We start from the raw sequence: 115,343 nt of genomic DNA on the forward strand, positions 1-115,343 counted from the left end.
CTGGATGCCGATCGATCCTGCATGCGGATGGCAAGCGTCGGAGCTTGCGTTGCAGTTGCGTTCGCAAGGGATCGGAGCGGTATCGGCAACGGCGTTTGCTACCGATGGCAATCCGCCCGAAGCCATTCGCGTCTGCCTCGGCGGTCCAAAAAATCTGGATGAATGCGAAGACGCGCTGAGATTGATCGCGGATACGGTCGAGCATCCGCACCATTTGCATCTGCCCGTCATGTGATTTGGGACGAGCCTTGCCAGGCAGAGGTCATGCAGACGTAAAGCGCCCTTGCTACGATGCAGCTTTTCGTCTCGACTATTCGCCCCATGCGGAACCTTTGGTTTCTTCGCTTTTTCGCGGCCGCGCTCGCGGCTGTCATCCTGACGTCAGCATGCGCCGGCAATCCCAATGCGTTATGGCAGATCGTTCATAACTCATGTGAACCGGCCGCGCAGGGGGCGGACGTGCCGCAAAAGTGTATCGATATCGATGCAACTCAGGGCTATGCCGTGCTGAAGGACCTGAACGGGGCCACGCAGTACTTGTTGATCCCGACAAAACGCATTGGCGGGATTGAAAGTCCCGAGTTGCTGGCGGCGGATACGCCGAACTATTGGCGCGCTGCATGGGACGCCCGGCGCTTCGTGAACGCAAAACTCGGCAAGGAATTGCCGCGCGATGAACTTTCGCTCGCGATCAATTCGACCAGCGGGCGTTCGCAGAACCAGTTGCATATTCATATCGATTGCCTGGCGCCCGATGTCGTGAACGCATTGCGCGAACAAGGACCGAAGATCGGTGCGCAATGGACCGCGTTCCCTACCTCGCTGCGCGGCCATGCGTACAGGATCAGGCGTATCGATGACCCGGCGCTCGCCTCGGTCGATCCTTTCAAGTTGCTCGCAGCCGATGTGGCAAACGAAGGGGGACGCATGGCGGACCAGACGCTTCTGCTGACCGGCACGACCACGCCCGACGGCAAGCCCGCGTTTTTCCTGCTCAATGATCACGTACGTCTGGCGCAGGGCGACTTTGGATCGTCGGAAGAACTGCAGGACCACCGTTGTGCGATTGCACGCGAACGCTAGGGTGTGTTGACAATCAGCAGATATAGTCACACTTCGCAGGAATTGCTGGGTATCCCCGCTGCCAACCGTAAATATCGCCCTCAGCCATCTCCCAAGCTTTTGCGGAAGAGTCCTCCACTTCTCTGCCCGCTCTCGTTACTTCGCAGTGCGATCAACACCCAATAAGATAAATCCGATTTAACTAAAACCGTTGTTTTCGGCTCCGGCTGATAGCAAGTTTTAACTCGGATGGTTCACCTGGCGTTATGTTGTCGGTCGTTAAAAATAAGCGATACAAAGCGACCGGATGAATAAAAACAACTACCGGCTGGTCTTCAGCGGACTGAGAAACATGCTGGTGGCCGTCGAGGAAACGGCCACGGCCACGGGCAAGGCAGCGGGACAGAGTTCGGTACGCAGCGGGGAATCATATAGTGCGAATTTCACGCTGCGACAGATCGCGTTTGCTGCTCTTGTGTTACTTGGCGTGCTCCCCTCGTGGTCGAGCGCGCAAATCGTTCCGGGTGGTGCTAACGCACCCGGCGTCATCGCCACGCAAAACGGACTGCCACAGGTCAACATCAACCGGCCATCAGGCGCCGGTGTTTCGATGAATACCTACGGCCAGTTCGATGTTCAGAAGAACGGCGCCATCCTGAACAACTCGCCGACCATCGTGCAGACGCAGCAGGCGGGCATGATCAACGGCAATCCGAACTTCGGTCCTGGGCAGGCCGCACGCGTCGTTGTCAATCAGGTGAACGGCAGCGCGGCGAGCCAGATCAACGGGCGTCTTGAGGTCGCTGGGCAACGTGCCGAAGTGGTGATCGCGAACGGCTCGGGCATCAGCGTGAACGGTGGCGGCTTCATTAATACGTCGCGCGCAATCCTCACGACCGGCACACCGAACTTCGCACCCGACGGTTCTCTCTCGGGCTTTAACGTCACGCACGGCAACATCAGTGTGCAAGGTGCGGGACTGAACGCGGCGGATATCGATCAGGTGGATCTGATTGCACGTGCTGTGCAGGCGAACGCGGCAATCTATGCGAAGAATTTGAACGTCGTGACAGGCGCGAACAGCGTCAACCATGGCACGCTCAATGCAACGCCGATCGCCGGTGAAGGGCCTACCCCCGGCGTGTCTATTGACGTGAGTAATCTGGGTGGAATGTACAGCAATCGTATTGTTTTAGTTGGGACTGAAAATGGTGTGGGGGTAGACAAACGTCCGGCAGCAGCTTGTTCCAATATAGCGCAGATGACGCGCAGAATGACCAAAGGTCGTCACTTGTAGCAATGGCAGCACAACGGCCGGGGTCAGTCGACTATGTGACTTTTCAATACGGTGCTGGAGTCGGTGGTGGGTTGACAATTAATACGCACAACGGAAATCTGTATTACGGCGCATCTGTTGCTGCGTCGCGCTCGGTAGGAGGAGCCGTCACGGCAGGAGTTATAACCAATAACGTCGGTCAGAATTCACCCGATAAAGGTAGGCTTACCGATGAATTTCTTGCTGGTCAGTCTGCTGGTGGAAGTGGGTGTGCTTTCGGTGCATGTTTAGGTTTCAATCACAGCATCGGAGGATCAACCGCATTTGAATTTGGGGTGGGTTTCGGTGGATTCACAAAGGCTCCCAGTCTTGATGGCAACGCTGCTTTCGGCTATTCCGGTCAGATTCCAAATCTACTCAAAAAACAATAAAGGCTTGCCCAATGAAAAAGGATTCCGCAAGGAATTTGATACTGCTGATGTTGTGGCTCACACTGATGATTTGGCTCGTAGCACGGACTCCTCCTCGTACAGAGACAGAAGGAAGATTGAAGACGATGGTCGCAGATTTAGATTTCATGTTCAGAAACGGGTCGGTCCTGTCTAAGCACGAGAATGCAAAAACTGGTGCCGCTCTTGCACTCTACAACCTTGATGCTTTGACTTGGGGAGGCCAAAAGGCGGTGATGCTCAAAGGGTCTCTTGCAACTAAAGGCTGGACTGCTGTAGACGAAAATTCCCACATATTCGTGATGTGCAAAAACGGGATGAAAGCGTCAATTTCCAGGGACGCTGACAAAATTTCTGTGAATGGATTGGAGAAGGCTGCTTACTCTGTAAGCATGGAATTTAACGCGGGAACCAAAGATTTTTGCGGCTAATCCATGGGCCGGTTTAATCAAGTTCGCACCCTCACGAAAAGCAGGCGATTGCGGATATGGCCAACGGAGACAAGGCCGAGCAGGGCAAACTGACGAAAGCGGCGTGCTTCGAGGTGAAGTATTGGGCGAAATAGACGACGCAACGGGAATCGACAGCGCGAGCGTTGCGGCAGGCCCAACGGGGCCGTTCACGAAGTTTGATCAATCGGACGCGGATTATGTGCGAGATACGACAGCGGGCGCGGCTTCGATGATTTCTAGGAATGCGGGGCGCATTGGTTCAGTAGCTGCAACGGCAGCAGTGTTACAAACACCCTATACGCCAATCTTCGAAGGAATAGCCTTCGGGGCAACTGTTACAGGATGGGCTGCGGATTTCACGGCGCAAATGGCTCGGCCCAACCCTGGCGCTTATGTGGCCGGAGGTATCGTAGACCTGACACTCGGAGGCGTGGCGAATAAGTACCCGTTAGCGGGAACTTTCTTTACTGAATCAGGAAGCTGGATCGAGAACACTACGACGTTCAATGATGCCAGTAAAAGCTTAACGACGCGGCGCAAGATAAAAAATGAAAATTATAAGCAATGGCAACTTTACGGCTTGGTTCCGCATCCTGTTGTGGTCCGTTGGCATAGTAATAGCCGTGAGCTCTTATCTCTTTTTAACTGGTTTAGTCATGTTCATCGGTGTCGTGATTGGGATGCTTGTCCTAGCAACGGGTACGTATGCAGAGCGGGCCAACTTGCTTCACTTGAAGCCCTTCGACAAAAGCTACAAGAATGCGCGCGAAAGCTACAAAATCGCAGACGATAAACAGGATGATTCGAAATGAATAGAACGGCAATAAACGAGGTTACTGTCAAGGACAATTTCGCCGTCGCACAGGTAGCGCTCTACCTGTTCGCAATCCTGCAAGCGGTAGTTGCGCTAATGACAGCGACTGGCGCAGTGCCTCTTGGCTTCGCCCCGCAAGCGTCGACAATGCTGCGCTTATCGACGACCACCAATGCGGTGGTTAACATCCTTTGTTTTGCGGGTGGGTATGTAGTGCTAGCCCGGTGCCTGAATACGCCCACGCGACTGGTCTGGCGCGTTGCACTATGTGCATTCCTGATCAACGCAGGCGCTGCTGCACTGTCGATAGCTGCGCAACCAAACCTTTATCCGGTCCTGACGTGCAGCCTTGCCATAGCAGGCGGGATTTCGGTTTGGAATGGCCGTGGAGCTGTTCGAGAATATGCGAAACAAGACCCGCAAAACTGACCGCTACAATCGAATGCTCCACCCCGACGAGTATGCAATGGCGAAGAAGGATGCATCGATCGTTGCCAAGGCGCTCGGGATCAGTGTGCAAGAAGCGGAAGGCCGAATTGTGGCAGAGATATTGAGTAACTCGGATCAGCAAACGGCGTCGCAGTCCGGGGGACGGCATTATTACGAAGTGCGCAGCATCATCGGATGCCAGAACCTGAACTGCGACGGCTACAAGACCGACCCGAACTACGCGAACCACGACTACAACAGTCAGTACATCACGGGCAATCAGTCGGCGTATAACGCGGGGCAGAAACAGATTGGCACTGGTCAGACATATAACGAGCTAGTGACGAACAACGTGAAGAATAATCCGGTCAGCACAGCGATTGCGGGCGCGGGAATGATCGCTTTGGGTGGGGTTGTTGCTGGTGGGTTGCCTTCGGCTTTGGGGGCGCTGACAGGTGGTGGCATAGGAGCAGCCGTAAGTAGTGGTGCTCAATACGTCTTCAACGAAGGACAGGTTAATCCGGTTGACTCAGTTATGGCCGCCATTACGGGTGCGCTCACTTTTGGGACCGGCTTGTTACCTGGACTGCCAATAAACAAGGGGGGCGCATTAACGGGATCGACAATGAAAGGCGACAACCCGAGCATGAACATGGCTGGAGCAGCCATCGGAACGGTTACTGGCTATGCCATCGGCGGTAAAGTCGAAAGCGCCCTCGGCAATAGGATCAACCCTTGGTATCGTCCAGAATGGATCGACGTAGGTAACGGAGTTTCGAAGTATGTTCCGCCGAGCGCACTTCCTTCAATCGGTGGAACAACAGCTGGCGCAATGGCATCGGAAGCAACTAACGCGGGCGTCAATAACATTCCTAACCTGCCGGTGAAAAGATGAGTACACGTTTCCAGCGAGACATCAAAGCGCTGATGAGCTATCTGCTGATATTCCTTCTTGCGTACGCGATCCTTGCCATAGCTATAGAGCTTTTGTGGATGCCTTTGATAGCCTGGATGCATGACTACAACGGGTATCTCTGGCCTTCAACGTCTAGAGTCTACGCGTGGTGCAAGCTGGTTCCATTCGCGACACTAGTATCTGGTATTGGTGTCTGGCTATATGAGCGCAGTCGTATTGGGTGGTAGTCGAAAAATGAACCGGGAAAGGCTGTATGTAACGATCCAGTCAGCCGCCGTGGTTGATGGAACCTTCGCAGCGCAGGATGCTAAGCGACGAGCGCGAGAGGCTTAGGCTTTGGTTCAAACTAATGAATACGAATAAAAACAACAGGGTATGATTTTTTATGGAGCTGAAACAGCCCGCATGCGGTATCTGGATACTGATCGGAGATTGCATCAATCGATACACGTTGGAACACGGGCGCAAGCCCTTTGCTTTGGTACTGCATCTGCACATTTCGATGAATTCTATGCCGGTCTCGATGCAGACAGCGAATCGCTCGATAGCGTAGTCATTCTGTGCAGCCCCCGTTCTGGGACGTCAGTCCTCTTAAACGAACTCGGCGACGCCGCCGAACTGTAGCCTTAGTCATCTGACTTAAACCTTTATGAAAATTCGAAAGAGGCTGGCGGTGCTACCGCTCGCAGCCCTGGTATCGCTCGCGTCGAACGCACAGCACGCGCCCACGTCCGCCGACGAAGCCGCTGCCGCCCGTGCCAACGCCGAACAGAACCAGCAGATTCAGCAGCAACGCGCCGCACAGCAGCGCGATGCAGTCGTTCAAGCGCCAGCGGTACGTTCCACCCTTCCGACGTCTCAAGGATTCTCGCTTCTGCCAAAGGAAGATCCGTGCTTTCGCATCGATACGTTCAGGCTCGATGTCCCCACAACACTGCCCGACACCATCCACAGCAAGGGAGCTTCGGCCCTGCCCTTGGACCCCTTCGCCTTCGCTCGCGAGTGGCTCGACCACTACAAGGGCGAATGCATTGGCAAGGCCGGTATCGACACACTGGCAAAGGCGCTGCAGCAGACGATCCTTTCGCGAGGCTACGTGACCACGCGGCTTCTGCTGCCCGAGCAGGACCTCTCGAAACGCACGCTCACACTCGCCCTCATCCCCGGCGTCGTGCGCCAGATCCGCTTCGCCGATCCCAACACGCGCGGCACCCTGAGATCCGCATTCCCCGCACGCGACGGCGACCTCCTGGACTTGCGCGACCTTGAACAAGGTCTGGAGCAGATGAAGCGCGTTGCATCGCAGGACGTGGACATGAAGATCGAGCCGACCGGCAATCCTGGCGAAAGCGACGTCGTCGTGACCGTCAAGCGTTCGAAGCCGTGGAGCTTCGTCGCATCCATCGATAATTCTGGCACGGACGCGACCGGCAAATGGCAAGGCAACGTGAGCCTCGGCATCGATAACCCGCTCGGCCTGAACGACGTCTTCACGGTAGGCGCAAATCAGGACCTCTCGTTCGGCAACAAGTCCCTTGGTTCGCACGGCTTTAATGGTTCGTACTCCGTTCCATGGGGTTATTGGATAGCGACGCTGTCCGGCAACGCCAACACCTATTATCAGCAGATCGCGGGCGTGAACCAGACGTTCGTATCGAGCGGTAATTCGCAAACGGCGACGCTCAGACTGGCGCGCGTGCTGAGTCGCAGTCAAGGCGACGTGTTCGGCGTGGAGTTTCAGTTATCAAAGCGCTTCGGTCAAAGTTTCATTGATGACACGGATATACCGCAGCAACGCCGCAACAACACGTTCATCGAAGCGGGGCTGACCGACCGTCACTACTTTGGCGCATCGCAGTTCGATGGAACCCTCGCGTATCGTCACGGTATCGGTGGCCTCGGCGCGACAGATGATCCGTTTCCCAGCGGTCCGACATACCGATTTCACATGGCCGTGCTCGATGGGAACCTGTCCGTGCCGTTCGCCGTCGCCAGACAAACTTTCCGCTACGTTACGACGTTGCACGCGCAGTTCACCAATGACGCGCTGTTCTACCTCGATGACTTGACCATCGGCAGTCGCTACACGGTGCGCGGTTTTGACGGTGAAACGATGCTGGCGGCAGAAAGGGGATTTTTCTGGCGCAACGAACTGCAATGGCCGGTGTTCAAGACAGGCCAAATGCTATATGCGGGAATCGACTACGGGCGCGTCTTCGGACCGAATACGGCATTTCTCGCAGGGACACAACTGGCGGGTGCGGTGATCGGCATTCGAGGTGGCCTGCCTGCACGCGTCGTCGGCCTCTCGTATGACCTGTTTGTCGGAACACCGCTCTACAAGCCCAGCGGATTCCCTACCTCGCGTGTGACGGTCGGCATGCAGGCCATCGCCCAATTCTAAGAAAATTCGATATGGTGAATCATCCATACAGACGCCGATACCTGCGCGTTAGGCTTGATCCGGTCACAACTAAGATGAGCGAACGCGTAGCAGATCTTCACGGTCTGGAGGGCGAACGAAAAGAAGACAGGCACTGTGGTGAAGCGACTAATCCCAATCACGAGCACCCCGTGAAGTACGAACTACGTGAAACAGCCAAGCCGGTCATCGTAAAACGCAAACGGCGCTGGTCGGTGTTAGAAACGCCCAATTCCAGTAATGAGGCAACGTGATACCAGTGATACTAGGGCGTGTGGACAATCATCGGGGAGAGGGCTGTTAACTTGTAAGGGAAGTTGTTTATATCCTGTCTTTTGCGGAAAACAGGATGGCAAGACTGATGCTCAGCGATGACCAACACGAGCGGATCGCCCCTTTGCTGCCAAGCAGGCCTACCGATCCTGGTCGGACCGCAGGAGCTAATCGGCTGTCTGTTGAGGCCGTGCCATGAATCGCACGCACTGGCAGCCCATGGAGTGATTTCCCGCCTGATTTCGGACCGTGGAATAGCGTGTACCAACGTTTTGCAAGATGGTCTCGGGCGCAAATATGGCATGCGGTACTCGCCAAGCTTGCAGGCACCGCTGACCTTGAAGAAGTCTTCATCGACAGTACGACAGTCCGGCTGCCGACAAAGCCTACGATTCGAACGCAATCCTGCAGCATCTAAAATCGGCAGGCATTCAAGCTGTTACCCCAGTCGCACGAATCGTCTTGAACACCGTCCTTTGGATGGACATTTGTATGCCTCTCGAAATCTGGTCGAACTGTTTTTTGTCGCATCAAACAATTCCGCCGCATGGCTACTCGCTACGACAAGCTCTCCGAACGCTTCTCATCATTCGTAGCGCTCTCCGCTGCTTTCATCTGGACCTGCTGATTCGCAACACGCCCTAGCCTGAACCCGCGATATGTCTCGAAATTTTGCCCTAGCCGCGCGCCGCGCTTCGCTGCACTATGTCGGTTCGACAAACAGAACGGCAGGGCAGCAGCATGACCACGATGCGAACCATAGGCATGATCGGCGGGATGAGTTGGGAATCGACCGCTGAATATTATCGGCTGATCAACCAGGATGTGCGCACCCGGCTCGGCGGACTGAACTCGGCGCAAGTGCTGCTCCATAGCGTGAATTTCGCGCCTATTGAAGGCCTTCAACGCGACGGACAATGGAAAATTGCAGGCATCCGGCTCAGCGAGGCCGCGCGCCATCTGGAAGCGGGCGGGGCGCATTGCATCGTGCTTTGCACGAACACCATGCATCTCGTCGCGCAGCAGGTTGCCGCTGCGGTGTCCGTGCCGTTTTTGCATATCGTGGACCCGACGGGTATTGAAGCGCAAAGGCGCGGCATTCGCAAAGTCGGGTTTATCGGCACGGCGTTTTCAATGCGCGAAAGTTTTTTCCGTGACCGGCTTGAAGAACGGCACGGCATTGCGACAATCGTCCCCGATACCGCAGAGCAGGCGACCGTTCACGACATCATTTATCGCGAGTTGTGTCTTGGGATCGTGACGGAAGAATCCCGCAAGCTTTATCGCGATGTCATTCACGGGCTGGCAGCACGCGGCGCCGAAGCAATCGTACTGGGATGTACGGAAATCATGCTGCTGGTAAAAGCCGAGGACAGCCCTGTCCCTCTGCTCGATACCACCACGCTCCACGCCCGCGCTGCCGTCAACTTCTCGCTCGCGTAATGCCTTAGTGCTCGCGCCTGTGCGTAAATACGCGCGGACGGACGGCCTCGATCACGGCCTCGGGCAGAACCTGATGTAAGGTACGCACGGTGAAGTCGAGGTCTTCCATGGCGACGTCGAATACAAGGCGGAGGTCGTCGTGATCGCGCGAAGCCTGGCTCACGTACACGCCGAGCGGCGAATGAAAGAGGCGGCGAATGCGCTCACGCGCCGCCTCATCCTGCTTGCTGCGCAGTACCGCCGACAAATGAACGCGCGAAACACAGGGCGCGGCAGTGCTTTCGCGTTCCGCCGAATTATTGTTGTTCGCCGGGCCAACGATTCTTTCGAGTACAAGGTTCATGACGCTGCAAGCTCCTCTGTTCGGGATGACTTGCAGCGTATCTTTTTGCGCGTAAACAACGCGTCAAGATTTCCGGCGTCGCCGTATAAATTGCTTAGTCGATGCCGTTGAAGACCGCATCGTCAGGACCGATATACGCGGGTGCTCGCCAAGCAGCATCGCGCATCGAGTGCTGGACCTGTCCTTCCACGCCGAGCAACACCGCGAAAATCGCCATGCGCACGGGGATGCCGTTATCCGTTTGACGGAAGATCGCAAGCCTCGGATCGTGGTTGAGGTCGACGCTGAGATCGTTGGCGCCGGGACGGCCGTCACGCGGCAGCGGGTGCATGATCAACGTGTCAGGCCCGCACACGCTTTCGACCAGGGCCTGATTGATCTGGAAATCAGGCGTGTAACCTTCGATGGATTCATCGGCGAAGCGCTCTTTCTGAATGCGCGTTGCATACACCACGTCCGCGCCTTTGAGACCTGCGTGCAGGTCGCTCGTCTGCTCGACCACATGATCGCCGCGCGTGATCTGATCGAGGATGGACGTGGGCATTTCGAGCGATGCCGGCGAGATCAACGTAAATTTCAGTCCGCGATACAGCGCCAGCAGCTTCGCGAGCGAATGCACGGTGCGGCCGTATTTGAGGTCGCCGACCATTGCGATATGCGAGCCGTCGACAATCTTCCCCACGCGTGAAAACTCGCGCTGGACCGTGTAGAGATCGAGCAGCGCCTGGCTCGGATGCTCGCCGGGGCCATCGCCTGCGTTGATCACGGGAACGTTGGTCGCGCGTGCGAATTCAGCCACCGATCCTTTCTCGGGATGGCGCACGACGAGCGCGTCCGCATAGCCGCTGATCACGCGGCTGGTGTCATAGATGGACTCGCCTTTTGCCATCGATGAAAAGGTGAAGCCCGTCGTGTCGCATACCGAACCGCCCAGCCGGCAGAACGCCGCGCCGAAACTCACACGTGTGCGGGTGCTGGCTTCGAAAAACAGGTTCGCGAGCACTGCGCCTTCCAGGACGCGCGTGATTTTTTGACGCCGCGCGATGGGTTGCATGGTGTCCGCGACCCGGAACAGCGCTTCGACGGAATCGCGCGAAAACTGATCGACGGAAAGCAGGTGCGGTCGTCCCTCGTGCAGAATGGAAGGTGACTGTACGCGTTGCGTATACTCATCGTCAGTGGGCGTTCGCTCCAGGATCTCCATGACGTAGCGGCTGGCGATCTCCGGCATGGCGCGCGATTCAGCGGATTCGTCCGGAAGCAGCCATGTATCCAGTGCCCGTCGCGCCACGCCAATCCGGTTTGCAAATGCATCGCGCGTCATGTTGAGCCGCCGCATGGCGTCCCGAAGCAGAGTTTGTTGTTGCAGATGCATGTCGGACGCTCCCGGGGGTTATATACGCGCTGCGTATATTAAATCACTCGCCGAAAAGGTGCAACACGACCTCGCGTCTATGTGAAACGCGGCGGTGTTCGAACAGGTAGATGCCCTGCCAGGTGCCGAGAACCATGCGGCCCGCGCTCACCGGTATGGAAAGCTGGACTTGGGTGAGCGCCGTTCTAAGATGCGCGGGCATGTCGTCGGGGCCTTCCGCGTCGTGTACATAACGGCCCGGCTCTTCCGGCGCAATGTCCGCGAAGAATTGTTCGAGGTCGGTGCGCACGTCGGGATCGGCGTTTTCCTGTATCAGCAGTGACGCCGATGTATGTCGGAGGAACACTGTCAGCAGCCCGGTCTGGATGCCTTGCTGGTCAATCCAGCTGCGAATGTCGCGGGTGATTTCGTGCAGACCGCGCGTGCGCGTGGTCACGCCCAGATGGTGGAGCGCCTGTTTCATGCGGATGTCTCCAGAGGAAAGTGCGCGACGCAGGAAAGTCGTCGCGCTTGCCTCCGGAGTTTACCGGCTCATGCAGAGTGGCACAGGCGAGGCCGCTCATTCGCTCAATGGCCGAAGTAGATCGGTTGCGTTGCTTGATCCGGCGCATGGTCAGCGCGTGCGCCCGATGCCGACATGCTGCCGGTGGACGATCCATACGACATTGCCGCCGCGCCTTGTTGCGACCAGACTTTCTGTTCGGCGGCCTGGATATCCTGCGGGTAATTGACGTTTTCGCCGCCGGGGCTGTAGCCGGCCTTTTCGAGCTGAACGAGTTCGGCCTTGACCTGTGCGCGCGTCACTGGAGCGTTGCTCTGGGCAAACGCGAGAGCCGGTGCAGCCAATGCCGATGAAAGAACCAATGCGGAGATAAGGAATTTGTTCATGATGACCTCAATAAATAATTAGTGATCCGATGTATTTGCCAGGTTGCTACGGATGTTGCGTGGTACTTCGTTGCGGGACTTTCAGTTTGCTTCGCTTGCGTTTGCCGGGGGCGTGCTTGCCACTGTGGTGTTCGATTGCTCTTGAGCAAGACGCGTCTTCTGTTGTTCTAGCTGGTGCGCGAAGATCGGATTGACATCGGGGTACGAGGTATCCGTCACGAAGTCGCGGCCGTCTTTCTGTGCCTGGATCAGTTCCTGATAGAGCTCGGCGCGGGTCTTGGTTTGCGCAAATGCATTGGCTGAAGCGATTGTCGCGATAGCTACGAGGGCGATGGCGAGGGCTTTCATGTTCTTCTCCAGTAGATGTGTTTCGTTGCGGTGTGTACTGGAGAGAACCCCGGAAGGGGCAGGGATATTCCCGACAAAGCGGATTATTTTTTGCCGGAAAAAAATTTGAATACGAGTGGAATAAGCTGCAATGGATGGTGTTTACGCGGTCAGGGACGCTTTTGTTTTCAGTTAGGCGGCTGTTTTGGCGCGAAACCTGAAACAATGTGCAGACGGAATAAAGCGCATGAAACGGTGTTCGCCTCCATACCGACAGCAACTCGAATCGATCATGTCCATAGTAAAACCACCTTCGGAACCCCGGCTCTCAGAGTCCGACGTCCAGGCTTACGCCGACGGCATGCTCGATCCGGTGCGCGCTGCCAGCGTTCAAAGCTATTTGAAAGACCGTCCCGATGAGGCGCAGCGGGTCGCTTTCTATGGGCGGATCAACCAGCAAATGCAGAGTGCCTTTCATGAACCCATGGACGAAGCGTCGCTGCCCAGATCCGCACCGTGGGTATCGAAGCGCCGTATCAGCGCGTATTTGATAGCCGCCTTCGCTGCGCTGGTGCTGGTGGCGGGCGGACTGTTCGCATTCGACATCTCCGATTCTGCGCTCGATAATGCATCGATCATGGCGCTCGAACAGGCGGTCGCGGTGCAGGACATGGCGACCGGCGCGAGCGGTTATGTAAGCTCGGCGAAGGCTTTGGCGGATGCGCCGAACCTGTACGTCGTAGGCTTTCACCCGACTGCGAGACGCGAAATGCCGGTGGGCCCGTTGGCATCGGCAACCGAATATGTGTATCGGAACGCGATGGGCGAGGCCGCTGTCATGCTGATCGCGCCCGGCATCATGGCAAAACCGCAACCGCAGTGGAAAGCAAATCGGGTAGGCGAGACGCGTTTGCTGGCTTGGACTGCGGGCGGCAGGCGCTACGTGTTGGCGGGTCGTGCAAACACGCGCGGGCTGATGCGCGCTGCGGATCTGATGACGGGCAATTGAACTCAACGCATAAAAAAGCCGGATGACGGGAATAACCCGCGACCCGTGGTGTTAGCCCATTATTCGCAGCGGCGTTTCAGGTCCAGCGTCCGCATAAGCTTACAAAATGAGGAAGGCCCATGGGCGTCCGTGACGAGTTAATGGAACATGTGCCGCGATTACGCCGATATGCGCGGGCGCTGATCAACAACCGCGATCTCGCCGACGATCTGGTACAGGACACGCTTGAACGCGCGCTCCGCCATACGGAGAAGTTCCAGACCGGCACGGACATGCGCGCGTGGCTTTTCACGATCATGCATAACGTGTTCGCGAATCAGGCCCGTCGCGCCGGGGTAAAAGCGGTGCATGTCTCAGTCGATGACGAGAACATAAACGAGCGTGAATTCGCGGTCGCCGGTACGCAGACGCAGTCGCTTGAAATGCGCGATCTGGACTTCGCTTTGCAGCGCTTGCCGCTCGATCAGCGTCAGGTCGTGCTGCTCGTGGGACTGGAAGAAATGAGCTACGCGGATGTTGCGCAAGCGCTGGAAATCCCGATCGGGACCGTCATGTCGCGTTTATCGCGCGGGCGTGAGAGATTGCGCGCGCTGATGGCAGGCGCCCAACCCGGCGCAAAATTACAGGTGGTGCGATGAGCGAACAACAAACACCGATTACCGAAGACGAAATCCACGCATATGTGGACGGGTCGCTGGCGGAGCACCGTCGCGAGGAAATCGATCGGCTGCTGGAACACGACGAAGCGCTCGCCACCAAGATCAGCGATTACTTCTCGCTGAACAGCATGTTCCATGACCGCTATGACCGCGTGTTGAGCGAGCCCGTGCCGCAACGGCTGTTGCCGCCCGAACGCAAACGCTGGCGCGATGCCGCCAACTGGCCGCAATTCGCCGGCATGGCGGCGGCGCTTGTCATAGGCGTGGGCATTGGCGTGGGCGGCATGATGGGCAACGTCGGAGGCCGTGCGCTGATGCCCGGCAGCGGTGGTGGCGTTCACGTGGAGCGCGCGAGCTTTACGCCGGGTGAGCAGTTCGCGCGTCAATCCGCCGTTGCGCACGTGATGTATGCACCCGAAGTGATGCGGCCGGTCGAAGTCGGGGCGGATCGCGAGCAGGAACTGGTGACGTGGGTATCGAAGCGGCTTGGTACGGATGTGCGTCCGCCGATCCTGACGCGCGTCGGCTTCGAACTGATGGGCGGCCGTCTTTTGCCCGGTGACGATGGTCCGGTCGCGCAGTTCATGTACCACGACGCAAAGGGCGAACGCATCACGCTGTGCATCTCGCACAGGAAGATCAGTTCGGATACGACTGCGTTCAAGCTTTACCAGGACGGCTCGGTGAACGTGTTCTACTGGATCGATGGCGACTTCGGTTATGCGGTATCAGGCGCGATCGACCGGAAGGTATTGCTCGAGCTTTCGCACGACGTCTATTCTCAACTGACCCAGATGGGCGATGTAAAGCCGCAGACCTCCACGCAATAAAACGCTTCCGAAGGTGCCGGCGCATTGCGCCGGCACCTCGTGCTGATTATCGCCAAGCGATGGCCCGACGACCGCCCAAACATCGATGCAGGCACGCTGGTGATCGAGCGCGAGACACCGCAATCCGACGGCTATTGCCGCGACATCAACTACGATCCGACCATCCTTCCCGCCGGTCCCAGGCCGTCCGACGATCCGCTATTGGCCGCGCGCTCGTCGGCTTATGCCGTCTCTTATAATCGCCGCACGCGTGAGGAAGCGCATGGCCCGGCATTCGCTCAAGCATCGACACGGAACATTCAATGCGCGTCGCAGATAAACATTTCAGTCCCGCCGCCCGGTTCTTCCACTGGCTGATGGCGCCGCTTGTCATAGCGATGTTGTATATCGGCGTGGGGATGGTCGCCACGTTGTCGTCGTGGCATGAGACGCTGCTGGCAGTCCACCAGCCGCTTGGCATCGCGATTCTCGTGCTCGTGCTCCTGCGGTTCATCGTTCGATTGACGCATCGCACACCGCCTTTACCCAATGACATGCCGCGTTGGCAGCAGCACATCGCCCATCTTTCGCACTGGGTCTTTTATGCATTGCTGTTCGCAATGCCGCTGGTCGGCTGGTCGATGCTGTCAGCCGGAGGGTTTCCGATTCATCTGGCCGGAGCGCTTTATCTGCCGCCGATCGCGCCGCAAGGCGTGCGCCTCTACACGTTCTTGCGTTCCGCGCACACGGTCCTCGCGCTGTTGTTGTTCGCGACCTTCCTCGCGCATCTGGGCGCTGCGATGTTCCACGGATTGATCAAACGCGATGGCGTGTTTTCGAGCATGGCGAGAGGCCGCCGCGGCCTCTAACGTAATGATCACGCCGCCTGTTCCACCGGCGTCACCTCCAGCTCGAGCTTCTGCGTGCCGCGCAGCACAGTGACATTCACCACGCGGTCGATCCGCGTTGCGTCCAGCGTCCGCTGCAAGCTGTCGACGCTGTCCACAGGCAGCGTGTCGATAGCAACGATCCTGTCGCCGGTGCGCAATCCGCCTGTTGCAGCAGGACTTGCTTTCACAACTTCCATCACGTGCACGCCGCTCGCCGACGGCAACTCAAAATAGCGTTGCACGCGCCGAGAGATGGGCGACGTCGTACCCGCCACGCCGATATACGCGCGCCGCACGCGTCCATGCGCGAAGAGCTGCATGATGACCCACTTGGCGGTATCGATTGCCGTGGCGAACGAGATTGCCTGCGCGCCCGCAATGATCGCCGTATTCACGCCGATCACCTGACCGGCCGAGTTGATCAGCGGGCCGCCCGAATTGCCGGGATTCAGCGCTGCATCGGTCTGGATCACGTCGTAGATCATGCGTCCGGAGTTGGATCGCAAGGAACGTCCGAGCGCCGAGACAACGCCGGTCGTCACCGTCTGCGCGAGGCCGAGCGGGTTGCCCACGGCAATCGCGATTTGCCCGACGCGGAGCTTGCCCGATTCGCCGAGTTCCACGTGCGGCAATGCTTCGGCAGAACCGATGCGCAGCACGGCGAGGTCGCTGTCGGGATCGTCGCCGACGAGGTCGGCATCGAACGTTCCGCCGTCGGCGAGCGTGACGCGAATCTGCGTGGCGCCATGCACGACATGGCTATTCGTCAGCAGATAACCGTCGGGCGTGAAAATAAAGCCTGAACCCGTTCCACCCTGTGAGCCGCGCGGATTGCGTGCGTTGGCGCTCCCGGGCATGCGCCGTTCGACCGAGATGAATGCCACTGCTTGCTGCACGCGCTCCAGCGCGCCGATGACCGTGCGCGAATAGGCGTCGAGCAGCGCTTCGTCGCCAAGGGGAGTCGAGAGGGCGGCGGCCTCGGCGGCGCCGCGCGAAAGATCATCGATAAATTGGGGACGGCTTCCCATGATCGTGCTCCGGATAAATGGACCTTCAGATGCGGGGTAACGCCGCTGATTTCAAGCGGCGCCAAAGCGGGTGAGCTTGACCCGTCCCATCAGCACTTTCAATGCAATCGATATCAGCAATGATCGTTTAGTCGTGCGCGGGTGCGTTGCTAACATGGTTGGCTGGCTTCTCTCCCTTGCTCCGCTTCCATTTCCATGAAAATCCTTCATCGCCTTGTCGCCTGTTTTGCGATGGCGTTACTGGCTTCCACTGCCATCAACGCGGTTGCGCAAACGCCGTCGGGAACGCCGGTAAAACTGCGGATCGGCTACCAGAAATCCTCCACGCTGATCGCAATCCTCAAGGCGCGCGGGACCCTCGAAAAGGCGGTCGCGCCGCTGAATGTGCGCATAGAGTGGAGCGAGTTTGCAAGCGGGTTGCCGCTGACGGAAGCGCTTAATGCAGACGCTGTCGACTTCAGCGCCGACGTCGCCGACACGGTTCCGGTCTTCGCGCAAGCTGCAAATGCCAACTTCGTCTATGTCGCGCAGGAAACGCCGTCGCCCTCGGCGCAGGCAGTGATCGTTCATCGCGATGCACCCATTCATTCGCTCGCCGACCTGAAAGGCAAACGCATCGCCGTCACCAAGGCAGCCGGCGTTCACTATCTGCTGCTGTCCGCGCTCGCACGGGCGAAGCTGACCCCTGCCGACGTCAAGATCAGTTACCTCGCGCCCGCCGATGCACGTGCCGCTTTCGAGCGCAACGACGTGGACGCATGGTTTGCATGGGACCCGTATGTGGCTTCGGTGGAACTCGATGCGGGCGCACGCATTTTGATGCGTGGCGATGGCCTCGCGTCTTATCAGCGCTATTACCTGGCATCGGCGCCATTCGCGCAGAAGTATCCGCAGATCGTCGATATCGTCTTCAAGCAACTGGTCGAGGCCGGTGTCTGGACGAAGGCGCATCCGCAAGACGCAGCGAAGATCCTCGCGCCGGTGTGGGGACTCGATCAGGCGACGGTCGAACGCGCCAACTCGCGTCGTACCTATGCGGTCCGCGCAGTGGTCGCGAAGAACTTCGGCGAGCAGCAAGCTATATCCGACAGCTTCTATCAGGCGAAGCTCTTGCCGAAACCCGTCGATACCACGAGCGCACTCGTCTGGGACTTTGCATCGCGCAAGGCCGTTGCAGCGAATACCGCGACTTCGGCCAATACGGTCGCCGCCGGGGATACCGCCAAGCAGCCTTAGCGCATCACTGATCGTCAATGCGAGTTTCCAGAAACCGAAACCGCCCGCATCTGCCGGCGGTTTCGCTTCAAGTGAACGTGCCATTCAGTTCGCTTCCGTCGCCAGGCAACCCATCGCTACGGCATCACTTGAGACGCATAAGCAGAATTGGCGAGAACCTTAGCTCAAATAAATCGTTCATGGGAAAAGTGTGCGTCGATAAGATGATTTATCGGAACGGGCGCTGAAGCTCGACTCAACTCGCAAGGCAGGAGCACGACAATGAATGTTTTCTGGTTCATTCCGACACACGGCGACAGCCGTTATCTCGGTACGACGCAAGGCGCTCGCGCCGCGGACTATGACTACTTCCGCCAGATCGCGGTAGCCGCCGACACGCTCGGCTACGAAGGCGTCCTGCTGCCCACGGGCCGCTCGTGCGAAGACGCATGGGTCGTGGCGTCGAGCCTGATTCCCGCGACCAAGCGCCTCAAATTTCTGGTGGCGATCCGCCCGGGCCTGAGTTCGCCGGGGTTGTCAGCTCGCATGGCGTCGACGTTCGATCGCTTGTCGCATGGACGGTTGCTGATCAACGTGGTGACGGGCGGTGATCCGGTCGAGTTGGCAGGCGACGGTGTGTTCAACGACCACGACACGCGCTATGAAGTCACGGACGAATTCCTGAGCATCTGGCGTGGTTTGCTCGAGTCGTCGCATGAAGGCGGTTCAATCGATTACGAAGGCAAGCATTTGTCGTCGAAGGGCGGCAAGGTGCTTTATCCGCCGGTGCAGAAAGCGCACCCGCCGCTGTGGTTCGGCGGCTCGTCGCCTGCCGCGCACGAGATTGCGGCCGATCATATCGACACGTACCTGACGTGGGGCGAACCGCCGGCCGAAGTCGAAAAGAAGATCAACGATATTCGCCGCCGCGCAGCCGACAAAGGCCGCAAGATCAAGTTCGGAATTCGCCTGCATGTGATCGTGCGCGAGACGGAACAAGAAGCGTGGGCGGACGCGGACAAGCTCATCAGCAAGCTCGACGATGAAACCATCCAGCGCGCACAGGCATCGTTTGCAAAGATGGATTCCGAAGGCCAGCGTCGCATGGCTGCGTTGCATGGCGGCCAGCGCGACAAGCTCGAAGTCTATCCGCACTTGTGGGCCGGCGTCGGACTCGTGCGCGGTGGCGCGGGCACGGCGCTCGTCGGCAATCCGGAGCAGGTTGCGGGCCTGATGAAAGAATACGCGGCGCTGGGTATCGATACGTTCATCTTGTCCGGCTATCCGCATCTGGAGGAGTCGTATCGCTTTGCAGAACTCGTGTTCCCGCTGTTGCCGCGCGAGCAGAAAGAGCCCGCGTCGGGCCCGTTGTCGGGACCCTTTGGCGAAATCGTGGGCACGTCGTATTTGCCGCGTGCATCGCAGAGCTGAAACGGGGAATCACAATGAACGGATCATTTCTTCGACGCGCAGGCATGCAGGCAGCGCCCTGGCTCGTGCCTATCCTGATCCTGGTTGCATGGGAGCTTGCAGCGCGAACCGGCGGCTTGTCGTCGCGTGTCTTGCCCGAGCCGCTGGCAGTCGTCAAGGCCGCGTGGGAGCTGATCCAGTCGGGCGACATGTGGGCGAACGTGAAGGTCAGCGCATGGCGTGCATTGACCGGTTTTGCGATCGGCGGCGGTATCGGTTTCGTGCTCGGGCTGGGGACAGGTCTCTTCAAACCGGCTGAGGTTGCGCTCGACTCGACCGTGCAGATGATCCGCAACATCCCCGCGCTTGCAATGATCCCGCTGGTGATCCTGTGGTTCGGCATTGGCGAGGAAGCCAAGCTGTTTCTGGTTGCGCTCGGCGTGTTCTTTCCGGTCTACACGAATACGTATCACGGTATTCGTTCCGTCGATGCCGACCTGATCGAAATGGCGCGCAGCTACGGGCTTACAGGTTTCGCGTTGTATCGCGACGTGATATTACCGGGGGCGTTGCCGTCCATTCTCGTCGGCGTGCGTTTTGCGTTCGGCCTCATGTGGGTGATGCTGATCGTGGCGGAAACCATCTCGGCGCAATCGGGTATCGGCTATATGACGATGAACGCCCGCGAGTTCCTGCAGACGGACGTGGTGGTGGTCGGCATCCTGCTCTACGCGCTGCTCGGAAAGCTTGCCGACATGCTCGCCAAATCCATCGAGCGCGCCACGCTGCGCTGGCATCCTGCGTATCAGAAGGGAGCAAAATCGTGACATCAGTTCTTTCATCGCTTTCATCGGATAGCGTTGCGTTTGCCAACGACGAACCGCGCGTCATCACGCGTGAACGCACACCGCCGTCGCCTTCGCCGCGTTCGAATCCTGCGGACATGGCCGTCGCGCTTCAGGGCGTCGACAAACATTTCGGCGCGCGCAAAGTTCTCTCCAATTTTGATTTTGCTATCGAGCGTGGCAGCTTTGTATCGATAGTCGGACGCAGCGGCTGCGGCAAGTCCACGCTGCTGCGCCTTATCGCCGGGCTCGAGAAAGCGACCGGCGGCGTGGTGAGCCGTAACGCGGCAGAGGGTGCGAGCGAATTGCAGACCCGCATCATGTTCCAGGACGCGCGCCTGCTGCCGTGGAAAAGCGTGCTGCAAAACGTGATGCTCGGCTTGCCGAAATCGTCGCGTGAGGACGCACGCGCGACGCTGGCCGAAGTCGGTTTGAGCGCGCGTGAAGGCGACTGGCCTGCGCAACTTTCGGGCGGTCAGCGCCAGCGTGTGGCGCTTGCTCGCGCGCTCGTGCATCGGCCGGACCTACTGTTGCTGGATGAACCGCTTGGAGCGCTGGACGCCTTGACGCGCATTGAGATGCACGCGTTGATCGAGCGTCTGTGGCGCGAGCATGGCTTTACTGCGTTGCTGGTTACGCACGATGTGCAGGAGGCTGTGGCATTGGGCGAGCGCATCGTGCTTATCGAAGAGGGCAAGATTTCCTTCGATGCCGCCATCTCGCTCGCGCGTCCTCGTTCGCGCACGGCAGAGGGTTTCGCGGAGCTGGAAGAGCAGGTTCTGTCGCGTGTGCTGAAGCACGGCGCGCAGGTCAGCTAGACACCGTACTCATCACCCTTTGCCGATGTCGACCGGCCCCGGCATGACTCACTCAAACAGGGAGCATCACATGGGCATCACAGCAATCAACGTACGCAACCAGTTCAAAGGTCACATCAAGGAGATCATCCGCGGGTCGGTGGTATCCGAGGTGGATGTAGAGACGCCACACGGCATCGTGACGTCGGTGATCACGACTCGTTCAGTCGATGAACTCGAATTGAAGGTCGGCAGTGAAGTCATCGCATTCGTGAAGTCTACCGAAGTATCGATTGCTCGGCTCTAAAGGATCCAAATGCAAAAGGGGCGAACCAAGGTTCGCCCCTTTTTATTCAGCGCCAGCTTTGACTAGAACGCCGGAATGATCGAGCCTTTGAACTGCGTATCGATATAGTTCTTCACATCCGGCGACTCATACGCCGACACCAGCTTCTTGACCCAGGGCGCATTGCGATCCTTCTCGCGCACCGCGATCAGGTTGGCATACGGGCCCTTCAGATCTTCAATGGCGATCGCATCCTTGGTCGGCGACAAGCCGGCCTTCACGGCGTAGTCCGTGTTGATGGACGCAGCGGTGAGGTCATCCAGCGAGCGCGGCAACTGCGCCGAATCGAGTTCGACCAGTTTGATTCCCTTCGGATTTTCAACCACGTCGAGCGGCGTTGCGTTCACGCCGTCCTTGCCCACGCCTGCCTTCAACTTGATCACGCCATTCTTTTGCAGCAGCAACAGTGCGCGATTGCCATTGGACGGGTCGTTCTGAATGCCGACCTTCGCGCCTTGCGGCAAGTCCTTCAGTGACTTGATCTTCTTCGAGTAGAAACCCATGGGCGCCACGTACGTCAGGCCCACGTTGACGATCTTGTAGCCGCGCTGCTTGACCTGGCTGTCGAGAAACGGCTGGTGCTGAAAGCCGTTTGCGTCCAGGTCGCCCGCATCGAGTGCTGCATTGGGTTGAATGTAATCGTTGAATTCGATCACCTTGATCTTGAGGCCTTCGCGAGCCGCGACCTTCGATACTTCGGTCCAGATCTGCGCGTCGGGGCCGCTCATGGTGCCGATGCGCAGCGGCGCATCTTCAGCGTGGGCGGTGCCGAATACGGCGCCAAGCGCGGCGAACGCGACGCTTGCAATGATAGTTCTACGATGCATATTGAAACTCTTTCTGGTTAGCAGGGCCGCATCGTCTCACGACCTGCGCGGTGTTGGAAAGAATCTGTTTTCATGTGGTTATGCAAATTCGAAAGGATGCTTCAGAACCTGCTTCACGCCCGCGGCAGGCGCCGGTTATCGATCCACATGCGCGCCCAGCGCGCCGCGTAGGCCACGGCAAGATCGGATTCGAAGAAGTAGTCGAGTGCGTCGAATACATAGGCGCGTTTTTGCAGCGATGCTTCGTCCTGAATGACGAGGTTGGCGGCGAACAATCCGCTGGGCAGCGGCTGTGCGGCGGGAGCGACTTCATAACCCTTGTAATGCATGTCTGTTTGATCTCCGGTACTCGATGCAATGGAACGCATGTGCCCAGATTAGCCAGCGGCGCCTGCCAACGGAACCAAGCAATTGGCAGAAGCAAAGCCGTTCCCGAGGGGGATAGGAAAGAAGCAAATGTGGCGTAGGTCTTGCGCGGGTTTGCGGTCGAGGCTACCGAATGATCGGCAGATATGGAAATGAATAAAAGATGGTATCCGCGCGATTAAGTTTCGCCTACCTTATAAAAGCGGTGGCCCGTTTGCCCCGCGCCGGCCAGCGTTCAAGGAGAACTGCGATGTCCGAACAGAAAGCCCTTTTCAGGAGCTGGGGCAGCCACGTGCTGCGCAAGTGGCATGCACGGCGATTGGCTGCTGCAAGTCAGGCCAGGGAAACCGCGCGTGAGCCGTATCACCTTGAACGCATTGCGTCATGTGCATGCAGCGGCTATTTCCATATGGGGTATGTGGTGGATTCTTTCGTATTCACCCCGGAGTTGCCGTTCAAGGACTGACGCAAACGGTGTGCAACTTCAATAATGATCAGACATTCATGTGCCCTGAGTGGAACGGGTTTTGTTGAAGTCAGATGACATCGAGGCAGTTGCTGCGGTCGTGCGCTGCCGGTCGCACATGCTTTTTCGACTGCTCGACACAACTCAGCCAGCGGTCACACGCCGCATCCGGAGTCTTGAGAAAGTGCTCGGCGTTGAATTGCTACAGGCAAACCAAAAAATCAACGCGCAGTATCGAGTTCCGCAATAGCCTCCCGCGCATTGAACGCCAGCGCGAACTGCGCAGCTTGCCGGCCGACGGTTGCGAGCTGCTCGGCGACCTTTGGATCGGAGCAGGTATCGATGGTTTCGAACCGCGTTTCCAGCGAATTGACGGCGGCGCCATACGGCGTCGGCCAGCCGCGCAGCGCATGCACGATTGAACGCAGCGACGTCAGCACTGCGCCGCCGCCTTGCCATCCATAAGCCGTCACCACGCAGCCGACCGCCCGGCCGTCGAGATAGGGGCGTCTGTCGTCGCGCAGTTCTTCCAGCGTGTCCAGCGCGTTCTTGACGAGTCCCGAGACGCCGCCGTGGTATCCGGGCGTCCCGATGATCACCGCGTCCGCTTCGCGCACGGCTTCGATCAGTTCGATCTGCGCTTCGGTGCGTTCCTTGTGTTCGGGCGCGTAGTGAGGGAGGCTGTGCAGGAACGTGCCGCCGAAGAGGCGCGTGCGCGCGCCCTCGGCTTCGGCGCCGTTCAAGGCAACGCGAAGGGCGCGTTCGGTCGATGAAGCCGCGCGGGTCGTGCCGCCAATGCCAACCACGAGCGGGCGGCGAAATTCGAAGCTCTTCAACGAAATACTCCCAGTAGTGCGGCGGGACTGCGCCTGTGCATACGAACGCAGCAGATTATTAAAACATTTTAACGACCGATTTTCCCTGATGGAACCGAGCTTTGCTTGAATCGATATCCGTTTTACGTATTTCGGCGCACATTTCTCGCCCGGAAAGCCGCGCCGCAAGGCGCTCATATGCTTAAGTAATTAGCCCTTCGCAATTGATTATTAAGGCGGCGGCGCAGGTTACGTTAAACTTTCGCCTCTCCAGAACCAGGGATGAACGGCGGCCGGCTTGCCCGAGCGATGTTGCTCAACGGGGAGTTCGTCGCTTTTTTTCGTTTACATGATCGAAATTCGCAATCTGTCGCAGCGTTTCGCGGGGCCACGAGGCTGGATCGAAGCGTTGCATAACGTCAATCTGACGATACCGCCGGGCGAAGTGTTCGGCATCATCGGGCGCAGCGGCGCCGGTAAAAGTACGCTGGTACGCACCATCAACCTGCTGACACGGCCTAGCGAAGGCAGCGTGATCGTGGACGGCCACGACCTCACCACGCTCTCTGCCGCGCAGTTGCGCACGGCTCGCCGCGACATCGGCATGATTTTCCAGCATTTCAACTTGCTGTCGTCGCGGACCGTGTTCGACAACGTCGCGTTGCCACTCGAACTCGCCGGCATGAAGCGCGGCGAGATCGAGGCGACCGTGCTGCCGTTGCTGGATCTGGTCGGCCTGACCACACAGAAGGACCGCTATCCGTCGCAGATCAGCGGCGGCCAGAAGCAGCGCGTGGGTATCGCCCGGGCGCTGGCGAGCAAGCCCAAGGTGCTGCTCTCGGATGAAGCCACTTCCGCGCTCGACCCTGAAACAACCCGCTCGATTCTCGATCTGCTGCGCAAGATCAACAAGGAACTTGGTCTCACCATCGTCCTGATCACGCACCAGATGGATGTGATCAAGCAGGTCTGCGATCGCGTCGCCGTGCTCGATGCCGGCCGTGTGGTCGAAGAAGGCAACGTGGTCGAAGTCTTCATGCAGCCGCATCACGAAGTCACGCGTGCATTGATCGGCGATGTCATCGCGCACGAATTGCCGCCCGCGTTGAAAGCGCGTGTAACCGAGCGCCTGAAGACCGGCGGTCATTTGCTGCGCCTGGCGTTCACGGGGTCCGGCGTGGATCAGCCGATCCTCTCCGAGACCATCCGCCGCTTCGAGCTGGATTTCAACATCCTGCACGGGCAGATTGATGAGATCCAGGGCCAGGCGTTCGGTTCGCTGGCCGTGCTCGCGGGCGGCCAGCCGGTGAACGTCGCCGAGGCGATAGCGTACTTGCGTGAACAGGGTGTGGTGGTGGAGGAGATGTCTCATGTTGAGTGAAATGTTCGATATGTTCGTTCAGTCGTTCTGGGAGACGCTCGTGATGGTGGGCATTTCCGGACTGGTCGGCGCAGCGCTGGGCTTGCCGCTCGGCGTGCTGCTTTACCTTACTGACCGCGACGGCGTGCTGCGCAATCTCGGCGTGAATCGCGTCATGGGCGGCGTTGTGAATGCAGTGCGTTCGACACCGTTTATCATCCTGCTTGTTGCCGTGATTCCGTTCACCCGGCTGGTGGTGGGGTCGTCCATTGGCACCATGGCGGCCGTTGTGCCGCTGACCATCGCGGCTGCACCGTTCGTTGCGCGCCTTGTCGAAACCGCGCTGCGCGAAGTCGATCGCGGCCTGATTGAAGCAGCACAGGCAATGGGCGCCACGACAAGCCAGATCGTGTTCAAGGTGTTGTTGCCGGAATCGTTGCCGGGCGTGGTCGCGGGTTTGACCATCACGTTCGTGTCACTGGTCGGCTATTCGGCGATGGCCGGCGCGATTGGTGGCGGCGGTCTCGGCGACCTCGGGATTCGTTATGGTTATCAGCGCTTCCTGCCGGAAGTGATGCTGACCGTGGTCGTGATCCTGATCGTGTTCGTGCAACTGGTGCAGTCATTTGGCGACTGGCTTGTGCGTCGTCTCAGTCATAAATAAATTTTTATAGAAAGCTCAGGGGTTAGTCATGCAACGTCGATTCATTTTCAAGCTGGCCGCCGTGATCGGCGCAGCGGCACTATTCACCAACGTCGCCCAGGCCGACGAAACCATCAAGGTCGGTGTAACCGGCGGCCCGCATGCGCAGGTCATGGAAGTGGTCAAGCAAGTCGCCGCGAAGAACGGCTTGAACATCAAGATCGTGGAGTTCGCGGACTACGTGCAGCCGAACGCGGCGCTGGCTTCGGGCGATCTCGATGCCAACAGCTATCAGCACGCGCCGTATCTCGACGCGCAAGTGAAGGACCGCGGTTACAAGATCATCAAGATCGCCGATACCGTCACGTTCCCGATGGGCATCTATTCGAAGAAGTACAAGTCGCTGGCGGCGTTGCCTGCAGGCGCGCGCATCGCGGTGCCGAACGATCCGACCAACGGCGGCCGCGCGTTGTTGCTGCTGCAGAAAAACGGCCTGCTGAAATTGCGCGCCGATGCAGGTCTGAAAGCAACGCCGCTCGATATTGTCGAGAATCCCAGGAAGCTGAAGATCGTCGAACTCGATGCCGCGCAGATCCCGCGTTCGCTCGCCGACGTGGACGCGGCCGCGATCAACACGAACTTCGCGATGGAAGCCGGTTTGAAGCCGAAGCAGGACGCGATTGCGATTGAAGATCCGAACGGCCCCTATTCGAACATCATCGCCATTCGCGCCGCCGACAAGGACAAGCCTTGGGTTGCGAAGCTGGTTGCCGCGTATCACTCGGCGGCAGTCAAGCAGTTTATCGAAGGGAAGTATGCCGGTGCGGTGATCGCTGCCTGGTAACTGGACATTCCGTCGTGGAAAAAAGCGCGCTCTCTCCCGAAAGGGTCAGGGCGCGTTGTACTTCTGGGTCGCTCCAAGGGTAAACGCCGAGATTTTTCGAGGCCGTCAGAAAGCAGGCAGAAGGCTTGGACTTCTTATACTGGCCGCACATTAGAACAAGATACCGGCTTGGTACTGAAGAAGGAGACGCTTCGCATGATGTTGTTTCGCCGCCTGTTCACGTCAGCTTGCATGGCTGCGCTGCTGTGCGCCGCGACGTCCGCGCACGCGGAAAAGCTGACGCTGATGGCGGGCGGCACCTCCAAGATCGTCTATCTGCCGCTGGTTCTTGCCTCGCAACTCGGCTACTTCAAGGACGAAGGCCTCGATTTCGAAATCATCTCGCAACCGGCCGGCGTCGATACCGCGACGGAACTGCTGGCGGGCGCGATCCAGGGCGCGGTGGGTTTTTACGATCACACCATCGACCTGCAGAGCCGCGGCAAGGAAGTCGAAGCGCTGGTCGTGTTCAACAAGAGCGCGGGACTGGTCGAGCTGGTATCGAAGAGATCAGCTTCGGGATTTCGCAGCATGGCCGATGCAAAAGGCGCGACGCTCGGCGTGACCGGACTTGGATCGTCCACTTATTTCCTGACACGTTTTCTCGCGGCGCGCGCCGGGTTGTCACCGAAGGATTATTCCGTATTGCCAGTTGGATCGGACGACAGTTTTATCGCGGCGATGGAGCAGGGACGCATCGATGCGGGCATGGTCGAAGAGCCCAGCGCCAGTCGCTTGCTGGCAAGCGGACGCGCAACCGTGCTGGTGGATATGCGCAGCGTCGAAGGCACCATGTCCGCGCTCGGCGGCGCCTACGCAGGGTCGTGCTTCTACGCTCAGCGCTCGTGGGTCAACACGCATCGCGATCAGGGGCAAAAGCTCGTGCGTGCGCTGGTGCGCTCGCTTGCTTTCATAGCGTCGCATAGCGCAGAAGACATCACGGCCCGGTTACCGCCGGATTTCTACGGACAGGACAAAGCGCTTTATATCAGCGCGCTCAAGACCGCGATTCCAACCTTTACGCGAGACGGACGCATGCCCGACGAGTCGCCCGCTGCAGTGCTCAACGTTCTCACGCGCGTCAATTCAACGCTCGATCCGCGCCATATCGACTTGTCGAGGACGTACACCAATGAGTTGGTGGATCGTGTGAAGCTCAGCGCGAAGTAATTCCCGGAGACGAAAATGAAAGCGATAGGTATTGAACAGTACGGCGGACCCGAGGTCCTTATTCATAAGGATATCGAAGTACCTCAGCCAAAAGAAGGCGAGGTGCTCGTGAAGGTCAGGTGCGCCGGCATCAATTTCATGGACATTCATACGCGGCAGGGCAAGTACAAGACGTCACGGACGTATCCGGTGCGTCTTCCGTGCACGCTCGGCATGGAAGGCTCCGGCGACGTGGCGAAGCTGGGTGCGGGCGTTACATCGTTCGATCTTGGTGACCGCGTGGCCTGGTGCATTTCGTGGGGCGCATATGCAGAATACGCCATCGTTCCCGCCTCGCGTCTAGCGCATATCCCGGATTCCATTGCCTACGATCTGGCCGCGGCCGCGATCTTCCAGGGCTCGACGGCGCATTATCTGATCGACGATGTGGGGCAGATCAAGGCAGGCAGCACGTGCCTGATCCATGCGGCATCGGGTGGTATCGGCCAGTTGCTGGTGCAGCTCGCGAAGCGTCGCGGCGCGACCGTTTTCGCGACAACCAGCAGCGAGTCCAAGGCCGAGGTCGCGCGCAAGCACGGCGCCGACCACGTGATGCTCTACGACAACGGACGCTTCGCCGATCGCGTGCGTGAAGCAACGGACGGCAAAGGCGTGGACGTGGTGTACGACGCGGTCGGCCGCACCACGCTGCGCGACAGCTTTCGTGCGACGCGCGTTCGCGGTCTCGTTGTCAATTATGGGTCGGTGGCGGGGTCGCTGACGGACCTCGATCCTATCGAGCTAGGCGAAGCCGGATCGTTGTTCCTGACGCGTCCACGGCTGGCCGATCATCTCGCCGATGCCGAAACCGTCCAGCGCCGCGCGAGCGACGTATTTGCGGCGCTTGCCGATGGTTCCCTCACGATCGGCATCAGTGGCCGCTATACGCTCGACAACGTCGAAGAGGCGCATGCGCAACTGGAAGAACGACGCCAGCTTGGCAAGTCCGTAGTGATGATCGGATAGCCGCACGCGTTTGACATTTTTTATCGGCGCTACGTAGCTCGGCGCGATGCATCCCTAAAGAAGGCTCCTCCATGTCCTCACACGCAATGTCTGCCGGCGAGTCGAAAGCCAAGGCGGTTTTCCGCGTCGTCAGCGGTAACTTCCTCGAAATGTACGACTTCACGGTCTACGGGTATTACGCCTCGGCCATCGCCAGAACCTACTTCCCGGGCGGCAGCGAATTTGCATCATTGATGCTCGCGCTTTCGGTGTTCGGCGCCGGTTTCCTGATGCGGCCGATCGGTGCCATCGTGCTCGGCGCGTATATCGATCATCACGGTCGCCGCAAGGGCTTGATCCTCACGCTGACCCTCATGGCGATAGGCACGGCCTGCGTTGCCTTCGTGCCCGGGTATGCCACCATCGGCATGCTGGCGCCGGTTCTCGTGCTCACGGGGCGCTTGCTGCAAGGGTTCTCGGCGGGCGTGGAACTGGGCGGGGTATCGGTGTATCTGTCCGAGATCGCGACGAAAGGGAACAAGGGCTTTTTCTGCGCGTGGCAGTCGGCCAGCCAGCAAGTCGCGGTGGTGGTCGCGGCGTTGCTCGGCGTGATCCTGAATCAGGTGGTCTCGGCCGAACACATGAGCACATGGGGATGGCGCGTGCCGTTCCTGATCGGTTGCCTGATCGTTCCATTCGTTGTGTATATCCGCCGGTCGCTGAAGGAAACCGATGAGTTCATCGCCCGCAAGCATCATCCGGCGATCAGCGAAATCATGAAGTCGATGGTGCAGCATCGCAGGCTGGTGCTCGCGGGCATGGGCCTCGTGATCATGACGACCGTCTCGTTCTACATGATCGCCGCCTACACGCCGACGTTCGGCAAGGAAGTGCTCAAGCTGTCGTCGCGGGACGCGCTGCTCGTGACAGTATGCGTGGGTTTGTCGAACTTTTTATGGTTGCCGATCTCCGGCGCGGTGTCGGATCGCATCGGACGGCGTCCGGTGTTGCTGACCTTTACTGTCCTCGCAGTTCTGACGGCTTATCCGGCGGTTCAGTGGCTGGTCGCCGAACCTTCGTTCGGACGTTTGCTCGGGGTCGAGTTGTGGCTGTCGTTTCTTTACGCCTGGTACAACGGCGCGATGATCGTGGCGCTGACCGAGATCATGCCGGCCGAAGTCAGGACCACGGGGTTCTCGATTGCATACAGCCTTGCATCGACGGTTGGCGGATTCACGCCGGCGATCTCCACCTACCTGATTCACGTGACGGGAAACAAGGCCGCGCCCGGCATCTGGATGGGGCTCGCGGCGGCTTGCGGGCTGGTGGCGACGTTGGTGCTCTACCGGACGGCGCAGGCGCGCAGGCAATATAAACTCGCGTAATGTGTTTTTCCCTTTGGGGCGCATGCCGCGCCTCGGGGCAAAAATTCACGAATAACGCGGTGACCGTAATGAAGCTACTGCTGGTCGAGGACAACGAGCAACTCGCTCACTGGCTCGCTAAAATCCTGGAAGACGATGGTTTCGTGCTCGATCGCGTGAGCGACGGCGATGCCGCAGACCGGTTCCTGCGCACCACGCGCTACGACGTCGTGCTGCTGGATCTGAACCTGCCGAACCTGTCGGGCAAAGGCGTGTTGCGGCGCTTGCGCGAACGCGGCGACGACACGCCTGTGCTGATCCTCACGGCAAGCGGTTCCGTCGACGAAAAAGTGATCTGCCTGAGCGCCGGCGCGGACGACTACGTGGTCAAGCCATTCGACGCACGCGAACTGGTTGCGCGCGTCAAGGTGCTGGTACGGCGCCAACTGCCGTCGCGCTCGAACAGCGTGCGTTGCGGCGATCTTTCCTACGATATCGACCGGCGGCAATTTTCGGTTTCCGGCGAGACGCTGAACCTGACGCCACGCGAACACGCCGTCCTCGAAACGTTGATCCTCAAGGCCAGGAAGACGGTATCGAAACCGATGCTGGCGGACTCTCTCGGCAGTTCGTCCACTCATACCAGCGAAGACGCGATTGAAATCTACGTGTCAAGGCTGCGCAAGAAGCTCGAAAAAAGCACCGCGACAATCATCACCCTGAGAGGTCTGGGTTACCTCTTGCAAGCCGGCGACGATGACGAATAGCCTGCGTTTGCGCTTGCTGCTGTGGCTGCTGTTGCCGCTTACGGTGTACGTGTTCGCGGCCGGGTTCATGGCGCGTGAAAGCGCGCAGAAAACGGCGAGCCTGATTCAGGACAACGCGCTCCTTGCGTCCGCCCGGGTCATGGCAGGCGATGTCAAATGGGACGACAGCGACCTGCACGCCGACATCTCGCCGAGCGCCATCGAAATCCTGAGTTCGCCCTATGGCGACCGCGTGTTTTTTCGCATCCGGGTGATCGACGGTCCTCCGATTGCGGGAACGTCCGATCTCGAGCAAGTCGAGCCGGCCACGTCGCCGGGATGGTATGACACGCAAGTCGATGGCCAGCCGGTGCGCGCGGTATCGATCATTCGCCCCATGTATGACTCGGGCGAGAGCAAGCGCATCCTGGTGTCGGTCGGCAGGACCGAGCTGGAACGCGACGCGCTCGCGGCCGACCTGTGGCGGCCGCAATTGCTGCATTTCGCGGAGATCATCGGGATTGCCGTCGTGCTGGTGTGTGTGGGCCTGACCTTCGAATTAAGGCATTTGATGGCCTTGACCAAGGACGTGCGCGATCGCGCGCCGAGCGAGCTCGTCCCCTTGCGTTCGGCGCATCTGCAAAGTGAATTGCGGCCTATCGTCGATGCCATCAATCAATGCATTGCGCGCATCGAGCGTCAGACGGCCATGCAGCGCCGTTTCATTTCCCATGCCGCACATCAGTTGCGAACGCCGCTGACGCTGCTCGGCGCACAGTTGCAATATGCGCGCCGGCATGACGATCTTGCGACGGTCAAGGAGACCTTGTCGGCCATGCACAAGAGCAACGGCGCACTGGTTTCGTTGACCAACCAGTTGCTTTTGCTGGCGCAGGCCGAGACCGCAGACTACAGTCATTTCGAAGGTGAGTGTGTCGACCTGCGCGAAGTCGCGACGACGGTCATCGAAGAATTGGCGCTGCTTGCGGAGCGTCGCGAGATCGAGCTCTCGGCGCAGCTCGCCGACAACACGTTCCTGCTGGGCAATGCGCGCCTGCTGTCCGTGCTGGTTTTCAATCTCATCGATAACGCCATTCGATACACGCCGCCATCAGGACACGTTTCGCTTCTGATCGAGCGGCGTGACAAGTCGATCCTGCTGCTCGTGACCGACGATGGTCCGGGCATTCCAGCCGATGTTCGCGACCGTGTATTCGAGCCTTTCTTCAGAGCGTCTGCCGAGGAGGGCAGTGGACTGGGTCTTGCCATCGTGCGAGAGATCGTGCGGGCGCATCGTGCGCAAATTCGCATGGACGATGGTCCTGGCGGGAAGGGACTTGCCGTGCACATCGAATTTTCAGCTTGAGGGGCAGGAAGTCGCACAAGAAAAAACGCGCGGACTCGATGGCCGCGCGTTCGTTGTACCAGACGAAGGCTTTTCAGCGCGTCAGCTTTCTTCAGCCCACGCCATGTTTTCCCGCGCCATCAATGCCGACGATGCCGCCGGTCCAAACGTCCCCGCCGTATAAGTACGTGGACGATCGTTCAGTTCTTTCCAGCCATCCAGAATGGGTTCGACCCACGCCCACGCCGCTTCGAGTTCGTCACGGCGCATGAAGTGCGTCAGGCGGCCGCGCATCACATCGATAAGCAAACGCTCGTACGCTTCCGCGCGACGCTCGGTGAACGCCTGTTGCAAATCGAGGTTCAGGTTCACGGGCAGCATATGCATGCCGCTGCCGGGTTCCTTCGCGAGCATTTGCAGCTGGATCGATTCCTCGGGTTGCAACTGGATGATCAGACGGTTGCCGTAATTACGCGGACCGCTCGGGATGATCGAAAACGGCAGGTCGGCGAATTCGATCACGATTTCCGATTGTTTCTTCTGCAACCGCTTGCCGGTACGCAGGAAGAAGGGCACGTTCGCCCAGCGCCAGTTGTTGATATGCGCGCGAATGGCCACGAAGGTTTCCGCGCGGCTGTCCGCCGGCACGTTGTCCTCTTCCATGTATCCCTTCACCGGCTCGCCGCCGATCGCGCCCGGGCTGTACTGGCCGCGCACGGTGTCGCGGGCAATATCGGCGACCGTCATCTTGCGCAGCGAGCGCAGCACCTTGAGCTTTTCATCGCGTACGGCGTCCGGATCGAGCGATACCGGCGGCTCCATGGCCACGATGCACAACAGTTGCAGCAAGTGGTTCTGCACCATGTCGCGCAACGCGCCGGTCTGGTCATAGAAGCCCGCACGGCTGCCGACGCCCACTGTTTCGGCCACGGTGATCTGCACGCTCTTGATGTACGGCGCTTGCCACAATGGTCCGAAGATCGCATTGCCGAAGCGCAGCACCATCAGGTTCTGCACCGTTTCCTTGCCGAGATAATGGTCGATGCGATAAATCTGCGCTTCGGCGAAATGACGTCCCACGGATGAATTGATCGCCTGTGCCGACGCGAGATCATGGCCCAGCGGTTTTTCCAGCACGACGCGCGAGTTTGCGTCGACGAGACTGGACGCCGCGAGGTTGTCGCAGATGGTCGTGAAGAGTTCCGGTGACGTCGCGAGGTAAAACACGCGACACACGTCCTTGCGCGCCACTTCAGCGAGGTTCAGATAGTCGCCCGGCTGATCGATGTTGATGCGCACGTATTCAAAGAGGCTCAGGAACGTGTCCCACGATTGCGGGTCGAGCGCTTTGGCGTCGACGAACGGTTTCGATTGTTCCTGCACGAACTGTACGTACTGCTCGCGCGACCAGTCACGGCGGCCAATGGCGATGATGCGTGTTTGCGGGGGCAGGTTGTCATGCAAGTGCGCCATATACAGCGCGGGCAGAAGCTTGCGTGCGGACAGGTCGCCGGCGCCGCCGAAGATGATCATGTCGACCGGAAGGTCGGGCGCAGCTGAAGGAGTTTGAGTGGTCATGGCGCGTAGGGAATCGCAGGTTGATGCAGTCAAATTTGCGCTCTGTAAGAGCGGCCTTTTACGACGCTGAGTATGTCGTTATACCAGTTACGCCTGGATCGGGCTTTTATGGCAATGTTGAAGGCGGTGTACGTAATACCGTAGCTTGCCGGATGAATATTTCAAGAATACGAGAGATAAAGCGTCCGGGCGGTCGGGATAAGCGCTTCGGTTCCGGCTGTGCAGACCAGTGTAGGTAGACGGGCCGACCTTGGCAACCTGCTTGCGATTCGAGCGGACTCGCATACGGTTGGCCGTGCGCGCCCGCAGAAAAACACCTTAAATCCAGCCGCTTTCCCTGAATACGTCAAGCACCTTGTCGAGCGTGGGAACGATTGCATCGGGGACGTAATCGGGCAACAGCGTCCGGCCGGTTCGCCGGTCGACCCAGATGCATCGGAAGCCGATTTCACGCGCGGCCGCGTGGTCCAGATGCGGACTCGCGCAGATATGAACCACGTCGTCCTTGCTGACTCCCAGCGCCCGGTATGCATGATTGAAAATGACAGGCGAGGGCTTGTACGCGCCCGCCTGCTGCGCCGTGATGACCCGGTCGATGCACCCGTCCAGTTGCGCCACATTGCCGGCGATAATGTCGTCGTCCGTATTGGAGACGATGCACAAATTGAAGCCTGCATCCTTCAGCGCCTGGAGCGTCGCGACCACTTCCGGAAACGGCGGCATGGCAGAGATGCTGCCCGTAAGCACTTCGATATCCGATGCTTGCGCCGGCAATCCCAGTTCGGTCATCGCAAGCCGCAACCCGTCGCCTGCGACTTCACGAAACGAGCGATGCGGTGTTAGCTGCTCCAAGTGATGCTCGTGCCGGTCATATACATCGATCAGTTCATCGACGTCCGTTCCGCTTTCACGCTGTTTCGCGAGGATCGTCGAAACTGCGGCGCGCAGGCCCTCGTCCCATTGGATCAGCGTGCCGTAGCAGTCGAAGGTCAGCCAGATTGGCCGCGATGTTTGCTTGAGGTTCATTGTTTGGGTCCGTGGTCCAGGAGATCGACTTGAACACAGTTTCGAGTTTGGTGGTTCAGCTTGCAAGCGCGTTGCATTAGCCTCGGAAATACCGGATGCGCCCGTCGCCGATATGTTCGTATCTAAAGGCGAGATCATCAAGGCCTGCAAGAAGCGATCTGCAAAATTCGCCGAGCCCTTGAAGCCTGCCTGTCAGGGCTCGGCGCAACTTCCTCAAGCCACGAAATATCCGTAGGGCGCATCGAGAAGCGGTGCCGGCACTTCCTCTGCGCACGGACGGTCTCATGGCCGAACTCTTTAGGTAGAAGACCCATTCTCGTTGGGTGCCGCTTGCAAAATCAGTCGCGCGTACCAAAAACATTTTCGTCATAATCACGAAAATCGCTCAAGCAGTCTTTGCAATAAAGCTGTGTACTTTCAGTTGTCTTGGCCCAATGATCAAACTCGATGACCTGCTTATCTTCGTGACGGCCGCAGACAGCGGCAGCCTGTCGGCGGCCGCGCGTCAACTCAATTTGACGCCGTCGGTGGCAAGTGTCGGGCTCAAGCGGCTGGAAACGGAACTGGGCGTCAGGCTGCTCGCGCGTTCGACGCGCAGCTTGCGGCTTACACCGGACGGCGAGCGCTATCTGCAATACGCCCGCAATGTCATGGGCGAAGTTGAGGCAGGGCGGCATGCGGTGGCGCGAGGCCGCAAGGCGATAGGAGGGACGGTATCGTTATCGATTCCATCCGACCTTGGACGCCACAAGCTGGCGCCCTGGCTCGATGAATTCCAGGAAAAACATCCCGACGTCACGCTGCAGATGCGGATTGGCGATCGTGTCACCAACATGTTCAGCAACCCCGTCGACCTTGCGGTCCGATATGGGACGCCCGAGGATTCAACGCTGATTGCATTGCCGTTGGCGCCGGAGAACAGGCGGGTGTTGTGCGCGTCGCCCGCGTATTTATCGAAGCATGCTTACCCGCTCGTCCCCGAGGACTTGCTCAAGCATAACTGCCTGCGCTTTTCGCTAAGCGATACCGTTCATGACCATTGGACGTTTTATTCCGATGGCGAACCGGTGTCGGTGAATGTACGCGGCAATCGCAGCAGCGATGACGGAGAACTGGTCCGCCGATGGGCGGTCGCCGGACAGGGTCTCGCGTATAAATCAAGAATCGATGTGCTTGCCGATCTGCGTAGCGGCGCGCTTCAGGCTTTGTTGACCGAGCTAGAAGGCGAGAGCGCGCCGCTGAGCCTTGTGTGTGCGCATCGGCTGATGCTTTCTCCCACGATCAACGCATTGCGCGATTTCTTGCAACAGCGGATCGCGCTTTATTTAGCGGGACCCGCCTGAAGCAACTTGTTCAAACCACTGCCGCCAGCCCCAGCGTGAAGATCAGCGCGGTCACGGAGATGATCGTCTCGCAGACGGTCCACGTCTTGAAGGTCTGCGTCACCGTCATGCCGAAGTATTCCTTCACCAGCCAGAAGCCACCGTCGTTGACATGCGACAGGATCAGCGAACCTGCGCCCGTTGCAAGCACCAGCAGTTCGGGGCGTACGCCGGTCGCGGTCGTTGCGGCCGCTGCCGCTATCGGCGCAATGATGCCCGCCGCGGTGGCCATGGCGACGGTGGCAGAACCGGTCGCTACGCGAATCAGCGCGGCCACGAGCCATGCAAGGATCAGGAGCGGCACGTGCGCACCGGTCGCGACATCCACGATCGCCTTTGAGGCACCGCTGTCGATCAGGATGCGGCCGAAGCCCGCACCTGCGCCCACTACAAGCGTGATGCTTGCCGTAGGTGCGAGACACTCGTTAGTGAATTTCAGAATCGAGTCGCGATTGAAGCCGCGTGCGGAGCCGAACGTATAAAAGCTCAACAGCACTGCGAGCAGCAGCGCCATGTCTGGATGACCGATCAAACGCAACACGTTGTTCAGTGTCGACTTGGCCGGTGCGATCAAATCCGCCCAACTGCCGATCAGCATCAGCAACACAGGCAACAGAACCGTCAACAGCGTGATGCCGAAGCTGGGCAATTTCTGCGCGGCACGTGCTGCGTCCTGTTCGATGAACTGCTTCGCCATCGGGTTGACGCCTTCCAGCACGACGAACTTCGCGATCAGTTTTGAGAACAACGGACCCGCAATGATGGCCGTGGGAATGCCGACGATCAGCGCGTAGAAAATCGTATGCCCGATGTCCGCGTTATACGCGGTCACTGCAAGCAGCGCGGCGGGGTGCGGCGGAATCAGGCCGTGCACGACTGAAAGACCCGCGACCATCGGAATCCCGACGCGGATCATCGACGTGCCGGTGCGTTGCGCGACGTTGAACGCAATTGGAATCAGCAGCACGAAGCCGACTTCGAAGAATACGGGCAAGCCGACGAGAAACGCGATACACATCATCGCCCAGTGCACATTCTTCGGGCCGAACAAATCGATCAGCGTGCGGGCAATGCGTTCGGCGCCACCGGACTCGGCCATCATCTTGCCGAGCATGGTGCCCAGGCCAACGACAATCGCAATGTGTCCGAGCGTCCCGCCAACGCCGGTCTCGAATGACTTGAGAATCGACGTCATCGGCATCCCGACGGCAAGCGCGAGCGCAACCGACACCACCATCAACGTAATAAACGGATTGAGCTTGAAACGCGCAATCAGCACGACCAGCGCGATAATCGCGATCAACGCGTAGACAAGTAACAGACTTCCCTGGACAGTCGCCATGGAGGCTCCAAGATATCGATCGGAGGAGGGCCGGGCCAAGCGGAATGCATGGCCCGGCGTGCTGGATTAGAACTTGTGGCGAATGCCTGCGACGGCCACGATCTGGCCGTTGTTGCTCGACGGATTCGTGACGCCTTCAACCCAAGCCTTCGCGCCGGACGAACGCTGGTAGATGCCGTTCAGATAAACATCGGTGGTCTTCGACAGGAAATACTCGCCGCCCAGTGCGAGCTGGTTGTAGTGCGCATTCGCCGCCGTGGCCGAACTGCTGTTCTGGCTCGTATAGATATAGCCGAGTGACAGCAACGTGGCCGGCGTGAACTGATAACGCACGCTTGCTTCGTAGTTCGCGAAGCGCAGGCTGCCGCCCGTCAGCAGGTCGAAGTGCGAGTTCGTATAGAGCAGCGCGACCGTCGCCGGTCCGAATGCATAGGCACCGCCCGCGCCCCAAACCTGGTTGCGCGCGACGTTGCTGATGATCGACGAGCTGGTGCTGTAGTAGTTGTCGGACGGCGCCGCACCGGCCGTGTTCGATGCAGGACGATTCACGAGCGAGTAAGCGGCATCGAGACGAACGGGGCCGGCAGCATAGTCGGCGCCTACGCTCCATGCACGGTTGTTCGCGAAGTCGCCGGCGGTATTCGAGAACGCGTACATGGCATTCGCCGTCAAACCGGCAATCGTGGGCGTGGTGTACTTGACTGCGTTGCTCGTGCGATACGTGTTGTTCAGGTCGTCATTGTCATAGATGGCGTTTCCATACTGGCTCAGCGCGCCGACGCCATTGATCTGCAGGTTCGACAGGTAATCCTGCGCGCTGTTGTACTGGCGCCCAAGCGTGATCGATCCCGCTTTGTTGTTGCTCAGCGCCACCCATGCGCTGCGGCCGAACATGCGTCCGCCCTGACCCGATGCACCGGATTCGAGACTGAAACCATTTTCGAGTTTGAACGACGCCTTGTTGCCGCCGCCCAGGTCTTCAGTGCCCAGCAGACCCCAGCGTGAACCCTGGACGTTGCCTTGCGTCGCCTGATAGGCGCTGCTGCCTTTTTGATTGTTGGTGTAGGTGAAGCCTGCATCCACGATACCGTAGAGCGTCACACCGCTTTGCGCAAAAGCGGCATGCGCGAAGCTTCCGGTCACGGCGACGGCGATCGCCGTGCGAAGAATCTGCTTGTGCATCTGGGTTTCCTCTGGTCGAAAGAAGGCGCCCGCCGATGAATTTTTGTTATCTTCGGAAGGCGTAAGGATTACTAAGCGTGCAAAGTGAAACAACGCCGGAAATCAATCCGGCGCAGCGGTCATACAAAGAAAGCGTGAAAAAAAAGCTCAGTCCGGCCAGTTGCGTCCGGAAAGACGCCGTGCATCGCGTTGATGGAACGGTGTGATCAAAGGTTGCGCTGCGCGTTGTGCGCGCTCGAGCTCTGCAAGCAGGCGTTCAAGAACGATACGTTCCTGTCCAGAATGCAGATTGCACGGATCGATAAAAAAGAAATTCAGCTCGGCTTCATGGTCGCGAACGATCACGGGAATGCTGCCCGCCGGAGGATGCGACAGGGCATCGGCGAGATCCCATGCACTGATACGCGCGTCGCGTGAATCGATGGAAAGCTTCAGGCGGTCGAGCGGATTGCCGGTCGGATCGGCATCGATTTCAGCGCGGATGCCGGGACGTCCGGCGAGGCCGGTGATCCACAGATCGAGGTAAGTGCGCTCGCGTGCGCGCACCGCCGCATGATCGCGATGCTGCCATTGTTCAAGCGCGGCGATCGCGCCCGCGATGCCTTCCTTGCCAACCTTCATGCCGCGGCCTATGCCGCCATTCTGGAAATACGCGGCACGTACCAGCGTTTTTTTGCCTGCCACAATCCCGGCAGTCAAACCGCCGAGAAACTTGTGCGCCGAATACAGCACGAGATCGGCGCCGGCCGCGATGAAGCGCGTGAGGTCGTACTCGGAAGCTGCATCGACAATGACCGGCACGCCCTTCGCATGCGCTTCGGCGATAAACTCTTCGAGCTGGATCAGCCCGAACTGCACGGTGTGGTGCGAGACCACGTAAAGCGCTGCGGTAGTGCGTTCGGTGATGGCCGATGCGAGCTGGTACCCATGCGCTTCGGTGGCGGCGCCCACGGGCACGACGCGGGCGCCGGCCAGGCGGATCGCCTGATCGATGGGTGCGCCATAATTGACGAGGTGGCCCGTCTGGATGACGACCTCGTTGCGCAGACCGCTCGTGTCGGGAAGACGCTCGATCAGGCCGACGTCGTCGCCGGTCATGGTCGCGGCAATGGTGAGGGTGATCGCCGCTGAACACGACGCCGTCACGTAGCCGCTTTCGCTGCCGCAAGCCTGGGCGATCGCGGCCGATGCCTTGCGCTGCAAATCATCGATCTCGACGAACTGCGGCAGGATCGAAGCCACGGCTTCAATGACCGGCTGCGCCACGATGGACGCGCCAAGACTTGTCATCGTGCCGTTCACGTTGATGACCGGGCGCAGACCCAGGCGAGAATAAAAATCCATCGTGCGGCTCCTGATGTTCCTTTATTATGGAACATATGTTGTAATTGTGTATTAGATTAGCATACGATCTGCCTGCGTCAACTAGACAAAAACAATCAGCCTGAAGGAGCGCAATGACCCGCAAGCCCCGTGAACCTGACGCGGATGTGGCATCAGCCGGTACGGATGGCGCCGCCCCGCGCACCCGCATGAGCGCGATCGATCGTGCAGTGCAGATCTTCGACGCGTTGCAGGAAGCCAACAGGCCGACCACGGCGTACGAGATCGCGCGCATTGTCGGTGCGCCGCTTTCCACCGTGTATTCGATCATCAACGACCTGGTCGAGAAAAACCTTCTCGCGCGCACGCCGGAGGGCGCCATTTGGCTCGGCTCGCGCTTGTATGGCTATGGCTTGACCTATGCGAGTTCGCTCGACTACCTTGCGGTCGCGCACGAAGAAATGAACCGGCTTTCGGCGCACGTCGGCGAGACGGTGCAGGTCTGCGGGCTCGAAGAGGGAATGATGGTCGTGCTGCAAATGGCTGAAGGGCCGGGGCATTTCCGGGTGACATCGCGCGTGGGTAGCCGTGTGCCGCTCAACTGGACCGCGTCCGGTCGGTTGCTCGTCGGACATCTGCCAGACGCGGAACGTGTCGCGTATTTTGCTCGGCATGCGAAATCATCTCCGACTGCACGCGCCGAAACGCGGCCCGATGTACTCGCGCGCATGGCCCGCGAAGCGCTCGACGCGCGCCTGTCCATTCAGATCGGCGAGTCGGATGCTTCGGTTGCATGCCTTGCTGCGCCGGTACTGGATCAGGCCGGCGATTGCGTCTTCACCATATCGATCGTGATGCCCGAAGCGAAAGCGCTTCAGAGTACTGAACAATTCGGCGATGAGCTAAAAGTGGTTGCCTCCCGCATTGAAACGCGCCTCGGCTGGCATCGGCGCGCAACTGAATTCGTGGCTTGAGCGCCGGTTGTCCGGTCTTTTGTCCCCTTGTCCTCAACACCTGAAAGAGAACTGACGCAACATGGTATTTTCGACTGAGATGAACTGCTACGACCGACTGCGGGCCCGCGGATTGAAGCTTCAGGCCGTGCCCGCGCCGATAGGCAACTTCACTCACTGCACGCGCGAAGGCAACCTGCTGTTTTTGTCGGGACAAGGACCGCTCGACAATACCGGCCGCCTGATGAAAGGCAAGGTCGGTGACGACGTCACCACCGACGAAGCGTATGACCACGCGCAACTCGTGGGCCTCAACCTGCTCTCTGTGCTGCATGCCGAACTGGGCGATCTGAACCGCGTGACGCGCATTGTGAAATTGCTTGGCATGGTCAACGCAACGCCGGATTTCGCAGATCATCCGCGCGTAATCAACGGCTGCTCGGACCTTTTCATCGATGTATTCGGCGACGCCGGCCGGCATTCTCGTTCAGCGGTCGGCGTTGGCTCGCTGCCCGGCAATATCACGGTAGAAATAGAAGCGATCGTCGCGATTCGGGACTAAGCTGTGGCTTCCCCCCGGGGAAGCGACTTTGTCATTGGCGCGTGATCACGACCTCCAGGTATTCGCTTGGCAGCACGAGCGTACCGTCTCCCGAACGATTCCTGCTTTCCATCAGTCCGAGCAACTCCTGGGCGAATGCCGCCTGTTTCCCGGCGTCCAGGGCACCGAAGGTCTTGTTCATCGGGCCATAGTAGGTGCGGAACACTTCGAGGAAATGCGCCGGTGACCGATAGCGAAACACAAACGCGCATTCGTTCGCGTCGATCTCATGCGCGGTGCCGGCGAACAGTTCGTCGAGCCGTTCCCTCGATCCCCACAACGACGGCGACTTCAGGCCCGGTGCCGGCGGAATATAAGTGCCTATCGTCTTGAAGACCTGTCCGATAAAACTTCCCGGCGTCCAGTTCGCCAAGCCGATCTTTCCGCCTAGCTTGCACACGCGCGCAAGTTCGCTTGCGGCTTTCGTCTGGTCTGGCGTGAACATGACGCCGAAGGTGGACATCACCACGTCGAACGATGCATCCGGGAACGGAAGGTTTTCGGCATCGGCTTCCTGGAACTCGATGGTTTGCCCCTCCGCTTGCGCGCGGGCGCGCCCGGCTTCGAGCAGCGACGCAACATAGTCGGTCGATGTGACCTCGCACCATCGGCGGGCGGCTGCAAGCGTTGCGTTGCCGTTGCCGGCGGCGACGTCGAGTACCCGGCTGCCCGAGCGAAGGTCGAGCGCTTCGCAAAGGTTTTCACCAACAATCTGAAGCGTACTGCCGACGACCGCGTAATTGCCGGTAGACCACGCGGCTTGCTGGCGTGTCTTGACAGCGGCGAGATCGATGGAAGGGTCGGTGCTCATGTTTTTGCTCCTTGACGTGTACTAATTGAGGTTGCGGGAAACGTCACCGCATCGCACAAGCAGCTTCCCTTCGGTTTTTCGATGTCCATGATGTATCTGCTTAGCGACTATGAGTTCATTGCGGATGCATTTGCCGCGTGCTTATTCTTCAGAAAATTAGTAAGGCATCCAGACTTATTATTGCAGGATACATCGGCTTTTGGTGGTGTTTGTAAGCCGAAGTTGGTTCGCAGAAAGGTTCGGCTATGCCGCGCGCTGTTTTTGTGCGCCCCAGGTTTCGCAAAGGTGCGCGGCGCACCACAACCAAAACGCTCAAGATGCTCATGAGGGTACGTCGCGGGCCGAGCCGATCGCTCGGAAGCCTTTTTGGTAAAGGCTTAGTGGGGTTTAGCCGATTAATTCCGGGAAACTGGCACGCCTCCTGCATTATGAATCCCATCTTGTATGCAAGACGGAATTCATGTCCAACTTCTCCGACACTACCGACCACCTGCTTGTATCGGCGCTCGCCGACGCCTATGCAGCGCGACGCCAGTCACCGCCTGAAGTCGTAGACGCTGCATTCGACCGGATCAGCGTTATCGATCGTCCGGAGATGTGGACGCTGCTATTGCCGGCCGAGACGGTTCGTGCGCAAGCGCGTGTGCTTGAGAAGGCGCTTGCCGAAGAGGGTGACGCGGTGTTCGAGCGCCTGCCGCTCTTCGGTGTACCGTTCGCGGTCAAGGACAACATCGACGTCGCGGGCATGCCGACCACCGCCGCGTGCGAACCCTTCAGCTATACGCCGGACACAACCGCGTTCGCCGTTCAGCGCTTGCTCGATGCCGGCGCGCTTCTCATTGGCAAGACCAACCTCGATCAGTTCGCCACGGGACTTGTCGGTACGCGTTCGCCGTTCGGGGCGGTGCGTCAGGTCGAGTTTCCGGAGCGCGTGTCGGGCGGGTCGAGCTCCGGCTCGGCAGTATCTGTCGCGGCGGGATGCGTTGCGTTTTCGCTCGGTACGGACACTGCGGGGTCCGGCCGCGTGCCTGCAGGATTCAACGGAGTGGTTGGCCTCAAGCCGTCGCTGGGCCTTGTCAGCAAAAGCGGCGTGGTGCCCGCGTGCCGAAGCCTCGATACGCTGTCGATCTTTGCGCACGATGTCGCCGATGCCTGGCATGTCCTTGCGCAGATGGCGAAGTTCGACGCGGGTGATGCGTACTCGCGGCGGGTTGCGCCATTGGGCGCGGCGTCGTCGCCGTTGCGTTTGGGCGTTCCGGCAGAACTCGAATTCTTCGACGATACAACCGCGCACCAAGCCTTTAACGCAAGCCTCAAAGTGTTGTCGGCTGATCTTGCAACGACACCGGACCTAATCGATCTTGCCCCGTTCAGGCGCGTCTCGGCGTTGCTCTACGATGGCCCTTGGGTCGCCGAACGGCGCGCGGCGCTCGGCGCGTTCTTCGACACCAACTTCGCGGACATCGATGCAACCGTGGCCGCCGTGATCGGCAAGGCGGACCGCTTCAGCGCGGTCGATGCCTTCAACGGCCAGTACGCGCTTGCCGAACTCAAGCGGCAAGCCGAGCAATGTTTCGACGCCATCGATGTCCTGATCGTACCCACCACGCCCACGCATCCGCTTATCGCCGATGTGCAGGCGAGTCCGATCGAACGCAACAGCGAGCTGGGTTACTACACCAACTTCGTGAATCTTCTGGACCTGTGCGCGTTATCGGTGCCGTGCGCGCGTCGAAGCGATGGTTTGCCTGCAGGCGTGACGCTGATTGCGCCGAGCGGCGCGGATCATCGGCTGGCGGTTCTGGGCGCGCGCATCCAGGCGCTTTTCGACAATACGACCCACGCAGCTCCCAATCTTCAACCGTTGCCGTTCCAGGAACCGACCGTTGCACTCGCAGTGGTTGGCGCACACCTGCGCGGGCAGCCGCTCAACCGGCAACTACAGGAAGCGGCCGCGCGTTTCGTCGAAGCGACCAGGACATCGCCTGCGTATCTGCTGTTCGCGCTTGCGAATACATCGCCGCCGAAGCCCGGGCTTGTTCGTGACGCGAAACACGAAGGCGCCTCGATCGCCGTCGAAGTATGGGATGTGCCGGTGCGCACGTTCGGGAAGTTCGTGATGGATGTTCCATCGCCGATGGGTATCGGCACTGTCGAGCTTGCCGATGGACGGTTCGTCAAAGGCTTCATCTGCGAACCGTGGGCGGTATCGGCGGACAGCGGCGCACAGGACATCACCGCGTTCGGCGGCTGGATCGCGTACCTCGACGGCCTCAATAAGTAATCAAGTAATCCATAACATTCAATCGAACAGGAACCCAACAAAATGACCAGCCGCCGCACATTCATCAAAGACGCGAGCCTCCTGGCGCTTGCGACCATGGCGCCGTTCCAGTCGGTGTTCGCGGCTGGAAAAACCACTGTCGGCGTGATCTATGTCGGTGCGCGCGGCGACTACGGCTACAACCAGGCGCAGGCCTCGGCCGCGGCGATCATCAAGAAACTGCCGAACGTCAAGGTCGTGGAAGAAGAGAACGTGCCCGAAACCATCGCGGTCCAGAAGTCCATGGAGGCGATGATCGAACAGGACGGCGCCACGCTCATCTTCGCGACCTCCTTTGGTTACTTCGATCCGCACGTGCTCAAGATGGCGGCCAAGTATCCGAACGTGCGCTTCGCGCATTGCGGCGGTTTGTGGAAGCAGGGCAATCCGCCGAACATTGCGAGCTACTTTGGCTATATCGATGAATGCCAGTACCTGAACGGCGTGGTCGCAGGGCACATGAGCAAAAGCAAAAAACTGGGTTTTGTCGCGGCCAAGCCTATTCCGCAGGTGCTGCGCAACATCAACGCCTTCATGCTCGGCGCGCAGTCCGTCGATCCGTCGATCACGACGCAAGTGATTTTCACCGGCGACTGGTCGATGCCCGTGAAGGAAGCGGAAGCGACGAACAGCCTTGTCGATCAGGGTTGCGATGTGATCACGTGTCACGTCGATGGCCCGAAGGTCGTTGTCGAAACCGCCGAGAAACGTGGCGCGATGAGCTGCGGTTATCACGCGAGCCAGGCGGCGCTCGCACCAAAGGGTTATCTCACGGGCGCCGAATGGGACTGGGCGACGCCATACAAGGAACTCGTGGCCGATGCGCAAGCAGGCAAACCCCAGCCCAACGTATTGCGCGGCGGTTTGAAGGAGGGCTTCGTCAAGATGTCGCCCTACGGCGCAAAAGTCACGCCCGATGCGAAGAAGGCCGCCGACACGGTCAAGGCCAGCATGATGGCCGGCTCGTTCGTGATCTTCAAGGGGCCGATCAAGGACAACAAGGGTGGGGTCGCTATAGCCGCCGGCACGAGTCATCCGCAAACGGACTACACCCTGGAAAGCATGAATTACCTAGTGTCGGGTGTTACGGGTCAGATCTGATGGCGTTGTCAAACTGAAGGATCCGTGATGCGTCCCAATGCTTCGACCGCCCGCGTTTTACTGGCTGTGTTGCCGGCCATTCCGACGGTGCTCGCGCTTGCCGGAACCCTGGTGTTGTTTTCGTTGTTCCTGCTCGTGCAGGGGCAGCCGGTCCTCGATGCGGTCGGCCTCATCGTACAGGGCGCGTTTGGGTCGTCGTTCGCGTGGCAGAGCACCTTGCTGCGTGCGTCGCCGCTGATGCTCACGGCGCTTTGCGTGGCCTTGCCCGCGCAAGTGGGGCTGATCGTGATCGGCGGGGAGGGCGCGTTGGCGCTTGGCGGAATGTGCGCGGCCATCGTTCCGCAGATGCTGCCCGCGAATACGCCGTGGCTCATCGCGACGCCGTTGATGGCGCTTGCCGGCATGCTTGCGGGCGCTGTGTGGATTGGCGCAGTGGGCGCGTTGCGGCAATGGCGCGGCGTGAACGAAACCATCAGCAGTCTGCTGATGGCGTATATCGCGATTGCGCTCTTCAAGTTCTTTGTGGAAGGACCGTTGCGCGATCCTGCGAGCCTCAACAAACCCTCCACGCTCCCCGTCCCCCAGTCGATGTCGATAGGTTCGCTGCCGGGCCTGGAAGTGCACTGGGGCCTGATGTGGGGCGTACTTGCATGCATCGCGGCGTGGGTGTTCGTCAAGTACAGCACCAAGGGTTTCGCGATGCGCATCGTCGGCGGCAGCAATCGCGCGGCGCGTCTGGTCGGCTTGCCGGTGAACGTGCTTGCGTTCGTTGCGTGCGCGCTCGGCGGCGCGGCGGCCGGCCTCGCCGGCATGTTCGAAGTCGCAGCGGTGCAGGGCAGCGCGAATGCATCGCTGCTCGCGGGCTACGGTTATGCGGGCATCCTCGTCGCATTTGCTGCGCGCCAGAATCCGCTCGCGATCATCGTATGCGCGGTGATGATCGGCGGCATCGAGGCGAGCGGCAGCCTGCTGCAGCGCCGTCTCGATCTGCCTGATGCCACCACGCTGGTTCTTCAAGGTCTCCTGTTCGCCAACCTGCTCGCATGGGAAGCGCTGGGCGGCCGGATCGCAGCGTGGCGTGTGCAGTTGCAGGCCGCGGCCATTGCCGATGTCAACCTGCAGATGGAGCAAACCCATGCCTGATGCACATTCGCCCATCGTGATCCTGCTGCTGTCGCTGGTTGCCGGCGCGATCCGTGTGAGTACGCCGTATCTTTTCGTGAGCCTTGGCGAATGCCTGACCGAGAAGGGCGGCCGTGTAAACCTCGGGCTCGAGGGCATCCTGGTTTCAGGCGCGATGAGCGGTTACGCCGCGTCCTACCTGACAGGTTCGCCGTGGGCCGGCGTGCTCGCGGCGGGGTGTGTCGGCTTGTTGCTCGGGTGCCTGCACGGACTTGTGTGTTCACTTCCCCGCGTCTCCGATATCGCGTTCGGTATCGCGTTGATGCTGCTCGGCACGGGACTCGCGTTTTATCTGGGCAAGCCGTTTATCGAACCGCAGGCGCCCGGGCTTCAGTCGTTCGATTTCGGCGCATGGTCCAGCTCGCCGCAATTGCATAACGCGCTGCACGTGAATCCGCTTTTCGTGATCGGTGTGGTGCTGGCGTTCGCATTGCAGTGGGGATTGCGCAGCACGCGCTGGGGCATGACCCTGCGTCTCGTCGGCGATCACGCGGAGACTGCACGTGCAATGGGTTATCCGCTGACGCGAATTCGGATCATCGCGACGTCCGTAGGTGGCTTTTTTGCGGGCGTGGGCGGTGCGTACTTGTCGCTCGTTTATCCGGGTAGCTGGAATGAAGGTTTATCGAGCGGACAAGGGTTGATGGCGGTCGCGCTCGTCATCTTCGCGCGCTGGCAACCGCTGCGATGCCTGTGGGCTGCGTTGCTCTTCGGCGCCGCCGGCGCTCTCGGCCCGGCATTGCAGGCTATCGGCGTGACGAGCGGTTATTACCTCTACAACGCTGCGCCGTACGTGCTCACGCTCGCGATCATGATCATCAATTGCCGTCCCGACCGCACGCTCGCCGGCGCGCCGGGCGAACTGAGTCTCACACGCTGACCCCTTTTTGAAGGCGCTCCGACCATGAACCGATTCATTGAAGCCAGACCTTATCCGTGGCCCTTCGACGGCAACCTGCGCCCCGACAATACCGCGCTCGTTGTCATCGACATGCAGATTGATTTCTGTGGACATGGCGGTTATGTCGACAAGATGGGCTACGACCTGTCGCTCACGCGCGCGCCTATCGAACCGATAAAACACGTGATGAACATGATGCGCGAGCAGGGCTTCACGATCATTCACACGCGCGAAGGGCACCGGCCGGATCTGTCTGATCTGCCTGCAAACAAGCGCTGGCGTAGCCGTCGCGCGGGAACGGAGGGCGTGGGTATCGGCGACGATGGCCCTTGCGGCCGCATTCTCGTGCGCGGCGAACCGGGATGGGAAATCATCGATGAACTCGCGCCGCTGCCGGGCGAAATTGTCATCGACAAACCCGGCAAGGGCTCGTTCTGCGCCACCGATCTCGAACTGATTCTGCGCACGCGCGGTATCGTGAATCTGGTGCTGACCGGCATCACCACCGACGTCTGCGTGCACACCACCATGCGCGAAGCGAACGACCGCGGTTTCGAATGCACCGTGCTCGCCGATTGTTGTGGCGCGACCGATCCCGGCAACCACGACGCGGCGCTGCACATGATCACGATGCAAGGTGGCGTGTTCGGTACGGTTTCCGATTCACAAGCGCTCCTGACCACGCTCGGCGGCTGACCATGTCCACTGCATCGTATGCGCTCGACGTGGAGATCCACAACGCCGGCAAATCCTTCGGCGCATTTCGCGCGCTCGACAATGTATCGATCAAGGTTCGCGCGGGCACTGTCCACGCGTTGCTCGGCGAAAACGGTGCGGGCAAGAGCACGCTCGTGAAGGGACTGGTGGGTTACGGCGTGCTCGATGAAGGGCAGATCTCGGTAGGCAATCGCGAGGTTCATATTACGTCGCCGCGTGATGCACAGGCACTGGGTATCGGCATGGTGTATCAGCATTTCACGCTGGCTGCGGGTTTGTCGGTGGAAGAGAACCTGTTGCTGGCGCGCGGCCGCCTGCCCTGGAAAATCGACTGGAAAGCAGAACGCGCGGCACTCGAAACGTTCATGAAGAGCATGCCGTTCCGCCTGCCCCTCGATGCACCGGTGTCGGGCCTCGCGGCCGGGGAAAAGCAGAAGCTGGAGATCCTCAAGCAGTTGTATTTGAAGCAGCGTTTCCTGATCCTCGATGAACCCACCTCCGTCCTCACGCCGCAGGAAGCCGACGAAGTGCTTGGGCTGATGCGCGACCTGACCACGCGCGGCGAGCTGACTGTATTGATGATCACGCACAAGTTCCGCGAAGTGATGGCCTACGCCGACGACGTGACCGTGCTGCGCAAAGGGCGTCAGGTTGGATCGGGCGCGGTGTCGGGCACGAACCGCGACGCGCTGGCCGCGCTGATGATGGGCGCCGATGAAACCCGCGACCACGCCGTGATGGAGGCGGTCACCGCCGAACGGGTCGCACGCAAACCGGTGGACGCTGCAGCGCAGATTCGCCTGGCAATCAGGACGCTTTCCGTCGACGATGATCGCGGCCACGCCGCGGTCAAACATGCGTCGCTGCAGGTTCGTGCGGGAGAGATACTCGGCATTGCGGGAGTATCGGGGAATGGTCAGAAGGAACTGGTCGAAGCGCTTGTCGGGCAACGCCGCGTGAAGGCCGGTGAGATGGAAATCGACGGCCGCGCGTATCGGGCGACACGTGAAGAGATGACGCAACGGCGCGTGTTCGCGATTCCCGAGGAGCCGCTCAAGAATGCGTGCGTGGCGAGCATGAGCGTCGCGCAAAACCTTGCGCTTCGGGACTTTGATCGCGCGCCGCTGCGCCGTGGCGGATGGCGTCTCGACCGCCGCGCGATGCGCGATCGTGCAGCCCAGCTCATTGGTGAATTCAACGTGCGGCCGCCGCTTCCTGAACGCGCCATCGGCACGCTCTCGGGCGGCAACGTGCAGCGCGCGGTGCTGGCTCGCGAACTGGGTCAACCCGTCGACGTACTGATCGTCGCGAATCCGGTGTTTGGTCTCGACTTTGCATCGGTGGCTGACATTCACGCACGCATCATGGCCGCACGCGACGCCGGCGCGGCGGTCCTGCTGGTCAGCGAGGACCTCGACGAATTGCTGGAACTGGCGGACCGTATCGCGGTGATCGCGGAAGGCGAACTCGTGTTCGAGACATCCGCTGCAAACGCAGATCGCGCGACGCTCGGTCATTACATGGCGGGACATGGCGATACGGTCGCGCAAAACGTGCCTGCAGCCGAACCTTTGAAGGAGGTCATTGAATGAGCTCGAGTGGATTGGGCGGATTGAACAAGTCGCCAAACGGCATCGTGATCGGACTGGTGCAATTGCAGAATCCGGATGTCGCGACGCGCGAAGAACTCGCTGCGCAGACGCAGAAGATCGTGGCAATGGTCGGCAAGGCGCGACGCAACAATCCGGCGATGGACCTCGTCGTGTTTCCGGAGTACGCGCTACATGGTCTCTCCATGCGCACGGATGACGCCATCATGTGTACGCTCGATGGTCCCGAAGTAGCGGCGTTCAAGGCAGCGTGTATCGAGCACAGTATCTGGGGCTGCTTCTCGATCATGGAACTCAACCCGGGCGGCAATCCGTACAACAGCGGACTGATCATCGACGATACCGGCGAGGTCAGACTTTATTATCGCAAGCTGCATCCATGGGTGCCGGTCGAGCCGTGGGAGCCTGGAAACATAGGGGTTCCGGTGTGCATCGGGCCGAAGGGTGCGGTGCTTTCGCTCATCATCTGCCACGACGGCATGTTCCCCGAGATGGCGCGCGAAGCCGCGTACAAGGGCGCGGAAATCATTCTGCGCACAGCGGGATATACCGCGCCGATACGCCACGCATGGCGTATCACGAACCAGTCGAACGCATTCCAGAACCTCGCGCAAACGGCAAGCGTGTGTCTCTGCGGCACCGACGGCAGTTTTGATTCCATGGGCGAAGGTATGTTCTGCGATTTCGATGGCACGGTGATGGTGGACGGCAGTCACCGGCCGGACGAAATCATCACTTGTGAAATGCGGCCTGACCTCGTTCGCGAAGCGCGCTTGAACTGGGGCGTCGAGAACAACATCTATCAGTTCGGGCATCGCGGATATGTTGCCGTGAAGGGCGGCGCGCAGGATTGCCCGTACACGTTCATGCATGACATGGTGCATGGTGAATATCGGTTGCCATGGGAAGACGGCGTGAAGGTAACAGACGGAACGTCCTGCGGTTTCGCGCCGCCCGAGCGCACCTACAAGGGGTAAGTCATGACGTTGCCGATCAACCAGCCCGAGGTCATTGCGCAAGTGTGCGCGGCGTTCGTCGAATATGAACGCGCGCTGGTCGCCAACGACATCGAGACCATGAATGCACTGTTCTGGAATGCAACCGAGACCGTGCGTTATGGCATTGCCGAGATCCAGCATGGGGGCGACGCCATCCGCCAATGGCGCGAGACGTGCGCGCCGGTGCCGGCTTCGCGCAAGTTGCACCGGACCATCGTCACGACTTTTGGCACGGACTTCGCAACCGTCAGCACTGTATTCACGAGCGATACCACGCCGTTGATCGGAAGGCAGATGCAAAGCTGGGCTCGCATTGGCGATGACGGCAACTGGAAAATCGTCGCCGCGCACGTCAGCCTGATTCCCGAACCCTGAAACGCCGATAATAAGAACAAACGGGAGCGCGAATGCAGGAAGACACGATTGAAGCGGGTATTGAAATAGTTGAGCCGAACGCGGCCAATCCCCTTGCCGAACAGGTTTATCAGCGGCTGAAGCACGACATCTTCAACTTCAGGCTGTTTCCGGGCGACCGCTTTTCTGAGAACGGTATCGCGCAGTATTACGGTGTATCGCGCACGCCCATGCGCGACGGCCTGTTCCGCCTGCAACGCGAGGGTTACCTGGAAGTGGGTTTCCGGCGCGGCTGGAAGGTCGCGACGATCGACTTCAATCAGATGGACCAGCTCTACGATCTGCGCATCGTGCTCGAACTCGCCGCGCTCGAACGAATGACTGCGGGCGGCGACGCGGCGCGCGTTGCTATCGATGCGCTCAAGGCAATCTGGTGCGTCGAGCCCGAAGCCCGTGAATCCGACGCCGTGAAAATGTTCGGCATGGACGAGGATTTTCATCGGCGAGTGGTGTCCGCAACGGGGAATGCCGAGATGGTCCGCGTGCATAACGATGTGACAGAACGCATCCGCATCGTGCGCCGCCTCGATTTTCTGAAGCCGCACAGGACCAGCGCGACTTACGACGAACATTCGACCATGCTGCATCTGATCGAACGCAAACGCCTGACTGAGGCATCCATCTTGCTGCGTGCCCATATCACGCAGAGCAAGCTGGAAGTCCGGAAGATCACCGTCTCAATGCTCGATGCAGCTCGTGATGTAAAGCTGCCATTCGTGTCGTAGGTCATCCTGGCCGCCGGTTCGGTCTGCCAAAAACACTGTACGGGTGTACAGTATCGGATACTTCCGCAGTTATCTCATCGAAGTGCTTTGCACAGCAGCGGCTCCAGCGCGAGCCGTACGCGGTACCGACGCTTCGGTGGACGATCTAACTCATTGAACCGGTTAGGAAAAATTGGCATCCAACAACGCAATCCGCATTCGCGGCGCTCGCCAGCACAATCTCAAGAATATCGACCTGGACCTGTACACGGGCCAGATGACCGTGGTGACCGGTCCCTCCGGCTCGGGTAAATCGAGCCTTGTTTTCGACACGCTCTACGCCGAAGGCCAGCGTCGATATGTCGAAACGTTCAGCGCCTACGCGCGGCAATTCCTCGACCGGATGGATCGTCCGCAGGTGGATCGCGTGGACGGCGTGCCGCCGGCGATTGCCATCGACCAGACGAATCCGGTGCGCAGTTCGCGCTCGACCGTCGGCACGATGACCGAGCTGAACGATCACCTGAAGCTGTTCTATGCGCGCGCCGCCGAGCTCTTCGATAAAAAGACTTCGCATCAGGTCCGGCATGACACGCCGGAGACCATCTACGTCGAGTTGCTGGAGCGCACGAAGGCGAACGATCCGCGTATTGCGATCACGTTCCCGGTCGAGCTGCCCGAGTCCGCGAGCGACGAAGAAGTCGCGCAATGGCTTTCCGCGAGCGGTTATACGCGCGTGCAGGCCAAGCGGCATCAGGACGGCCGGCAGATGCTCGATGTGGTCGCCGACAGGTTCCGTTTGCAGAACACGGAACGGTCACGGGCGCTCGAGGCGATCGAAGGCGCATTGCTGCGCGGCACGGGGCGTGTGAATGTGTATGTGTTGCCGGAGCCGGGCGCGGAAGACGGCGACAAGCCAACGGACGTTCCCACGTGGCGCTTCTCCACCGGCCTTCACAGCCCGGAAAGCGATATTCGCTACGCCGATCCGCAACCCGCGTTGTTCTCGTTCAACTCGGCGTACGGTGCGTGCGAAGCGTGCCGTGGATTTGGCCGCGTGATCGGCGTGGATCTCGGTCTCGTGATCCCCGATGAACGCAAGACGCTGCGCGGCGGCGCGATCAAGACGATGCAGACGCCCGCATGGCAGGAAAATCAGGACGACCTGTTGCGCTACGGCGCGAAGGCCGGCATTCGGCTTGGGGTGCCCTGGAGCGACCTGACGCAAAAGGAACGCGACTGGGTGATCAACGGTTCGCCGGACTGGACGGGCAAGTGGCAGAACCAGTGGTACGGCGTGCAGCGTTTCTTCGATTACCTGGAATCGAAGGCGTACAAGATGCACATCCGCGTGCTGCTTTCGAAATATCGCAGCTATACGAAGTGTCCGGTGTGCGAAGGCGCGCGGCTGAAAACCGAAGCGCTGCTGTGGCGTCTTGGTACGAAGGACCAGGCGGACGCCGTGTTAAGTCCGGCTGATCGTTTCCTGCCGGCCGGCGTGGAATGGACACGTCCGCAACTCGAAGCGCTGCCCGGCCTCACGCTGCACGACCTGATGCTGATGCCGATCGACCGGATTCGCCGGTTCTTCGATTCGCTGACGCTGCCAAGCACGTTGCTCGACGACGCGCTCAAGCTGCTGCACAACGAAGTCCGCACCCGCCTCAAGTATCTCTGCGATGTCGGCCTCGGTTACCTCACGCTGGATCGCCAGAGCCGCACGCTGTCGGGCGGCGAAGTGCAGCGGATCAACCTGACGACCGCGCTCGGAACGTCGCTCGTGAACACGCTGTTCGTGCTCGATGAACCGAGCATCGGCTTGCATCCGCGCGACCTGAACCGGATTGTCGAGGCAATGCACCGGCTGCGCGATGCGGGCAACACGCTGGTGGTCGTCGAGCACGATCCGTCGGTGATGCTGGCGGCGGATCGTCTTATCGATATGGGTCCGGGCCCCGGCGAACGCGGCGGCTCGATCGTGTATGACGGATCGCCGAACGACATTGAACATAGCGACACGCTCACTGGCGCTTATCTTGGCGGCCGCAAGCACGTAGCGCATGCGTCGAACTGGCAGCGCCGCGCAGTCGATGCAAAGACGCCGCGGCTCGTGCTCGAAGGTGCGACGCAACACAATCTGCGCGATGTCACGGTCGAGATTCCGCTGCAGCGTCTGGTGTGCGTGACGGGGGTATCGGGTTCGGGCAAATCGACGCTGATCCAGGATGTCCTCGCGCCGGCCTTGTTGCGTCATTTCGGCAAGGCAACGGAAACGCCGGGCGCATTTCGCGCGCTGAAAGGCGCGGACGAATTAAGCGAAGTGATCTTCGTGGATCAGTCGCCGATCGGTCGCACGGCGCGTTCGAATCCGGCAAGCTACGTTGGCGCTTTCGATGAAATTCGCAAGCTCTTCGCAAAGGCGCCGCTGGCGGCGCAACGCGGTTACAGCGCGGGCATGTTCAGCTTCAACTCCGGCGACGGCCGTTGCCCGACCTGCGGCGGCTCGGGCTTCGAGCACGTGGAAATGCAGTTCCTGAGCGATGTGTATTTGCGTTGCCCGGATTGCGATGGCCGGCGGTATCGTGCGGAAATCCTCGATGTGCAGATCGAGCGCGATGGCCGTTCCCTGAGCGTCGCCGATGTGCTCGACCTGACCGTCAGCGAAGCCGTCGCATGTTTCGCCAAGGACAAGGAAGTGCTGCGGGTGTTGCAGCCTATCGTGGACGTTGGACTTGAGTACGTGAAGCTCGGACAGCCTGTCCCGACGCTTTCCGGTGGCGAAGCGCAACGCCTCAAACTGGCAGGTTTCCTCGCGGAAACGGCGCAAGCGAGCGGCAACAAGCCGGGCCGTCTGTTCATGTTCGACGAACCCACGACCGGTCTTCACTTCGATGACATCGCCAAGCTCATGCAAGCGCTTCGGCGTCTGCTGGAACGCGGCCATTCGCTGATCGTGATCGAGCACAACCTCGACGTGATCCGCGCGGCCGACTGGATCATCGATCTGGGTCCTGAAGGTGGTGACGCAGGCGGCCTGGTGGTTTGCGTAGGCACACCGGACGATGTCTCCGCTTGTGAACAATCGCACACGGGCAAGGCCTTGCTCGATTACGAGGAAGCCATGGCGCCGGGCGCCGCGCAGAAGCGTGCATCGGGCGTGCCGTTGCAGCTTGCGGCCGAAGTGGCGGCTGCGCGCCGTGCGCTGCAGGGCGAGGACGTGGTGCGTATTGTCAATGCGCGCGAGCACAATCTCAAGTCGCTCGACGTGGATATCCCGCACGGCAAGTTCAACGTGATCACGGGCGTCTCGGGTTCGGGCAAGTCGACGCTTGCCTTCGATATCCTGTTCCACGAAGGCCAGCGCCGTTACCTCGAATCGCTGAACGCGTATGCACGTTCCATCGTGCAACCGGCCGGGCGTCCCGAAGTCGACGCCGTGTATGGCATTCCGCCGACGGTTGCCATCGAACAAAGGTTGTCGCGCGGCGGCCGGAAAAGCACGGTCGCAACCACGTCGGAAGTCTGGCATTTCCTGCGGCTTTTGTATGTGAAGCTCGGCATCCAGCATTGCATCCACGATGGCGCACCAGTCGCCGCGCAAAGTCCTGAATCGATCGTCGCGCAGATCCTGCGTGACTTCAAAGGCCAGCATATCGGCCTGCTTGCACCGCTCGTCGTGAACCGGAAGGGGATCTACACCGACCTTGCGAAGTGGGCAAAAACGCGCGGCCATACGCATCTGCGCGTGGACGGTGAGTTTCTCTCCGTCGATCCGTGGCCGAAGATCGACCGCTTCAAGGAACACACTATCGAGTTGCCGGTTGGCGATCTGATCGTCAGCGTGAACGACGAAGCATCGCTCAGGAAGATGCTCGAAGACACGCTGGAACTCGGCAAGGGCGTGATGCATCTGCTCGCGCCGCTCGACGATCTGCATGGCGCGCTGAACGGCGGCAAGAACGGCACGAAGCACGTCGGCGAGATCCACGTGTTCTCGACCAAGCGCGCGTGTCCGGTTTGCGGCACGAGTTATCCCGAACTCGATCCGCGCATGTTCTCGTACAACAGCAAGCATGGCTGGTGCCACACGTGCGTGGGAACGGGGGTCAAGCTCACGCGCGAGCAGCGCGAAGCCTATGATGACACCTTGCTCTCCGAAGACGTTCGCGGCCGCGAACAAACGATTCCATCGGCGGAACAGGAGCCTGATGACGTCGGCGATCAGCCATGTCCGGATTGCGAAGGCACGCGCCTGAACGAAGTCGCGCGTGCGGTGACGTTCGGCAATCAGCCGATCACCGAAATCGGCCGATGGACGGTCACCGCCACGCGCAACTGGGTCAACAAGCTGAAGCTCAAGGGACGTGATGCGGATATCGCGCGTGACGTGGTGAGCGAAATAGAAGGACGTCTGCAGTTTCTCGAAGAAGTCGGCCTGGGTTATCTGAGCCTCGACCGCGCAGCGCCGACTTTGTCCGGCGGCGAAGCGCAGCGCATCCGGCTTGCGGCGCAACTCGGCAGCAACCTGCAAGGTGTGTGTTACGTGCTCGATGAACCGACTATCGGCCTGCATCCGCGAGACAACAAGATCCTGCTCGACGCGCTCAAAAAGCTCGGCGACAAAGGCAACACGCTGGTCGTCGTGGAACATGACGAGGACACGATTCGCCGCGCGGATCACATCATCGACATTGGTCCGGGTGCGGGAAAACGCGGCGGTACGGTCGTGGCGCAGGGCGGTGTTGCAGACCTTGCAGCACAACCCGATTCGCTTACCGGTCAGTTCCTGGCAAACCCGATCCAGCATCCGCTGCAACCGCGCCGCGAAGTAAAGACGCCCACCGCCAAACGCGCCGCAACGCCGGAAAACTGGCTCACGGTTCATGGGGCAACGCTGCACAACCTGCGCAACGTCACGGCGAGCATGCCGCTCGGACGCCTGATTGCGATCACCGGCGTGAGTGGTTCCGGCAAGTCGACGCTTGCGCGCGACGTGCTGATGACCAATCTGCTCGACGCCGTGGGCCGCTCGGTGCTGTCGTCGCCGGCAACGCGCCGCGCACGCAAGACCGCGCAAGCCGACATGCCCGCACGTAACCGTTCCAGCGTGTTGTCGCGGGAAGCGCCGCGTCCGAAGTTCGATGTCACGCATCGCTGGCAGGGCTGCACGAACGTGACCGGCTTCGAAACGATCGACCGTGTGCTCGAAGTCGATCAGACACCGATCGGCAAGACGCCGCGTTCGTGTCCGGCCACGTATATCGGCATGTGGGACACCATCCGCAAGCTGTTCGCCGATACGCTCGAATCGCGCGCACGCGGTTATTCGCCGTCGCGCTTCTCGTTTAACACCGGCGACGGACGCTGCCCCGCGTGCGAAGGTCAGGGCGTGCGCACCATCGCAATGAGCTTCCTTCCGGACGTCAAGGTTCCGTGCGATGTCTGCCATGGCCAGCGCTTCAATCCGGAAACGCTCGCGGTGACGTGGCGCGGGAAAAACATCGGCGAAGTCCTGACGATGGAAATCGATGAAGCCGTCGAGTTCTTCTCCGCCATGCAGAGCATCGCGCATCCGCTGCAACTAATGAAAGATGTCGGGCTGGGGTATCTGACGTTGGGCCAGCCATCGCCAACCTTGTCGGGCGGCGAGGCGCAGCGGATCAAGCTCGTGACGGAGTTGTCGAAGGTGCGTGACGATATCGGCCGGCGCGGGCAGAAAGCGCCGCACACGCTGTACGTGCTCGACGAACCCACGGTCGGCCTGCATATGGCCGACGTGGCAAAGCTGATCCGCGTGCTTCACAGGCTGGTGGACGGCGGCCATTCCGTGGTCGTGATCGAGCACGATCTGGACGTGATCGCGGAAGCCGACTGGGTCATCGATCTCGGGCCGGAAGGCGGCACGGAAGGCGGATCGATCGTGGCGTCGACCGATCCGGAGACGCTCTCGAAGAATCCGCGCAGCCACACCGGCGCGGCGTTGCGGCCGGTGCTGGAACGCGGTACGGCGGTTGCGACCGAGGAAGTTCAGTAACTCTTGTAGGGCAGGAATTTGCCCGATAAAACCACGTTGACCCGGTCCCCCTTGGGATCGGGTTCGCGCTGGATGTCCATCGAAAAGTCGATGGCGCTCATGATCCCGTCGCCGAATTCCTCGTGGATCAGTTCCTTGATCGTGGTCCCGTAGACGCTCACGATTTCGTACCATCGGTAGATCAGCGGGTCGGTCGGCACGGCGCTCGGCAGCGAGCCTTTATAGGGCACAATCTGCAACCAGGCGACGGCTTCATCGGAGAGACCGAAGACTTCGCCGACGACTTCGGCCTGCGTTTTGGAGAATGTCATCTGCCCCAGGCAGCCGGCCGTTACCCATTCCTTGCTCAAGCCGACTTTCTCCGCCACGTCGGCCCATTTCAGCCCTTTGCTCACCTTGGCGGCGAGAATCATGCGAGTCACTTCGCTGCGATCGGAAATCATGGGTGTCACTCCTCGGGTTTGCCTGAAGCGAGTGTATCGGCCAATTGCGCGGCTGGCTGGCGGACAAAAATAGAAAAGGATTCCCACTGATGTCTAAACCGACCGTGTCGATACCCGTCAACGATCTCAACACCTTGCTTGCATCGATGTCACCCGAGTTGCAGCCGGGCGTGTATGTCTACGCGAGCGTCCCGTTCGATACCGATATGTCCGCCCTCGCGCCCATCGCGACCTTTCGCGAACGCGAGGGCCTGACGCTCATCCTGGAAGAGTCCGAGGCGCTGAAAGCCGGTATCGAACCGATGTTTCGCGCTGCCTGGATCACGCTGACCGTGCATTCGGACCTGCAGGCGGTCGGCCTGACTGCCGCCTTCGCAACCGCGCTTGGAAAGGCAAACGTCAGTTGCAACGTGGTCGCGGCGGCGTATCACGATCATGTGTTCGTACCGATCGAGTCTGCCGGCACAGCGATGGCCACGTTGCTGCAACTTCAACGTGATGGCTTGTGAGAAAGCCGAATCGTTCCCGCTGGTATGCTGGCGCCCTCGTCCCACTAAACAAGATCGCAAAACCGCAATGGCAACGCAGGACAAATCTCTCGCACTGAAGAAAATGAAGTGGTTCGCCGCCGGCCTTCTGCTGGCGGCAGCCGCGCTGTTCGTGCTCGCAAAAAGTCAGCATGAAGTGGGCGCCTGGGCCTGGGTCGCCGCATTCGCCGAAGCCGCCATGGTCGGCGCGCTGGCCGACTGGTTCGCGGTCGTCGCGCTGTTCCGCCATCCGCTCGGCTTGCCGATTCCGCACACTGCCATCCTCCCGGCAAACAAGGCTCGCGTGGCCGACAACCTTGCCGAATTCGTCCGGGACAAGTTCCTCGGCACCGACGCCCTGGTCGCCCGGGTGAACGCCTTCGATCCCGCCGGTCGCCTTGCTATCTGGCTCGCCGAACCGGCAAACGCGGCGCTGCTCGGCAAGAAAGCGGTCGCCGCGGCGGGCCAGATGCTGGAGTTCATCGACGACGAACGTGTCAAGACCATGCTTCACGAAGCGCTGCGCCGTCGTGCCGAACAGTTCGATCTGGCGGGCGCAGTCGGCGGATTGCTGTCCACCATGACGGCGGACCGCCGCCATCAACTGCTTCTGGACGAGGGCCTGCGCGAACTCGCGCAATGGCTCGACCGCGAGGAAGTGCAGGGGATCCTTGCAGGCAAGATCATCGAAGTGGCGGGAGAGGAATATCCGAAGCTCATCGGCATGCTGGGTTTTGTCGGCCTGAGCGCCGAGGATCTCGGTAACAAGTTCGCAGGCGGCCTGGTGCGCGGCGCGACCAAATGGCTGCACGACATCAGCGACGATCCCGAACACGAACGGCGCAAGGCGTTCGACCGCTCGGTGGAGGGGTTTATCGAACGGCTGAAGAGTGATCCGGCGTTCCGCGAACGGATCGATCAGCACAAACGCGAATGGCTCGAACGTCCCGAGCTGCGGACCTATGTGAACGGCTTGTGGGACGAATTCAAGGACTGGCTACGCCGCGATCTATCTCAACCGGACTCCACGCTGAACCGGAAAGTGACGGGCGCGGCGTCATCGTTTGCGGCCGCCCTGGGCGACGATCCTGCGTTGCGTGAATCGATCAACGAGCATATGCGTGACGCGCTGCGTTCGCTCGCGCCGGAACTGCGCGACGGCATCGCGAAACATATTGCCGCGACCGTGCGCAACTGGGACGACGCCACGCTCGTGCGCGACGTGGAACTGAGCGTGGGCCGCGACCTGCAATTCATCCGCGTGAACGGCACGCTGGTGGGCGGGCTGGTTGGCCTGATCATTCATGCCGTATCGATGTTCATGGTTTAAGCTTCTCGTTGCCGCGGTCAACCGACCCTCCTGGAGGAGACCGAACATGACGGACCCGAACGCCGCATTGATCCAGCGTTTCTACGAAGCCTTCCAGCGTTCCGACGCCGAGGCGATGGCGAAATGTTATGCGCCCGACGTCGAGTTCAGTGATCCTGCGTTCGGCGTGTTGCGCGGCCGTGAAGCGGGCGACATGTGGCGCATGTTGCTTGCGCGGGCGTCGGAATTTTCGCTGACCTTTGGCGACATCAAGTCGGTCGGACAAACGGCGACTGCAAACTGGGTCGCGACCTATCGTTTTTCGCAGACGGGACGTATGGTCGTGAACCGCATCAACGCGCGTTTCGTGATTCGCGACGGCCTGATCGTCGAACATTACGATCACTTCGATCTCTGGGCCTGGAGCCGTCAGGCGCTTGGACTCAAGGGTCTGCTGCTCGGCTGGACGTCGTTCGTACAGAACAAGATCCGCGCGCAGGCAGCGAAAGGACTCAGGACTTACCGGCAGCAACCGAAGACATGACACGCATCGATTCCCCCGCTCGCGAAGGGCGCCTCGACGACGAATGGCTCGAAGCCGATGCTTTCGGCGGGTTCGCTTCCGGGACCGTCGGCACCGAGCGCACGCGCCGATACCACGCGCTGTTGCTCACGGCCACCCATCCGCCTGCGGGACGCATGGTGCTCGTGAACGGCGTGGAAGCCTGGCTCGAGGATGCATCGGGAAACACGCGCATTCCGCTCACCATGCAACGCTATGGCGACGGAGCGGCGTGGCCGGATATATCGGCGAGCCTGCTTTCATTCGATACCGAACCGTGGCCGACCTGGCGTCATCAGATCAGCGACACGCAAGTACTCACCGCAGAAGTTTTTGTCGCCAAGGACAGTGCGTGTACGGTGCTTCGATGGCGCCTGGACAACACAACGTTGACGCTGAAAGTGCGGCCGCTGATGTCGGGCCGCGATTATCACGCGCTGCATCACGAGAACCCCGCGTTCAACTTCGACTTTACCGGGATGGGTGACCAGATCCGCTGGCAGGCGTATGGCGATGTGCCGGCGGTGGTTGCGGAATCGAACGGAACGTATGTGCATGCACCCGACTGGTATCGCAATTTCTGCTACACGGCCGAGCGCGAACGCGGCATGGACTTCAACGAGGACCTCGCGACGCCGGGTGTCTTTTCCTTCGATTTATCGCGCGGGGAAGCGGTGCTCGTGTTGAGTGCGAACGAAGGAGCGGCAAGATCCGCCGCGCAACTTGCAGGCACGGAGCAAGCGCGCCGCGCTGCCTTCCCATCTGCGCTGCAACGTTCAGCCGATAGCTACATCGTCGCGCGCAACGAGGGCCGCACGATCCTCGCCGGCTTTCCATGGTTCACCGACTGGGGCCGCGACACGTTCATCGCGATGCGCGGCCTGATGATCGCATCGGACCGTCTCGCCGATGCTGAATCGATCCTGCTCGAATGGTCCGGCACGATCTCGGAAGGCATGCTGCCGAACCGTTTCCCCGACAGCGGCGGTGCGCCGGAGTACAACTCCGTCGATGCGTCGCTGTGGTTCGTGATCGCCGTGCACGAGTATCTGGCGACGGGACATGCTGCGCAACACACCCGGAACCGCTTGCAGCAAGCCGTCGATGCGATCCTCGACGGCTATACGAACGGCACGCGCTATCAGATCGCCGCCGATCCGAAAGACGGGCTGCTGCGCGCGGGCGTCGCCGGCGTGCAACTGACGTGGATGGACGCGAAGGTGGGCGACTGGGTGGTGACGCCGCGCATCGGCAAGCCGGTTGAAGTGCAGGCGTTGTGGATCAATGCGTTGCGCATTGCCGCTGTGTGGAATCCGCGCTGGACGGAACCTGCAACGCGGGCGACCTACGCCTTTCAACAACGTTTCACTGATCCTGCGAGCGGCGCGCTCTACGACGTCGTGGACGCGGATCACGAATCCGGCGAGATCGATCGTTCGATCCGGCCGAACCAGCTTTTTGCTGTCGGCGGCTTGCCGTTTTCGCTGATCGACAACGATGCAACCGCCCGCGCAATCGTCGATCAATGCGAGCAACTCTTGCTCACGCCAATGGGCATGCGGACCCTGTCGCCGAATGATCCGGCCTACAAGGGCCGATACACCGGGCCGCCGCTCGAACGCGATGGCGCCTATCATCAAGGCACCGTCTGGCCGTGGCTGCTCGGCGCGTTCGTGCAAGCGTGGTTGCGGGTGCATCGCGACGATCCCGCAGCAAAAACACAGGCCCGTGAACGCTTTTTGCAACCGCTGCACGATCATCTGCATCGGGCGGGTCTCGATCATGTTTCCGAAGTCGCGGACGGCGATGCGCCGCACACGCCCGGCGGCACGCCATTCCAGGCGTGGTCGCTCGGTGAACTCATGCGCCTCGAGCGCCTGCTCGCCACAGATTCATGACGATTAATGCCGATGTCGTGCAAACGCGCTAGATTATCGGTCTTACCGTCACGCCTAGCCTAAGGACGCACCATGCCGCCACTGCGCGCTACCAAGTCGCTCGACACCATCGAAGGATCGCGTCTTCATTCCACCGACTGTTCGCGCTGGCAACGCTGGGGCCCGTATCTCAGCGAGCGTCAATGGGGCACGGTGCGCGAGGATTACAGCGAGAACGGCACCGCGTGGGACTATTTTCCGCACGATCATGCGCGCAGCCGCGCATACCGATGGGGCGAGGACGGCATTGCCGGATTCAGCGACGACAAGCTCAACTGGTGCGTCTCGCTGGCAATGTGGAACGGTCAGGACGCCATCCTGAAGGAGCGCTTGTTTGGCCTGACGAACGCGCAGGGCAATCATGGCGAGGACGTGAAGGAGCTTTATTTTTACGTCGACGGCGCGCCCACGCATTCCTATATGCGCATGCTTTACAAGTACCCGCACGCAGCGTTTCCCTACGATGACCTCGTCGCGGAAAACGGCCGGCGCGGTGCGGACGTACCCGAATACGAAGTGCTCGATACAGGCGTTTTCGAAGACAACAAGTACTTCGATATCCACGTCGAATATGCGAAGCACACGCCGGAAGATATCGTGATGCGCGTGACAGTCGAGAACCGCGCGGACTGTGCGGCGGCCATCGACTTGTTGCCGCAAATCTGGGCGCGCAATACGTGGTCATGGAAAGAGTCGCAGAAGCCGTCGCTGACCTTGAAGGGCGACGCCAAGAGCAAACGTGTAGTTGCCCATTGCGACGGACACGCGCCCATGGTCGTGACCGCTGAAGCGCGCGATGGCGCAGCCGTGAACTGGGTGTTCTGCGAAAACGAGACCAACGTCAGGCGTCTGTTCGGTTCGGAAGGAGCAGGGCCGTTCAAGGACGGCTTCAACGATTACATCGTGCATGGCGAAGAGAGTGCGATCCGTCGCGATACCGGCACGCGTGCCGCCGCGCATGTGAGGATCGAATTGCCGGCGCTGGGCCGTGGCGTCGTGACAATGCGCTGGCGTCCCGAAGCCGATGCCGACACGGATCGCCAGCCGCTCGATACCGACGCGCTGTTCGCCCGCCGGATCGCGGAAACCGATGCGTTCTACGCCGGCCTGCAGCACGAAATGGACGACGCAGATCAACGTCTCGTGCAACGTCAGGCGCTCGCGGGCATGTTGTGGTCGAAGCAGTTCTACATGTTCGATGTCACGCGCTGGATGGACGGCGACCCGTTGCAGCCACCGCCGCCCGCAAGCCGCAAGCGTGGCCGCGATGCCGACTGGCGGCACTTGTGCAACGCCGACATCGTCTCGATGCCCGACAAGTGGGAATACCCCTGGTATGCATCGTGGGATCTGGCTTTTCACGCTGCGGCGTTCGCGCTGATCGATCCGGCGTTCGCAAAGCGTCAATTGCTGCTGCTCGTGAAAGACCGTTATCAGCATCCGAACGGGCAATTGCCGGCCTATGAATGGGCGTTTGGCGATGCCAATCCGCCGGTCCACGCGTGGGCCACGTGGCGCGTCTATGAGATCGACCGTGCCATTACCGGCAAGCCGGATCGCGATTTTCTCGAGTTGGTCTTTCATAAGCTGCTGCTGAATTTCTCGTGGTGGGTGAACCGCAAGGACGCCGACGGCCGAAACATCTTCCAGGGCGGCTTTCTCGGGCTTGACAACGTAGGCATCTTCGACCGGTCAGCGCCGTTGCCAACGGGCGGGCGCATCGATCAGTCGGACGGCACCGCGTGGATGGCCGCTTACGCGCTGGACCTGATGCGCATTGCGCTGGAACTGGCGGTCGCGAATCATGTGTTCGTGGATATCGGCGTGAAGTTCTTCGAGCATTTCCTGTACATCGCGGAAGCAGTCAGCAGCAGCGATACCTGCGACACCGGTCTGTGGGATGAGCGCGACGAGTTCTTCTATGACGTGCTGCAACTGCCCGACGGCACCAGCGTGCCCATGCGCATTCGTTCGATTGTCGGGCTGATTCCGTTGTTCGCGGTCCATGTGCTCGAAGAGCATCTGCATGGTCATCTGCCGGGATTGCGCGACCGGCTGACGTGGTTCCTCGAACATCGGCCAGATCTGGCGAAGCTCGTATCGCGATGGAATGAGCCGGGCAAGGGCAACAGCCTGCTGCTTTCCGTGCTGCGCGGTCACCGCATGAAAGCGCTGCTCAAACGCATGCTCGACGAAAGCGAGTTTCTCTCCGACTATGGCGTGCGCGCGTTGTCGCGGGTGCATCGGGACGAACCCTTCGTGCTGCAGCATAACGGCGATCGTTTTTGCGTGAAGTACTTGCCGGCGGAATCGGATTCACGTGTGTTCGGTGGCAACTCGAACTGGCGCGGCCCGATCTGGATGCCGGTCAACTATTTGCTGATCGAATCTCTTTACGAGTTTCATCGGTACTACGGCGAAGATTTTCTCGTCGAGTATCCAACGGGATCGGGGCAGAAGTTATCGCTGAATGCTATCGCCGATGAACTCGGCAAACGTCTGACGCGCCTGTTCCTGAAAGACAAGAATGGTCGCCGTCCTGTAATGGCCGCGTACCCGCAATTACAGGCTGATCCGCGTTCGGACGATCTCGTGCTGTTCCACGAGTACTTTCATGGCGATACAGGGCGTGGCGTGGGCGCGTCGCACCAGACCGGGTGGAGCGGTCTGGTTGCGTTGCTGCTGCAGCCGCGCGTAGCCGACGTTGCGGGTAACGTGCCGGTCGGCGGCGCGGCGGTGCCCGAGGAAGCGGAGCTGGTGACGAAATAATCCGCCACCGCTTCAGTCATTCGTTGCAGAGCATCAGTACTTTTTCGGCATCGGTGCAGGCGCGCTTCGGCGCGCGCTGTGTCGCCGGTTCCGCGGAGCCGGCCGCCGCGGTCTTCCTGATACACGCGCGCAAGTGCTTTTCTATCGGCGGATAGTATTTCCAGCCACGGCTCAACGGCGGCAACTCGAGCTTCACCTGTTTCCACTTCGGGTGACCGTTGGCCTGCAGTTCATCGAAGTGCGTACATAACGAATCCGCGAACTGCGTCATGACGCCGACCGTGCCGCGCAGGTTGTAGTCGTAGGTCACGAGAAACGCCTTCACGGTCAGCGTGGGCGAGTCTTCCTTGATCCAGTTCGGATAACTCGCCGTGCGGATGGTCGCCGGGAAATACGTCTGCTCGGCGCGCGCTGTTTCAGGCACCGACGGATCGAGCTTCAGCAACTTGATCTGGCTGAGCAGCTCCGGATTCAGGTCCTGAAAAAGTTTTGCAGGCTGCCCCGCAACGATGATGGCCACATCCAGCTTGCGGACGATCAGCTTCGCGAGCGCGTCCTCATTGCTGTAGTGCTGCGTCTGCGCTTCGGGGATGGGCTGGTTGAACATCAGCTTGTAGAGCGTGGTCGCCGATTGCGCGGTGCCGCTGCCGATCAGCCCGACGCTGATGTTCTTGTCCTTGATCTCGTGGATGTAGTTGATCGGCGAATCCGAGCGCACCACGAAATAGATTTCCTCGTTATAGAGCGGCATGATCAGGCGCAGCGGCTGAATGATCTTGCCCGCTTCGGCGTTGCCGGCTTTCGCCATATCGAGGTAGGCCTGATACACGTCCGACTGCACGAGCGCGAGTTTCACGCCCGGTTCGTAACGCATGCGTTGCACGTTTTCGGCGGAGCCTTTCGATGCCAGCACATCCAGGCTGATATTGGCGGGGTCCGCGACCCATTTCGCCAGGTCCTGGCCGATCTGGATGTAGGTACCGCGTTCCGGTCCGGTGACGATCTTGAAATCGGATTGCGCATGGGCGCGGTCAACCAGGCCGGCGAGCCCGAGCAGGGCGAACAGCATGAGTACGGTCTTGCGCATGATGTTGTTTGAATCGTTTTAATGTGTTTGGCTACGTTTATTGCACGCATTGATCAATGTGGCCGGCGTCTCCGGGCGCGGCCGTGTTGTCTCCTTCCGGTCTCCTTGCTGAATCGTGTGCTGCGCGTTTTCTTTCTGTCTATTGCGATGGCGGACGTTGTTTCGACGATCCTTTCGTCCAGCCGGATTCAAGGATTGCGCGCTCTTCGGCGTCGGCATCCATGGTGTTGCGGGCGATTGCTTTCGGCTGGGCCGTGCTTTGTGCGCTGTCTCCTGACGCGACGGTGCGGGTCGTCGGTACGGTTGCAGAGTTGGTCGTGGCTGTGATAGAGGTCGCGGTCGCGGGAATGACCGCGGCGTGCGCGGCAACCGCTTCAGTGACCGGTGTGGTTTGATCACGCGCTGCGGCAGATGCGTCTGCCGCAGGCGTACGCACGGCAGCAGGCGCCGCTGGCGATGCCGCGCGCACAACCGGTGTCCCGGGGCCGTCGGGCATCGGAATGAACGACGACGTCGATGTTGACGCTTGAGGCGCTGCAATGGCCGACGATGTCAGCGGCGCGTGCGATCCCGTGCCCACGCGTGTCGAGTCGGATGCGACCGGCGCCAGTTGCGTTGGCGCCGGCATGACCGGTATTGAGCGCGGCTGTTCAGCGGGCACGGATGCAATCCGTCGCACGGGCGGCGTTACCGTTGCAACAGGCGCCGTGGCGTTGGGCTTCGGTGCGACATGAGCCATCGCAGGCGGCGTCTTGTTCAACCAGCCGGAACGCGTGATTGCATGCTCCACGAGCGTTTGCGCTTCGACGTTGCTTGCATCGATAGCGAGCACATCACGCGCATTCTGGCGCACGCATACCCACGAGCCGGTGGCTTCGCAGCCGCGCGCCATTTGCAGGAGGTTGTCGCGCGTGCGCTCCAGACCCACGAGTTCTGACTGCGTCCGCTGAATGTTGCCCGCGCTCAATTGCGCGGCCGGAATCTTCGAAAAACGGCGGCGCGCGGTGGTGAGATCGCCGCGCTCGATGGCATCGCGGGCGGCCTGCAGATTGTCGATCACGGCAGCCGGTGTAGCGGGGACACGGGCGGTCGTATCCGCTATGGTGGGCGTCGCAACCACCGGTGCCGGCGCTGCCGGCTTCTCCCGCGCCACTGCGGCGGAGTGGATGACAGGCGCAGAGGCACCAAGCGCGGCTTTCATATCGATGGCGCCATACGCACTGTGACCGGCCGGCGTTCCGGAAATTGCGCCTTCATGTTCGCCGGATTGCGAATAGATCACCCCGCCGGCGATCAACGCCAGCATGATCGCGCCGAGCGTGACGCTCTTCGAGTTGTCCCAGCGCTGCTCGCCGGTTCCCGCGAACTCGGCTTCTTCAGGCAGGCTCGGATACGGCGACGGCGCAGCCAGCGATCCGCGGCGCGCGGCGAACGGCAGACGCAGTCCGCCCGCGAGCGCCGAGGTGTTTGCGCCCGCGAGCGAACCGCCGTGATCGGCGCCGCAATGCGGACACGTGTCGGCGTCACCCGGGATGGCGTTGCCGCAACGCATGCATGTCACGGTTTCGGCAGACGATGGAAACAAAAGACGGGCCATGCGAAAAACCTCCCGGGACACAAGGGCTGTCCATACCACTTGCGCGTCCGGTTAATTCAGACGAATCGATGCTCGTATGAGGAATTGCTTCGGACTCCCTAGGCCGGACATGCTTGACGGGAGCGGAACCAATATGTGACATCTGCGCGACGCAGTCAACACATGGTCCGCCGCGCCACGGGCGTGTTTTTGATGTCCAGATGAAGCAGGTAATCGCCTGCACTGGCTTTGTCGGCCAACGTGCCTCGCGGCATGTAAAAGCGACCTGTGGTTTCGTCGGCCACGAGCTAGGTTCTGTCCGAATACACCGCTAGAAGAAGGCCCATTGCGTTGCTTGAACCGCAATCGTGCGGCGTAAAAGTGATTAATTTTTTGCGCGTTTACGCGAATGCGGCGATTGGCCGGGGCAGCCAATGTGCATTCAATAGGAGGGATTGTTTTGGTATGAAGCGATAGCGAGGCGGCCGTCAGACTGCCGCCTCGAAACAAGACAGGGAATTTTACTTGCCCAACTGCAGCTTGCCATCCATACGACGATTCAGCCCAAGCGGATTGTCCGTCTTGAGTGCATCGGGCAGCAGCGCGTCAGGCAGATCCTGATAGCTCACCGGACGCAGGAAACGATCGATGGCGAGGCTTCCGACCGACGTCGAACGTCCATCAGCGGTGGAGGGGAACGGGCCGCCGTGGACCATCGCGTGGCCCACTTCAACGCCTGTGCCGAAACCGTTCACAAGGATGCGTCCCGTACGGCGTTCGAGTGCCGGCAGCACCTTGCGGGCCTCGGCGTAATCGGCTTCATCGATATGCAGCGCCGCCGTCAACTGACCTTCCATCTCTTCGATCAGATCGAGCATCGTGCCGAGATCCGGGCAACGCACGATCAGCGAAGCCGCGCCGAAGATCTCTTCCTGCAACTCTGCGTTGGCGCGGAACGCCTCGGCGGTCGTCGAGAACAACGCGGCCTGACCTTGCGTCCCGCCCTTGGCTTCTGCGCCGCGTGCGAGCGTCTTGACGTCGCTGTGTTCGGCCGTCTTGCTGAGCGCCGATACATACGCCTTGTGGATGCCCGGCGTCAGCATGGTTGCAGCCGGGATGTCGCTCAATGCGGCCGACGTCGCTGCAATGAAGGCGTCGAGGTCGGGGCCGTCGACTGCGAGCACCAGTCCCGGGTTCGTGCAGAACTGGCCCGCACCCAATGCCAGCGAACTGGCGAACGCCTTGCCGATCGCCGCACCGCGATTCTTCAGCGCGTTCGGGAACAGCAGGACCGGGTTGATGCTGCTCATTTCCGCGTAGACGGGGATCGGTTCACGACGCGCAGCCGCGAGCTTCATCAGCGCCGTGCCGCCTCCGCGCGAACCCGTGAATCCTACCGCCTTGATGCGCCGATCCGATACCAGGCCCTGACCGACGTCGCGGCCGCTATCGAAGAGGAGCGAGAACGTGCCTTCCGGCAAGCCGCAATCCGCGACCGCTTTTTGCACGGCTGCGCCGACCAGCGCCGACGTACCCGGATGCGCCGAATGCGCCTTGGCGATCACCGGGCAACCTGCGGCGAACGCAGAGGCGGTGTCACCACCCGCCACCGAAAACGCCAGCGGAAAATTGCTCGCACCGAACACGGCGACCGGGCCGAGCGGCACATAACGCAGACGCAGATCGACGCGCGGCAGCGGCTGACGCTGCGGCTGCGCCGGATCGATACGCACGCCGAGGAAATCCCCTTCGCGCACGACTGCTGCGAACATGCGCAACTGGCCGACGGTCCGGCCGCGCTCGCCTTCGATGCGTCCACGCGGCAGACCGCTTTCGGCGACACACCGCTCGATCAGCACATCGCCGATATCGAGAATGTTCTGCGCGATCGTTTCGAGAAACCTGGCGCGCGTTTCAAGCGACAGCTCGCGATACACATCCGATGCCGCCCACGCGAGCGCGCATGCCTGCTCGAGTTGCGCAAGCGTTGCGCCGCCGAAGGCCGGGGCGAGCTGCTCGCCGGTGGCTGCATCGACGCCCTTGATCGAGCCGTTGGTGCCGGGAACACTCTGTTTGCCGATCAGCAGATTGCTGGAGATTTCCATGATGGTTCGAATCCTTGGATGGTGTCAGGTGTAGTGAAGCGAATAGGGATGCGTTACTTGGGTTGCGCTACTTGCCCCAGCTCAGCACGAGCGGGTCGAGGCGCCGCGCCACTTTCAGCAAGCCTTCGCGCGTGGCAGGGTGCATCGGCGCGAAGGGGTGACGGGTCGTGTCCGAACGGATCACGCCGCCTTCCATCATCAGCGCCTTGCAAGCCGCGAGGCCGCACTGGCGGTTTTCGTAATTGATCAGCGGCAGCCAGTGTTCGTAAAGATCGGCGGCGCGTTCCGTGTCGCCGGCGGTGTAGGCATCGACGATCTTGCGGATGCCGTCCGGATAACCGCCGCCAGTCATGGCGCCGGTCGCACCTGCATCGAAATCCGGAATCAACGTGATCGCTTCCTCGCCGTCCCACGGACCGACTACAGCGTCGCCGCCGAGTTCGATCAGTTCGCGCAGCTTCGACGCTGCCTGCGCCGTCTCGATCTTGAAGTACGACACGTTCGCCACTTCCTTCGCGAGCTTGGCGAGAAACGGCGCGGGCAGCGGGGTGCCCGCGACCGGCGCGTCCTGGATCATGATCGGGATATCGATGGCGTCCGAGACCCGGGCAAAGAACTCATAGACGCCGCGTTCGCCCACGCGGATGGTCGCGCCGTGATACGGCGGCATGACCATGACCATCGCGGCGCCCGCGTCCTGCGCGGCTCGGCTGCGGGCGGCGCACACGTCGCTGCTGAAATGCGTGGTCGTCACGATCACCGGCACGCGGCCCGCCACGTGATCCAGCACAGTTTTCTGGACGACCGAGCGTTCGTCGTCGGTGAGAGCGAATTGCTCGGAAAAATTGGCGAGGATGCACAGGCCGTGCGATCCGGCATCGATCATGAAATCGATCGCGCGTCGCTGGCCGTTCAGGTCGAGGCGACCGGCGGCGTCGAAGACGGTTGGCGCGACCGGAAACACGCCGCGGTAGATCGGTTGGGTCATGGAAGTCTCCAATTTTGATTTGGGGCCACTATAGGGCGAGCTTGCAGGCGATGTATAGTGAAACCTTTCCATCTCGTGATCGCTTTTGCGACTCGCCTGAAAGCACAGCCTTTAGACCATGAAATCGACGCTGGACGTATTGATGAGCCGCTTGCGCATGAAGCAGCTTCAGTTGCTCATTGCCCTTGACGATCACAAGTCGCTGCACAAGGCATCCAGCGCGATGTCGATGACCCAGTCCGCCGCCAGCAAGGCGCTCGCCGAGCTTGAATCCATGCTTGAAGGGCCGTTGTTCGAGCGCGCGAAGAAGGGGCTCGTGCCGAACCAGTTCGGCCATTGCGTGATCCGCTACGCACGGCTTCTGGCAGCCGATCTGACCGCGTTATGCCAGGAAGTCGCGGACATCCGTTCCGGGACGGGCGGCAGACTGGCGGTGGGCGCGATCATGGGCTCGGTGCCGGATCTCGTCGTGCCGATCCTGAATGGTTTGCAGGAGAGCAACCCGGGGTTATCGATAGAAATCGTCGAAGACACAAGTGCGCGCATGTTGTCGATGCTCGACGAAGGCCGTCTGGATCTCGTGGTCGGCCGGTCGATTGTCAGTGATGAGCCGTCGAAGTATCACTATCAGCCGCTGGGGGACGAGCCGCTGTCGGTGGTGGTGGGTTACGACCACCCGCCGTTTCCCCCCCATGAGCTGAGTTTTGCGGATCTTGCGGGGCACCGATGGGTGACTTATCCGAGCTCCATGCCGATGCAGGCCATGCTTGCACGAGAGATGGACCTTGCGGGCGCGCAAGTGCCGATGAGTGCGATTTCGACGGCATCGACGTTTGTGACGGTTGCGCTGTTGCAATGCAGTGCGGATCTGGTTTCGGTGTTGCCGGCCGGCGTGGCGAGGCTTTTTTGCAAGCATCGGATGCTGCGGACCGTGCCGATAGATTTCAAGTCGAGGTCGCAGACCTTTGGGATCGTGACGAGGAGGGTCGGGGTGTTGTCGCCGATGGGGCGGCTGTTTGTGGAGATGGCGGTGGGGAGGGGGGTGGAAGGGGCTTAGCGGTTGGGCTTTAGAGGCACGGTGGCAAGCAAAGCCGCAGCGTTGCTGCATAACTTTTAATGCAAACGTCTGGGCAAGTTACCGTCCGTGCACCTGTCTTTTATTGAGATGAGCGCGTGCAAAAGTGCGTTAGCGTAGGGGCGTTTCAACAACAAAATCAAACAGGATGACAACCGAATTAATGCGGTATGAAGGTCATCGGTTCTTACTCTATAGACGATGGAATTACGCGCCGCACGGCAGAACCGAAGAGCAGCAAGAAGCAATTGACGCCGGCCAAGCCTTATTCAAGGCCGCGAATCTGGAACATTGGGCGAGCCAGCCGGAGCTCGTCGAGCGTATCCAGATCTTTCTTCGGAATGCGGTTCCCTCCTACTGTCCGAGTCCCTTCGGCACTAGCCCGCGCGACGTGATTAAAGCGTTGTGCTGGGAGGTGCGAAACGGCGCGGTGGTGATCGTGCGGGCCAAGGCCGCCTATATCGCACATGACGGCTTTGTCCCGGCGCTTACCGAAGACGAAAGGTATCGGCGCAAAATGGCGGATATGGCCGAACGCGGCGCGATCTTCGAAGCCCGGACGAAAGCGTATAGAGAGGAATTGGCGGAGTATCACCAACAAGTAGAGGACGCCGAGCGCGCAGCGCGCCCGCCGCAAGTGTTCCGGCACATTGAAACTATCGCAGAGGCGGCAGCGCGAAACCGGGCGGCGTGGGCGGCGCGTGATGCACTTGCCGCGCTTGCATCGACGGCGGCGTCTGCCGTTGCGACTTCGTTGCCGTCGATGGATAAAGGCGTTTTCGAACTGGGCAATGTGTCGGAGGTTGGCACGGGCACCACGCCGTTAAGCGACGCCGCGCCGTTCAAATACTCGCCGAGCGAGTCGGGCAGCGATCTTTTATCGATAGCCGCGCGCGGCGTCAGCGAGTCGCACGAAGCGGAATGCCATAGTGAATATGAGATTGAGATGCAACAGTGCGACGCGCTTGCGTTCCACATGGGCGGCGCGCGCATGATGACGTTATGCAAGCAAAACGCCTTCGACAGATACCAACAATGTAGAGGTTACTGATGACACCAAGCACCAAACAGCGCTCACTTGTGTTGACTTATTCGCCGGAAACCGACGCGATCAACATTCATAGCGTATCGACTAGCGCAGTTGCGGCGGTCACCGCGACCGCGCTACTTGCACCGGTTTTTTTAGATGAACACGGGCACGCGTTGAACGACGAATTTGCGCGCCGGTTAGGTGCGGGTTTGCTCGCCATGCTCGCGGTTACGAATCCAGAATTGAAGCCGTTTATATCGACTACCGCTAGTCCGATGGCGTAACAAAAAAACAAGACGATGGACGTTGCTTTCCATATTGCGGCACGCGAAATCTGCCACGGCAAGCGTAATTTAAAACGATCCGCGCAGCCATGCATTGTGCAAGCGAAATACTTTGATAGATTACCAAACTTGCCGAGGTTACTAGATGATGCCGTTTCAATACCTGCTTACCGAGTACGACCCTGATACGAAAACACTTCGGCAGTTCTGGTTGGCGGCGAGCGAACTCGATAACGTTAGTAACGTCCAGAAGCGCCCATTTCTGGAAATCCCGGTGAACAATGAAACTCCTCTGGACGACGAATCGGCGCGTCGCGTCGGGGCATCTGTTTTAATGTCGCTTGTTTCGCAATATCCGGAACTGCGCCCGCTCGCATTGGTAACCGACGGACATGGACGCAGGTTGATTAGCGCGGCGGACGGCCGAAAATCCGAAGATACAAGCGATTGATGCATCGGCCCTTACAGGTCAGCCCTGAGCCGTTTCAAGTTCCCTTGCCCGGCTCTTGCTATCTTCCTTCGCCACAGCTGCGTGCACGACCGGCAGCAGGTCACGTCCATAAGCGAGTGCATCTTCAAGCGGATCGAAGCCGCGAATCAGGAACGTCGAAATCCCGAGCCGGTAATACTCGATCAACGCTTCCGTCACTTGCTCCGGCGTACCCACCAGCGAAGTCGAATTGCCCGCAGCCTTCGTCAGCGCAGCGATGCCCGTCCACAACCGCTTGTCCACAACGCTGCCTTTCGCCGCTTCAGCGAGCAGACGTTGCGAGCCGACGTTCTTCGGCTCGCTCGGACGGCGCGTGAAATTGGGGTTGCTGGTCACCACTTGCTTCGCCCGCTCGAGAATCGATTCCGCACGTGCCCACGCGGCATCTTCCGTAGCAGCGATGATCGGCCGCAGCGACAAGCTGAACCGGATTGCATGCTCGCGTCCATAAGGCCGGGCCGCTGCGCGCACGCGTTCGATGGTCTCCGCGACCTGCGCAAGCGATTCGCCCCAGAGCGCAAAGACATCGGCATGTTTGCCCGCGACCTGAATGGCCGCGTCTGACGATCCGCCGAAATACACCGGCAAATGCGGCTTCTGCACCGGGCGAATCAACGAGCGATGTCCACGTACTTTGTAGAACTCGCCGTCGTGATCGAAGGGCTTTTCGCTGGTCCACGATTGCTTGACGACATCGAGGTATTCATCGGTGCGTTTATAGCGGTCGTCATGTTCGAGGAAATCGCCGTCGCGTTGTTGTTCCGTGTCGTCGCCGCCGGAAATGATATGCACCGCGGTACGTCCCGCACTGAAATGATCGAGCGTGGCAAGCTGGCGCGCCGCCAGCGTCGGCGCAACAAAGCCCGGCCGATGTGCGAGCAGGATTCCAAGGCGCCTGGTCTGCTGCGCCACGAACGATGCAATCTGGAAGCCATCGGGCGATGCGCTCGAATGCGCGATCAGCACGCGATCGAAGCCGCCATACTCATGTGCCTGTGCAACCGCCGCGATGTACGGCGGATTGACAGCGGGACCTTGCGGCAAGTGAATCTCGCTCGATTCCTGATGGCTGACATAGCCGATGAATTCAACGCTCATGATGGTGTTTCCTCAAAAAATTATGGAAGCGTGGCGAATGCGGCACGGCCGAGGGCGCCCAGCAGTGCGTCGTTTTGTGGCGTATGAATGCGCGAGCAAAGCACGTCGCGATGATGCCGTTCAAGCGCGTTGTTGCGGCTCAAACCCGGATTGCCGCTGGCCTCCACGGCAATCTCGACTGCGTTGATGGCGTTTTGCGTGACGAGAAATTTGATGGCAGGCGCTTCGTGCAGCGGCACGCGGCCTTGCGCGCCGGCATCGAGCAGCACGCGATTGTTGAGCAGCAACGCGTCGATGCGTCCCAGCGTCTGCTGGAAGCTGCCAAGACTCGACAACGGCGCGCCGAGGTTGGCCGGCGTGCGATCTGCAGCCCAATGCGCAAACCAGTCGCGCGCGGAGCGGGCAACGGCGTCATAGATGGATGAAAGCAACACGTTCATCCATAGCGTAGTGAGCGGATCCATGCCGGCGACATTGGCCTCGGGCAGATTCAGATCGACGGCCTGCGCTGCGGGAACGCCCACGTTTTCGAAGATCACTTCATGGCTGCCGGTCGCGCGCATGCCGAGATGATTCCACGGCTCGCCGAAACGAATCCCCGGCGTATCGCGATGCACGAGGAACGTGCCGACGCGCGGAGCGGGTTCGTCGGTGCGGCCCCATACGGCGAACCATGTCAGGCCCGGACTTCCCGTTGAATAGATCTTGCTGCCGTTGAGGATCCACGCATCGCCGGATTCATTCAGGCGTCCGATGGTTCCCGGCAAGCCGCCACGCGATGGCGAACCGAGTTCCGGTTCAACGCGCAGCGAATTGATGAGCGCGCCGTTTTCAACGGCGTCGCGCGCAACCTGCTGCTTCAGTGCCTGAGGCCAGTTCGGATTGGCCTGCAAACGCAAATGGTAAAGCGATTGCATGACCAGGATCAGCGCGGTCGACGGCTCGCCACGCGCCACGGCGTGGATCACCTTGCGTACTTGCGGCAGCGTTGCTTCGCGGCCACCGAGTGCACGCGGTACGGTCAACGCAAGCAGCCCCGCGCTTCGAAGGCGCGCGAGGTTGTCGTGCGGGAAGATCGCATCGTGATCGAGCGTGCCGGCCGTTGCCGCGAATTCCTGCGTGAGCGCGGCAAGCCATTTATCGGCGGCGGCGCTGTCGAGGTCGGCGAGGGCGTCCAGCACGGCTGGATCTTGAAGGTGGGAGTCCGGGTGCCGTACGGTCATGGGAAATCCGTTAGTGCGCGGTGAATTGAGGATCGAAGCTCGGGGTGACATCGAGCGTCGTCTTGATCACGCCCGCGCGGACGTACAGGTCAGCAGTGCGCTGCTGTTCGGTGATCACGGCTTTATCGATGGAGATGGGCTTCAACTGCGCGCGCTGGTACACGACCTTGAGGACATCGACAGGCAGGTGCGTGACACGCGACTGGATCGCCGCGACTTCGTCCGGATGCGTCAACGCCCAGCGCTGACCTTCTGCCACGCGATGCACGAAGTCATCGATCTGTGCCCGTTTGGTTGCGAGCGATGCATCGGTTGCAGCCTGGAAACTCAGCCCCGATGACAGACCCACGCCGTTCGCCACGCTGCGATTCTTGTCACGCAATTCGCCGAGCGCAACGTAAGGGTCCCATGTGGACCACGCATCGACGTTGCCTGATTCCAGCGCCGACTTCGCATCGGCGGGTTGCATGTATTGGAGGGTGACATCGGAGAGCCTGATGCCCGCGCGTTCGAGCGTCGCAACAACAAGATAATGGCCGATCGAACCGCGCGTGGTCGCGATGCGTTTGCCCTTGAGATCAGCCGCGCTTTTGATGGACGACCCTTCCGGTACTAGGATCGCAAGATCGACGGGCGTCGACCGGGTAGCGGCCACTGCACGAACGCGCGCGCCTGCGGCGTAGGCGAAGATCAAGGGGGCATCGCCGAGGCCGCCTACATCGATTGCGCCTGCGTTCAAAGCCTCACCCAGTGGCTGGGCAGCGGGAAAGTTGAACCACTCGATCTTGTATGGGACGTCTTTCAACTGACCCGATGCTTCCAGGATGCCGCGCGTTTGCAACTGCTGGTCGCCGACTTTCAAAACAGTTTCAGCATTCGATGCAAGCGGCCAGAGTGCTGTGAATGCAGTCAGCGCGGCGATCGACAGGAGACTGCGTCGTTTCATGAATCATCCATGCAAGAGAAAAGATTCACGATACGGACCGCCGCGACATTAGACAAACGCATTGTTCTGCTTTGCTAATCGTCGAGATTGGAATGAAGCGCGCTCGGCCCGCACGCGTCATTCCGCTGGCGTTAGATCACAAAAAAGCCGTGCGTGCCATCGCGCTCCAACTGTGCGACGAGACCGTATTCCCATTCGAGGTACGCGTTCATTGCATCATGTGGCGCGTCGGTGCCTTCATAAGGCCGCCTGTATCTGTCGATACGGGGTGACGCCAGATGCGTCTCGCCTTTTTCGAGCGGCAAGCCGGCCGCAATCCACGACGCTGTACCGCCTTCGAGCAACAACACGGGCTTGCCGGTCAGCGCCGCGACATCGGGTCCGGCAAACGCGGCCAGCGCGCTCGACGCGCACGTGACCACATATTGCTTCGCGTCGGGCAATGCGGGCAGGTCCTCGGGCAAGCGCGAGCGGACGGCCCACCATGCGCCGGGAATATGCCCCTTCACATGATTGGCGCTCGCCGTGAAGTCGAGCACGATGGTCCGGCTCGCTGACTCGTCGAGCACCGCAGCGAGGTCTTTTGCAGTGATCGTTGGAAGCGGCGAAGGTTGCGCCTTCGCGCCGCGCCACGGACCCCGTTCAGTTAGCGCAGCGTTGCTTGAATCGTCGATGACATGAACGTCGTTGTTCATCTGCGCGAGCCACGATGCCGTCATGTTGGCGCGTACGCCGTCGTCATCGAAGAGCACGATGCGCGCGCCGCGAACCGGTGCGAACATCTCGGTTTCCTGCACGAGCTGGCCGCCCGGCGCGCCCTGAAAACCTGCAGCATGCGCATGCTCGTATTCGGCGGGCGTGCGCACATCGAAGCGATACGTCGTGCGTGTCGGATCTTCCGCCCAGCTTTGAGCGTCCGCAAAAGTCGTGCGCTTCACGCCTGCGCGATCTGCCACCGAGCGTGCAGATTTGCGCGATGCATCGTCGGCGCGGCCATCATCGATAGCGAACTGATTGGCGCTGCCATGTGCGAGCGTCTGCCCTGCAAGCAACCAGCCGATCGTGCCATTGCGCAGAGCCGATACCGGGTTCGGCAGTCCCGCGTTCACGAGCGACTGCGTGCCGATGATGCTGCGCGTACGCCCCGCGCAATTCACGATCACGCGTGTATTCGGATCGGGCACAAGCGCGCGGGCGCGCAACACCAGTTCGGCGCCCGGCACGCTGATGCTGCCGGGAATGTTCATCGTCTGGTATTCGTCGTAGCGGCGCGCGTCGAGCACGACCACCTCCTCGCCGCTTTTCAGCAACGCATCGACTGCTTCCGCCGATAACGCCGGCGTATGCTGCTTCGCTTCCACGAATTCGCCGAATGCCTTGCTTGGCACGTTGACGTCCCGGAATACTTCGCCGCCTGCGCGTTCCCAACCTTTCAGGCCGCCATCGAAAACGGAAACTTCGGAAAACCCGAGCGCTTCAAAACGGTTTGCTGCGCGTTGCGCGAGACCTTCGCCGTCATCGAGAAGAACGATCGGCACGCTCTTGCGCGGCAGCTTGGTCAGCGCATCGAGTTCGATTTTCGACAGCGGCAGGTTGGCCGCAAAGAGCGGATGACGCTGTGCGTGCGGATCTTCTTCGCGTACATCGAGAAAGGCGATTTCGCGTTTGGACAGCAGGGCGTCGCGCACGTCGTCGAAACTGCGCAGGGGGGTGTCGCTCATGAATGAAGTCGTTCCTTCGGGAGGTTCGAAAACGGGTGATGTAGCCGGAAGCGGGGACGCGTCAAGCTGCGTGCGCAACACGCGATGTCAGTTCGCGCGTGAGCGGAATCAGTTCGCGGCCGTAGTCGAGCGCGTCTTCGAGCGGATCGAAGCCGCGAATGAGGAAGGTGGTGACGCCGAGAGCGTGATACTCGGCCAGTGTCTCGGCGACTTGCGAAGGCGTGCCCACGAGCGCCGTTGAATTCGACCGTCCGCCGATCTCTTTTGCCACGCCGGTCCAGAGCCGGTCATCGGCACGCACGCCGTCGCCCGCTGCCGCAAGCAGGCGCCGTGCGCCTTCGCTTTGCTGAGGCGTCGCTTCGCCCAGGCCTTGTTCGGCACGCAGCCGCCGTGTCTCGGCGAGGATATGTTCCGCACGTTCCCACGCGGCCTTTTCAGTAGCCGCGAGAATCGGCCGGAACGAAACCGAGAAGCGCACGTTGCGTCCGTGTTTGGCCGCTTCCGCGCGAACCCGTGTCACCTGTTCGTGAACCTGGTCCTTCGATTCACCCCAAAGTGCGTAGACGTCTGCGTGCTTGCCCGCGACTTCAAGCGCCGGCGCCGATGCACCGCCGAAGTAGATCGGCACGTAAGGCGCCTGCCTTGGCTTGACTTCGGAGAATGCTTGTTCGAAGCGGTAATAGCGGCCGTCATGATCGAACGGTTTCGATTCGGTCCACACGCGGCGCAGGATTTGCAGATATTCGTCGGTGCGTGCGTAGCGTTCATCGTGCGAAAGAAAATCGCCGTCGCGGCGTTGTTCAATATCGCTGCCACCGGAAATGAAGTGGACTGCGAGCCGCCCGCCGCTCAACTGGTCGAGCGTGGCGAGTTGCCGTGCGGCGAGCGTCGGCGCGACGAAACCCGGCCGGTGCGCGAGCATGAAATGGATGCGCTCAGTGACGCCAGCCGCGTAGGCGACGGTCAGCATGGCGTCGGGGCTTGTGGATTGATAGGGCACGAGAATGCGGTCGAAGCCGGCTTTTTCGTGCGCCTGGGCAAAGTCGCGCGTATAGCCGATATCGATAGCCGGGCCACGCGCCAAGTGTGTTTCCGAGACCTTCTGCTGCTGGATCATGCCGATGAATTCGACGCTCACGAACGCTGCTCCTCGTTGAATCACACTGTGAGGCAGTGCGCGAAGAAACGCTTCATGACGCCTGCCGAGTGTCTTGAAGGCTAACATCGGCATAGGCAGATCTTAAATATCAATACGAGCTAAACATATCGGAAAGGAGGGGTTGGAGGCGTCGTTTGGACGTAAATAAAAAGTGTTCTAGCCGCCATAGCAGCCAGTTGAAAATTGAAATCATCGGCCGGATTGTGTCAAAAAATAGAAAACTAGGAGTTTTCGTATATTCGGCGAGCAGGGTCGAGCCTACAGTTGCCGCCAACTTAGAGGCCAATTTGACCGACAGACCATGTCAAGGGTCTTCGGCGGCCTGGATGCCAACAATCCGAGACCCGCATCAATGCAGCCGACCGTCAGACACTTCTTTGCCAATCCAAACCATGTTACCAACCGCTACGCAGTAGAGATCCCCGGTACGGACCTTTCGCTGTCCATTGTCAAATACGAGTTGATCGAGCGTTTTAACGAGCCGTTCATTGTCAACATCTTGGTTACCTCGCAGAACATGGCGATCTCCGGTGCCGAAACTATTGGCCGTTGGTCCACCTTCCATATAGATGCGGCGGCGTCATTCACGTGGTCGAACACCCCTGAAGTGGAACGGTTACGAACGCTGCATGGTGTGGTTACCCAATGGGAGCACGTATCCTCGAGCATTGAAGAGGCGACGTACCGTCTATGCATTCAGCCTCGATTCGCGCTGCTGTGTCAGACCACCGACTCCCGCGTGTTCCTCAACGCCACGCTCAAGGAAATCATCAACGAGTCAATTGTCGACAAGAATGTTTTCAATCACTGGGATATTGAATGGCAGTTGGAGGATAAGGAGCAGACCTTCGAACAGATCCTCATGTACGAGGAATCGGTCGAGGCGTTCGTCTCGCGGTTGTGCCGCAAGTACGGCGTCTACTACTACTTCAAGCAATCGGACGATCAAAACGGCGCTCGCCGGGACACGATCGTGTTCGGCGATTCGGCGAAGGGATATGTTCGCGCTCTCGAGATGCCGGTGCTGGGTGAATCGGGGCTAACGAACACCGGACAGGAATCGATTCATACGCTGCGTACCTTACGTACGACAGTGCCCGAAGTCATCAGCCTGTGGGAACACAACTACCGTATTCCGGAAGACCCACTGAAGGCCGAGGCGAGGACTGCATTCGAAGATCGCTCGGTCATAGGCACGATTCGGCGAAGCAATGAACATCATGGATCGCAAGCCGACGGGGAAACGGTTGCAAACCTCCGTCGTGAAGAGCAAATCGCCCGCCAGACAATCTATGCCGGGACAAGCAATGTTGTTGGCTTGACGCCCGGAACAGTCGTGCGACTCACTAATCGGGAGCTGCCAGATGCGAAGTATGGGCTGGTAATTACATCGATGACAAGTAGCGGTGCTCGTGGCAAGTCATTCGTGAACGAGTTCGAAGCGATCCCATCGCATCTGCCATATCGGCCAGAATACCTCCCGCAAAAACACTGGCGCTGGATGCCGGGACCTGTGATGGCAGTAATCGAATCGCAATATACCGACGAGTACGCCCACCCGGACGAATACGGTCGCTATCCGTTGAAGTTTGGCTTCGACTGGCGCGAGACAAAACCGGGTTTCAGCAGTGCGCCGCTACGCCTCCTACGAAGTGCCGCGTCCTTCACGGGCGGTTCGCATGACCCGCTTTTGCCGGGCACTGAGGTTCGTGTGGACTTCACCGGTGGGGATATTGATCGTCCAGTGATCGTGGGTGCTGTGCATGATTTTCAACGCACCGACGTTGTGTACGACCGTGAAGGATGGAATACGCGTTCAATATGGCGTTCTCCATTGCGCCGCAATGATGTACGCATGGAGGATTACAAGGGGCGCGAAGGCGTCAAGGTTGCGACGGTTTTTCAAAAAACGTCGGTGAGCTTAGGGTTGCTGGTCGATAGCGAGAAAAAAGAACGCGGTCAGGGACTTGAAGCCGTGACGCAAGGCTGGGCGTCGCTGCGTGGTGCGAAAGGCGTGCTGGTGTCCGCTGACGGATTGACTGGCTCAAGTGCACCTCAACTTGAGATGCAGGCGGCATTGGCGCAGCTTCGGTCGGCACTTGCAAACGTGACATCTCTGGTCGATGCCAGCACGACTGCGGGTGCAACGCCGGCCGATAAAATGACTCAAGCAAGCCTTAAAGATGCTCTCACCCAGCTGAAAGATGCTGGCCTCATTGCAAGTGCACCTGCCGGCATTGCTTTGGCTACACCACGTTCTATCCAGCAAGCCGCAGATCAGAACGTGATGCTGACGGCAGGCAAGCATGTCGACATAAGCGCCGTTAAACGATTCACACTCGCTGCAGGTGATTTGATCTCCATATGCGCACACAAGCTCGGCATTAAGCTCTTTGCTGCCAAAGGCAAGGTCGAAATTCAGGCGCAAAACGATGGACTCGATTTATTTGCTTCAAAGCAAGTTCACGTGGCCAGTGCTGAAGAGGACGTGCTGATCGCTGCGCGCAGTAAGGCGGTCATGACGAGCGGCGGTGCGTACATCAAGTTTGAGGACGGCATCGGCAAAATTGTTTGTCCTGGTGGCTTCACGATCAAGGCGGCGTCGTTCAAGTTCGAGGGACCTGACGGTTTTGCAATTCCGTTGCCGGTTCTTCCAAAGAGCGATTTTAAGCCGACCGCATCCTACAAACTTACTCGTTAAAGCCATGATCATCAGCCCCCCGTACCTGCCCGATTCAGGCCGCACGTCCAATGACGAGAGCTCAGTCGACCCAATGATGGACGCGGTCGACGCGTATGAAGCGACGGACGGTTTGTACCCGATTGCAGCGGACCGGCGTTGGCATACAGGCATGCACCTGGTGCCGAAAATGTACAACGAACATATTCACGCTATCGCCGATGGCGAAGTGATTGCGTATCGCGTGTGCCAGCGTGCTTACGACGGTGGTAGCGGTACGCCGGACACCAATGCCGGTTTCGTGTTGCTCAGGCATACGACCGAGACGGGCGAAGGCCGCACGCTGACGTTCTATTCGCTGTACATGCACTTGTTGGATTTGAACGGCTACCACAGCCTGGGCGCCGACGGAAAATTTCTCCCGGAGTTCCTGCGCATGCCGTCACCGTGCGCCGGCGCGGCTTCACCGATCGTTCCGCCGGCTCAATCGGGTGAAGGCAAGAAAGTGCGTCGCAAAGATGTGCTGGGTCTGACCGGCCGATGCCAGGAACACCCGCATCTGCACGTCGAAATCTTCATGACCAAGCCCGATTTCGAGGCGTATTTCGGGCACACGCAGTTGGGACGCGAGCAAGTAGCCACGCCCGCGACCACGGACTACTGGGGCAGCAGCTACTACGTCATTCCTCCAGGGCAGCAGTTCTATCCGGTGCCGCCCGGCACAGATGCGAAAGGGTCATTGCATGGCATCGCGTTCGATAGATTGCACACTGGGAACAATGAAGACCCGCTATACGTAGAGTCCCATTTTCATAAGGGCAGCAAGTACACGATGGTCTGGCGCGCTGCGGGTCAGGGGAAGCTTGAGGCGCTCACTGAGACGCTGGTTCGCGAAGCGGACTACGAATACAACATGTACAAGCGTGCAATGGCCTTGTATCCCGACTGCCCGAGCGACGGTTACGAGATGCTGCGCTTTGGCCGCATCCTGAGCACGCCAGTGACGCTTGCGCCTGCCGCGCGCGGCACATGGGTGAGAGTTAGCTTTGCGGAAGGACAAGAGGGCTATATCGATGTCAGCCAGACTTCGATTCTCAAGCTTTCAGATGCCGACTTCCCGTTCTTAAAAGGCTGGAAAAAGATTAGCGAAGGCGCGGGGTTGCATAGCGCTGACGGTCTGTGCGATATCGATGCATTGAAGAAGATTCTCAGCGATACGAAGGCCCGTGAGACGGCTGAGGAAAAAGCGGAACGTGCGTTTTACAACAAGGAAGACGAACTGGTCCGCTATGTCAAAACGCACGAGCCAATACGGGATGCGTTGAGAGGTTTTGTATGCGAAGCGCCCAGTGAATGGGACGGCTCGCACAACGAAGCAAAGTTTCGCAAGTTGAAGGAAGTGGGGGAGTTCTACGACGGCAACGAGGCGGGATATAACAAGTTCATCAAGCTGCTGGAGTCACTTCAGTTCTGGGATAAGACCGGGTTGCCTGCTGGCGAGAAGCTGTGGTTTTTTCATCCGATGGCGTTTATTCGACACTTCAGGAAGTGTGGGTGGTTGAGCAAAGGTGAATTTGAACAAATATATTCAAATGGTCATTATGCTCGTGTTCGCACCAAAAGCCCTGCGGAAGTGCGAGCGACTTACCTCCCATACATGAATATTGCATTAAGAAAATACGGACTTAACACTGCTGTAAGGCAAGCGCATTTTCTCGGTCAAGGGGCGGTCGAAAGTGAATGGCTGAGCTCTATGCAGGAGACAAGCATGCTAGGCAATTTAGACGCTAGCGGTTTTCACGGGACAGTCCTAAACGATGCTTCAATCCAACAGGAGGCCGAACTCGGGCATTGGTACGGCGAGCTATCGACTGAGGATGACGCTTGGTTTCGCTCGGTGAAGTTTAATAGCAAAGGCGCACGTATAGCCGGTTCCTACGATTGGAAGAATGGTAACTGTGATCGAGAAGACGCACAGAAGTATCGCGGTCGCGGTTTCAAACAACTTACAGGAAGAAGCAATTATGCCGACTATTGGGTGTTTCGAGGTTGGCTATCTGTAAATAGTTTTTCACCATCCTGGTGGACTGACCGTTCCTACGTTGCACACAATCGATTCGGAATGACAAAGCAGCCGGCGCAAATGGTCGATCCGCATCGAGTGTCTCTGGTTCAGAATTGTATTGATAGTGGTGGTTTTTATATGAGATGCAAGCGTCCCGCTGTCGCACGAGAAATCGACCGCGATGCCGAAATAGCGACAACCGCTAGTGGCAAGGCGCGCGAACAACGCATTGTTCGATCAGTTACTCATGCCATCAATGGTGGGTATCTCGATGAGTCTAGAAGACTGAGTTTCACGCGGATCGCCAAAGAAGTTTTGATGTGATATGAAAATAACTAGCAAATTAATGATTACAGCACTTCTGTGCGGAACGGCTTCCGTTACGCAGGCCAAAATTACCTATAACGTGGATGGAGTGAATATTAAAATTGTGGAAAACGATCGGGTAAGGATCTGCAAGCTTGATGCTCCTCCACTTTATGCCATTGAGAGCTTCGATAAGTCTGCAGTGATTGTGTCTGAGAGGGGATTTGTGCCCATTAATTTGCTAGAAGGTTGCACGACCGGGCAACCAGTGCATGTTTCCTTTATCCCAAAGGGCGTCGGGGTGCTGGCGGATGTGAATTTGATCAAGCAACTTTACATTTCACTCGATTTTGTGAATGTTCAGCCATTTCTGTATTTAGCCACTGTAAGTACTCTTGGGAGCCGCAAAAATAGAATAACGCTACACGGAGCAAATCTTCCAAGGCAATCGCGGTTTATACAAAAAAAATATGCGTTCGGAGGACAGGCGGCCGCAGGTTCTGCAGCTATCTCCCCCGATGGCCGATTTGTTGCCCCAACTGGCGAGCTAACGTGTACGAGCGATGCATATCCAGGCGTTTGGGACATAAAAAATAACCGTCGTGTCTTTACGGATGATGCGTCTTGCGCTGAACTTTTCAAGCGAAAATGAGTACGCGCCGAAATTTATATGTATACCTTCGCAACAGCCGAGATGGCTCTTTATGAGAATTAATCGTCAAAAAAATACTTCGAATAGAGAAAAAATTTTGATCGATAGATATGCAAAAGAGATTTAGCTGAAATGTCTAAAAGTTTCTGGTTATCTTTGATAAGTGGCGTGATTATTTCAAATGCATTCGCTACGACGACATACCGCGTCGATCGAGACTCGATCATAGTAACAGGTGAAGATAAAATGCCTCACAGGTGTCCTATCTTCGAAAAAATCGAAATATCCGACTTGAGTTTCGATAAATCTGCAGTGATTGTCTCGTCGCGAGGATACGTGCCGTCGCGTGACCTTAACATGTGCGATGGTCAAAATCGCATCCATGTATCTCAGATACCTGAGCACGTCGGAGCGCTTTCCGATATCAACCTCAAACACGGGATTTATGTCGCGTTAGACCTATCGAGTGTAAGTCCGATGTCATGGTTGGCAACAGTTTCGCGCGTCGGTAGCAGGAGTAACCTTGTCACTCTGCCCGGTGCGTATGTTGCCAATAGAAAGAGACTCACCCTAAGGAAACAGGCATTCACGGGTACCGGGGATGAAAGGATGGCAATTATTTCGCGAGACGGCAATTACTTGTCACCCACCGGAGCGATGAGTTGCGACCAATTTGCTTACCCCGGGGTATGGGAAATACACAAAAATCGACGCGTCATTACGGACGATGTGTCTTGCGCTCAACTTTTCAAATCGAAGTAGAAGATAAATGCAAAATCCCATTCGCGTCGGTGACAAGCTGGAAAACGGCGGGCACGTCACAAGTGGCTCCCCTGACATGGAGTTTGGCGATCGGCGTGTGGCTCGTAAGGGCGATTCGGCAATCTGCGATCTCCACGGGGAAACGATCATCGCTGAAGGCCATCCGTTTTTTCTGGACAAAGGCGTCCCGGTCGCACTGAACTTCCATCGGTGTGTCTGCGGCTGCCGTTTGATATCGTCGTTGAGCAATGCGTGCATCGCCTGACTATGCCGGTCGATTTCAAGCCCGGTGGTTCGCCGCTCGCTTATCCGTCTCGAGGTTCAGGATTTCTAGCATGGCTTGGTATCTGGGCGCTTTGTTGCGCGATCGTATCAGGATTTGTGCTGCTGATCTGGCCTGCAAGCATGCCTGCGAACGGCGTCTTCTTTTGGTTTTGTGTCGCGGGCGTGCCGAACGGATTCTTCCTGATCCTGGCCGGCTTCGCTCGTGCAGTCTATGAGACAGCCTACTTGCACGCGCTGTACGGCAACCAGCATCGGCAGAAGTGGAACCGCGAACGCGTTGCTTATGCACAGCGGCCGCTTTATGTCTTGGATTACGCCTACCATTTGCCCTTGGGCGCGGAAAAGTTGGCACTGGCGGTTCTTTCCGGCAAGCCGCTCATTGCGATGCAGAACACGCGTACTGGCGTTGATCGCGTTCTTCATATGCGGTTTCCAGATTCCGAATCACTCGTCGCGACCGCCGACGCTGACGATGACTTGGAGGCTGAAATCGCGACCCCTATGAACGCTTCCAATGTAGAAGCGGGCCCTACGGCTCAAGATGGCTTCTGCGGCATCTTACGGCAATTGCTTCTCCCGCTAGCAAACTCGCTGCGCGCGTTGTCACGATCGGACTCAAAACATTCGCCTGCTGTACGGCTTGTGGTCAATGATCCCGATGTGGCGTGCCGCCGTCTCGAGCAGCTTTCAGATGCGCTTGCTGTGCTTAGTCTTCCGCCGCTTGAATGCGACGTAGCACATGTAAGCGATGGCCTCATGTTGGTGGACGCGTGGCTTGACGCGAATGAGCGTCGCCCATTACTCGTGATCGCGGCCGAGTGGCACGATAAGTCGCCGTTAGCGGGGAGTACGGAGGGGGGTGTCGCCGTGCTCTTGAGTAGCGGCGCCTCAATCGGACCGCCTGCCGCAGTCGCTACCTTACACCGTCCGGTTGCGGTCAACTTGGATAGTCTCGGTGACGGAATAACGAACGCTATCTTATGGGGCAATACCACCGCAGCCAAGGTCAAACGCAGTTGGGTCACCGGCATAAATCTGGAAGACGATCCGACGCTCGCCAGCGCATTTAGTAAGGCGTCGCTCTCGACAGTCGATGATCCTCACGCATACGTTTCGCCGGGCAGAATTGTTGGCCACCTTGGACCGGGTGCGGGCTGGCTTGCAATTGCCGCTGCCATCGAATCCGGTATGAACGATCCTCAACTCATTATCAATCGCACAGAAACCGTTCAGTCGGCGGTCCTGTATGCGCATCCACGGTCCACGCATGAAGATCGAGCACAATAACACAAAAGAACTTGCAAATTTTGAGCCTGTTGATCCCCCTGTGGCTCAGGTTCCGGCTATTCGCGTGTGGGGCATCGCGTTAGTCGCACTCGTAGCGGCCGGTATAGCATTGGGTTTCGTCTGGCTCAGTGGCGACCTTGTCCGAACGTCGCACGTGGAGGAGAAGAAGACTGCTTCGATCTGGATCTTAACTGGGCTGACATGTTCGATTGTCCTTAACCTGCTTGCGTCCAGAGTTGGGGCATGGACGACCATTGGTATTGTGTTCCGCAGGAACGCTGGTAATGCTTCGCGTGATCGGGAAGCGACCGCGAGCGTATCGCGTGACTCGCGCCTGACCGACCTTCGTGCCGAGCTTCGCGGGCAATTCGGTTGGCGCTGGAAATACCGTCAACCATGGCTTGTTGTCACCGGCCAAGATACGCTGACCGAAACGGTGGCACCGGGCCTGCGTCGAACAGGCTTCATGCTCACAGAAAACGCCGTCTTGCTGCACGCTGCGCCTGAAAACGTAGATGGCAAGGCATGGCGCGATCAAATCAGCCGCATGCGTCCCCGCCGACCCGCCGACGCAATGGTGCAGGTTCTGCGCGCAACCGACGTTACGACCATTGACCCAGAGCTCGCCCGCACCCTCGCGACACAAGCCATTGATCTTAGGTGGGCTGCTCCGGTCTACCTGCTGCATAGCGTACAAGTCACTGGCAAGCAACCCGAGGCCTTCGAGGCTGTGGGCATGGCGCTAAAGGATGCGCCCGGCTTTTCGTCCGGTCTGGACACCGTCATGCGCGCGAGCGCCCATCGCGGCGCGCTTGCCCTGCGAGGGCCGGAGCGCATTCGCTACCTGGCGCAGATCTCGGAATACATGGACCATCAAAGCGCGCGAATCCTCGCACAGTTCGACGCGTTGGTGGCATCAAAATGGCGGCGCGCTTCGCTTGCCGGGATGATGTTCGTTCCCGTGTATCCGACGCCGCCTGGATCAGATTTCAACAAAACGGCGCTGCTGCATGCATCGGTGTCGCCAACGTGGCGGTTCTTGGCAGACGCGGCGCGCAGCGGAAAAGGCAAGCGCGTGGGCTTCTATTGGTCCAATGCGGTCTTGGCGGCGGTTGCTGCCGCGACAATGATGTGGTGCGTCGCGCTGGTTATTTCGTTCATTGGGAATAGGGATATCGCGTTATCTGCGAGCATGGTGGCGAAGCGGGCATTGGCCGCTGCGGCCGGAAGCAGCGAGGCGATACGTACGCAACTCGAGTTCCAGCAAACCATCGAAACGCTTGAAGCGAATGGCCAGCATGGCGCGCCTTGGTACTTGCGCGCGGGATTGAACTCCAACGAGGCAATTCTTTCGAAATTATGGCCGCTTTATCAGACGGTGAGTGCGCGCAATCTAAGAGATCCAGTCGCGCGGTCGCTGCAGTCAACGCTTGCGATGCTTTCGGAACTGCGGTCTGATAGTCCGCAGGATCCCAAAGCGATGCAGCGTTACTACAACGCGTTAAAGGCATACCTGATGCTCGCTGAACCGCGACGTACTGACGCTGCGTTCCTCTCACAAGAGCTTCTTAAAGGCTGGCGCCAGCCAACCGACATGCCCGTGGGTGAGTGGCTGGACAAGTCACCACGCCTTGCCAGCTTTTACGCTAACCATCTTGCGACCCATCCAGAATGGCGCACCTTGATCAACGACGTATCTCACGATTCGACTATTGGCGGTGCCCGTAATGCACTGATCAACCAGATTGGTCTTCAGACTGCCGATGACGCACTTTATAAGAGCTTGATGGATGAAGCCAAAGGAAAGTACTCCGATGCAACGCTTGCCACCCTCCTGAACGGTGCGGATGCGCGCGGTTTGTTCGGTACGGCGCAAAGCGTACCGGGAATCTATACACGTGCCGCTTGGGACGGATTTATCGCCGAATCAATTGATAAGGTTTCTCGCGAGCGTAATACCGGTGGTGACTGGGTACTTTCTGAAATAAACACAAAGACGGACCCCGCACGAGAGGCTAAAGTAGACTCGCAGGAAAGTATTAAGCAACGACTCACCGCACGTTATTTCGTTGACTACGCGGCTGCGTGGCAGGGCTTTCTCAACAGCGTGCGTTGGCAGTCGTCAACAAATTTAAGTGGCACCATCGATCAACTTTCCCGGCTTGCGGACGCACAGCAGTCGCCTTTGATCGCCCTGATGAAATCGGTCCAGTATCAAGCGCAGGCTGGACGGCCTTCGCAAGCGCTATCAGAGACGCTGGTGCGCAAGGCACGGGATCTGTTGCACGGCGGCGCTGCGAGTTCTGGAGACCAGTCGCTGCCACCGAATCCCCTTGACTCCGCGTTCGGACCACTGTTGGCAATGATGGGGGACGTGACTGATGATCGCGGCGCAACTAGGACACCAGCCGCACCAAACGATGTCGGTCTTGCGCACTACCTGAATCGTGTCACTGCGGTGCGTTTGAAGCTGCAACAAATCGCGTCAAGTCCCGAGCCACAAGCTATGGCACGAACGCTTGCGCAAGCCATATTTCAAGGCAAGTTATCAGAACTCATGCAAGCTCGAGATGACGCCAACATAACCGCAGCGAGTCTCGGTGTGCACTGGGCCGGATTCGGCAATGCGTTATTTGCTCGACCCCTGGACGCAGCATGGCAAACCATTCTCACGCCTGCTGGCGCAGGTCTGAACGACCTCTGGCGTACAAGCGTCGCGACGCCGTTTAAAACGGCGTTCGATGGGCGCTATCCTTTCGCCGAAACACCTGCGGACGCATCGTTTGTAGAACTTGGCCGTTACATACGTCCTGACACTGGTCTGATCTCCCGTTTCGTCACGTCGCAGCTTGCCGGCGTTCTCCAACAAAGCGGCGATCGCTGGACCCCAAGTGAACTTGCACCTCAAGCGCTTCAGTTCGATCCTGCATTTATTAAGGCGCTTGCGCAACTGTCGGCCATCGGCGCGCGGCTTTACGCGCAAGGCGATGCGGGGTATCGCTTTGAGTTGATGGCGCTTCCCACCGTAGATGTAACACGTACGGAACTCAATATTGATGGTGTATCAATTTTGTATTTCAACCAGCGCGAGACTTGGAAGGCATTGCAGTGGCCGGGCAACGGCTTGAATGGCCGGGCGATCCTTACGTGGCAAACGTTCGACGCGGGTACGCGCATCGCATTCGAGAGTACGGGCGATTGGGCTTTTTTGCGTTTGCTGGAAAAGGCTGAGGCAAGTTCGCTTGACAGTACGCGAACCGCGTTGACCTGGACTTACGGAGACAAGGAGCCTTTGCACTATGTAATCCGGACTCAAGCGGGCACAGGGCCGCTCGACTTGCTCAAGCTGCGCGGCTTCAAGATGCCTGAGCGGATCTTCACAGTAGGCACGAACGCGTCGAAGACAGTAGCGGGCACGATGTTGCCCCCGCTTCCACCGGAGCTGCAGCCGTGAGCGAGAATCCGATTCTTAAATATTATGAAGCTGAGATGCGTTATCTCCGCGAAGCCAGCAAAGAGTTTGCACAAGCGCACCCAGAAGCAGCACAGCGACTCGGGCTGACGAACGTGGGCGCTCCAGACGAGAGCGTCGAGCGATTGTTCCAAGGCTTCGCCTTCTTAAGCGGGAGTTTGCGGCAAAAACTCGATGACGATATGCCGGAGATCACGGAGCCGCTCGTCGGTACGCTCTGGCCGCACATGGCGCGCACGATCCCTTCGCTGGCAATTCTGGAATGTGTGCCGCGCACGAACCGCGTGGGATCGAACCGTGTACCGGAAGGCGTCGCAGTGCGCTCGAAACCTGTTGGCCCGGCCAAGACCGCCTGCGTCTACCGTACGACGAGGGACGTTGAGGTTTTACCACTAACACTGACTGACGCTCACGCATCCACTCGTGCAGACGGCCGGAGTGTGATCTGCTTATCCTTCGACTTGCAGCGGTTCGATCAACATGCGATTGAGGACTCGTCGCGAATTCGTATTTATCTGCATGGTGAAAGGGCAAACGCGTCGGCGCTCTACGCCACGCTTACTCGCGATGTGACTTCAATCTCGGTCCGTATGCCGTCCATTCACGAGGGCCGCGCTCAAGCGGCAAGGGGGCTACGTTTTGAGACGTCCGGTTTCGGAACCGATACCCGTGTCTGGCCTACTGCTGATCCGCAATGCGATGCCGAACAAACCTTGCTTGAATATTTCTTGTTTCCCGAGAAGTTTCACTTTATAGATCTGTGCGGCTTCGACTCGACAACGGTTCCCCCGACCGAAACGCACGTTGAGTTTGAAATCGTGCTCGGCCGGTCATTGCCGGTCGACACCCGCGTGGAGGCCTCCAATTTTCGTTTGCACTGCTCGCCGGTTATCAACTTGTTTGAACTGGACGCCGAACCCATTCAGACAGATGCGTTTCAGCATGACTACAGGGTGCGCACGCCGCGAGTAGCCGGCGAACATATAGAGCCTTATTCGGCAGTGTCCGTGATTGCCGTTGATCATAAATCAGCCGACAAGCACAGTTACATTCCCTTTGATGAGTTCAAGCATCGCGGCGGCATGTTGCGGCATGAAGCGCCCGAACGATATTTTCATACGAGAAATGTATTGGGAGCGTCCGGTGCGCGCGAAATGTGGCTGAGGCTGGGCGGTCTTGCCTGGGATGTTCCTGGCAGCGTTCCTGATGACCACATTACAGCGCGAATACTGGCTAACAATGGCATGTTGCCACGTACAGAATTGCGTGAAGCAATGCTCACAGAGCCGGTATCAGTCATCGCCGGTATAGACTCGGTTCGCAATCTTAGTCATCCCACCATGCCAGCTTATCCGCCTTCTACAGAGCGCTTCCAATGGAAGGTCATGTCGCACTTCGCGGCTAACAGACTGAGCTTTATGGACGCGACTTCCTTGCGAGAAATTCTCTCGCTCTATAACTGGACCGCCGACGAGCAAAACCAGCGGCGTATTGATGCAGTGCGCGACGTCCGCCTGCGTAATTTGCAGCGTCTTGGTCGCAATCGGTTGGAGCGGGGCGTTGAAATCGAAGTGACGATTTGTTCCAATGGTTTTCTAGGCATTGGCGATGTCACTTTGTTTACGGACGTTTTGCACCGGTTTGTGAGCCGGTACGCTTCCCCAAATGTATATGTGCAGTTCGTGGCGCGGGTAGATGGCGCCGAGACGAGATATCCGCGAGCCGTCTACGAAGGATCTGTTTTTTAGAAAAGGCGGGCTTGGCAGTGAACCGGACCCGCTCAAAGGAGCGACCGGGGACCTCTAGTATCCCCGCACTTCACTTCGCCCCCTTCCCCGAACCCGATCTCGCGCTCGCCGGCGAGCGTGCTTTCCATCGAATGGTGGTCTCGCTGCCGACGACCTCATCCATCGCCGATGCAATCAATTCGACGCGTTCTTCGCGCGTAAAACTCGAATACGCGACGCCATCCACCACCCCGTGTTTCTTGAGCAAATGAATTGCGGCCGACCGGTTCGCTTTTTCCAGCTCCAGATCTTCCTGCGCCTGCATCAACGCCGCGGTCAGGCTCGCCACCGCCGCTTTCTCCTGCGAGACATCGAATTGCATGAGATCCATTTTGACCTGAAGCTCGGGCGCGCTCGCCGAGACCCGGGTTTTCAATTGCGCCAGTTCGCGGCGTAACGCGCTTTCCCGCTCGAGTGTGCGTTCGAGTCTTTGCGTTACAGCGGGATTCGAACGCGCGCCGCCGCGAAAAAAGGTGGAAAAGGTGTGATCCAGGATTCCCATGACGGTTGACCTCGAGGAAGATGGTTGTCAGCTCCCGATATCAACGGCAAGCAAAAAGAAAACTTTAGCTTTTCATCAGACGATTAAAACGGATAAAACAAAACGCCCGATAATCGATTGCATCGCGATTATCGGGCGTTCCTTTCGAGCGTGTTGCTAGCGGATTAAATTCCCGCCGGCAAGAAAATTAAATTCAAGCGACTGCTTCTTCCGCGCCAACTTCAACTTCCTCCGATACCGAATTACGGATCAAATAATCGAATGCGCTCAGCGACGCCTTTGCGCCTTCGCCCACCGCAATCACGATCTGCTTGTACGGCACGGTGGTGACGTCGCCGGCAGCAAACACACCCGGCACCGACGTTGCGCCCTTCGCATCGACCACGATTTCACCGTGGCGCGATAGCTCGACCGTGCCCTTGAGCCATTCGGTATTCGGCACGAGGCCGATCTGCACGAACACACCTTCCAGCTCGATGTGCTTCGCTTCACCCGAACGCAGATCCTTGTACGAAAGACCGTTGACCTTCTTGCCGTCGCCGGTGACTTCCGTGGTCTGCGCTTGCGTGATGATCGTCACGTTCTTCATGCTGCGAAGCTTGCGCTGCAGGACGGCATCGGCACGCAACTCTGCGCCGAATTCGATCAGCGTCACGGCGCTGACAATACCCGCCAGGTCGATCGCCGCTTCCACGCCGGAATTACCGCCGCCGATCACCGCTACGCGCTTGCCCTTAAAAAGAGGACCGTCGCAATGCGGGCAATAGGCCACGCCGTGATTACGATATTCCTTCTCACCCGGCACGTTGATTTCGCGCCACCGGGCGCCGGTTGCCAGCACGATCGTCTTCGCTTTCAGCACTGCGCCGTTGGCGAGGCGCACTTCGTGGATCGTGCCCGGCAAGAGCGCTTCGGCACGCTGCACGTCCATGATGTCCACCTCGTAGCTCTTGACGTGCTGTTCCAGCGCCGTCGCGAACTGCGGTCCTTCCGTCTCTTTCACCGAGACAAAATTTTCGATGGCGAGCGTATCCAGCACCTGGCCGCCGAAGCGTTCGGCCGCAACGCCCGTCGAGATGCCCTTGCGCGCCGCGTAGATTGCGGCAGCCGCGCCGGCAGGTCCGCCGCCGACGATCAGCACGTCGAACGTGCCTTTACCTTCGATTTCCTTTGCAGCCCGCGCGCCAGCGTTGCTGTCGAGCTTGGCGAGGATTTCCTTCACGCCGGTGCGGCCCTGGCCGAACACTTCGCCATTCATGTAGACGGTCGGCACGGCCATGATCTGGCGCTTCTCGACTTCGTCCTGGAACAACGCGCCGTCGATGGTGACCTGGCGAATGCGCGGGTTGATGAGCGCCATCACATTCAGCGCCTGCACGACTTCCGGGCAGTTCTGGCATGACAACGAGATATACGTTTCAAACTGATAGTCGCCGTCGAGCGAGCGGATCTGTTCGATCACGGCGTCGTCGAGCTTGACCGGGTGGCCGCCGGTTTGCAGCAGCGCCAGCACGAGCGAGGTGAATTCATGGCCCATCGGAATGCCTGCGAAGCGGATGCCCGTAGGCTTGCCCGGTTCGCCAATGGAAAACGACGGCTTGCGCTGGTCGTCGTCACGCGTTTCGATCACCGCAATGCGGTCCGACAGCGTGGCGATTTCCTGGAGCAGGTCTTTCAATTCGACCGACTTCGGGGAGTCATCGAGGGAAGCGACGATCTCGATCGGCCGGCTGACCTTTTCCAGATACGCTTTCAACTGAGTCTTGAGGTTGGCTTCCAGCATGGCGGTTTCGAGTCCGTTTAAAGATGATTTTTGTTCGGGAGACTTGCTGACAGACATCCGGGCCGCGAACGGCCCGGACAATACAGCGCAATACAACTATTTCGCGAGCTTGAAGCCGCTTAGATCTTGCCGATCAGGTCGAGCGACGGCGTCAGCGTTTCTGCGCCCGGCGTCCACTTGGCGGGGCAGACTTCACCCGGATGCGACGCAATGTATTGCGCCGCCTGGACCTTGCGCAGCAACTCGCCAGCGTCACGGCCAATGCCGTTGTCATGGATTTCGCACAGCTTGATCTCGCCTTCCGGGTTGATCACGAACGTGCCGCGCAGAGCCATGCCTTCTTCTTCGATCAGCACGTCGAAGTTGCGCGAGATCGTCAGCGTCGGATCGGCGATCATCGGGTACTCGATCTTGCCGATCGTGTCCGACGTGTCGTGCCATGCCTTGTGCGTGAAGTGGGTGTCGGTCGATACGCCGTAGATTTCCACGCCGAGCTTCTTGAATTCAGCGTAACGGTCGGCCAGATCGCCGAGTTCCGTCGGGCAAACGAACGTGAAGTTAGCCGGGTAGAACACCAGGACGGACCACTTGCCCTTCAGGCTTTCGTCGGTAACCGGCACGAAATCGCCATTGTGGTAGGCAGTTGCCTTGAACGGTTTGACCTGGCTGTTGATGATCGGCATTGCGTAAGTCCTTGTGTTGAAGTGGTTAAGGAATGGGATGAAGTATGCGGGTTTGCCCTCGATTAGCAAAATCGAATGATTCAATGAGGCCGATGTTAATTGCCTATCAGCCTCGCCGCGGCGGGCATTCTAGCGCGTCCGGCGGTTTCAGGCATAGGCGTTGCGCGCCTTATGCCATGGGTCTTTAAACGAACGGAGGGTGTATGAAGATTGGCATCATTGGTGCGGGAAATATTGGTCAGGTGCTGGCGCTGCGGTGGGTCGAGCATGGTCACGAGGTGCTGATCGGCAATTCGCGCGGGCCGGATACGTTGGCCGATGTCGCGGCTGAAACCGGCGCAAGACCCGCTGAACTGGCCGATGTCGTGCACGGTGCAGACGTGATCGTAGTGACGATCCCGGAAAAGAAGGTGCTGGATCTGCCAGCAGGATTACTCGCGGACGTACCTGACACGACGGTCTTCATCGATACGGGAAATTATTATCCGCGTGAGCGCGATGGCCGGATCGATGGAATCGAGTCAGGCATGCTCGAGAGCGAGTGGGTCGCGCAGCAGATCGGGCATCCGGTGATCAAGGCTTTCAACAATATCTACGCAGCCCATTTGCGCGATCACGGAAAGCCGGAAGGCACGCAGGGGCGCATTGCGTTGCCGGTATCGGGCGATAGCGCCGACGCCAAGGCGGTCGTCCTGCAACTGGTCAACGAACTAGGCTTCGATGCCTTCGATAACGGCGGTCTCGACAATTCCTGGCGCCAGCAGCCGGGCACGCCGGTCTACACGAAGGACTTTGATCTGGAGGGCCTGACGGCAGGCCTGCAGAAGGCGGACAAGACGCGCACGCCGCAATGGAGCGCGACGGACAAAAGCCCGGGGAGTTTCGAGCAGCCGGCTTGATGACAGGCGGCGGACTTATATGTGTCCGCCGCCGCACCCTCGAAACGATCAGTCCAGCGACACCCCATCAAACCGATGGCCGCCCAGCGGGCTTAGTTCATAACCTTTCACGTTCTTCGTCATCAGCTGGAACGCGTTGGCATGTGCAAGCGGTGTGTAAGGAACCTGATCCTTGAACACGACCTGCGCCTCTTCATAAAGCTTCGTGCGAGCGTTCTGATCAGTAACCAGGCGCGCTTTGCCGAGCAGATCGTCGAATTGCTTGTTGCACCACTTCGCCATGTTGCTACCGTGGACGGCATCGCAACCGAGCGTGGTGCCAAGCCAGTTGTCCGGGTCGCCGTTGTCGCCCATCCAGCCGTACAGGATGGCATCGTGCTCGCCGGCCTGCTTCGCGCGCTTGTTGTACTCGGCCCATTCATACGAAACGATATTCGCCTTCACGCCAATCTTCGCCCAGTCCGACTGGATCAGTTGCGCCATCAGGCGTGCGTTGGGGTTGTAGCCGCGCTGCACGGGCATGGCCCAGAGCGAAATGCTGAAGCCGTTCGGAAAACCCGCCTCTTTTAGCAGATCACGCGCCTTCGCGGGATCATATGGCGCGTCTTTCAGCGCCTTGTTATAGGACCATTGTGAGGGCGGCATCGGGTTCGAGGCGACCGTCGCCGCGCCTTCATAGACGCTCTTCAGAATCGCTTGTTTATCGATGGACATGTCCAGCGCGCGCCTCACCAGCACGTTGTCGAGCGGCTTGTGCGTGGTGTTGTAGCCGACATAAGCCACGTTGAAGCCGACGCTCGACAGCACTGCCAGCTTCGGATTGTTGCGCGCGCTCTGGATATCGGCGGGACGTGCATACGACGTCATCTGGCATTCGCCGCTCGTAAGTTTCTGCATGCGCACGGCTGCGTCCGGCGTGATTGCGAACACCAGCTTCGAGATATGCACGTCCTTCTTGTTCCAGAAGTCCGGATGCGCGTCATAGCGGATGGTCGCGTCCTTCTGATAATCGCGGAACACGAACGGACCGGTCCCTACCGGCTTCTGATTCAGGTCCTCGGCCTTGCCCGCCTTGAGCAACTGGTCGGCGTACTGCGCCGAGACAATGGACGCGAACTCCATCGCGATGTTGCGCACGAAGACCACGTCGGAGGTGTGCAGCGTGAAGCGCACGGTGTAGTCATCGAGTTTTTCGACCGATGCAATGTTCTTGTCGTAACCAAGATCGCTCAGGTACGGGAAGCTGACCGGGTGGGCCTTCTGGAATGGATTCTCCGGGTCGATCATGCGCTTGAACGTGAAGACGACGTCATCGGCGTCGAAGTCGCGGGTGGGCTTGAACCAGTCCGTGGTCTGGAACTTGACGCCGTGGCGCAGATGGAACGTAAATGTCTTGGCATCGGCCGACTCGTCCCACTTTTCCGCGAGACCGGGGACGAGGTCGAGCGATCCACGCTTGAATTCGACCAGCGTGTCGTAGACGGCGTGCGCGCCGGCATCGAAGTCCGTGCTGGTGGTGTATTCCGCCGAATCGAACCCTGCCGGGCTGCCTTCCGAGCAAAACACCAGCGTTTTGCCCGCCGCGTGAGCCGCGCCGGACATGGCGCCGGACGCAGCAAGTGCGATCAGCATGGATCCCGCAGCGCGGGCCATGCAGGAAGGGACGAAGGACAGGCGACGTTGATTGGGCATGGAGATGGGTCTGGTGAGTTGTCTATGTAGTCATGTACTTTACCAACCGGGGAATTTTTATCGAAGCGAGACGTTCTTCTTTCGATATGCCCGGTTCGCGTCGAATCCGGCGGATTTCATGCGGGAAGCGGCGGTTGCACGTTGCAGGCTGCAAATATTTCCCCGGCGTTTTAACATGTCGGACCGGGCGACACCGCATATTGATACAGTTACCGGTTCAGCCGACAGGCAAAAACCTTCCGGCATGCGGCCCGCGCCCTTAAATGCTGTACAAGAGAACATGAAAAACGTTTCCGATTCAACGGCATCCACTGCCGAGGCTGTCAACGAAGAATGCGTCGAACTCGTGGCGAAGGCCACCATTCCCACGCGTTACGGCATCTTCGAATCCCACGTGTATCGCGTAAAAAGCACTGGCGCGGAACATTTGACGCTGATCATGGGCGATGTCGCCAACGGCGAATCCGTGCTTTGCCGGCTGCATTCCGAATGTGTCACTGGCGATGTATTCGGCTCCTACCGCTGCGATTGCGGCGAACAGCTCGATCTGGCAATGCGGTATATCGCAGCTGAGAATCGCGGGATTCTGCTGTATCTGCGTGGTCATGAAGGCCGGGGCATCGGCCTTGCGAACAAGATCCGTGCGTATGCGCTGCAAGAGCAGGGCTATGACACGGTCGATGCCAACCTGCATCTCGGTCTTCCCGACGACGCACGGGAATACGATTCGGCTGCGGCGATCCTGCGTGCGCTGGATGTGCGTTCAGTGCGGCTGATGAGCAATAACCCGTCAAAATTCGATACGCTGCTCAAGCATGACATTCCGGTATGCGAGCGCGTGGCGCTGGCCATTCCGATGCGCGAGGAAAACGAGCGTTATATCAAGACCAAGCAGGTCAAGTTCGGGCATTACTTTGATGAGAATGAATGATTGGGGGGGGGCCTGCAGTGGGCCGGATTTATAGCGAAGCTTTGAAGGCAACATTCCACTTTCTTGCATAGCTCAGGCGGCCGTTCAGCGGCCGTTTTCCTTTTCTGCCTCCCCGTCCTCATGCAAAACATTAAATACAACAAATAAGTTGCGTTCTACCAGGATGGATGACAACATATATGTTGTATTTCAGCTCCAGCACATTCGCCTTCGCATGAAGGGCCGAACTCATTGGAGAATCAAACGACCATGTTCTCTTATCCAGTGAAAATGGAGCGGGCCACGAATAACACCTACCTCGTGACCTTCCCGGATATCCCCGAAGCAGTATCCGTCGGAGACGACGAAGACGAAGCCTTGCTCAATGCGCTTGACGCGCTCGAGAGCGCCATCGAGATCTACTTCGATGAAAAACGCGAGGTTCCGCTACCATCGAAGGCGAACAAAGGGCAGAGCGTCGTCAAGTTGCCGGCACTCGTGGTTTCGAAGGTGTTGCTGGCTAACGAAATGATCCGCCAAGGAATCAGGAAATCGGAGCTGGCCCGTCGGCTGGATGTTCATATGCCGCAGGTCGACCGGCTACTTGATCCGCGGCACTCCTCCAAACTCGACGCAATTGAAGCAGCGTTCGCCAAACTTGGCAAACAACTGGACGTTTCCATCTCATAGTTGCACTGATCGACGGAACACGGGGCATGCAAGCATCGGTAAATCACGTTGCATCGTGGAAAATCACGCCCGCCGTGTGCCGATGCCCCGAGCGCAACCGGCTGACCCCGTGCCGCAGATTCACCCGGTAGACTCCGCGTGTCCCGTTCACCGGCCTCTGGTGCACGGCAAAAATCACCGCGTCGCCTTGTGCCAGCGGCACGACTTCGGCCCGCGATTGCATGCGCGGCCGCTGCTCGGTCATCACAAACTCGCCGCCCGTAAAGTCGCGCCCGGGAGCGGACAGCAAGATCGCCATCTGCAGCGGGAACACGTGCTCGCCGTATAGATCCTGGTGCAGGCAGTTGTAATCACCCTCGGCGTATTGAAGGATCAATGGCGTGGGCCGGGTTTGCCCGGCGGCGTGGCATCGGCGAATAAAATCCGCGTGGACCGCCGGATAGCGCGTGTCGATACCCATGAGCGCGGTCCATCGGTTCGCGACCGGCACGAGGTGCGGATAAACCGTTTCGCGCAATGTGCCGATCATCTCGGGCAATGGATAGCCGTAATACTTGTATTCACCGCGCCCGAATCCGTGGCGGCCCATCACCACACGGCTTCTGTACAAATCGTCTTGCGCGTAGCGCGCCGAAAGCGCGTCGCATTCGGCGGCGGTCAGGAGTTGGTCGACGCTCGCGCAGCCGTACCGGTTCAAATCGTCTTCTATCCGATGCCAGTCGGTCGCGTTGACGCGCCCAGCGATATCAGTGTTCAAACGGTCCATCGGCGATGTCTCCTTGCAGATCAATCTACCGATATTGCTCGACTCCGCTTTCCCGCGCACGCCGGAAGTTGCGCTTTCATTCGCCGTGAACCGCCAGTGACTCGTGCGCTGAAACGTCCGATTCTGCGGCGCCGGCGTGCGTCCCTGCTTGTCTGGACGCCGCGTCGCGTAGCCGGATGATTGTCTGGCGCGACGTGTTCAGAACCCGCGCGATGGCCGTCACCGTGCTGCCCGCCGCGAGCGCGCTGAGCGCCTGCTTGCGCTGCGACTCGGACAACGATGCAGGACGTCCTTGCGGCGCACCAACCTGCTTGGCGATGGCGGCGGCGTTGAGCGCCCGCGCGCGTTTGGCGTCGCGTTCGAGTTCGGCGGCGAGTTGAAGCATGCGTATGGGCGAGTCGCTGCCCGTAACGCACAGGTCGTTGCTGCCCGCGTCGAGGCAAATGGCGCGCGCGCGCCTGGCCGCGAGCGCGGTGAGCGTGGACACCACGTCGCCGACGCCGCTGCCGAGATATCCCAGGCGGGAAATCACGAGGGTATCGCCAGGCTTGATGCGGCGGATGATCTGCTGCAGCGCCGGACGCGACGAGGCCGCGACGGCATTGCTGCACCGATCGACCAGCACGGCTCCCATATCGACGAGAAAGCCCGCTGCGTCGATCTCGATCAGGTCACTTTCCCGAATGTCCTGATGGCCGCCGGTGTTTATATAGACGAATAGGGTCACAATTTGCCCTCCAGAGAAAGCCGTGCCCGTGATGCTCGGTGCTCTCAACCAACCGACGCGGGCCAGCAGTTTTTGCGAATATTAGCAAAATTGCGGGCCCGATCAAATCCACCTGTCCACATTTGAAACGCTCAATGCGAAGTGGCAACTTCCGTGATCTTGTTCTGCAGCGCTTCACGGCGCTTTGCGATCTGTTCGCCCATTGCCCTCAGGTCGAGCTTGGTCTTGCGCAGTTCCGGGAACAGTTCCGACTCTTCTTCTTCAACGTGATGATTTACGCTCTCGGTGAGCACCTTGAAGGTGGCGTCGAAACCTTCGTCGCCGGCCTGCATGGTGGTGAACTTTTCGATCAGCGTCTTGACGAGAAAGTGCTCCACGTACGCTTCATTCACATCGTCCTTATCGTCCTTGCCGAGCGCATCCTTCGCGGCCGGATAGAGGATTTCTTCTTCCACGATCGCATGCATGGTCAGCAGCTCGCATGCACGCTGAACCAATGTCGCCTTGCGCTCCAGGTCGTTTTCATCGGCGCGTTCAAAGGCTTCGAACAGCTTTTCAACCGCGCGATGCTCTTCTTCGAGCATGGTCAACGCGTCTTGCTTCTTTGTATCGGCCATGACGGCTCCTTGTGTGGGGATGACACACTCAGAGCAATACGGGTGCCCGAGGGGTGCTCACGTGGCGCACGATCTCGACTTCCCACCACGCGGGGAACAATCGCCGGACTTCGGTGCGGGCGAAGCGGTCATCGATCAGATAAAGCACGCCGCGATCATGCTGTCCCCGGATGACACGGCCGGCGGCCTGCACCACCTTCTGCAAGCCTGGAAACAGGTAGGTGTAGTCGTATCCTGCGCCAAACTCCCGGTCCATGTGCGTTTTCATTTGCTGGTTGACGGGATTGAGTTGCGGCAACCCGAGCGTTGCGATAAAAGCGCCGATCAGGCGTTGGCCCGCGAGATCGATACCTTCCCCAAACGATCCGCCAAGCACGGCGAAACCGACGCCGCGACTGGTTTCGGTGAAGCGGGCAAGAAAGGCGTGCTGATCGGCTTCGCTCATTGAACGGGTTTGTTGCCAGACCGGGATATCCGGGTACTCGTGGCGCAACGCGCTCGCAACCTGATCCAGATAGTCGAAGCTGCTGAAAAAGCTGAGGTAGTTGCCGGGCATGCGCCGATACTGCGCCGCGATCAGCTCGACGATCTGCGGCACGGACTGCTCGCGATCACGATAACGCGTGGACACGTTCGCCACCACGCGCACCTGCAACTGATCCGCATGAAAAGGCGACGCAACGTCGACGTTCGTACAGGTTTCAGGGAGGCCGAGCATGTCGCGATAAAAATGTGCGGGCGAGAGCGTGGCCGAGAACAACGCGACCGAATGCGCCTGTGCGAAACGCGCCTTGAGATGCGGCGCGGGCACGCGGTTGCGCAAGCAAAGCACACTTTGATTGCGCGAGCCGGCGAGGGTGATATCGAAGAGAGAATGGGTGTCGAAGCGTTCCGCAATGCGCACGAAATGCGTGGCGTCGAAGTAAAAGCGCAGCGTGTCGCGATCGAGTGCAGCCGGTTGTTCGCCAATGAACTCCGTGACGACTGCAATCATGTTTGCAAGCGTTTCCAGCAATCGCGCCGGCAGCGTTTCCTGCACGGCGTATTCATCGGTTTGCTGGCCTGCAAGCGTTCTCCATGCACGGCCGATCTGATCGAATGATCGCTTGAGCGGCGCGGGGGCAGCGCGGCGAACGCTGCGAAAACGCGCTTCGTCCAGCGTTGCGGAATACATTGCTCGGGCGCGTTCCACCAGGTTGTGCGCTTCGTCGACGAGCACGCTCACGCGCCACTCCTTTGACTCGGCGAGCGCGAAAAGCATGGCGCTGGTATCGAAATAATAGTTGTAGTCGCCGACGATCACGTCGCTCCAGCGCGCGAGTTCCTGGCTCAGGTAATACGGACACACCGCGTGGTCGAGAGCCACCGTGCGCAGCGCATTGCGGTCGAGCCGGGTCACTTCCAATGCCGCTTCGCGCGCTGCGGGAAGACGATCGTAAAAGCCGCGCGCAAGCGGACAAGACTCGCCGTGGCAGGCTTTGTCGGGATGCTCGCAAGCCTTGTCGCGTGCGACCAGTTCGAGCACACGCAGCGGTGTCTCCGGGCCCAGCGTGGTGAGCGCGTCGAGGGCGAGCTGGCGGCCGGAGCTTTTTGCGGTCAGAAAAAAGATCTTGTCGATCTGCTTTGCTGGCCATGCCTTCAGCATTGGAAACAGGCTTCCGAGGGTCTTGCCGATACCCGTCGGCGCCTGCGCCATCACACAGCGTTCTTGTACGGCGGCGCGATAGATCGAGGCTGCCAGTTCGCGTTGTCCGGTACGAAACGACGCATGCGGGAAAACCATTGCGCTGAGTGCGTCGTTAAGCCGGGCCGTGTGTTCGAGTTCCTGCTGCGCCCAATCGAGAAAGCGCGAACACTGCAGCTCGAAATGCTCGCGCAAGGTTTCCGCGGATTGCGTTTCCGTGATGACAGTTTCCTTCTCGCTGGCGATATCGAAATAAACCAGCGCAATCCCGATCTCGCGCAATGCCATCTTCTTGCAGCACATCCAGCCGTAGATGCGCGCCTGCGCCCAATGCAGATGGCGATGATTCTCGGGGATGGCATCCAGTTTCCCGCGATACGTCTTGATTTCTTCAATCTGATTGAGCACGGGATCGTAGCCGTCCGCGCGACCGCGCACGTGCAGCGCGCCGAAGGTATCGGAGAGCGTGATTTCAGCTTGATAAAGGTCGTGACGGCGCGCGGCGACGATCTTGTGCCCGGCCATGCCCTGCTGCGCCGTGGGCGATGGCGTGAAGCGCAGGTCGAGATCGCCTTGCTTTGCAGTGAATTCGCAAAGGGCGCGGACCGCGACGACGTAGCAGGGTTGCTCGGGCATTTTTACTGTATGGATGTACAGTAAATATTAGCATGCCCGAGCCGTTTGGGTATGGAGGTTGCTGTGATCTTCCGTACGCAGTTGATCAATTTCGATAATTTTGAATCACGGAGATCTGAATGAAGACCACGACTCTTTCCACATTGCTCGCCGCCTGCCTGATCACGAGCGCCCCGCTGGTCCATGCACAGACGGAAGCCGCGTCCACCACAATGGCAAACCCGCTGTCCGATACGGACAAGGCGTTCGTGCAGGCAGCTTCAATGTCATCGTCCACCGAGATAGACGCAAGCAAGCTCGCGATGACCCATTCCAGCGATAAGGACGTGAAGTCCTTCGCGCGGCACATGATGATGGATCACACGAAGCTCACCGTGCAGTTGAAGATGGCGGCCCCCAAGGGTGTGACGGTTCCGAAGGACAACTCCGATACATCGATCCTGGATTCGCTCAAGCCGCTGAAGGGCAAGGACTTCGATACGGCTTACATCACGAAGGTCGGCGTCGAGGGACACAAGCAAGCGGTCGATGCATTCCAGAAGGAAATCTCCGACGGGCAGAACGCTGACCTAAAAACGGCTGCGCAAAAGGCGCTGCCGACAATCCAAGATCACTACAAGATGGCGCAGGCGCTTGCAACGAAGAAGGGCGTGTCGGCGCAATAACGTATCGGCCGAACGGAACTACGGGAGTGACTTCATGAAAGATGGAAAGCGAATTGTTCTGGCAGGTTTGTTCGCCGTCGTATCGACAATCGCATTGGCGCAAAGCGGTGGTGCGGGCGGTAATGCCGGTGGCGGAAATGGTAACGGTGGCTCAGGCGGCGGAAATGCGCATAGCGCCGCGACCGCCGGTATGACGAGCGGCGGCGACCCTGCATCCGGCACGATGGCCAAGAGCGGCAAGACGCACAAGAAGATGGCCCGCAAGTCCGCGACGGACACGACCAACATGCCGGGCGCGGACGCAAGCAGCGACACGAAGGGACAGTAACAAGCAAGAAGGGCTGACCGGAAGAGCGCGGCTTCGCAGTCGCGCTTTTTCACATGAACGCAGATAACGTGCAGGAGCATGCAATGGCGCAGACAGTAGGCGACTTTATCGTGGCGAGGCTTCATGCGTGGGGCGTGCGCAAGATGTTCGGTTATCCCGGCGACGGCATCAACGGCGTATTCGGTGCAATGCGCCGCGCGCCAGACCAGATCGAGTTCATTCAGGCGCGGCACGAGGAAATGGCCGCGTTCATGGCATGCGCGCATGCCAAGTTCACGGGCGAACTCGGCGTGTGTATCGCGACCTCGGGACCAGGTGCATCGCATCTGATTACCGGCCTCTACGACGCTCGCATGGACCACATGCCCGTGCTCGCCATTGTCGGGCAGCAGGCACGCACCGCGCTTGGCGGCCATTATCAGCAGGAGCTGGATCTGTCGTCGCTGTTCAAGGATGTCGCCGGCTCCTTTGCGCAGCAGGCTACGGTGCCTTCGCAGGTTCGCCATCTCGTTGATCGTGCGGTACGGATCGCGTTGTCCGAGCGCCGTGTGACGGCGATCATCCTGCCGAACGATTTGCAGGAAATGCCCTACGAAGAACCGGAACGGGCACATGGAACGTTGCACTCGGGCGTGGGCTGGACCGCACCAAAGGTGGTGCCTTATGCCGCCGATCTCGAACGCGCGGCTGCGGTGCTCAACGATGGGCGGCGGGTCGCGATTCTTGCCGGCGCAGGCACGCTCAACGCAAGAGAGGAATTGATCGCGATCGCCGACAAACTTGGTGCCGGCGTTGCAAAGGCGTTGCTCGGCAAGGCTGCCTTGCCTGATGACCTGCCCTGGGTCACTGGATCCATCGGGCTGCTCGGCACGGAGCCGAGCTACAAGCTGATGGCCGAGTGCGATACGTTGCTGATGATCGGCTCGGGCTTTCCATACGCCGAATTCCTGCCGAAGGAAGGCCAGGCGCGCGGCGTCCAGATCGACCTGAAGGGCGACATGCTGAGCCTGCGTTACCCAATGGAGGTCAACCTGCAGGGCGACGCGGCCGAGACCTTGCGGGCGCTGTTGCCGCTGCTCGAGCAAAAGACGCAAGGTAGCTGGCGCGACCGCATCTCGCGATGGAACCGGAGCTGGCACGAGACGCTTCACGACCGCGCGATGCAAAGCGCGACGCCGGTCAATCCGCAACGCGTGGCGGTCGAGCTTTCATCACGTCTGCCGGACAACGCAATCGTCACGAGTGACTCGGGTTCGTGCGCGAACTGGTACGCACGCGACGTCCAGGTGAAAAGCGGCATGATGTGCTCGCTCTCAGGCGGTCTTGCATCAATGGGCGCAGCGGTTCCCTATGCGATCGCTGCGCGCTTTGCGTATCGTGATCGGCCCGTGGTTGCGATGGTCGGCGACGGCGCGATGCAGATGAACAACATGGCCGAGCTGATCACGCTGATGAAATACCGGAAGCCGACCGACGCCGCGTGGGTCTGCGTGGTGTTCAACAATCAGGATCTGAATCAGGTGACGTGGGAGCAGCGCGTGATGGAGGGCGATCCCAAGTTCGAAGCGTCGCAGCAGATTCCCGACGTCCCGTATCACAAGTTCGCGGAACTGATCGGCATGAAGGGGATTTATGTGGACGATCCCGAGCGTCTCGGCGCCGCATTCGATGAAGCCCTGGCTTCGGACCTGCCGGTGCTTGTGGAAGTGAAGACGGACCCGAACGTGCCGCCGCTGCCGCCGCATATCACGGTCAAGCAGGCGAAGGCGTTTGCTTCGACCTTGCTGCAGGGCGACCCCGAACAAGGCAGCGTGATCCTCGATACCGCAAAACAGGTGCTGGCTGGCGTATTGCCTTCGAAGAGCTAGCTCGGCACGCGTGGTGTTCCGTTTTACGAAGGAATTCCACGCCGCCGAGGGCAAACGGGCGCGGGCAACTTCGCACGGTCCTCAGCTTCTTTCGTCAGCCGACGGAAATAATCGGCGGTTCGCTTCAGTCCGTCATCGAGTTCAGTGGCCGGTTGCCAGCCAAGCGTGTTCTTCGCAAACGTGATGTCCGGCTGCCGGTGACATGGATCGTCCATGGGTAACGGCTCGAACACGATTTCCGACGACGACCCCGTCGACTCGATTATTCTTCGCGCAACCGCGAGCATCGACAACTCGTGTGGATTGCCGAGGTTCATGGGTCCCGTCACATCTTCAGGGCTGTTCATCAGGCGAATGAAGGCATCGATCATGTCATCGACATAACAGAACGAGCGCGTCTGCGAGCCGTCGCCGTAAATGGTGATCGGCTTTCCTGCTAGCGCCTGCATCATGAAGTTAGAGATGACGCGGCCATCTGCGGGATGCATGCGCGGACCATACGTATTGAAGATCCGCGCGACCTTGATCGACAAACCATGCTGCCGCCGATAATCCATGAAAAGCGTTTCGGCGCAGCGCTTGCCTTCGTCGTAACACGCGCGAGGTCCAAGCGGATTGACGTGTCCCCAGTAGTCTTCCCGTTGTGGATGAACGCGGGCGTCGCCATAGACTTCGCTTGTCGATGCCTGGAAGATTCTCGCCTTCACGCGCTTGGCGAGGCCGAGCATGTTGATCGCACCGTGCACGCTGGTCTTCGTTGTCTGCACCGGATCGTATTGATAATGAATCGGCGAAGCAGGGCACGCGAGGTTGTAGATTTCATCCACTTCCACATAGAGCGGAAACGTCACGTCGTGACGCATCAGCTCGAAGTTCGCGCAGTCCAGCAAGTGCGCAATGTTGTCCTTCGTCCCGGTATAGAAGTTATCGACGCACAGCACGTCATGCCCGAGCGCCACGAGTCGTTCGCACAAATGCGAGCCGAGGAATCCGGCGCCGCCGGTCACCAGAATGCGCCTGCGATGATGTTCTTTCATGATGATCCTCGGATGCTTGAGTTAGCTCGTGACATGACGCAAGGTCTCGTTCCAGTCCGCTGCGAACCGGTCGATATGAAAGCGCTCAATGGCGACCTTGCGTGCGCCGTCGCCCAATAGACGCGCTTCTTTAGGATCGCGGATCAGGCGCTGCATTGCATCGACCAGCGCAGCTACGTTCGTGTCGATGTAACCGCTTTCGCCATTGCGAATCACCGTTGCGAGTTCGGTTGTCGCGAGCCCGATGATCGGCATGCCGATGGTCATCGCTTCGACTATGGCGAGACCCAGGCTGGTCCAGCGAATAGGGTTGAAGAAGAACCGATATTGCGCCGAAAACGCCGCAAGTTCCAGATTGCCGATCTCACCCAGACCGCCCGCTGATTGTGCATCCATGCCGACGAGATCCAGCGGCACGTGCTTGATAACATCGGCGTAGACATCGTTACCCAGACGCCGGCCGCGCTGCCGCAGATGATTGATGACTACAATGCCACGTTCTTTCTCGCCGGTGTACCGCACGCCATCGGGCACGATCACGCCGTGTTCGATCACGCGTGTCGGTGTCGCGCCGCAGTCCCACATGAGCTTGTTGAAATGCGTCACATGGACGAGGAGCGTGTTGGAATCGTCTACCCAATGACGCTGCTCGAACGGGTTTTCCTGTGGCGGATCATGTTCAATATAGACGCGCGGTAGGCGGCGTTGCGCATCGCTCAGCAGATTGACGCGGTCGTCATCCCATTGGGTTTTATGCTGGAACAGGATTACATCGAATTCCTGCGATGCGACTTGTTCTGCAGGCACTTCATGCACGTTCGCGCCCCATGGCAAAACACCACCGCTACCGGCGTACCCTGGCGGATTGCCGGGTTTCGTCACAAGATGGAAGTCATGATGCGCCTGGGTCAGGTAGTAGAGATAGTTGCCATGCACGTGCCATGTAAGAACGCGCAGGCGTCGTTGAGCGTCATTCGGCATGAGTGGTCGCGTAGTGTGAGAGTTGGTTCAAGGCGGCGTCGACCACGTGCTCTGCATGCACGTTGAGTGCGCACGGATGTCCGTAGGGACACTCACGAAACGCGCATGGCCGACAAGACGGATAATCGGCGAGCACGCGATGCCGGTCGCGGTCGAGCGGTTCCCATCTGCGGGTGTCGCTGCCTGACGCGACTACTACACTGCGCGTTTTCATGGCGGCGGCGACGTGCGAAAGACCGGTATCGTTGCAGACCACCAGCCGAGCGTTCGATACTAGCGCGGCAAGACCGCCCAACGGCGTTTTTCCTGCGAGGTTGATTGCACGGCCCCTCATTGCAGAGGCGACGCGCGTGGTCAGCAAGTGCTCGCTTGCCGCGCCGGTGATCGCAATTTGCCAGCCTTCGCCGGCAAGTGTCGATGCAACTTGCGCGAAGCGCTCAGCAGGCCAGCGGCGCGAAGGCAGTTGAGCGCCGGGATGGATCAGCACGAGACGATCGGGTCTTAGCCCGAAAACACGCGCCAGACGGGCATATTCCGCAAGGTCTTCATCATTTAGCGGAATCTCCAGACTTGTATCTTCCGCGCCGCAACCCAGGGCCTGCATCAGCGTCGTATAGCGCAGGATTTCATTAACCGTTCCAGGCCATTCGACAAACACGCCATCCCGTTGCGGCTCGCCCGGTTGCACGAAGCCTGCATTTGAAGATGCGTCCATCCGCCCGACGATATCGTTGGCGATGCCTCCGCTCCCGTGCATCTGGATGGCGAGATCGAAGCGACGTGCGTGCATGTCTTGCCAGAAGCCTTCCAGATGCTCGTTGGTCTCCGCTTGCTCCGGGAAGCCGATTGCGCCAGGAAAAACGATCAGCTCATCGACGAGATGCGCATAGCGTGTGACGAAACTTTGCGCCCATGGCAGGCCAATTAACGCGATATGCGCACCGGGCTTCGCTTGCCGCAATGCACGCAACGCGGGAACGGCGCACAGCATGTCACCGAGTTGCAAGGCACGAAAGATCGCGATGCGCTCGGTCATAAGAAGAGCACCTTGAACTTCAGCGCGCCATAGAGCCGCCAGTAGATCGAAAGGAAAGGGATGACGACGGAGGTGCACGCCATTTCCATCAGGTGCGATGGTGCGCGCGAGGTATGCCTGAGACGCGTGATGCAAAACCGTGCGGTCAACGCAAGCCAAGCGATCACGGAGAGTCCCGAGAGCTGTGCGTGGCCATAAGCGCCGGTAACGACCGCAACGATGGCCGCCATGATGATCGCGTAATACAGCATCGGTGGTGCGCGGCGAATGCGGGCTTTGAACAGCGCCGGGTATTTCTTGTACAGCAGCGCGTCGAACTGGCTCTTCTTTTGTTGCGACATGCTTACGCCCCATCGTGCGGGACGTACCGGGTGCAGCACGATCGCATCATCGGCACGGGCGATCGGTATGCCTGCTTCCATGAACGCGAAATGCAAGTCGGAATCTTCACGCCACGCGGCGGTGAACCGGGCGTCGAATCCTCCAATGCGTTCCAGCGCCGAGCGTTGTGCAAAGGTATTGGCCGTTGCAAATTCTGCGTGTGCGAGGCCGGCGGCATCGTTTTCGTAGTCGGTCGGACGGCCGCTCAACGGCACGATGATGCGTCCCGCCACGGCGCCCGAACCTTCCGCAAGGACGTTCATACCTGATGACAACCAGCGCGCGTCGGGTTGCGTATCGTCGTCGGTGAACGCAATGCTGCTCGCTCGCGATAAACGCCAGCCCGCGTTGCGTGCGCCAGCCGGACCTTGTGTCGCGGTGACAGGCAGATAGCGTACACGCGGTCCGGTCTTCGCGCGCTCGTGTGCGATGCGCTCAACGGTTGCGCGGGTTGCATCGTCCGGACCATCGTCGCAGACAATGATCTCGAAGCGCGCCGGGTCATAGTCCTGCGTCAGGATCGACGCGAGGCAGCGTTCGAGCATCGCCGGGCGCTTGTAGGTCGGCACGACCACGGAGATGTCGGGCGTTGCGGCGAACCGCGAATCATCCGTTGACTTCTCGCCTTTACGCAGCACGTTTTCGAAAGCATCAGTCGGGCTCGCCGCGAACGTACTCATGCGCGGACCCCATTCTTCTCGATCAGGAACGAACCGATCACGAGTGCGTCAAGCGGCGACGTCCAGAAGGATTCCAGCGCGTCACGCGGAGAATTAACCATTGGTTCGCCGCGCGTATTGAAGGACGTGTTGACCAGCACGGGCACGCCTGTGCGTTTGCGAAAGGCATCGATCAGATCGTAGTAAAGCGCATGCTGATTGCGGTTCACTGTCTGCACGCGTGCGGTGCCGTCGACGTGCCGCACAGCAGGGATCTGCGTTTCCTTTGCGGGGTGTACATCGAAGATGAACAACATGAACGGCGCTACACCGCCGTCCACGAACCACTCGCTGGCGTACTCTTCCATGATGACCGGCGCGACCGGCCGGAAGTCCTCGCGATCCTTGATCTCGTTGAGCTTGGACTGCATGGACGGATCGATGGGCGACGCGAGAATGGAACGTGCGCCAAGTGCGCGCGGACCGAATTCCGTGCGTCCCTGATACCAGCCGATCACCTTGTTTTGCGCAAGGATGTCAGCCGTTTCAGCCGCTATATCATGCATCCGCCGATACGGCGCCTTGGTCCACTTGAGCAATTGCTCGATTTCGTCATCCGCGTATTCCGGGCCGAGATACGCATGATCCATCTGCCACTTGCGCGAGCGGTCACCCGTTTCCGCACGCTCGCGATAGTCGATCCAGAGCGCGGCGCCCAATGCGGTGCCCGCGTCGCCCGATGCAGGCTGCACCCAGACTTCCTTGAACGGGCTGCGATCGCGTACGCGCGCATTCATCACGCAGTTCAGCGCCACGCCCCCGGCCATGGAGAGTTTGTCGAGACCGGTTTGTTCGTGCAACCAGCCAGCGAGTTTCAGCACGGTTTCTTCCAGCACGGCTTGCAACGAATGGGCAATGTCGAAGTGTCGTTGTTCAAGCGGGCCGCCGCGTTCGCGGGCAGGCCCGAAGCGTTCTACAAGACGTGGCGCGTCTACTGTATAAGTGCCGTCCTGCCGGTACTTGACGATCTCGTGGAACGCATCGATGTGCTCAGGTTTGCCGTAGGAGGCGAGTGCCATCACCTTGTATTCATCGGAGGAGTGCAGGAAGCCGAGATAGCCGGTTACCGTCTCGTAGAGAAGCCCAAGCGAATGCGGCAACTCCACCTGCTTCAGCCGCTTGTATTCGCCATCGACAAATTGACCGAGGCTCGTTGTCACGCCTTCACCGCGGCCGTCCATGGTCAGCACGGCGGTATCGGTGAACGGCGCCGCGAGAAACGCGCTCGCTTCGTGCGAAAGATGGTGGTCGACGTAATGCCACTCGAAGCGCATCGCGCGCCCGTTGCTGCGAAAGCGTTTTATCAGATGATGCGGTGCGCCGTCGATCAACTGCGCACGCGCATTCATGATGTAGCTTAAAAACAAGGGGTCCCACGGCGATTCCGAAGGATTCGACAGCGGCTTGAGCCCCGGCTCGAGCGGCAATTCGATGGTCGCGCCCGCGTGCGTCGGCATGGACGAAAGCAGCTTCGGATCGTACGAATACGCAACGTGGTCAACATCTGCGAGTTCGATGCCGGCTTCCTTAAGGCAATAGTCGATGGCATCGAAAGGCAGTTGCCACGTGGAAAACGGCACAGGCCGCTTCGCATGCTTGATGTGCGTGAAGCGTTCATCCTCTGCTGCTGCAATGACTACGCCGTCCTCGATCAGCACAGCGGCGCTGTCGTGATACACCGCGTTGATGCCCAATGTGTACATGGTTGAGTCGCCTTGATTAGGAGAAGGGTTCACGAGGTCGCGCGGGTTGCTTGCGTTGCTGTGGATACGGGTTCGTCGTGCAGAAGCTGCATGGCGGCACTCACTACCTGTTCGACCGATACCCCCGTCAGGCACGCATGGTGTCCTTCGGGACAGACGCTGCGGTAGCACCAGCGGCACGGCACATCGTGGTGGAGCACGCGGTGCGGTGTCTGCCACGGCGTGTGCTGCGGGTTGGTCAGCGCATATAAATCGACGACGGGTGTACCCAGCGCAGACGCAATGTGCACCGGCCCGCTGTTATTCGAGATCAGCACTTTCGTGCGTGCGATCAGCGCGGCAAGCTCTCCGAGTTCGAGCACGCCGGCAAGGTTGACCGTCATCCAGTGCGATCCGCCCGCCTGGGCGCAAACTTCGGCTTCATCCGGGCCGCCTGTGATCAATACAGGCCAGCCGGTCGTGTCGGCGAGTTGCGCGGCTGCTTGTGCAAACCGCTCGGCGGGATAACGTCTTGATGCTGCCGTGGCGCCGGGGTGCATCGTGATGAAGGGTTCGTCGATCGAGAGGCCCCGATCAGCAAGCTTGATTGCCAATGACTCGATGTCGTCCGGGCGCACGTTGAAATGCATGCGCGTGTTGTTCGAGTGCGCGCCGACGTGCTGCACCAAAGCAAGTTGCCGTTCGACTTCGTGACGCGTGCCGGTCTGCGGCTCCGGTTCCGCAACCCAGTCGGTCAGCAACGCATACGGATTCTCACGACAGTGCGCGAGCCGCCTCGGGATG

The 115,343-nt window shown here is 59.5% G+C and carries 103 protein-coding genes and 2 pseudogenes (2 of these 105 cut by a window edge); 66 read left to right on the forward strand and 39 right to left on the reverse strand.

The genetic code is table 11. The features are described from left to right. The 11 genes and pseudogenes from AXG89_RS22120 to AXG89_RS22165 all read left to right on the forward strand — a co-directional run. Nucleotides 1-235 carry the 3' end of an aminotransferase-like domain-containing protein gene (locus AXG89_RS22120; protein WP_062172416.1) on the forward strand. 1,157 nt of this gene lie to the left of the window's left edge, so 235 of the gene's 1,392 nt are visible here — the last part of the coding sequence; the start codon falls outside the window, past its left edge; it ends in the stop codon at nt 233-235. A gap of 86 nt (nt 236-321) precedes the next feature. Continuing rightward, a complete protein-coding gene (locus tag AXG89_RS22125; protein ID WP_062172648.1) occupies nt 322-1,083 on the forward strand; it encodes a CDP-diacylglycerol diphosphatase in 762 nt (253 codons plus the stop codon). Between the two features lie 286 nt (nt 1,084-1,369). After that, a pseudogene (locus AXG89_RS22130) lies at nt 1,370-2,284 on the forward strand (two-partner secretion domain-containing protein); the annotation flags it as partial. A gap of 146 nt (nt 2,285-2,430) precedes the next feature. Continuing rightward, nucleotides 2,431-2,769 carry a hypothetical protein gene (locus tag AXG89_RS42265; protein ID WP_143325619.1) on the forward strand — a complete coding sequence of 113 codons (339 nt, stop codon included), beginning with the start codon at nt 2,431-2,433 and terminating at the stop codon, nt 2,767-2,769. A gap of 11 nt (nt 2,770-2,780) precedes the next feature. Further along, on the forward strand, nt 2,781-3,218 hold the full coding sequence (locus AXG89_RS22135; RefSeq protein WP_062172418.1) for a hypothetical protein: 438 nt from the start codon (nt 2,781-2,783) through the stop codon (nt 3,216-3,218). A 103-nt stretch (nt 3,219-3,321) separates the two neighbouring features. Next, complete coding sequence (locus tag AXG89_RS22140; protein WP_119024676.1) at nt 3,322-4,032, forward strand: lipase family protein; 711 nt, start codon at nt 3,322-3,324, stop codon at nt 4,030-4,032. A gap of 406 nt (nt 4,033-4,438) precedes the next feature. Continuing rightward, nucleotides 4,439-5,377 carry a hypothetical protein gene (locus AXG89_RS42790; protein ID WP_178391896.1) on the forward strand — a complete coding sequence of 313 codons (939 nt, stop codon included), beginning with the start codon at nt 4,439-4,441 and terminating at the stop codon, nt 5,375-5,377. Nucleotides 5,378-6,047: 670 nt separating this feature from the next. After that, nucleotides 6,048-7,802 (forward strand): ShlB/FhaC/HecB family hemolysin secretion/activation protein, encoded by a 1,755-nt coding sequence (locus AXG89_RS22155; RefSeq protein WP_062172423.1) that lies wholly within the window; start codon nt 6,048-6,050, stop codon nt 7,800-7,802. A gap of 74 nt (nt 7,803-7,876) precedes the next feature. Next, complete coding sequence (locus AXG89_RS42270; protein WP_143325618.1) at nt 7,877-8,074, forward strand: hypothetical protein; 198 nt, start codon at nt 7,877-7,879, stop codon at nt 8,072-8,074. A gap of 218 nt (nt 8,075-8,292) precedes the next feature. Beyond that, on the forward strand, nt 8,293-8,511 hold the full coding sequence (locus AXG89_RS43105) for a transposase (RefSeq protein WP_236873484.1): 219 nt from the start codon (nt 8,293-8,295) through the stop codon (nt 8,509-8,511). A gap of 332 nt (nt 8,512-8,843) precedes the next feature. Beyond that, complete coding sequence (locus AXG89_RS22165; protein ID WP_062172649.1) at nt 8,844-9,536, forward strand: aspartate/glutamate racemase family protein; 693 nt, start codon at nt 8,844-8,846, stop codon at nt 9,534-9,536. A gap of 4 nt (nt 9,537-9,540) precedes the next feature. Here the strand turns inward: AXG89_RS22165 and AXG89_RS22170 are convergent, their stop codons facing one another. The 5 genes from AXG89_RS22170 to AXG89_RS22190 form a co-directional block, all read right to left on the reverse strand. Further along, nucleotides 9,541-9,879 (reverse strand): hypothetical protein, encoded by a 339-nt coding sequence (locus AXG89_RS22170; RefSeq protein ID WP_062172424.1) that lies wholly within the window; start codon nt 9,877-9,879, stop codon nt 9,541-9,543. Between the two features lie 94 nt (nt 9,880-9,973). Then, nucleotides 9,974-11,254: an aspartate carbamoyltransferase gene (locus AXG89_RS22175; RefSeq protein WP_062002708.1), complete on the reverse strand. Its 1,281-nt coding sequence runs from the start codon at nt 11,252-11,254 to the stop codon at nt 9,974-9,976. Nucleotides 11,255-11,297: 43 nt separating this feature from the next. Continuing rightward, entirely contained in the window at nt 11,298-11,717 is a 420-nt protein-coding gene (locus tag AXG89_RS22180; protein WP_062002709.1) for a secondary thiamine-phosphate synthase enzyme YjbQ, read from the reverse strand. Nucleotides 11,718-11,821: 104 nt separating this feature from the next. Then, the gene (locus AXG89_RS22185) at nt 11,822-12,142 is read right to left on the reverse strand and encodes a DUF4148 domain-containing protein (protein ID WP_062172425.1); all 321 of its coding nucleotides are present in this window, start codon (nt 12,140-12,142) and stop codon (nt 11,822-11,824) included. 81 nt (nt 12,143-12,223) lie between these two features. Continuing rightward, a complete protein-coding gene (locus AXG89_RS22190) occupies nt 12,224-12,490 on the reverse strand; it encodes a DUF4148 domain-containing protein (protein WP_062172426.1) in 267 nt (88 codons plus the stop codon). 271 nt (nt 12,491-12,761) lie between these two features. Between AXG89_RS22190 and AXG89_RS22195 the strand changes: the two genes are divergently transcribed. The 5 genes and pseudogenes from AXG89_RS22195 (at nt 12,762) to AXG89_RS22215 (ending at nt 15,815) form a co-directional block, all read left to right on the forward strand. After that, the gene (locus AXG89_RS22195; protein WP_069638421.1) at nt 12,762-13,478 is read left to right on the forward strand and encodes an anti-sigma factor family protein; all 717 of its coding nucleotides are present in this window, start codon (nt 12,762-12,764) and stop codon (nt 13,476-13,478) included. Between the two features lie 119 nt (nt 13,479-13,597). Beyond that, nucleotides 13,598-14,116: an RNA polymerase sigma factor gene (locus AXG89_RS22200; protein WP_062002713.1), complete on the forward strand. Its 519-nt coding sequence runs from the start codon at nt 13,598-13,600 to the stop codon at nt 14,114-14,116. Beyond that, nucleotides 14,113-14,967 carry an anti-sigma factor family protein gene (locus tag AXG89_RS22205; RefSeq protein ID WP_062172428.1) on the forward strand — a complete coding sequence of 285 codons (855 nt, stop codon included), beginning with the start codon at nt 14,113-14,115 and terminating at the stop codon, nt 14,965-14,967. Before AXG89_RS22200 ends, AXG89_RS22205 begins: the two co-directional genes overlap by 4 nt. A 12-nt stretch (nt 14,968-14,979) precedes the next feature. After that, nucleotides 14,980-15,324 (forward strand): annotated as a pseudogene (locus tag AXG89_RS22210) (hypothetical protein); the annotation flags it as partial. Beyond that, complete coding sequence (locus AXG89_RS22215) at nt 15,270-15,815, forward strand: cytochrome b (protein WP_062172429.1); 546 nt, start codon at nt 15,270-15,272, stop codon at nt 15,813-15,815. The pseudogene AXG89_RS22210 and the gene AXG89_RS22215, both read left to right, overlap by 55 nt. 8 nt (nt 15,816-15,823) lie before the next feature. Here the strand turns inward: AXG89_RS22215 and AXG89_RS22220 are convergent, their stop codons facing one another. Next, complete coding sequence (locus tag AXG89_RS22220) at nt 15,824-16,864, reverse strand: S1C family serine protease (protein WP_062172430.1); 1,041 nt, start codon at nt 16,862-16,864, stop codon at nt 15,824-15,826. 195 nt (nt 16,865-17,059) lie between these two features. Between AXG89_RS22220 and AXG89_RS22225 the strand changes: the two genes are divergently transcribed. The 5 genes from AXG89_RS22225 to AXG89_RS22245 all read left to right on the forward strand — a co-directional run bounded on the left by AXG89_RS22225 (nt 17,060) and on the right by AXG89_RS22245 (nt 21,438). After that, nucleotides 17,060-18,100, forward strand: coding sequence for an aliphatic sulfonate ABC transporter substrate-binding protein (locus AXG89_RS22225; protein ID WP_062172431.1), 1,041 nt, complete (start codon nt 17,060-17,062; stop codon nt 18,098-18,100). A 261-nt stretch (nt 18,101-18,361) separates the two neighbouring features. Next, nucleotides 18,362-19,510 carry an FMNH2-dependent alkanesulfonate monooxygenase gene (gene ssuD, locus AXG89_RS22230; RefSeq protein WP_062002718.1) on the forward strand — a complete coding sequence of 383 codons (1,149 nt, stop codon included), beginning with the start codon at nt 18,362-18,364 and terminating at the stop codon, nt 19,508-19,510. Nucleotides 19,511-19,524: 14 nt separating this feature from the next. Continuing rightward, nucleotides 19,525-20,316 carry an aliphatic sulfonate ABC transporter permease SsuC gene (ssuC, locus tag AXG89_RS22235; protein ID WP_062172432.1) on the forward strand — a complete coding sequence of 264 codons (792 nt, stop codon included), beginning with the start codon at nt 19,525-19,527 and terminating at the stop codon, nt 20,314-20,316. Then, a complete protein-coding gene (locus AXG89_RS22240) occupies nt 20,313-21,152 on the forward strand; it encodes an ATP-binding cassette domain-containing protein (RefSeq protein ID WP_372237076.1) in 840 nt (279 codons plus the stop codon). Before ssuC ends, AXG89_RS22240 begins: the two co-directional genes overlap by 4 nt. Nucleotides 21,153-21,222: 70 nt before the next feature. Further along, nucleotides 21,223-21,438 (forward strand): TOBE domain-containing protein, encoded by a 216-nt coding sequence (locus AXG89_RS22245; protein ID WP_056365821.1) that lies wholly within the window; start codon nt 21,223-21,225, stop codon nt 21,436-21,438. 62 nt (nt 21,439-21,500) lie between these two features. Here the strand turns inward: AXG89_RS22245 and AXG89_RS22250 are convergent, their stop codons facing one another. Together AXG89_RS22250 and AXG89_RS22255 are read right to left on the reverse strand one after the other, a co-directional pair. Then, nucleotides 21,501-22,304 (reverse strand): MetQ/NlpA family ABC transporter substrate-binding protein, encoded by an 804-nt coding sequence (locus AXG89_RS22250; protein ID WP_062172433.1) that lies wholly within the window; start codon nt 22,302-22,304, stop codon nt 21,501-21,503. A 113-nt stretch (nt 22,305-22,417) separates the two neighbouring features. Continuing rightward, a complete protein-coding gene (locus AXG89_RS22255; RefSeq protein ID WP_062002721.1) occupies nt 22,418-22,633 on the reverse strand; it encodes a hypothetical protein in 216 nt (71 codons plus the stop codon). A gap of 287 nt (nt 22,634-22,920) precedes the next feature. Here AXG89_RS22255 and AXG89_RS22260 point away from each other — a divergent pair, with 287 nt between their 5' ends. Further along, nucleotides 22,921-23,136: a hypothetical protein gene (locus tag AXG89_RS22260; protein WP_062172434.1), complete on the forward strand. Its 216-nt coding sequence runs from the start codon at nt 22,921-22,923 to the stop codon at nt 23,134-23,136. Nucleotides 23,137-23,254: 118 nt separating this feature from the next. Continuing rightward, on the forward strand, nt 23,255-23,386 hold the full coding sequence (locus AXG89_RS22265) for a helix-turn-helix domain-containing protein (protein WP_236873486.1): 132 nt from the start codon (nt 23,255-23,257) through the stop codon (nt 23,384-23,386). On the opposite strand, the gene AXG89_RS22270 is transcribed toward AXG89_RS22265, so the two are convergent. Further along, on the reverse strand, nt 23,358-23,972 hold the full coding sequence (locus AXG89_RS22270; RefSeq protein WP_062172651.1) for an NADPH-dependent FMN reductase: 615 nt from the start codon (nt 23,970-23,972) through the stop codon (nt 23,358-23,360). The two genes, AXG89_RS22265 and AXG89_RS22270, sit on opposite strands and share 29 nt — an antisense overlap. 328 nt (nt 23,973-24,300) lie before the next feature. Between AXG89_RS22270 and AXG89_RS22275 the strand changes: the two genes are divergently transcribed. The 8 genes from AXG89_RS22275 (at nt 24,301) to AXG89_RS22310 (ending at nt 32,467) form a co-directional block, all read left to right on the forward strand. After that, a complete protein-coding gene (locus tag AXG89_RS22275; protein WP_062172435.1) occupies nt 24,301-25,332 on the forward strand; it encodes a methionine ABC transporter ATP-binding protein in 1,032 nt (343 codons plus the stop codon). Beyond that, entirely contained in the window at nt 25,322-25,975 is a 654-nt protein-coding gene (locus tag AXG89_RS22280; protein WP_062002724.1) for a methionine ABC transporter permease, read from the forward strand. The genes AXG89_RS22275 and AXG89_RS22280 overlap by 11 nt, the downstream gene beginning before the upstream one ends. Nucleotides 25,976-26,003: 28 nt before the next feature. Next, nucleotides 26,004-26,798, forward strand: a complete 795-nt coding sequence (locus tag AXG89_RS22285; protein ID WP_062002725.1) for a MetQ/NlpA family ABC transporter substrate-binding protein — start codon at nt 26,004-26,006, stop codon at nt 26,796-26,798. Between the two features lie 195 nt (nt 26,799-26,993). Continuing rightward, nucleotides 26,994-28,007: an ABC transporter substrate-binding protein gene (locus tag AXG89_RS22290; protein ID WP_062172436.1), complete on the forward strand. Its 1,014-nt coding sequence runs from the start codon at nt 26,994-26,996 to the stop codon at nt 28,005-28,007. A 15-nt stretch (nt 28,008-28,022) separates the two neighbouring features. Continuing rightward, nucleotides 28,023-29,012 carry a quinone oxidoreductase family protein gene (locus tag AXG89_RS22295; protein ID WP_062172437.1) on the forward strand — a complete coding sequence of 330 codons (990 nt, stop codon included), beginning with the start codon at nt 28,023-28,025 and terminating at the stop codon, nt 29,010-29,012. A gap of 71 nt (nt 29,013-29,083) precedes the next feature. Next, on the forward strand, nt 29,084-30,376 hold the full coding sequence (locus AXG89_RS22300) for an MFS transporter (RefSeq protein WP_062172438.1): 1,293 nt from the start codon (nt 29,084-29,086) through the stop codon (nt 30,374-30,376). Nucleotides 30,377-30,444: 68 nt separating this feature from the next. Beyond that, entirely contained in the window at nt 30,445-31,122 is a 678-nt protein-coding gene (locus tag AXG89_RS22305; protein WP_062172439.1) for a response regulator transcription factor, read from the forward strand. Continuing rightward, entirely contained in the window at nt 31,112-32,467 is a 1,356-nt protein-coding gene (locus AXG89_RS22310) for a sensor histidine kinase (protein WP_062172440.1), read from the forward strand. Before AXG89_RS22305 ends, AXG89_RS22310 begins: the two co-directional genes overlap by 11 nt. Nucleotides 32,468-32,548: 81 nt before the next feature. On the opposite strand, the gene zwf is transcribed toward AXG89_RS22310, so the two are convergent. Next, on the reverse strand, nt 32,549-34,024 hold the full coding sequence (zwf, locus tag AXG89_RS22315) for a glucose-6-phosphate dehydrogenase (protein WP_062172441.1): 1,476 nt from the start codon (nt 34,022-34,024) through the stop codon (nt 32,549-32,551). 318 nt (nt 34,025-34,342) lie between these two features. Next, nucleotides 34,343-35,050, reverse strand: coding sequence for a haloacid dehalogenase type II (locus AXG89_RS22320; protein ID WP_062172442.1), 708 nt, complete (start codon nt 35,048-35,050; stop codon nt 34,343-34,345). A 434-nt stretch (nt 35,051-35,484) separates the two neighbouring features. Here AXG89_RS22320 and AXG89_RS22325 point away from each other — a divergent pair, with 434 nt between their 5' ends. Further along, nucleotides 35,485-36,393: a LysR family transcriptional regulator gene (locus AXG89_RS22325; protein ID WP_062172443.1), complete on the forward strand. Its 909-nt coding sequence runs from the start codon at nt 35,485-35,487 to the stop codon at nt 36,391-36,393. Between the two features lie 10 nt (nt 36,394-36,403). Here the strand turns inward: AXG89_RS22325 and AXG89_RS22330 are convergent, their stop codons facing one another. The 3 genes from AXG89_RS22330 to AXG89_RS22340 all read right to left on the reverse strand — a co-directional run bounded on the left by AXG89_RS22330 (nt 36,404) and on the right by AXG89_RS22340 (nt 40,300). Further along, nucleotides 36,404-37,774 (reverse strand): GntT/GntP/DsdX family permease, encoded by a 1,371-nt coding sequence (locus AXG89_RS22330; protein ID WP_062172444.1) that lies wholly within the window; start codon nt 37,772-37,774, stop codon nt 36,404-36,406. Nucleotides 37,775-37,840: 66 nt separating this feature from the next. Then, entirely contained in the window at nt 37,841-38,956 is a 1,116-nt protein-coding gene (locus AXG89_RS22335) for a porin (protein WP_062002736.1), read from the reverse strand. Nucleotides 38,957-39,103: 147 nt separating this feature from the next. Next, complete coding sequence (locus AXG89_RS22340) at nt 39,104-40,300, reverse strand: aminotransferase class V-fold PLP-dependent enzyme (protein WP_062172445.1); 1,197 nt, start codon at nt 40,298-40,300, stop codon at nt 39,104-39,106. A gap of 113 nt (nt 40,301-40,413) precedes the next feature. On the opposite strand from AXG89_RS22340, the gene AXG89_RS22345 reads away from it, so the two are divergent. Both AXG89_RS22345 and AXG89_RS22350 read left to right on the forward strand, forming a co-directional pair. Then, complete coding sequence (locus AXG89_RS22345) at nt 40,414-41,253, forward strand: IclR family transcriptional regulator (RefSeq protein WP_062172446.1); 840 nt, start codon at nt 40,414-40,416, stop codon at nt 41,251-41,253. A 79-nt stretch (nt 41,254-41,332) separates the two neighbouring features. After that, nucleotides 41,333-41,794 carry a RidA family protein gene (locus AXG89_RS22350; protein WP_062002739.1) on the forward strand — a complete coding sequence of 154 codons (462 nt, stop codon included), beginning with the start codon at nt 41,333-41,335 and terminating at the stop codon, nt 41,792-41,794. A 31-nt stretch (nt 41,795-41,825) separates the two neighbouring features. On the opposite strand, the gene AXG89_RS22355 is transcribed toward AXG89_RS22350, so the two are convergent. Next, complete coding sequence (locus tag AXG89_RS22355; RefSeq protein WP_062172447.1) at nt 41,826-42,644, reverse strand: class I SAM-dependent methyltransferase; 819 nt, start codon at nt 42,642-42,644, stop codon at nt 41,826-41,828. A 460-nt stretch (nt 42,645-43,104) separates the two neighbouring features. On the opposite strand from AXG89_RS22355, the gene atzF reads away from it, so the two are divergent. The 10 genes from atzF (at nt 43,105) to uvrA (ending at nt 58,628) form a co-directional block, all read left to right on the forward strand. Continuing rightward, complete coding sequence (gene atzF / locus AXG89_RS22360; RefSeq protein WP_062172448.1) at nt 43,105-44,928, forward strand: allophanate hydrolase; 1,824 nt, start codon at nt 43,105-43,107, stop codon at nt 44,926-44,928. A 42-nt stretch (nt 44,929-44,970) separates the two neighbouring features. Then, the gene (locus AXG89_RS22365) at nt 44,971-46,068 is read left to right on the forward strand and encodes a BMP family ABC transporter substrate-binding protein (protein ID WP_062172449.1); all 1,098 of its coding nucleotides are present in this window, start codon (nt 44,971-44,973) and stop codon (nt 46,066-46,068) included. Between the two features lie 27 nt (nt 46,069-46,095). Then, nucleotides 46,096-47,211, forward strand: coding sequence for an ABC transporter permease (locus AXG89_RS22370; RefSeq protein ID WP_062172450.1), 1,116 nt, complete (start codon nt 46,096-46,098; stop codon nt 47,209-47,211). Beyond that, nucleotides 47,204-48,130: an ABC transporter permease gene (locus AXG89_RS22375; RefSeq protein ID WP_062002744.1), complete on the forward strand. Its 927-nt coding sequence runs from the start codon at nt 47,204-47,206 to the stop codon at nt 48,128-48,130. Before AXG89_RS22370 ends, AXG89_RS22375 begins: the two co-directional genes overlap by 8 nt. Nucleotides 48,131-48,154: 24 nt before the next feature. After that, nucleotides 48,155-48,847 (forward strand): biuret amidohydrolase, encoded by a 693-nt coding sequence (biuH, locus tag AXG89_RS22380; protein ID WP_062172451.1) that lies wholly within the window; start codon nt 48,155-48,157, stop codon nt 48,845-48,847. 2 nt (nt 48,848-48,849) lie between these two features. Continuing rightward, nucleotides 48,850-50,460 (forward strand): ABC transporter ATP-binding protein, encoded by a 1,611-nt coding sequence (locus tag AXG89_RS22385; protein WP_062172452.1) that lies wholly within the window; start codon nt 48,850-48,852, stop codon nt 50,458-50,460. Further along, a complete protein-coding gene (locus AXG89_RS22390) occupies nt 50,457-51,455 on the forward strand; it encodes a formamidase (protein WP_062172453.1) in 999 nt (332 codons plus the stop codon). Before AXG89_RS22385 ends, AXG89_RS22390 begins: the two co-directional genes overlap by 4 nt. A 3-nt stretch (nt 51,456-51,458) precedes the next feature. Next, nucleotides 51,459-51,851 carry an oxalurate catabolism protein HpxZ gene (gene hpxZ, locus AXG89_RS22395; protein WP_062172454.1) on the forward strand — a complete coding sequence of 131 codons (393 nt, stop codon included), beginning with the start codon at nt 51,459-51,461 and terminating at the stop codon, nt 51,849-51,851. Between the two features lie 32 nt (nt 51,852-51,883). After that, the gene (locus tag AXG89_RS22400) at nt 51,884-52,615 is read left to right on the forward strand and encodes a GntR family transcriptional regulator (RefSeq protein ID WP_062172455.1); all 732 of its coding nucleotides are present in this window, start codon (nt 51,884-51,886) and stop codon (nt 52,613-52,615) included. 172 nt (nt 52,616-52,787) lie between these two features. Beyond that, on the forward strand, nt 52,788-58,628 hold the full coding sequence (gene uvrA, locus AXG89_RS22405; RefSeq protein ID WP_062172456.1) for an excinuclease ABC subunit UvrA: 5,841 nt from the start codon (nt 52,788-52,790) through the stop codon (nt 58,626-58,628). Here the strand turns inward: uvrA and cynS are convergent. After that, nucleotides 58,622-59,071, reverse strand: a complete 450-nt coding sequence (gene cynS, locus AXG89_RS22410) for a cyanase (RefSeq protein WP_062172457.1) — start codon at nt 59,069-59,071, stop codon at nt 58,622-58,624. The two genes, uvrA and cynS, sit on opposite strands and share 7 nt — an antisense overlap. Nucleotides 59,072-59,160: 89 nt before the next feature. On the opposite strand from cynS, the gene AXG89_RS22415 reads away from it, so the two are divergent. The 5 genes from AXG89_RS22415 (at nt 59,161) to AXG89_RS22435 (ending at nt 66,175) form a co-directional block, all read left to right on the forward strand. Further along, nucleotides 59,161-59,580: an ACT domain-containing protein gene (locus tag AXG89_RS22415; RefSeq protein WP_236873437.1), complete on the forward strand. Its 420-nt coding sequence runs from the start codon at nt 59,161-59,163 to the stop codon at nt 59,578-59,580. 67 nt (nt 59,581-59,647) lie between these two features. Beyond that, a complete protein-coding gene (locus AXG89_RS22420; RefSeq protein ID WP_062172458.1) occupies nt 59,648-60,928 on the forward strand; it encodes a DUF445 domain-containing protein in 1,281 nt (426 codons plus the stop codon). Between the two features lie 46 nt (nt 60,929-60,974). Beyond that, nucleotides 60,975-61,451, forward strand: a complete 477-nt coding sequence (locus AXG89_RS22425) for a nuclear transport factor 2 family protein (protein WP_062172459.1) — start codon at nt 60,975-60,977, stop codon at nt 61,449-61,451. Next, entirely contained in the window at nt 61,448-63,367 is a 1,920-nt protein-coding gene (locus tag AXG89_RS22430) for an amylo-alpha-1,6-glucosidase (RefSeq protein WP_062172460.1), read from the forward strand. The genes AXG89_RS22425 and AXG89_RS22430 overlap by 4 nt, the downstream gene beginning before the upstream one ends. Before the next feature lie 72 nt (nt 63,368-63,439). Beyond that, nucleotides 63,440-66,175, forward strand: coding sequence for an MGH1-like glycoside hydrolase domain-containing protein (locus AXG89_RS22435; RefSeq protein WP_062172461.1), 2,736 nt, complete (start codon nt 63,440-63,442; stop codon nt 66,173-66,175). Between the two features lie 16 nt (nt 66,176-66,191). Here the strand turns inward: AXG89_RS22435 and AXG89_RS22440 are convergent, their stop codons facing one another. From AXG89_RS22440 to AXG89_RS22455, 4 genes are all read right to left on the reverse strand, one after another. After that, entirely contained in the window at nt 66,192-67,244 is a 1,053-nt protein-coding gene (locus AXG89_RS22440; protein ID WP_231941629.1) for a TAXI family TRAP transporter solute-binding subunit, read from the reverse strand. 157 nt (nt 67,245-67,401) lie between these two features. Then, nucleotides 67,402-68,859 carry a zinc ribbon domain-containing protein gene (locus tag AXG89_RS22445; RefSeq protein ID WP_062172462.1) on the reverse strand — a complete coding sequence of 486 codons (1,458 nt, stop codon included), beginning with the start codon at nt 68,857-68,859 and terminating at the stop codon, nt 67,402-67,404. 500 nt (nt 68,860-69,359) lie between these two features. Continuing rightward, nucleotides 69,360-70,943: an aldehyde dehydrogenase (NADP(+)) gene (locus AXG89_RS22450; protein ID WP_062172463.1), complete on the reverse strand. Its 1,584-nt coding sequence runs from the start codon at nt 70,941-70,943 to the stop codon at nt 69,360-69,362. A gap of 67 nt (nt 70,944-71,010) precedes the next feature. Beyond that, nucleotides 71,011-71,931, reverse strand: a complete 921-nt coding sequence (locus tag AXG89_RS22455) for a dihydrodipicolinate synthase family protein (protein WP_062172464.1) — start codon at nt 71,929-71,931, stop codon at nt 71,011-71,013. Between the two features lie 118 nt (nt 71,932-72,049). On the opposite strand from AXG89_RS22455, the gene AXG89_RS22460 reads away from it, so the two are divergent. From AXG89_RS22460 to AXG89_RS22475, 4 genes are all read left to right on the forward strand, one after another. Further along, nucleotides 72,050-72,988 carry a LysR family transcriptional regulator gene (locus AXG89_RS22460; protein WP_062172465.1) on the forward strand — a complete coding sequence of 313 codons (939 nt, stop codon included), beginning with the start codon at nt 72,050-72,052 and terminating at the stop codon, nt 72,986-72,988. Between the two features lie 166 nt (nt 72,989-73,154). Beyond that, nucleotides 73,155-74,057 (forward strand): hypothetical protein, encoded by a 903-nt coding sequence (locus AXG89_RS22465; protein ID WP_143325617.1) that lies wholly within the window; start codon nt 73,155-73,157, stop codon nt 74,055-74,057. Further along, nucleotides 74,057-74,320, forward strand: a complete 264-nt coding sequence (locus AXG89_RS22470) for a hypothetical protein (RefSeq protein ID WP_062172467.1) — start codon at nt 74,057-74,059, stop codon at nt 74,318-74,320. Before AXG89_RS22465 ends, AXG89_RS22470 begins: the two co-directional genes overlap by 1 nt. Nucleotides 74,321-74,465: 145 nt before the next feature. Then, entirely contained in the window at nt 74,466-74,771 is a 306-nt protein-coding gene (locus AXG89_RS22475; protein ID WP_062172468.1) for a hypothetical protein, read from the forward strand. 18 nt (nt 74,772-74,789) lie between these two features. On the opposite strand, the gene AXG89_RS22480 is transcribed toward AXG89_RS22475, so the two are convergent. The 5 genes from AXG89_RS22480 to AXG89_RS22500 form a co-directional block, all read right to left on the reverse strand. Next, complete coding sequence (locus tag AXG89_RS22480) at nt 74,790-75,908, reverse strand: LLM class flavin-dependent oxidoreductase (RefSeq protein ID WP_062172469.1); 1,119 nt, start codon at nt 75,906-75,908, stop codon at nt 74,790-74,792. A gap of 20 nt (nt 75,909-75,928) precedes the next feature. Continuing rightward, nucleotides 75,929-77,131 carry an acyl-CoA dehydrogenase family protein gene (locus AXG89_RS22485; protein ID WP_062172470.1) on the reverse strand — a complete coding sequence of 401 codons (1,203 nt, stop codon included), beginning with the start codon at nt 77,129-77,131 and terminating at the stop codon, nt 75,929-75,931. A 10-nt stretch (nt 77,132-77,141) separates the two neighbouring features. Continuing rightward, a complete protein-coding gene (locus tag AXG89_RS22490; RefSeq protein WP_062172471.1) occupies nt 77,142-78,077 on the reverse strand; it encodes an ABC transporter substrate-binding protein in 936 nt (311 codons plus the stop codon). 131 nt (nt 78,078-78,208) lie between these two features. Next, nucleotides 78,209-79,798, reverse strand: coding sequence for a rhodanese homology domain-containing protein (locus AXG89_RS22495; RefSeq protein WP_062172472.1), 1,590 nt, complete (start codon nt 79,796-79,798; stop codon nt 78,209-78,211). A 61-nt stretch (nt 79,799-79,859) separates the two neighbouring features. After that, nucleotides 79,860-80,936, reverse strand: a complete 1,077-nt coding sequence (locus tag AXG89_RS22500) for an LLM class flavin-dependent oxidoreductase (RefSeq protein ID WP_062172653.1) — start codon at nt 80,934-80,936, stop codon at nt 79,860-79,862. A gap of 373 nt (nt 80,937-81,309) precedes the next feature. On the opposite strand from AXG89_RS22500, the gene AXG89_RS22505 reads away from it, so the two are divergent. The 7 genes from AXG89_RS22505 (at nt 81,310) to tssF (ending at nt 94,214) form a co-directional block, all read left to right on the forward strand. Then, nucleotides 81,310-83,658, forward strand: a complete 2,349-nt coding sequence (locus AXG89_RS22505) for a type VI secretion system Vgr family protein (RefSeq protein ID WP_062172473.1) — start codon at nt 81,310-81,312, stop codon at nt 83,656-83,658. 4 nt (nt 83,659-83,662) lie between these two features. After that, entirely contained in the window at nt 83,663-86,026 is a 2,364-nt protein-coding gene (locus AXG89_RS22510) for a M23 family metallopeptidase (protein WP_075359215.1), read from the forward strand. 1 nt (nt 86,027) lies between these two features. Next, complete coding sequence (locus AXG89_RS22515) at nt 86,028-86,660, forward strand: hypothetical protein (RefSeq protein ID WP_062172475.1); 633 nt, start codon at nt 86,028-86,030, stop codon at nt 86,658-86,660. Between the two features lie 838 nt (nt 86,661-87,498). Then, the gene (locus tag AXG89_RS22520; RefSeq protein WP_442861753.1) at nt 87,499-87,687 is read left to right on the forward strand and encodes a PAAR domain-containing protein; all 189 of its coding nucleotides are present in this window, start codon (nt 87,499-87,501) and stop codon (nt 87,685-87,687) included. Next, nucleotides 87,633-88,994, forward strand: a complete 1,362-nt coding sequence (locus tag AXG89_RS22525) for a hypothetical protein (protein WP_162916078.1) — start codon at nt 87,633-87,635, stop codon at nt 88,992-88,994. Before AXG89_RS22520 ends, AXG89_RS22525 begins: the two co-directional genes overlap by 55 nt. After that, entirely contained in the window at nt 88,975-92,448 is a 3,474-nt protein-coding gene (locus tag AXG89_RS22530; RefSeq protein WP_082771557.1) for an ImcF-related family protein, read from the forward strand. Before AXG89_RS22525 ends, AXG89_RS22530 begins: the two co-directional genes overlap by 20 nt. Continuing rightward, on the forward strand, nt 92,445-94,214 hold the full coding sequence (gene tssF, locus AXG89_RS22535; protein WP_119024677.1) for a type VI secretion system baseplate subunit TssF: 1,770 nt from the start codon (nt 92,445-92,447) through the stop codon (nt 94,212-94,214). Before AXG89_RS22530 ends, tssF begins: the two co-directional genes overlap by 4 nt. Nucleotides 94,215-94,284: 70 nt before the next feature. Here the strand turns inward: tssF and AXG89_RS22540 are convergent, their stop codons facing one another. The 3 genes from AXG89_RS22540 to ahpC form a co-directional block, all read right to left on the reverse strand. Continuing rightward, nucleotides 94,285-94,755: a hypothetical protein gene (locus tag AXG89_RS22540; RefSeq protein WP_062002768.1), complete on the reverse strand. Its 471-nt coding sequence runs from the start codon at nt 94,753-94,755 to the stop codon at nt 94,285-94,287. A gap of 193 nt (nt 94,756-94,948) precedes the next feature. Next, nucleotides 94,949-96,538, reverse strand: a complete 1,590-nt coding sequence (ahpF, locus tag AXG89_RS22545) for an alkyl hydroperoxide reductase subunit F (RefSeq protein WP_062172478.1) — start codon at nt 96,536-96,538, stop codon at nt 94,949-94,951. Between the two features lie 119 nt (nt 96,539-96,657). Further along, nucleotides 96,658-97,221 (reverse strand): alkyl hydroperoxide reductase subunit C, encoded by a 564-nt coding sequence (gene ahpC, locus AXG89_RS22550; protein WP_062172479.1) that lies wholly within the window; start codon nt 97,219-97,221, stop codon nt 96,658-96,660. Between the two features lie 203 nt (nt 97,222-97,424). Here ahpC and AXG89_RS22555 point away from each other — a divergent pair, with 203 nt between their 5' ends. Next, nucleotides 97,425-98,120, forward strand: coding sequence for an NADPH-dependent F420 reductase (locus AXG89_RS22555; RefSeq protein ID WP_062172480.1), 696 nt, complete (start codon nt 97,425-97,427; stop codon nt 98,118-98,120). A gap of 48 nt (nt 98,121-98,168) precedes the next feature. Here the strand turns inward: AXG89_RS22555 and AXG89_RS22560 are convergent, their stop codons facing one another. After that, complete coding sequence (locus tag AXG89_RS22560; RefSeq protein ID WP_062172481.1) at nt 98,169-99,812, reverse strand: ABC transporter substrate-binding protein; 1,644 nt, start codon at nt 99,810-99,812, stop codon at nt 98,169-98,171. A 280-nt stretch (nt 99,813-100,092) separates the two neighbouring features. On the opposite strand from AXG89_RS22560, the gene ribA reads away from it, so the two are divergent. Both ribA and AXG89_RS22570 read left to right on the forward strand, forming a co-directional pair. Beyond that, the gene (gene ribA, locus AXG89_RS22565; protein ID WP_062172482.1) at nt 100,093-100,743 is read left to right on the forward strand and encodes a GTP cyclohydrolase II; all 651 of its coding nucleotides are present in this window, start codon (nt 100,093-100,095) and stop codon (nt 100,741-100,743) included. 249 nt (nt 100,744-100,992) lie between these two features. Beyond that, a complete protein-coding gene (locus tag AXG89_RS22570) occupies nt 100,993-101,412 on the forward strand; it encodes a type II toxin-antitoxin system HicB family antitoxin (protein WP_062172483.1) in 420 nt (139 codons plus the stop codon). Nucleotides 101,413-101,455: 43 nt separating this feature from the next. On the opposite strand, the gene AXG89_RS22575 is transcribed toward AXG89_RS22570, so the two are convergent. From AXG89_RS22575 to AXG89_RS22590, 4 genes are all read right to left on the reverse strand, one after another. Next, the gene (locus AXG89_RS22575) at nt 101,456-102,178 is read right to left on the reverse strand and encodes a 2OG-Fe(II) oxygenase (RefSeq protein ID WP_062172484.1); all 723 of its coding nucleotides are present in this window, start codon (nt 102,176-102,178) and stop codon (nt 101,456-101,458) included. A 76-nt stretch (nt 102,179-102,254) separates the two neighbouring features. Next, nucleotides 102,255-102,905, reverse strand: coding sequence for a recombinase family protein (locus AXG89_RS22580; protein WP_062172485.1), 651 nt, complete (start codon nt 102,903-102,905; stop codon nt 102,255-102,257). A gap of 131 nt (nt 102,906-103,036) precedes the next feature. Continuing rightward, the gene (locus tag AXG89_RS22585; RefSeq protein WP_062172486.1) at nt 103,037-103,522 is read right to left on the reverse strand and encodes a hemerythrin domain-containing protein; all 486 of its coding nucleotides are present in this window, start codon (nt 103,520-103,522) and stop codon (nt 103,037-103,039) included. Between the two features lie 28 nt (nt 103,523-103,550). Beyond that, nucleotides 103,551-105,842, reverse strand: coding sequence for an ATP-dependent DNA helicase (locus AXG89_RS22590; RefSeq protein WP_062172487.1), 2,292 nt, complete (start codon nt 105,840-105,842; stop codon nt 103,551-103,553). A gap of 119 nt (nt 105,843-105,961) precedes the next feature. Between AXG89_RS22590 and AXG89_RS22595 the strand changes: the two genes are divergently transcribed. The 3 genes from AXG89_RS22595 (at nt 105,962) to AXG89_RS22605 (ending at nt 108,703) form a co-directional block, all read left to right on the forward strand. Further along, complete coding sequence (locus AXG89_RS22595) at nt 105,962-106,507, forward strand: DUF4142 domain-containing protein (RefSeq protein WP_082771526.1); 546 nt, start codon at nt 105,962-105,964, stop codon at nt 106,505-106,507. A gap of 34 nt (nt 106,508-106,541) precedes the next feature. Further along, entirely contained in the window at nt 106,542-106,835 is a 294-nt protein-coding gene (locus AXG89_RS22600) for a hypothetical protein (RefSeq protein ID WP_062172488.1), read from the forward strand. An 83-nt stretch (nt 106,836-106,918) separates the two neighbouring features. Continuing rightward, nucleotides 106,919-108,703: a thiamine pyrophosphate-requiring protein gene (locus AXG89_RS22605; RefSeq protein ID WP_062172489.1), complete on the forward strand. Its 1,785-nt coding sequence runs from the start codon at nt 106,919-106,921 to the stop codon at nt 108,701-108,703. Between the two features lie 23 nt (nt 108,704-108,726). Here the strand turns inward: AXG89_RS22605 and AXG89_RS22610 are convergent, their stop codons facing one another. The 6 genes in view from AXG89_RS22610 to waaF are tightly spaced (at most 29 nt apart) and all read right to left on the reverse strand, a layout consistent with a single transcriptional unit that may run on beyond the window. Next, a complete protein-coding gene (locus AXG89_RS22610; protein WP_062172490.1) occupies nt 108,727-109,740 on the reverse strand; it encodes a UDP-glucuronic acid decarboxylase family protein in 1,014 nt (337 codons plus the stop codon). Between the two features lie 21 nt (nt 109,741-109,761). Next, on the reverse strand, nt 109,762-110,721 hold the full coding sequence (locus tag AXG89_RS22615) for a glycosyltransferase family 4 protein (RefSeq protein WP_062172491.1): 960 nt from the start codon (nt 110,719-110,721) through the stop codon (nt 109,762-109,764). Further along, nucleotides 110,711-111,757: a glycosyltransferase family 9 protein gene (locus tag AXG89_RS22620; protein ID WP_062172492.1), complete on the reverse strand. Its 1,047-nt coding sequence runs from the start codon at nt 111,755-111,757 to the stop codon at nt 110,711-110,713. Before AXG89_RS22620 ends, AXG89_RS22615 begins: the two co-directional genes overlap by 11 nt. Next, entirely contained in the window at nt 111,754-112,818 is a 1,065-nt protein-coding gene (locus AXG89_RS22625) for a glycosyltransferase (RefSeq protein ID WP_082771527.1), read from the reverse strand. The genes AXG89_RS22620 and AXG89_RS22625 overlap by 4 nt, the downstream gene beginning before the upstream one ends. Further along, nucleotides 112,815-114,560, reverse strand: a complete 1,746-nt coding sequence (locus tag AXG89_RS22630) for a carbamoyltransferase family protein (protein ID WP_062172493.1) — start codon at nt 114,558-114,560, stop codon at nt 112,815-112,817. The genes AXG89_RS22625 and AXG89_RS22630 overlap by 4 nt, the downstream gene beginning before the upstream one ends. Nucleotides 114,561-114,589: 29 nt before the next feature. Next, on the reverse strand, nt 114,590-115,343 hold the 3' portion of the coding sequence (gene waaF, locus AXG89_RS22635; RefSeq protein ID WP_062172494.1) for a lipopolysaccharide heptosyltransferase II. The gene runs 416 nt beyond the window's last position; only the last 754 of its 1,170 coding nucleotides appear in the window; the start codon falls outside the window, past its right edge; it ends in the stop codon at nt 114,590-114,592.

Origin of the sequence: Burkholderia sp. PAMC 26561, assembly GCF_001557535.2 — a bacterium.
Taxonomy (GTDB): domain Bacteria; phylum Pseudomonadota; class Gammaproteobacteria; order Burkholderiales; family Burkholderiaceae; genus Caballeronia.

Coding starts and splice junctions, on each gene's coding strand:
- AXG89_RS22420 (WP_062172458.1), top strand. CDS start 59,648: ATGGCAACGCAGGACAAATCTCTCGCACTGAAGAAAATGAAGTGGTTC.
- AXG89_RS22455 (WP_062172464.1), bottom strand. CDS start 71,931: ATGACCCAACCGATCTACCGCGGCGTGTTTCCGGTCGCGCCAACCGTC.
- AXG89_RS22255 (WP_062002721.1), bottom strand. CDS start 22,633: ATGCATTACAAGGGTTATGAAGTCGCTCCCGCCGCACAGCCGCTGCCC.
- AXG89_RS22215 (WP_062172429.1), top strand. CDS start 15,270: ATGCGCGTCGCAGATAAACATTTCAGTCCCGCCGCCCGGTTCTTCCAC.
- AXG89_RS22630 (WP_062172493.1), bottom strand. CDS start 114,560: ATGTACACATTGGGCATCAACGCGGTGTATCACGACAGCGCCGCTGTG.
- AXG89_RS22595 (WP_082771526.1), top strand. CDS start 105,962: ATGAAGACCACGACTCTTTCCACATTGCTCGCCGCCTGCCTGATCACG.
- AXG89_RS22170 (WP_062172424.1), bottom strand. CDS start 9,879: ATGAACCTTGTACTCGAAAGAATCGTTGGCCCGGCGAACAACAATAAT.
- ribA (WP_062172482.1), top strand. CDS start 100,093: ATGAAAAACGTTTCCGATTCAACGGCATCCACTGCCGAGGCTGTCAAC.
- cynS (WP_062172457.1), bottom strand. CDS start 59,071: ATGATTTCCGATCGCAGCGAAGTGACTCGCATGATTCTCGCCGCCAAG.
- AXG89_RS22510 (WP_075359215.1), top strand. CDS start 83,663: ATGATCATCAGCCCCCCGTACCTGCCCGATTCAGGCCGCACGTCCAAT.
- AXG89_RS22265 (WP_236873486.1), top strand. CDS start 23,255: ATGCTTTTTCGACTGCTCGACACAACTCAGCCAGCGGTCACACGCCGC.
- AXG89_RS22345 (WP_062172446.1), top strand. CDS start 40,414: ATGACCCGCAAGCCCCGTGAACCTGACGCGGATGTGGCATCAGCCGGT.
- AXG89_RS22325 (WP_062172443.1), top strand. CDS start 35,485: ATGATCAAACTCGATGACCTGCTTATCTTCGTGACGGCCGCAGACAGC.
- AXG89_RS22205 (WP_062172428.1), top strand. CDS start 14,113: ATGAGCGAACAACAAACACCGATTACCGAAGACGAAATCCACGCATAT.
- AXG89_RS22530 (WP_082771557.1), top strand. CDS start 88,975: ATGAAGATCGAGCACAATAACACAAAAGAACTTGCAAATTTTGAGCCT.
- AXG89_RS22575 (WP_062172484.1), bottom strand. CDS start 102,178: ATGGACCGTTTGAACACTGATATCGCTGGGCGCGTCAACGCGACCGAC.
- atzF (WP_062172448.1), top strand. CDS start 43,105: ATGTCCAACTTCTCCGACACTACCGACCACCTGCTTGTATCGGCGCTC.
- AXG89_RS22155 (WP_062172423.1), top strand. CDS start 6,048: ATGAAAATTCGAAAGAGGCTGGCGGTGCTACCGCTCGCAGCCCTGGTA.
- biuH (WP_062172451.1), top strand. CDS start 48,155: ATGAACCGATTCATTGAAGCCAGACCTTATCCGTGGCCCTTCGACGGC.
- zwf (WP_062172441.1), bottom strand. CDS start 34,024: ATGACCACTCAAACTCCTTCAGCTGCGCCCGACCTTCCGGTCGACATG.
- AXG89_RS22435 (WP_062172461.1), top strand. CDS start 63,440: ATGCCGCCACTGCGCGCTACCAAGTCGCTCGACACCATCGAAGGATCG.
- AXG89_RS22165 (WP_062172649.1), top strand. CDS start 8,844: ATGCGAACCATAGGCATGATCGGCGGGATGAGTTGGGAATCGACCGCT.
- AXG89_RS22465 (WP_143325617.1), top strand. CDS start 73,155: ATGACAACCGAATTAATGCGGTATGAAGGTCATCGGTTCTTACTCTAT.
- AXG89_RS22355 (WP_062172447.1), bottom strand. CDS start 42,644: ATGAGCACCGACCCTTCCATCGATCTCGCCGCTGTCAAGACACGCCAG.
- AXG89_RS22620 (WP_062172492.1), bottom strand. CDS start 111,757: ATGACCGAGCGCATCGCGATCTTTCGTGCCTTGCAACTCGGTGACATG.
- AXG89_RS22340 (WP_062172445.1), bottom strand. CDS start 40,300: ATGGATTTTTATTCTCGCCTGGGTCTGCGCCCGGTCATCAACGTGAAC.
- ahpC (WP_062172479.1), bottom strand. CDS start 97,221: ATGCCGATCATCAACAGCCAGGTCAAACCGTTCAAGGCAACTGCCTAC.
- AXG89_RS22310 (WP_062172440.1), top strand. CDS start 31,112: ATGACGAATAGCCTGCGTTTGCGCTTGCTGCTGTGGCTGCTGTTGCCG.
- AXG89_RS22400 (WP_062172455.1), top strand. CDS start 51,884: ATGCAGGAAGACACGATTGAAGCGGGTATTGAAATAGTTGAGCCGAAC.
- hpxZ (WP_062172454.1), top strand. CDS start 51,459: ATGACGTTGCCGATCAACCAGCCCGAGGTCATTGCGCAAGTGTGCGCG.
- AXG89_RS22585 (WP_062172486.1), bottom strand. CDS start 103,522: ATGGCCGATACAAAGAAGCAAGACGCGTTGACCATGCTCGAAGAAGAG.
- AXG89_RS22245 (WP_056365821.1), top strand. CDS start 21,223: ATGGGCATCACAGCAATCAACGTACGCAACCAGTTCAAAGGTCACATC.
- AXG89_RS22555 (WP_062172480.1), top strand. CDS start 97,425: ATGAAGATTGGCATCATTGGTGCGGGAAATATTGGTCAGGTGCTGGCG.
- AXG89_RS22385 (WP_062172452.1), top strand. CDS start 48,850: ATGTCCACTGCATCGTATGCGCTCGACGTGGAGATCCACAACGCCGGC.
- AXG89_RS22290 (WP_062172436.1), top strand. CDS start 26,994: ATGATGTTGTTTCGCCGCCTGTTCACGTCAGCTTGCATGGCTGCGCTG.
- AXG89_RS22470 (WP_062172467.1), top strand. CDS start 74,057: ATGACACCAAGCACCAAACAGCGCTCACTTGTGTTGACTTATTCGCCG.
- AXG89_RS22175 (WP_062002708.1), bottom strand. CDS start 11,254: ATGCATCTGCAACAACAAACTCTGCTTCGGGACGCCATGCGGCGGCTC.
- AXG89_RS22430 (WP_062172460.1), top strand. CDS start 61,448: ATGACACGCATCGATTCCCCCGCTCGCGAAGGGCGCCTCGACGACGAA.
- AXG89_RS22450 (WP_062172463.1), bottom strand. CDS start 70,943: ATGGAAATCTCCAGCAATCTGCTGATCGGCAAACAGAGTGTTCCCGGC.
- AXG89_RS22480 (WP_062172469.1), bottom strand. CDS start 75,908: ATGAGCGTTGAATTCATCGGCTATGTCAGCCATCAGGAATCGAGCGAG.
- AXG89_RS22570 (WP_062172483.1), top strand. CDS start 100,993: ATGTTCTCTTATCCAGTGAAAATGGAGCGGGCCACGAATAACACCTAC.
- AXG89_RS22605 (WP_062172489.1), top strand. CDS start 106,919: ATGGCGCAGACAGTAGGCGACTTTATCGTGGCGAGGCTTCATGCGTGG.
- AXG89_RS22490 (WP_062172471.1), bottom strand. CDS start 78,077: ATGAAACGACGCAGTCTCCTGTCGATCGCCGCGCTGACTGCATTCACA.
- AXG89_RS22135 (WP_062172418.1), top strand. CDS start 2,781: ATGAAAAAGGATTCCGCAAGGAATTTGATACTGCTGATGTTGTGGCTC.
- AXG89_RS22590 (WP_062172487.1), bottom strand. CDS start 105,842: ATGCCCGAGCAACCCTGCTACGTCGTCGCGGTCCGCGCCCTTTGCGAA.
- ahpF (WP_062172478.1), bottom strand. CDS start 96,538: ATGCTGGAAGCCAACCTCAAGACTCAGTTGAAAGCGTATCTGGAAAAG.
- AXG89_RS22200 (WP_062002713.1), top strand. CDS start 13,598: ATGGGCGTCCGTGACGAGTTAATGGAACATGTGCCGCGATTACGCCGA.
- AXG89_RS22280 (WP_062002724.1), top strand. CDS start 25,322: ATGTTGAGTGAAATGTTCGATATGTTCGTTCAGTCGTTCTGGGAGACG.
- AXG89_RS42270 (WP_143325618.1), top strand. CDS start 7,877: ATGAGCGAACGCGTAGCAGATCTTCACGGTCTGGAGGGCGAACGAAAA.
- AXG89_RS22440 (WP_231941629.1), bottom strand. CDS start 67,244: ATGCTGTTCGCCCTGCTCGGGCTCGCCGGCCTGGTTGACCGCGCCCAT.
- AXG89_RS22520 (WP_442861753.1), top strand. CDS start 87,499: ATGGAGTTTGGCGATCGGCGTGTGGCTCGTAAGGGCGATTCGGCAATC.
- AXG89_RS22560 (WP_062172481.1), bottom strand. CDS start 99,812: ATGCCCAATCAACGTCGCCTGTCCTTCGTCCCTTCCTGCATGGCCCGC.
- AXG89_RS22445 (WP_062172462.1), bottom strand. CDS start 68,859: ATGGCCCGTCTTTTGTTTCCATCGTCTGCCGAAACCGTGACATGCATG.
- AXG89_RS22250 (WP_062172433.1), bottom strand. CDS start 22,304: ATGCATCGTAGAACTATCATTGCAAGCGTCGCGTTCGCCGCGCTTGGC.
- AXG89_RS22185 (WP_062172425.1), bottom strand. CDS start 12,142: ATGAACAAATTCCTTATCTCCGCATTGGTTCTTTCATCGGCATTGGCT.
- AXG89_RS22305 (WP_062172439.1), top strand. CDS start 30,445: ATGAAGCTACTGCTGGTCGAGGACAACGAGCAACTCGCTCACTGGCTC.
- AXG89_RS22515 (WP_062172475.1), top strand. CDS start 86,028: ATGAAAATAACTAGCAAATTAATGATTACAGCACTTCTGTGCGGAACG.
- AXG89_RS22415 (WP_236873437.1), top strand. CDS start 59,161: ATGTCTAAACCGACCGTGTCGATACCCGTCAACGATCTCAACACCTTG.
- AXG89_RS22600 (WP_062172488.1), top strand. CDS start 106,542: ATGAAAGATGGAAAGCGAATTGTTCTGGCAGGTTTGTTCGCCGTCGTA.
- AXG89_RS22335 (WP_062002736.1), bottom strand. CDS start 38,956: ATGCACAAGCAGATTCTTCGCACGGCGATCGCCGTCGCCGTGACCGGA.
- AXG89_RS22495 (WP_062172472.1), bottom strand. CDS start 79,798: ATGAGCGACACCCCCCTGCGCAGTTTCGACGACGTGCGCGACGCCCTG.
- AXG89_RS22320 (WP_062172442.1), bottom strand. CDS start 35,050: ATGAACCTCAAGCAAACATCGCGGCCAATCTGGCTGACCTTCGACTGC.
- AXG89_RS22190 (WP_062172426.1), bottom strand. CDS start 12,490: ATGAAAGCCCTCGCCATCGCCCTCGTAGCTATCGCGACAATCGCTTCA.
- AXG89_RS22625 (WP_082771527.1), bottom strand. CDS start 112,818: ATGAGTACGTTCGCGGCGAGCCCGACTGATGCTTTCGAAAACGTGCTG.
- AXG89_RS22260 (WP_062172434.1), top strand. CDS start 22,921: ATGTCCGAACAGAAAGCCCTTTTCAGGAGCTGGGGCAGCCACGTGCTG.
- AXG89_RS22300 (WP_062172438.1), top strand. CDS start 29,084: ATGTCCTCACACGCAATGTCTGCCGGCGAGTCGAAAGCCAAGGCGGTT.
- ssuC (WP_062172432.1), top strand. CDS start 19,525: ATGAACGGATCATTTCTTCGACGCGCAGGCATGCAGGCAGCGCCCTGG.
- AXG89_RS22180 (WP_062002709.1), bottom strand. CDS start 11,717: ATGAAACAGGCGCTCCACCATCTGGGCGTGACCACGCGCACGCGCGGT.
- AXG89_RS22390 (WP_062172453.1), top strand. CDS start 50,457: ATGAGCTCGAGTGGATTGGGCGGATTGAACAAGTCGCCAAACGGCATC.
- AXG89_RS22275 (WP_062172435.1), top strand. CDS start 24,301: ATGATCGAAATTCGCAATCTGTCGCAGCGTTTCGCGGGGCCACGAGGC.
- AXG89_RS22615 (WP_062172491.1), bottom strand. CDS start 110,721: ATGCCGAATGACGCTCAACGACGCCTGCGCGTTCTTACATGGCACGTG.
- AXG89_RS22425 (WP_062172459.1), top strand. CDS start 60,975: ATGACGGACCCGAACGCCGCATTGATCCAGCGTTTCTACGAAGCCTTC.
- AXG89_RS22125 (WP_062172648.1), top strand. CDS start 322: ATGCGGAACCTTTGGTTTCTTCGCTTTTTCGCGGCCGCGCTCGCGGCT.
- ssuD (WP_062002718.1), top strand. CDS start 18,362: ATGAATGTTTTCTGGTTCATTCCGACACACGGCGACAGCCGTTATCTC.
- AXG89_RS22350 (WP_062002739.1), top strand. CDS start 41,333: ATGAACTGCTACGACCGACTGCGGGCCCGCGGATTGAAGCTTCAGGCC.
- AXG89_RS22220 (WP_062172430.1), bottom strand. CDS start 16,864: ATGGGAAGCCGTCCCCAATTTATCGATGATCTTTCGCGCGGCGCCGCC.
- AXG89_RS22285 (WP_062002725.1), top strand. CDS start 26,004: ATGCAACGTCGATTCATTTTCAAGCTGGCCGCCGTGATCGGCGCAGCG.
- AXG89_RS22295 (WP_062172437.1), top strand. CDS start 28,023: ATGAAAGCGATAGGTATTGAACAGTACGGCGGACCCGAGGTCCTTATT.
- AXG89_RS22540 (WP_062002768.1), bottom strand. CDS start 94,755: ATGGGAATCCTGGATCACACCTTTTCCACCTTTTTTCGCGGCGGCGCG.
- AXG89_RS22330 (WP_062172444.1), bottom strand. CDS start 37,774: ATGGCGACTGTCCAGGGAAGTCTGTTACTTGTCTACGCGTTGATCGCG.
- AXG89_RS22225 (WP_062172431.1), top strand. CDS start 17,060: ATGAAAATCCTTCATCGCCTTGTCGCCTGTTTTGCGATGGCGTTACTG.
- AXG89_RS22375 (WP_062002744.1), top strand. CDS start 47,204: ATGCCTGATGCACATTCGCCCATCGTGATCCTGCTGCTGTCGCTGGTT.
- AXG89_RS22610 (WP_062172490.1), bottom strand. CDS start 109,740: ATGAAAGAACATCATCGCAGGCGCATTCTGGTGACCGGCGGCGCCGGA.
- AXG89_RS22370 (WP_062172450.1), top strand. CDS start 46,096: ATGCGTCCCAATGCTTCGACCGCCCGCGTTTTACTGGCTGTGTTGCCG.
- AXG89_RS22505 (WP_062172473.1), top strand. CDS start 81,310: ATGCAGCCGACCGTCAGACACTTCTTTGCCAATCCAAACCATGTTACC.
- AXG89_RS22485 (WP_062172470.1), bottom strand. CDS start 77,131: ATGACCGTACGGCACCCGGACTCCCACCTTCAAGATCCAGCCGTGCTG.
- AXG89_RS22365 (WP_062172449.1), top strand. CDS start 44,971: ATGACCAGCCGCCGCACATTCATCAAAGACGCGAGCCTCCTGGCGCTT.
- AXG89_RS22475 (WP_062172468.1), top strand. CDS start 74,466: ATGATGCCGTTTCAATACCTGCTTACCGAGTACGACCCTGATACGAAA.
- AXG89_RS22195 (WP_069638421.1), top strand. CDS start 12,762: ATGTCCATAGTAAAACCACCTTCGGAACCCCGGCTCTCAGAGTCCGAC.
- AXG89_RS22460 (WP_062172465.1), top strand. CDS start 72,050: ATGAAATCGACGCTGGACGTATTGATGAGCCGCTTGCGCATGAAGCAG.